Here is a 115,343-nt window from a genome sequence, read left to right as displayed (position 1 = left end):
GCAAGAGCCCGTCGCCAGACCGTGGGCGGTCGGGTCGAAGGCTGGGTGGTACGGGACATCGGGTCATCACCTCGTCGTGTGGGCTGTCGTCTGCATCTGGTCGTGCTGGTCATGAGCTCGAGAGGTGCCCCGGCGCCGGGCCGGAGCGCCCGTACCCGGGCGCCGGGGCGAGAGGCCCGCGAGCGGGCCTCTCTGGTACGTGCTGAGCCGACGGAGTCGCGCGGCCCGGCCGATCGGGACGTGCGGCCCCGTGCGCCGGCGCAGCACGTACGCTGCGCCCGGCGGGCCGGTGAGACACCGACCCGCCGGGATCCTGTCAGCCGCAGCTCGCGGCGGCGTAGTCCGCCGTGTAGGTCGTCGTCCTCCCCTCGGCGTCGCTCGCGACCACGGTGGCGCTGCCGGCCTCGATGGCCGCGGCGCGTGTCGTGAACTGCTGGAAGGCCGACTTGCCCGGGGCGACCTGCGCGAAGGACTTCGACCCGTAGGCCGACTCCAGCTCGATCGCGACGGGCACCTCGTCGTCGTTCACGGCCCGCAGCGTCACGTAGACCCTGCCGGCGAGGCACCTCGTCTCCGCCGTGACGGTCAGCGCGATGCCATCCGCGGCGGGCACCTCGACGGCGCCCTCCGTGACGTTGCCCGCCACGTCCGTGACCCGGTACGAGAACGTGACCGCCGCGTCGCCCACGGCGACCGGCTCCTCGTACGCGACCCAGTCCTCACCGTCGAGCGAGTACTCGACGTCGGCGACGCCGGAGCCCTCGTCCTCGGCCGTGACGGACACGGTCCGACCCTCGATCGAGGTGGTCGCCGTCGGTGCGGCGTCGTCCACCTTGACCGTGACGGTCTCACCGGTGGCCTCCTCGCCACCCGCCGACGCGCGCACCTCGAGGGTGTGCTCGCCGACCTCGTCGATGACGACCGGAGCCGTGTACTCGGCCCAGCCCCCGCCGTCGAGGTTGACCTCGCGGTAGACCTGGGCACCGTCAGGGCCGCCCGTCGTGTCCACCGTGACCGTGACGGGGCCGGTGTACCAGCCGTCGTCTCCCGTCGGCTCCGCCGGGTCGAGCGTCGTCGTCACCGCGAGCGGCGCAGACTCCCCCACCACCCGGAAGTAGTCGAAGGACGCCGTGGCCGTCGTCGTGGCCGCCGCACCGAGCGCGTACAGACCCACCGGTGCGTCCGCAGCGGGCGCGTTGGTGACCGACTGCTCGAACGTGGTCCACGTCTCGCCGTCGGCGCTGTAGGCACCGGTGAAGGTGTCACCGGACCTGGTCAGGCGCAGGTGCCAGACCGAGCCGGTGAGATTGGCCGACTGCGGCTGCGGGTTCTGCACGACCGCACCGACCTCGCTCCGCAGCTCGATCCGCGACGCCCTGGCCGCGCCGGCCTGGTTGTCGACGACGAAGTCGAGCTTGACGTAGTCGTCGTCACCGCCGTAGACGATCAGGCCGCCCTGCTGGTACTGGCGGTCGAACGTCGACCCGTCGACCACGGTCTCCACGGTCCACTCGTCGCTCGGCTGGTCCTGCACGACGATGTTCGGCACGTCCGTGTTGTCCGACCCGTAGATGTCGGTCGGCGTCGTGTCGATGTGCAGGGAGCCGTCGCTCACCCGATACCCGGCCGGGTCCTCACGGACCACGGTCCAGCGGCAGGTGTCGAGCGCGTCGCCGTCGAACTCGTCGTCCGGCCCGGGAGCCGGAGCCGAGTCGTCGGGCGTGATGTGGAACCAGTCGAACTCCGCGTTGATGATCGGCGAGGAGGTGCCGTTGCCCTTGAGGGCGACGAGGCCGATCTTCGGGTCCTCGAGGTCGGCGATCGACTTGGTCTGCGGCATCTGCGTGAACTCGACGCCGTCGGCCGAGTACGACGCCCGCAGATCCTCACCGTCACTGGCGAACCGGACGTAGACCGTGTCCGGGAAGGCGGCACCGAGGTTGGGCGTGTTGGAGTCCCCGACCTCGTTCGGCGTGCCGTTCTCCTCGCGGATGAACTGGAAGATGCGCGTCGCCGCGTCGGCCGCGGCCGAGCGACCCTGCAGCACCATCTTCGCGTAGTTGTCCTCGTCCTCCCAGATCAGCAGACCGGCCTGCTGATACTGCTGGCGGGCGGGCAGGGTGACCTTGGCGGTCGCCGTGAACGGCCCCTCCGGCAGGTCCTGCAGCACCGTGTTGGGAACAGCGGTGTTGCCGGTGCCGTAGAAGTCCGTCGCCGTCGTCGGGAGGACCAGGTTGCTGTCGGAGACCGAGAGGTTCTGGTCACGGTTCAGCACGGTCCAGCGGTCCTCGTCGATGTCGGACCCGAGGAAGTCGTCGGAACGACCCGCGAAGCAGAGCCCCGGCGCCGTGTCCTCCTCCTCGACCGTGATCGTCGTGTACTCGACCGAGTACGCGCCGCGCTCGTCCGTGGCACGAACCTGAAGCCGGTAGGTGCCCGGCTCGTCGTACGTGACCTCGAACGTGCTCTCGCCGTCGGCGAACCCGTCCCCGAGTCCCGCGTCCCAGGCGAACGTGACCGCCTCGTCCTCGGGGTCGGTGGCCGTGGCCGTCGCCGAGACCGTCAGCGGGGCGGTCCCACTGGTGGGCGTGACGTCGAACGAGTCGATGCTCGGACGGATGTTGTCCGTCACCCCTCGACCGTTGATCTCCATCCAGTTGACGTTGATCCCGCCGTTCAGCAGGACGAGGTAGAGCGTCCCGCTGCCCTGCGGCACGTCGGAGAGCTCGCCGACGACGTCCGTGTAGACCTGCCAGTTGCCGGTTCCCGGCACCACGACCTGACCGATCTCCGGCCCGTCCGGGGCGTCCCAGCGCAGCGACACGGTGCCGCCGCTGCCCGACGAGGCCGCGCGCAGGCCGATCGACTCGACGTCCTGGAGGCTCACGGGCTCGTGCGCCCACCAGTCACCCGGCTCGATGAACCCGATGTTCAGACCGCCGCCGGCAACATCACCCGTCGTCTCGGTCTGCACGCCCGGGTCGCCACCGCTCGTCGACCCCGCGAGGCGGCCGGTCGAGGTGTAGAACTCCGACTGCAGGAGCTTCGGCTGCAGGATCTGCAGCGCGTTGGCCGTCAGGGGAACCCCGACCTCGCCGCCGTCGTCCGTGTAGAAGGCCTCGAGCACCCAGAAGATGTTCGCCTCGATGCCGTGGCCCTCGTCGCGGGTCGTCTGCATGACACCCTCGCACCCGTCGAGCTCCTCCATCGGGTGCGCGTGCGAGTCGTGGCCGAGCGACGTGAAGAGCGTCACGTTGTCGCAGACGACCTCCCCGTCGGGGTCGGTCGCGACGATCTCGTAGCGGACCTGGTCGCCCCACTCGAAGAAGCCTCCGTTGTCCGGGAAGACGATCTCGACGCTGGGCGCCTGGTTGCCGACCACGACCGGCACGTTCGCCACCGCGGTCTTGCCGTTGGCGTCCGTGACGAGCAGCTGGGCCGTGTAGGAGCCGTTCTCCGTGTACGTGTGCATCGGGTTCGCCTCGGTCGACGGCTCGGAGCCGTCGCCGAACGTCCACTGCAGCGAGATGGCCTCGCCCGACGGGTGTCGCGTCCCCTCGGAGGAGAACTGCACGGTCAGCGGCGCGTGCCCGCTCGTGACGTCCGCGTTCGCGCGGGCGATCGGAGCGAGGTCTCCCTGCACGTAGTTGACCTTGTAGATACCCGACGTCGTGTTGTTCCCACCGAAGCCCTGGCCCCAGTCGATGACGTAGAGCGAACCGTCCGGACCGAAGTCGAAGTCCATCGGCCGGTAGAAGCCCGCGCTCGGGTCGAAGATCTCCGGAAGGATCCGGTTGATGTCGATCAGGTCGTCCCGCTGCTCGCCGTCGAGCTGCAGCGAGTACATCTTGCCCTGGTTCCACTCACCGAAGAGCGCCTTCCCGTCCCAGTACTCGGGCCACTTGACCGAGGACTCGAGCTCGGCGTCGTACTCGTAGATCGGCCCGCCCATCGGCGCTCCGCCTCCACCGATCTCGGGGAAGAGCGGGTTGCCGCCGTAGCCGTACCAGATGTCGGCCGGGACGGCCGGGGGCAGCTCGGCGATGCCGGTGTTGTTGGGAGAGGTGTTCGTCACGCCGCCGGCGCAGTCGAACGTCGCACCCGACTGGCCCGTCGCGAAGTTGTAGTCGACGTAGTTGTTGTTGTTGCCCGTGCAGTAGGGCCACCCGTAGAAGCCGGGCTCCGCGACGATGTTCCACTCGACGGCGTTCGCCGGCCCGCGGGACGGGTTGGCGGAACCGGCGTCAGGCCCGTAGTCCGCGACGAGCACGTTGCCCGTCTGCTGGTCCACACCGATCCGGAACGGGTTGCGGAAGCCCATGGCGAAGATCTCCGCCTTGGTGCCCTCCGTGCCGGGCGCGAACATGTTCCCCTCGGGGATCGTGTACGTACCGTCCGGCTGCGGCGTGATCCGCAGGACCTTGCCCCGCAGGTCGTTCGAGTTCGCGGAGGTGCCCTGAGCGTCGTACGCAGAGCGTCCCGCGCGCTCGTCGATCGGCGTGTAGCCGGCCGACTCGAAGGGGTTCGTGTTGTCACCCGTCACGACGACCAGGTTGCCGTCGGCGTCGAACACCATGTCGCCACCGGCGTGGCAGCAGGTGTCGCGCTGGGTGGGGATCACGAGGATCTTCTCCTCGCTCGCGGGCGAGGCCGTCCGTGCCACGGCGTCGAACGTGAACCGGGAGACCCGGTTGTGCGGCCCGTCCCCACCGACGTTCTGCGGGGACCAGAAGAGGTAGACCCATCCGTTGTCCTCGAACGCCGGGTCCAGGACGACGCCGGTGAGGCCGTCCTCGTTGGCCTGCGTCACCTGCAGCGTCATCGCGGTCGTCGTCTGGTTCGTCTCGGGGTCGATGAGCCGCAGCCGGCCGTCGCGCTCGACATAGAAGACCGAACCGTCCGGGGCGACGTCGAGCATCATCGGGTTCGACGTGCCGTCGTCCAGCGTGACGGACTCGTAGCTCCCGCTCTGCGTGGCGCTGCAGTCCGAGGGCACGACGCCCGCGGCGGTCTGCAGACCACCGAGGAGGTGCTCGAGGAACTCCGGCTCCGTGAACGACTCGTTGGTGTGCCCACCACCGGTGTACCAGGACCGGCCACCGTCGTACGCGTGACACCACGCGATCGGGTGGTCGGCGCCCATCGCACCCGACCCGGCGGTGTAGCTCGACTCGTCCAGGCTCGCGAGCACATGGACGGTGTCACGAGGGTTCGAGCGGAAGTTGTACCACTCGTCGTAGCGCTCCCAGCGCGACGGGAGATGCGCCGTCGAGGCGTGGACCTGGTCCTCCACCTTGATGACGGCGTCCTGGTTCTGCGGGTGGGAGGTGAAGTACGCGCCCACGAGATCGCCGTACCAGGGCCAGTCGTACTCGGTGTCCGACGCGGCGTGGATACCGGCGTACCCGCCGCCGTCCTGGACGTACCGCTCGAACGCTGCCTGCTGGTCGTCGTTGAGGACGTCACCCGTCGTGGACAGCCACACCACGACGTCGTACTGCGCGAGGTTCTCGTCGGTGAAGTCCGCTGCGTTCTCGGTCGCGTCGACCGTGAAGCCGTTCTCGGCACCGAGCTGCTCGATCGCCGCGATGCCTGCGGGGATGGACCCGTGCCGGAACCCCGCGGTCTTGGAGAAGACCAGGGCCGAGAAGGGGTCGCTCTCGACCGCCGCGGAGATCTGCGCGGCGCCGAGCGGGTCGGACGGGAGCGGCGCGGCGGTGGCCGACACCGCCGTCACCATGGTCAGGGGTAGAACGACCGCCGTCGCGGCTGCTGCCGCGACGGTGCGCCGCAGCGCACCCGGTGTTCTCCAGAGCACGTTTCTCACAAGGTCTCCTCATCGAGATGGGATCAGTGCTGCGCTCCGCCGGTGACGACATGATCGGCCTGCCCGTCGTCCCGGACATGTCGGCGGACTTCGGTGTGCTCCGCCGGGCACCCGCGCCCTCCTCGGGCGGGTCGTGCTGTCTCCAATCGCTCGGCACGGTATCGTCCCGGGGCCCGCGTCGGTGCGAGGCCCCGGGACCGTCGTCGGTGCGCCTCTAGGGCTCGACCCGGCGGGCGCCGGACTCGGAGCTGAGCTCGACGGCGGCCAGCACCCGCTGGACCGCGAGCCCGTCGGCGAACGTGGGGGTCGGCTGGTCACCGGCCGCGATGGCCTCGACCAGGTCGACCGCCTGGTGCGTGAACGCGTGCTCGTACCCGAGCCCGTGGCCTGCCGGCCACCAGTGCCCGATGTACGCGTGCTGCGGCTCGGTCACCTGGATACGGCGGAACCCGGCGACGACCGGGTCGTCCGCGGCGTCGTAGAAGTGCAGGACGTTCATGTCCTCGAAGTCGAACGCCACCGAGCCCTTCGACCCGTTGACCTCGAGGCGGATGGCGTTCTTGCGGCCGTACGCGAACCGGGTGGCCTCGAAGACGCCGACGCCGCCCCCCGAGAGGTCGGCGAGGAACACCGCGGCGTCGTCGACCGTGACCGGCCCCCGCTCGGTGCCGCCCTGACCGGACAGGCCGGCGAACTCCGTCGCGACCGGCCGCTCCGTGACGAACGTGCGCAGGGAGCCCGAGACACCGGTGATCTGCTCGCCCGTGACGAACTGCGCGAGGTCGATGATGTGCGCACCGATGTCGCCGAGCGCGCCCGAGCCGGCCTTGGACTTGTCCAGCCGCCAGGACAACGGGGCGTCGGCGTCCGCGATCCAGTCCTGCAGGTACTGGGCCCGGACGTGGCGCACCTCTCCGATCCGGCCGTCGGCGACGAGCTGGCGGGCGAGCTGCACCGCCGGCACCCGCCGGTAGGTGAAGCCGACCATGGCTCGCACACCGCGCTGCTCGGCGGCCTCGGCCGCCGCGACCATCGTCTCCGCCTCGGCGACGGAGTTCGCGAGCGGCTTCTCGCACAGCACGTGCTTGCCCGCCTCGAGCGCCCCGATGGCGATCTCGGCATGCGTGTCGCCCGGGGTACAGATGTCGACGAGGTCGACGTCGTCCCGCGCGACCAGCGCCTGCCAGCTCGTCTCCGTGGAGTCCCAGCCGAGCCGGTGCGCCGCCGCGGCGGTGCGCTCCGGGTCCCGACCCGCGAGGACCCGCATCTGCGGGTCCAGCGGCAGGTCGAAGAAGCGTGGCGCGGTACGCCAGGCCTGCGAGTGGGCGGCCCCCATGAACGAGTAGCCGATCATGCCGACGCCGAGCGGCGCACGGTCGTTGTCTGCCATGTCATTCCTTCCCGGGCCCGTGCGGGGGCAACCCCCCGCACGGGCCGTGTGCGTCGGTCGATCGATCAGGACTCGAAGGCCGACGGCAGGTACTGGTCGACGTTGTCCTTGGTCACGACGGGCGCGTAGAGCTGGACGGTGCGCGGCACGCCGGACGACGCGAGGTCGCTCATGCTCTTCTCGTGCGCGACGAGGCGGGCGAGCCGGATGCCGTCCGCGGCCTGGGTCGAGGGGTAGATGACCGTCGCCTGCAGGACCGAGTCCTCGTCCTGGATGTGGCGCATGACGTTCGCCGAACCGGCACCGCCGACCATGAAGAACTCGTCGCGACCCGCGTTCTCGATCGCGGAGAGCACGCCGACGCCCTGGTCGTCGTCGTGGTTCCAGATGGCGTCGATCTGCGGCGCGGCCTGGAGCAGGTTGGACGTCGCCGCCTCGCCGCCCTGAACCGTGAAGTCGGCCGCGACCCGGTTGTCGACGTCGAGTCCGCAGTCGCCCAGCGCATCCTCGAAGCCCTGGCTGCGGTCCTGCGTGAGCGGGAGCGAGTCGATGCCGGCGATCTCCGCGACGACGGCGTCGGGGTTGTCCCCGAGCTGCTCGCAGATGTACGTGCCGGCGCTGACACCCATGCCGTAGTTGTCGCCGAGGATCGTGGAGCGCGCGGCGAACGGGCTCGAGAACTCGCGGTCGACGTTGATGACCGGGATGCCGGCATCCATGGCCTGCGTCGCGACGTCGGTGAGCGCGGCGCCGTCGAACGGCAGAAGCACGATCGCGTCCACGCCGTCGTTGATGAATCCCTCGATCTGGCTGATCTGGACGTTGACGTCGTTCGTGCCCTCGGCGACGCGGAGGGTGACGTCGTCGTACTTCTCGGCCTCCGACTGCGCGGCGCCCGTGATGGCGCCCATCCAGCCGTGGTCGGCGGCGGGGGCGGAGAAGCCGATGACGACCTCGTCACCGGGTGCGTCGTTGTCCGACGCCGCCTGGTTGCTGGTGCCACCGCCGTCGCCCTCGGCGGTGTCCTCGTTCGTGGGGGTGTTCGACGTGCAGGCCGTGGCGATCAGCGCGATCGACGCGACGGAGACGGTCGCGAGAGCGAACCGGCGGCGGAGGGTGGTACGTGCGGACATGAGATCTCCTTCGATGCTGTCCTGCGGACGGGATGGACGGACGACGAGGTGCTGCGGGGTAGAAGGGACTGCGATCGGATGGTCGACGGTTGGTCCGACGCCTAGGTGCTGCGACGGGCGAGACGCTGCTGGAGCAGCACCGCGACGACGATGATGGCGCCCTTGGCGATCTGCTGGACCGAGCTGTCGAGGTTGTTGAGGATGAATACGTTCGTGAGCGTCGTGAAGATGAGCACGCCCAGGACCGTGCCGACGATGGTGCCGCGGCCACCGGCGAGGAGCGTGCCGCCGACGACGACCGCGGCGATCACGTCGAGCTCGAGGAGCGTGCCGTTCGTCGACGAGCCGGCGCTCGTCCGGGCGAGGATCATCACGGCGGCGATGCCGGCGGTCAGTCCGCTCAACGCGTACACGTACACGAGGTGCCGCTTGACGTTGATGCCTGCGAGGCGTGCGGCCTCGCGGTTGCCGCCGACAGCGACGGTCCGGCGGCCGAACGTGGTGCGGTTCAGCAGGAACCACCCGGCGACGGCGACGAGCGCGAAGATCCACACGATCTTCGGGACGCCGACCAGGTTGCCCTTGAACGTGTCGTTGAACGACGCGACGTCGACGATCTGCGTCCGCCGCTGGGCGATCAGCTCGGCGAGCCCGCGTGCGGCGACGAGCATCGCGAGCGTCGCGATGAACGCGACGACGTTCCCGTAGGCGATGATCACGCCGTTGATGACGCCGGCGGCCAGACCGACCGCGAGCGCGCACACGACCATGACGATCCAGCCGTACTGGTCCGCCATCTGCTGCGTCGCGAGCGTCGACGCCCACACGGACGCCAGCCCGAGCACGGAACCGACCGACAGGTCGATGCCGCCCGTCGTGATGACGAACGTCATCCCGATGCTCACGACGCCGAGGACCGATCCCAGGCTGAGGATGGTCATGAGGTTGCTGACGCTCGCGAACCGCTCCCCCGCCGTCGCGAAGCCCACGACGCACAGGAGCAGCAGCGCGACGACGAGGCCGAGGTTGCGACCTGCCGATCCACTAAACAAATGCCGACCGCGCGATGAACCGGCAGACGCACCGGCCTTCTCCACCCGAGCGGACTCGTCGCTCGGTGCGACCGCCGCCCTCGGGTCACCCACCTCTTGCTCGCTCACGCGACACTTCCTTCCATGACGAGGTCGAGCACACCGTGCTCGTCGATCGAAACTGCTGGGCCTTCGTGCACGACCCGCCCCTCGGAGATCACCAGGACGCGATCGGCGAGGCCGAGGACCTCGGGGATCTCGCTCGAGACCACCAGCACGGCGGCACCCTGGTCCGCGAGCGCGCGGACGAGCGCGTAGATCTCGGCGCGCGCACCGACGTCGACGCCGCGCGTCGGCTCGTCGAGCAGCAGGACCCGGCACCCGTGGACGAGCCAGCGCGCCAGCATCGCCTTCTGCTGGTTGCCGCCCGAGAGCGTGCGCGCGGCACGGTCGACTCCCGCGGGTCGCAGGTCGAGCGCGTCGGCCTGCTCCTGCGCGGCGGTCCGCTCCGCCCTCTCGTCGAGGAACCCGCCGCGCGCGAACCGCGCGAAGGTCGAGAGCGTGATGTTGCGGTAGACCGGCTCGTCGAGGAGGAGGCCCTGGCTCTTGCGCTCCTCGGGAGCGAGGCCGATCCCGGCGTCGACGGCCGACGCGACCGAGCCTGCGCGCAGCCGCTTCCCGTCGACCCGCACCGTGCCCGCGCTCGCGCGGCGGGCACCGTAGACGGTCTCGAGGATCTCGGAACGGCCCGACCCCACCAGCCCCGCGAGCCCGACGATCTCGCCCGCACGCACCTGGACGGACACGTCCCGGAAGACGCCGCGCAGCGCGAGGCCGTCGACCTCGAGGACGACGGGCGTGCCCTCGGCAGGGGCGTCGGAGTCCGGAAAGACGTACTCGACCGAGCGGCCCGTCATGAGCGTGATGAGCTGTGCCGTGGGCGTCTCGGAGACGGGCAGGTTCTGGCCGACCGTGCGGCCGTCCTTGAGGACCGTGATGCGGTCGCCGATCTCGCGGATCTCCTCGAGCCGGTGGGAGATGTAGACCACGGCGACCCCGGCGGCGGTGAGCTCCTTGACCACGCGGAAGAGGTTGCCCACCTCCTCGGAGTCGAGCACCGCCGACGGCTCGTCCATGACGATGACGCGCGCGTCGTGCGAGAGCGCTCGCGCCATCGAGACGATCTGCTTGCCGGCGGCGGACAGGCGTCCGACCTCCATGCCCGGGGTGATCTCGGAGTGACCCAGCCGCCGGAGGATCTCGCGCGTGCGGCGGACCGCCTCGCGGCGCTGGGAGAAGCCGAGCGTCGCGAGCTCGTGACCGAGGTAGACGTTCTCCGCCACGGTCAGCCCGTCGACGACGTCGAGCTCCTGGTACATCGTCGCGACCCCGTGCCGCAGCGAGGCCACGGGGTCGGAGATGCTGATGGGCTCTCCGTCGAGAAGGATCTGACCCTCGTCGGGTTGGTGCGCCCCGGCGAGGACCTTGATGAGGGTGGACTTGCCGGCGCCGTTCTGGCCGAGGAGGCAGTGCACCTCTCCGGGGAGGATCTCGAGGTCGACGCCGTCGAGCGCCCGGGCACCGGGGAACTCCTTGACGATGCCCTGCATCTGCAGGAGCGGGACTGTCACTGGGGGGTCTGCGTTGACCATGCGGCCGAACCTAGCCGACCTTTTGATCATCGTCAATCATAAGATCGAGGCCTTTTGCTTCGTTATCAAGCCGTGATCGCCAAAAGATCCCCCACCCACCCGCGCCGGACCGCGCGGGATCGCCTCGCTCGCAGGGCGCGGGTGCGGTACCTTTTGTCGATCGGTGGCCAAAAGCCGCCGTCATCCTTGCAACGGACACGCCCGGACGAGAGGCTTCGTGATTCACTGTGCCCATGGAGGAACTGCTGAAGTTCGCACCACGGCCGACCGGTGCGGGCGACATGTTCCAGCTGCTCCGGGACGGTCAAGCACGCACGCGCGCTGATCTGGCGGCGATCACCGGGCAGGCGCGGTCGACGATCGCGGCCCGGATCGACCTCCTGATGTCCTCCGGGCTCATCGCGCCCGCGGGCGAGGCGAGCTCGACAGGCGGACGCCCCCCGGTCACGTTCGCGTTCAACCCGGGCGCGCGCGTCGTGCTGGCGGTCGACCTGGGAGCGACCCACGCGCGCCTCGCCGTGACCGACCTCGCGTCCACCGTCCTGGCCGAGGTGGACGCGCCGCTGGCCATCGCCGACGGCCCCGAGCGGGTGCTGGACTGGGTCGCCGAGACGGGTGAGAAGCTCATCGCCACCACGGGCCGCTCGACCAAGGACCTGGTGAGCGTCGGCGTCGGGCTCCCGGGACCGGTCGAGCACTCGACCGGCCACCCGATCAACCCGCCGATCATGCCCGCCTGGGACGGTGCGGACGTCCCCGGCCTGCTCTCGCGCCACTTCGACGCAGCCGTGCTGGTCGACAACGACGTGAACATCATGGCGCTCGGTGAGCACCGCAGCGCCTGGCCCGAGGTCTCCGACATGCTCTTCGTCAAGGTCGCGACCGGCATCGGCTCGGGCATCATCGCCGACGGCGCCCTGCGTCGCGGCGCGCAGGGCGCGGCAGGCGACATCGGGCACATCGCCGTGACCTCCGCCCGCGACATCCCCTGCCGCTGCGGCAACCTCGGCTGCCTCGAGGCCGTCGCGAGCGGGCAGGCCGTGGCCAACGCGTTGTCCGTGGGCGGCCTGGACGCCGCCTCGAGCGCGGACGTCGTCGCGCTCGTGCGCACGGGCGACCTCACCGCGAGCCACGCGGTCCGCCAGGCCGGGCGGGACATCGGTTCGGTGCTCGCCGCGTGCGTGAGCCTGCTCAACCCCTCGATGATCGTCATCGGGGGGATCCTCGCCGAGGCGGGCGAGCACCTCATCGCGGGTATCCGCGAGATCGTCTACCAGCGCTCGCTCCCCCTGGCCACACAGCACCTGCGCATCGTGACATCGCAGACGCGAGGGCAGGCGGGCGTGCTGGGTGCGAGCGCGCTCGCGATCGATCACGTACTCTCGCCTGCAGCGATCGACGCCCTGATCGCCTGACCGCCCGCCCGCCCGCCTCGGTCACGTGCCGAGAGCGGCTGATCACCAGCACCGTCGACCGGCCGCACCGGAGCGGCCGGTCCGAGCGCCACAGGAGGCCGCATGACCGCGCAGGACCGTCGGGCCCTCGTCGTCCGCGGAGGGTGGCCCGGGCACGCTCCCGAGGAGTCCACCGAGCTGTTCGTCCCGTACCTGATGGACGCGGGGTACGACGTCACCCTGGAGAGCTCCCTGGAGGCGTACGCCGACACGGACTTCATGGCAGGCCTCGACCTCATCGTCCAGAGCTGGACGATGGGCGAGATCCTGCCCGACGAGATGCGCGGGCTGCGCGGGGCCGTCGCGAACGGCACCGGGTTCGCCGGGTGGCACGGCGGGATCGTCGACTCGTTCCGGCTCGCCACGGACTACCTGCAGATGATGGGCGGGCAGTTCGCGGCCCACGCCCACGACCTGCTGGACCACACGATCGACATCGTCCCCGAGCACGCCGACCACCCGATCGTGCAGGGCATCAGCAGCATCTCGCTGCACTCGGAGCAGTACTGGGTGCTCACCGACCCGTACAACGAGGTGCTCGCGACGACCACGATCGTCCCGCAGGAGGGCGACCCCTGGCACGAGCCGATCGTGGTCCCGTCCGTGTGGACCAGGCGCTGGGGCGCCGGGAAGATCTTCGTCTGCGCAGCGGGGCACCAGCTCGCCGACCTGGAGAAGCCGGAGATCCGCACCATCGTCGAGCGCGGCCTGCTCTGGGCGAGCCGCTAGCGGTAGCCGCTCACGCCGGCCACCCCTGACAGCCCGGCACCACCGTCCACCACGAGGACGTGCGGGAGTCGGGTGCCAGACTGTGACGGTGGACGCAGCCCTCTTCCCTCCGACGCCCGCTCTGCCCGCTCCCGACGCCGCGGCCGGTTTCCGCGGGTTGATCGCCTACCCCGTCACTCCCCTGGCCCCCGACGGCGCGCCCGATCGCGGTGGGCTCGCGCGGCTCGTGGCCGACGCGCTCGGTGCGGGCGTCGACGCGGTGACGGTGCTCGCGTCCTCGGGTGCCGGGGTGACGTTCGACGACGACGAGCGGGACGTCGTCGTGCGCGTCGCGGTCGAGGCGGCGGGTGGGGCGCCGGTCCACGTCGCGGTGAGTGCGGCGAGCACCGCCCAGGTGCTGCGCAACGCGCGCGCCGCCGAGGACGCCGGGGCGTCCGGGCTGGTCCTGGCACCCTTCGCCTACCTGCCGCTGGTCGACGACGAGGTGCGGGCCCTCGTCGAGGCGGTCGGGGCGGTCAGCGCGCTGCCCCTGTGCTTCTACAACAGACCGCTCCAGTCGGGCTACGACCTGTCCTCCGCGATGCTCACGTCGCTCGTGGGCTCCACCACGGTGGTGGCGGTGAAGGACCCTGCCTCGCTGCCGGACCGGCCGCGCGGCAGGGTCGCGTCGTTGCGCCGGGCCGGCGGCCCCGGTGCATCCGTCGGACTGAGCGGGGACGTCCCGCTGCTCACCGGAGCAGAACCTGCCGACGCCTGGCACACCGGCCTCGCGGCCCTGGCCCCCGTGGAGTACGTGGCCGTCCGACGCGCGCGGGTCGCCGGGGACGGCGCGACCACAACGCCGGCGGCGGCCGAGCCAGCGACCGGGTCAGCGACCGAGACAGCACGTGCGTGGTTGGCCGACCTCGCCGGAGCGCTCGCCGCCGGCCGACCGCTCGGTGGCCTGCACGCGCTGGCCGAGCTGCTCGGCACGCCGACCGGCCCGCCCCGCGGGCCGTCCCTGCCCGCCACCCACGCCGACGTCGAACGCCTGCGGGCCGTCGTGGCCCGCCGGCCGCGCGACCCACGGTGACGCCGCACCGACCGCTACAGTTCCTCGGTGCCGATCCTCCGCCCTGACGACGCCCTGCCCCTCGAAACTCGACGCATCCTCGTCGCCGGCACCTCGGGCGCGGGGAAGACGACCCTCGCCGCGCGCGTCGGGAGCACCCTCGGTGTGCCGCACGTGGAGCTCGACGGGCTGTTCCACGGTCCGTCCTGGACACCGCGGCCGAGCTTCGTCGAGGACGTCGCCGCGTTCTGCGCCCAGGACGCCTGGGTCACCGAGTGGCAGTACCGCGCCGTGCGGCGGATGCTGGCGCGCCGCGCCGACCTGGTCCTGTGGCTCGACCTCCCCCGGGCCACCGTGATGCGGCAGGTGAGCCTCCGGACGATCTCCCGCCGACTGCAGCACGAGGAGCTGTGGAACGGGAACGTGGAGCCACCGCTGCGGACGATGCTCACCGACCCCGACCACGTCGTGCGCTGGGCGTGGCGGACGCACTCGACCACCAGGGCGCGCATCGCCGAGCTGCTCGACCTCCAGCCCGACCTGGCAGTCGTCCGACTGCGCAACCGGCGCGAGATCGACGCGCTGCTCGGCGCGCTGCGGGTGTCCGGGCGCGGGAGCGCCTAAGCCTCCGTGGCGTCGGGTTCGGCCGCGTCGGGTTCGGCCGCGCCGTCGGGCGGGCGCACGGCGTCGGGACCGCCCGCGAGGAGCGCGACGAACCCGGCCTCGTCGAGGATGTGCAGGCCGAGCTCGCGGGCCTTGGTCTCCTTGGAGCCGGCGTTCTCCCCCACCACGACGAAGTCGGTCTTCTTCGACACCGAGCCCGACGCCTTGCCCCCGGCCGCGATGACGGCCTCCTTCGCGCTGTCCCGGCTGAACCCCTCGAGCGACCCGGTGACCACGAGGGTGAGCCCGGCGAGCGGGCCGACCGGGTCCTGGCGGGCTCCCGGCCCTGGGTGCCCGGGGGTCGTGAACCGGACCCCGGCCTGTGCCCAGCGGTCGACGATGTCGACGTGCCAGTCGACCGTGAACCACTCGACCACCTGGTCGGCGATCACGGGGCCCACGCCCTCGACGGCGGCGAGCTCGTCGCGGGTCGCGGCACGGATCGCGTCGAGCGAGCCGAACCAGTCCGCGAGCGCCCGCGCCGCGACCGGGCCCACGTGCCGGATGTTGAGACTCACGAGGATGCGCCACAGGTCCTTGGTCTTGGCTCGCTCCAGCTCGTCGAGCAAGGTCCCTGCGGCGGCCGACGGCGCGAACTCGGGCAGCGTCTCCCCCGCCTCCTCGGCCTGCGCGCGGCGGGTCTTGGTGTGCGTGAGGCGGCGCCGGAACGGGGTGCGGTGCTTGAGCGTCCCGTCCTCCTCCGTCCTGGGGAGCCCGGTCTCGGCGTCGCGGACGACCACCTCGATCGGGACGAGGTCCTCCATGGTGAGCGAGAACAGGCCCGCCTCCGTGCGCAGCGGGGGCTCGGCCGGCACGACGGGTTGCGTGAGCGCGGCCGCCGTCACCTCCCCGAGCGCCTCGATGTCGAGGCCGCCGCGGGACCCGATGTGCTCGACCCGGCCGCGGACCTGCGCCGGGCACGACTCGGCGTTGGGACAGCGCAGGTCGACGTCGCCGTCCTTCATGGGGCGAAGGGGTGTGCCGCACTCGGGGCAGTCCGCGGGCATGACGAAGTCCTCCCGCGGGTAGCCGTCGTCCGCGAGCGCCGCGACGGGGCCGAGGATCTCGGGGATGACGTCCCCGGCCTTGCGCAGCACGACGACGTCACCGATCCGCACGCCCTTGGCCCGGACGACGTCCTGGTTGTGGAGGGTGGCCTGGCGCACGGTGCTCCCGGCGACCTTCACGGGCTCCATCACCGCGTACGGGGTGGCGCGCCCGGTCCGGCCGACGCCGACCTGGATGGCGAGCAGGCGGGTGTTGACCTCTTCCGGGGGGTACTTGTAGGCGATGGCCCAGCGCGGCGCGCGGCTGGTCGAACCGAGCCGGCGCTGGTGGGACAGCTCGTCGACCTTGACGACGATGCCGTCGAGCTCGTGCTCGATGTCGTGCCGGTGCTCGCCGTAGTACGCGATCATCTCCAGCACGCCGTCGAGGCCGTCGACGACGCGGTTGTGCGGCGAGACCGGCACGCCCCACTGCGCGAAGAGCCGGTAGGCGTCGGACTGGCGGTCGAGCTGGGCGTGCTCGCCCTCGCGCCACTGGAGCGCCCCGACCCCGTGGGCGTACATGCGCAGGTTGCGGCTCGCGGTCACCGCGGGGTCCTTCTGCCGCAACGAGCCGGCAGCGGTGTTGCGCGGGTTGGCGTACGGGTCCTGGCCCTGCGCGACGAGCTTCTCGTTGAGCGCGGCGAAGTCCTCGACGCCGAGGAAGACCTCCCCGCGCACCTCGATGACGTCGGGGTGCGTCGCGGGGTCGCCCGCGAGCTGCTGCGGGATGCTGCTGATCGTCCGCACGTTGGCCGTGACGTCCTCACCCGTGCGACCGTCGCCGCGGGTCGCGGCGCGCACGAGCCTGCCCCGCTCGTAGAGCAGGGCGATCGCGAGGCCGTCGATCTTCACCTCGCACAGGTGACCCACGGACGCGTCGGGCGCGACGCCGAGGTCGCGGTGCACCCGCGCCGACCACGCCACGAGGTCGTCGGTGCTGAAGGCGTTGTCGAGCGAGAGCATGCGCTCGAGGTGCTCGACGGCGGCGAAACCGGCTGCCGCACGCCCGCCGACGCGCTGTGTCGGCGACTCTGGCGTCGTGAGCCCCGGGTGGGCCGCCTCGAGCGCCTGGAGCTCGCGCATGCGGTCGTCGTAGTCGGCGTCGGACGACACGGGCGCGTCCGACTCGTAGTAGGCCCGCTGGTCCTCCTCGATGCGGGCCACGAGCTCGGTCCAGCGGCGCTGTGCCGCGGCCTCGTCGTGCTCGGCGGATGAGGTGGCCTCGGGGGCCGGCGTCGTCTTGTCGCTCACGGGACCATCATCCCGGAAGCCGCCCACACCGACCCCCCGAGCCTCCGCCCGTCCGCCGACCCTCGCTAGGCGTCCTGCGGCACGCTCGGCGCCGCAGCCGCCGAGCGTCGCTCGGCGCGGACCTCCTCGCGGGTCGAGCCGCGGTACGCGGCGACGAGGATGTCGCGCATGTCCTCCAGGACGGGCATCCGCGGGTTGGCCGGCGCGCACTGGTCCTCGAAGGACCGCATGGCGAGCACGTCGAGCGATCCCATGAACGCCTGCTCGTCGACACCCTGCGCCGCGAACGTCGACTCGATGCCGACCTTGCTGCGCAGCTCTTCCACAGCCCGGGCGTAGGACTCGACGCCCTCGTCGGGGGTCGAGGCCGGCAGGCCGAGGTGGTGGGCGATCTGCTGGAACCGCTCGGGGGCGACGTATCGCTCGTACTTGGGCCAGCTCGTGAGCTTGGTCGGCACCTGGCCGTTGTAGCGGATGACGTGCGGCAGGAGCACCGCGTTGGTCCGCCCGTGCACGAGGTGGAACGTCGAGCCGACGGTGTGCGCCATCGCGTGCACGATCCCGAGCATCGCCGAGCCGAACGCCATGCCCGCGATGGTCGCCGCGTTGTGCATCTTCTCCCGCGCGAGCGGGGCCGAGGAGCCCTGCGTCACGGAGGCCTCGATGTGCTCGAACACCATCTTGATGGCCTGTAGGCACAGCCCGTCGGTGAAGTCGTTGGCGTACACCGACACGAACGCCTCGGTCGCGTGCGTCAGGGCGTCGAAACCGGAGTCCGCAGCGAGCTTGGCGGGCATCGTCGCGGTGAGGACCGGGTCGACGATCGCGACCGTCGGGGTCAGCGCGTAGTCCGCGAGCGGGTACTTGAAGCCGGTCTCGTGGTCGGTGATCACGGCGAAGGGAGTGACCTCCGCACCGGTGCCCGACGACGTCGGGATGCACACGAGCCGGGCCTTGGCGCCGAGCTCGGGGAACTTGTACGCACGCTTGCGCACGTCGAAGAACTTCTCCCGCATGTCGGAGAACTCGATCTCCGGGTGCTCGTAGCGCAGCCACATCACCTTCGCCGCGTCCATGGGCGACCCGCCGCCGATCGCGACGATGGTGTCGGGCTGGAAGTCCCGCATCGCGGCCGCGCCGCGGTTGACGGTCTCGACGCTCGGCTCCGGCTCGACCGAGTCGATGATCTGGATCGCGACCTTCTCGTCGCGGCGGGCAAGCATGTCGAGCACCTTGTCGACGACGCCGATGGTGTTCATCACCTTGTCGGTGACGACCGTGACGCGGTGCACGTCGCGCATCTGGGTGAGGTACTGGATGGAGTTGGGCTCGAAGTAGGTCTTCGCCGGCACCTTGAACCACTGCATGTTGTTGTTGCGCCGCCCGATCCGCTTGATGTTGAGGAGGTTGACCGCCGAGACGTTGTTCGACACCGAGTTGGCGCCGTAGCTGCCGCACCCCAGGGTCAGCGAGGGCAGGAGCGCGTTGTAGATGTCGCCGATGCCGCCGAGCGACGTCGGGGAGTTCCACAGGATGCGCACCGCCTTGACCCGGGTGCCGTACTCCTCGACGAGGGCGGCGTCCTCGGTGTGGATCGCGGCCGAGTGCCCGAGCCCGTCGAGCTCGACCATCTGCTCCGCGAGGCTGATACCGTGCTCGCGGCTCGTGGCGCGCAGGACCGCGAGGACCGGGGTGAGCTTCTCGCGGCTGAGCGGCTCCTGGGGACCGACGCCGTCGATCTCCGCGAGGATGATCGACGTGTCGTCCGGGACGCTGAAGCCGGCCTGCTCGGCGATCCACACGGGCGACTGCCCGACGACCTTCGGGTTGAGCTTGGCCCCGCCGCAGTTCGTCCCCGAGGCCTCGACGCCGAACACCAGGCGCTCGAGCATCGCCTTCTCGGCCGGGGTCGCGCGGTACGCGTGCAGGCGGGCGAGCTCGCGCATGGCCTCGTCGTAGATGGCGTCGTCGAGGATGACCGCCTGCTCGGAGGCGCACACCATGCCGTTGTCGAACGCCTTCGACATGACGATGTCGTTGACGGCGCGGTCGATGCGGGCGGTGGCCTCGACGAAGGCGGGCACGTTGCCCGCACCGACACCGAGCGCCGGCTTGCCGGCCGAGTACGCCGCGCGGACCATGCCGTTGCCGCCGGTGGCGAGGATGAGGGAGACGCCCGGGTGGTGCATGAGGGTGTTCGTCGCCTCGATCGACGGGTGCTCGACCCACTGGATGCAGTCGGCCGGTGCCCCCGCGGCGACGGCGGCGTCGCGCACGACGCGGGCGGCCTCCGACGAGCAGCGTTGCGCCGAGGGGTGGAACGCGAAGACGATGGGGTTGCGCGTCTTGAGGGCGATGAGGGCCTTGAAGATGGTGGTCGACGTCGGGTTGGTCACCGGGGTGACCGCGCAGACCACCCCGACGGGCTCTGCGATCTCGACGATGCCGGTCACGTCGTCGCGCCCCACGATGCCGACGGTCTTGAGACCGGCCATCGAGTTCGGGACGTGCTCGCAGGCGAAGATGTTCTTCGTGGCCTTGTCCTCGAAGACGCCGCGCCCGGTCTCGGCGACCGCGAGCTGGGCCAGCTGCCCGTGCTGCCCGAGCCCGGCGACCGATGCCTTGAGGACGATGTGGTCGATCTGCTCCTGGGTGAACGGCGCGTACTGGGCGAGGGCCTTGAGCCCGCGCTCGACGAGTCCGTCGACCTCCTCGCTGATGCCGACCCCGGGCACCTCGACCCGTACGGACTGCTCGCTCCTGCTCACGATTCCCCTTCCGTGGCCGGGCTGCCAGGGCGGACACCCCGGTCATGAGAACCCGACGCCGTCGTCCAACCCTTACCTTGTGAAGACTTTCACAAGCAGCCACCCAGGGGAAGAGGCACAGCTGTCTCGTTCGTCACACCTCCCCGGAGCCCGGCTCCCGGCCAGGCGCTGGGTGTCCCCGCGGGGTCGTAAGGTGGGGCCTCATGAGCGTCGAGAACCTGGAGTCCGCCGTCGATCCGTACCTCTGGCTCGAGGACGTCGACGGCGACGAAGCCCTCACCTGGGTGCGCGGTCGCAACACCGAGACCGCGACCACCCTCGAGGCCACGGACGAGTTCGCAAGGACGCGCGACGCCGTCCGCGAGGTCCTGGACTCCGACGCGAAGATCCCCGACGTCTCCCTCGTCGGGGACCACCTCTACAACTTCTGGCGCGACGCGCAGCACGAGCGCGGCCTGTGGCGCCGCACGACGCTCGAGTCCTACCGCACCGACGCGCCCGAGTGGGAGGTCGTGCTCGACCTCGACGCGCTCGCCGAGGCCGAGGGCCGCAGCTGGGTCTGGCACGGCGCGAGCATGCTGCGTCCTACCGGCGAGCACGCCGCCGGGCCGTGGCGCCACGCCCTCGTCGAGCTGTCGCCGGGCGGGTCCGACGCGGACGTCACGCGCGAGTTCGACCTCGTCGAGCGGCGGTTCGTCGACCCCGCCGACGGTGGGTTCTACCGGCCCGAGGCGAAGGGGTCCCTCGGCTGGATCGACGCCGACACCGTCTACGTGTTCACCGACTTCGGGCCGGGCAGCCTCACCCCCGCCGGGTACCCCCGCACCGTGAAGCGCTGGGTACGCGGCACGTCGCTCGACGAGGCGGTACTCGTCTTCGAGGGCACCGACGCGGACATGTACATCTCCGCGCGGCACTCGAGCACTCCCGGCTTCGAGCGGGACCTCGTGCACCGCGCCAAGGCGTTCTACTCCGACGAGGTGTACCTGGCGGAGCACCCGGGCACCCCGGCCCAGCGGCTCACCAAGATCGACGTCCCCGACTCCGCCGAGACCGGGCTGCACCGCGAGTGGCTGCTCGTCGAGCTGCGCGACGACTGGACGGTCGCCGCGACCACCTACCCCTCGGGTTCGTTGCTCGCCGTGCGCCTCGACGACTTCCTCGCCGGCGACCGCGGGTTCACCGTGCTGTTCGCCCCGACCCCGACGACGTCGCTCGCCGGCGCGACCTGGACCCGTCACCACCTCGTGGTCAACGTCCTCGACGACGTGAAGAACCGCCTGCACGTCCTCACCCCACCGGCCGTGGAGCCGGACGCCACGGGCGACCGGGCGCCGTCGGGCGGCTCCGACCCCTGGACGCGTAGCGAGCTCACCGGGCTGCCCACCATGGGCACCGTCGGCGTGCGGGCGGTCGACCCCGTCGAGAGCGACGACGTGTGGCTCGTCACGACGGACTACCTGACCCCGACGACGCTCTCCCTGCTCTCGCTCGGCGCGGACCCCGACTCCGCAAGGGCTCCCGAGGTGCTCAAGTCCAACCCGGCGTTCTTCGACGCCGAGGAGATGGCCGTCGCCCAGAACTTCGCGTTGTCCGAGGACGGCACGCGGGTGCCGTACTTCGTCGTCGGCCGTTCGGAGCTCGTCGCGGGCGCCCAGGGCGGTGCGGCACCGGACGCTCCTCGCGGGGCACCCGGCGTCGCCCCGACGCTGCTGTACGGCTACGGCGGCTTCGAGATCTCGCTGACCCCGGGCTACTCGGGCGGCCTCGGGCGTGCGTGGCTGGCCGACGGGGGCGTCTACGTCGTCGCGAACATCCGCGGCGGCGGCGAGTACGGCCCCGCGTGGCACCAGGCCGCGCTCACCTCGAAGCGGCACAAGGCGTACGAGGACTTCGCCGCCGTCGCGCGAGACCTCGTGGCCCGCGGCATCACGACGCCGGCCCACCTCGCGATGGAGGGCCGCAGCAACGGTGGTCTGCTGGCCGGCAACATGCTCACGCAGTACCCCGAGCTCTTCGGCGCGGTCATCGTCGGTGTCCCGCTGCTCGACATGAAGCGCTACACCAAGCTGCTCGCGGGCGCGTCCTGGGCGGCCGAGTACGGCGACCCCGACGACCCGGAGCAGTGGGAGTTCATCCGCACGTTCTCGCCGTACCACCTCTTCGACGAGGAGCGCGAGTACCCGCCGGTGCTGTTCACGACGTCGACCAAGGACGATCGCGTGCACCCCGGCCACGCCCGCAAGCTCGCCGCGTCGATGCTCGCGGCCGGCAAGGACGTCACCTACTACGAGAACATCGAGGGCGGCCACGGCGGCGCGGCGAACAACGCCCAGGCCGCGCACATGGCAGCCGTGCACTATCGCTTCCTGTGGGAGCGCCTGGCCTGACCCGCCCGCTGGCGGCACCGCCCGCCCGCCCGTGAGATAGAACCTCCGTACGCGAGATAGAGCCCCCGTGCGCGAGGTAGAACGCCAGTCGTCGACTGGCGTTCTACCTCGCGCACAGGCGTTCTACCTCGGCGGGTGCGTGGGCTGCCGAGGTCAGAGCGCGCGGTGCATGATGTGCAGGCCGACGAGCCCGAGCACGGGGTGGTCGAACGCCTCCGGCACCGTCGCGAGCACCTCGAACCCGAGCGAGCGCCACAACCTCACGGCACGCTCGTTCGTCTCGACCACGGCGTTGAACTGCATCGCCCGGTAGCCGTCGGCCCGCGCCCCCGCGAGCACCGCCTCGGCGAGCGCGCGGCCCACACCACGCCCCGCGGCGTCGTGCCCGACGACGAAGCTCGCGTTCGCCACGTGCGCGCCGGCACCGGGGTGGTTGGGCAGGTACTTCGCGATGCCCAGCACCCCGCCGGAGGTGTTGTCGACGGCGACGAGGACCCGGGCGGGCGCGGGCAGCATCCAGGCCGTCCGCGCCTCGTCCTCGGCGATGTCCCGCGGGTAGGTGTAGGTCTCCCCCGCCCGCAGCGCCGGCTCCAGCACCCGCCAGATGCCCGGCCAGTCGGTGGAGGTCGCGTCTCGGAGGATCACAGCTCCAGAGCGTAACGGGCGCCTCGCGACTCAGCGGTCGTCGTCCGAGGAGATGAGCTGCTGGCCGCGCATGACGGCCAGGTGCAGGGCACCGGCGAGGACCGCACCGATCACCCAGGCGAAGCCGCTGAGCGAGGCGAACGCCGGGACCCAGACCGCCGCCACGGAGAACACCGCCGCGACCGCGAACGCGACCAGCGCACGCACGTTCCAGCCCTTGCTGAAGTAGTACGTGCCACCCGGCTTCTTGGAGTACAGGTCCTGGATGTTCAGCCGCTGGCGGCGCAGCAGGTAGTAGTCGGCGATCATGATCCCGTACAGCGGTGCGAGGACGGCGCCGAGCGTGTCGACGAACGTCGGCAGGCCCGCGTTGCCGATAGCCACGACCCAGAGCGCACCGATGACGAACCCTGCGACCGCGGTGATGGCACCCGCCGAGCGGAAGCTCAGCCGTGACGGCGCGATGTTCACGATGTCGTAGACCGGCGGGATGAAGTTCGCCACGAGGTTGATCCCGACCGTCGCCACGAAGAACGTGACGGCCGCGAGGACCGTCAGCCACACGTTGTCGACCTGGCCGACGATCTCCGCGGGGTTCGTCAACGGCTCACCCTGACCGTCCTGGAACACGATGTAGGCGCCTGCCGTGATGAACAGCGAGAGGAACGTGAACAGGGCCAGGCTCACGGGCAGGCCGAGCAGGTTGCCGAGACGCATCTGGCGCTCGCTGCGGTTGAACCGTGCGAAGTCGCCGAAGTTGATCACGACGGCCGCGAAGTAGGCGATCATCGTCCCCACGACGCCGAAGAACGCGCCGACCGCCGCACCACCGGTCTCCTCGCCCGCGAAGAGTGTGCCCACCGACCGGAGCAGGTCGCCGCCCGCCTGCCACCAGATGGCCGCGAGGAGCAGGATCATCACCACGTAGACGGCCGGACCCGCGATGTTGAGGAAGCGCACGATCCCGTCGAGGCCGCGCAGGTACAGCAGCACCTGGAACACCGCGACCACGACGTACGAGACCCACTCGAGCCCCGTCATGCCGAGGAACGTCGTGCCCCCGGTCGACCCGAGGATCGCGCCGAGTGCGAGGGCGACCGCCGTCGACGCGAAGTACGTCTGCGCGCCGTACCAGAAGACCGCGACCACACCGCGCACCATCGCCGGGAACTGCGCACCGCGCACACCCATGCTCGAGCGCGCCATGACCGGGTAGGGGATGCCGTACTTCACGCTCGGCCGGCCCGAGAGGTTCACGAGCAGCATCACGAACGCCCCCGCGAGGACGATGGCCGCCATGACGAACCAGCCGTTGATCCCGGCTGTGATGAACAGGCTGGCCGCGAGCGTGTACCCCGCGAGGCTCTGGACGTCGTTGGTCCAGACGTTGAAGATCTCGAACCAGCCCCAGCGCCGCTTCGACGGCGGGACGGGGCACAGGTCGTCGTTGTGCAACGACGTGTCGATCTCCTTGACGAGGAAGTCGTCCTCGAGCAGCGACGGCGGCGCGATGCGGGTCTGGGTCATGAGCGGCTCCCGGCTCGGGGTGCCGGTCTCCGAGCGACGGATCGGTCGCCCGCGGCACCCGTGTGCCTCGACGCTAGGGGTATACCGCGCGCGGGTGGTTTCGCCGTCGTGACGAGTGTGCGACGGTCGCGTTGCGCACGCCGGACCGCGCCTCGCGGACGGAGAACGCCCGTGCCCAGGAGCACGGGCACGGGCGTTCTACCTCGCGTGCTGGAGTTCTACCTCGCCGACCGGAGTTCTACCTCGGCGACAGCGGACCGCTCAGGAGTGCGGGACGGTCGCGGTGATGAGCGTGCCGTCCTCGCGGCGGTTGCCGGACAGGGCGCGCAGGCTCGGGCGGCCCGGGCGGACCGGACCCTGCCCGTCGAGCGCGACCTTCACCGCGGCGTCGGGCGTCACGCGCACGCGCTCGCCGCGCACCGAGACCTCCGCCCCGCTGCCGGTCTCGCACACCAGCTCGAGCGTGTCGGCCCGCACGGTCACGCGCAGGCGCGAGCCTGCGAGCGTCACCCGGAACGTCAACGACTCCCAGTCCTGGGGCAGGCGCGGGTCGAACGTGATCTCGCCGTCGTGGTCGCGCATCCCGCCGAAGCCGAACGCCAGCGCCGACCAGGTCCCGCCGGCTGATGCGACGTGCACACCGTCGGACGCGTTGGCGTGCAGGTTCGCGAGGTCCACGAACAGCGACGACGTGAAGTACTCGAGCGCGAGCTCGTGATAGCCGACCTCGGCCGCCACGATCGACTGCACCACCCCCGAGAGGGTGGAGTCCCCCGTCGTCAACGGGTCGTAGTACTCGAAGTCCGCGAGCTTCTCCTCCGCCGTGAACTCCGACCCCTGGAGGAACAGGGCGAGCACGACGTCGGCCTGCTTGAGCACCTGGTAGCGGTAGATGACGAGCGGGTGGTAGTTGAGCAGCAGCGGCCGCTTGTCGGCCGGCGTCGCGGCCAGGTCCCAGATCTCGCGCTCCAGGAAGTGCGAGTCCTGCGGGTGGATCCCCAGGTGCTCCGCGAACGGGATGAACATCCGGTCCGCCGCCCGCGCCCACTCGGTCGTCTCGGTGACCGTGACACCGAGACGGTCGACGACCTGCTGGTACTCGTGCGGGGCCTCGACGTGCATCCGCTCGAGCATCTCGGCCGCGACGCGCAGGTTGTACCGAGCCATGACGTTCGTGAAGAGGTTGTCGCTGACGACCGTCGTGTACTCGTCCGGCCCGGTCACCCCGTGGATGTGGAAGTTGTCGTCGCCGTTGGCGCGCCAGAATCCGAGGTCGGCCCACATCCGGGCGGTCTCCACGAGGATGTCGACGCCCTCACGCTCGAGGAAGTCGACGTCGCCCGTCGCGCGCACGTACTGCATGAGCGCATACGCGATGTCGGCGTCGATGTGGTACTGGGCGGTGCCGGCCGCGTAGTAGGCCGACGCCTCCTCGCCGTTGATGGTCCGCCACGGGAACAGCGCGCCGAGCTGGGAGACCTCGCGCGCGCGGCGTCGGGCCGCCCCGAGCATCTGGTAGCGGAACCGCAGGGCGTTGCGCGCGTACCGAGGGCTCGTGTACGTGAGGAAGGGCAGGACGTAGACCTCGGTGTCCCAGAAGTAGTGACCGCTGTACCCGGAGCCGGTCAGGCCCTTGGCGGGCACACCGTTGCCCTCGGCGCGGGCCGTGGCCTGCGCGAGCTGGAAGAGGTTCCAGCGCACCGCCTGCTCGACGTCGGGCTGGCCGGGGATCTCGACGTCGGAGCGCGCCCAGAAGTCGTCGAGCCAGGCCCGCTGGTGCGCGAGCTGGGCAGTGATGCCCTCCTCCCGGACCCGGTCCAGCGACCGACGGCACCGGTCGATGAGCTCGCGCGGCGGGATCCCGCGGGAGGTGTGGTAGGCGACGGTCTTGGTCAGGCGGATGGGCTTGCCCGGCTCCGCCTGGACGCGGTAGACGTGCTTGGCGAGGTCGTTCTCGACCTGGGTCCGCAGGTCGTAGGTGTTCTCCGTGGTCATCTCGTGGTCGGCCGCGACCGCGAGCGTCATCCCCGAGTTGGTGCACCGGTAGGACAGGACCAGGCGCTCGTCGTCGCCCCACTGCGTCTGCGGCTGCAGGACCCGCTCCGCGAACTGGTTCGTCTTGCGCGGGTCGAACCCCTCGCCGAGCGAGGCTGCCCGCACGTGGTACTCGTCCTGGCCGTCCTGCCGGTTGAGGATCTGCGACGAGATCGCGACCGGGGCGGCGTCGTCGAGCATCGTGATCTCGAACGTCATGACGGCCAGGTGCCGCTCGACGAACGAGACCATCCGCTCCGAGGTGATGTGCACCCGCTTGCCCGACGGCGTGCGCCACAGCAGCTCGCGCCGCAGCACGCCGTCCGCCATGTCGAGCGAGCGCTCGTAGGAGACGAGGTCGGCGACGGGCAGCAGGAGCGGCTCGTCGTCGACGTACAGCCGGATGACCTTGGCGTCCGGAACGTTGACGATCGTCTGCCCGACCCGCGCGAACCCGTACGCCTCCTCGGCGTGGCGGATGGGCCACGTCTCGTGGAAGCCGTTGATGAACGTGCCGTGCGTGTGGGACTCGCGGCCCTCCTCGACGTTGCCGCGCAGCCCGAGGTAGCCGTTGCCGACCGCGAACAACGTCTCCGTGACGCCGTGGTCCTCGCTCGAGTAGCGGGTCTCGCGCAGCCGCCACGGGTCGACCGGGAAGCGGCTGCGGTCGAGGTCTCCCGTCGCACCGAAGACCGCTCCGGGCACCCTCATGACCGGGCTCCGCGTGCGGGACGGTCCAGGACGCTCGCGTCCAGCTCGTCGAGGTCGGCGACGACGACGTCGGCGCCGTGCTCGCGCAGGGCGTCCGCACCGACGCCACGGTCGACGCCGAGCACCAGCCCGAAGTCACCGGCCGCACCGGCCTGCACGCCCGAGATCGCGTCCTCGACCACGATCGCCTCGTGGACGGGAACCCCGAGCAGCTCGGCCGCGTACTCGTAGGTCGCTGCCGACGGCTTGCCGGCGAGCCCCTCCCGCGCGGCGACCGTGCCGTCGACCACGATCGTGAAGCGGGCGGCGAGCCCCGCCGCGGCGAGCACGGTCGGGGCGTTGCGGGACGACGAGACGACGGCGACCGCGGTGCCGGCGTCCGTCACGGCGTCGAGGAAGCGCACCGAACCGGGGTACGGGTCGATGCCCTCCTCGTCGAACATCGCGTTGACGATGCCGTCCTTGCGGTTGCCCAGGGCGCACACGGTGTCCTCGCCCGGCGGGTCGTCGGGCGTCCCGTGCGGCAGCTCGACGCCTCGCGTGGTGAGGAACGAGGCGACGCCGTCGTAGCGCGGCTTGCCGTCGATCGACGCGAAGTAGTCGGCGGACGTGTAGGGGGCGAGTGCGCGGGCCTCGCAGAACGGCGTGAAGAGCCGCTCCCAGGCGCGCATGTGGACCTCGGCGGTCGGCGTGAGCACACCGTCGAGGTCGAAGAGGACGGCTCGCAGGGCAGGCATCGTGGTCCTTCGAACGGGGGCGTGACGTGCAGGTCGTTCGGGGCGGACGACGTCGGCTGCACCCGCCGGTAAGCGTACGCACCGAACGCCCGCACGTCGAAGCCCGATCCGCAGGTGATCAGCAGGTGATCAGCAGCGCACCGGGCGGTCGGGCAGGCCCGGGATCAGTCGTGCGCGCGCTCCGCGAGGATCGCCGCGACCCGCCCGAGGTTCCCCAGCGCGGCCCGGTGCGCGTCGACGCCACCGGGTGCCACGCCGTCGGGCAGACCGCCGCCAGCCCGCGCGGCGTGGCCCGCACCGAGGACCGTGACGTCGTCCAGGGCGTCCACGGGCAGGCCGATGCGACGCCACGGCACGCTCACGAGGTCGGCGAGCGTGCCGAGGCCGGGACCGGAGCACTGCGAGACCTGCGCGGGGGGCAACCCCGCCCAGAGCCCGACGCCGCGCTCGGTCGCCTTCGCGACCGTCTCCCACAGCGGCTCGTTCCACGCGTCGAGCGACGGGGCGAGGTCGAGACCGACGGCGTCCGCCCCCGACAGCACCACGGGCGCCACCCCCACCCACGCGGGGCCGACGTGCACGACGCTGCGCGCACCGGCGTCCCGCACCGCGTCGAGGACCGGCCGCAGACCGTCGACGAGGTCGGGCCCCGCCACGGCTCGCAGCCGCGAGTACCCGGAGAACGTGGGCAGCACGCCCGCGTGCACCTGGCTGAGCAGCGGCTCCTCGACCTGCACGACGACGCCCGCCCCGGGCACCTGCCGGCGCACCGACGCGACGTGCTCGGCCAGGCCGACCGACAGCGACTCGACGAGCTCGCGCACCGCACCGCGGTCGGCGAGGACGCGGTCGCCGTGGGCGAGGTAGAGCTCGGCGGCCAGCGTCCACGGCCCCGTCACCGAGAGCGCGAGCGGCCCGTCGTAGCCCGCCGCCGCGATGGCGAGCGCCTCGACGTCCTCCGCGAGGAGTGCCGTCGCACGCCGCAGGTCGGCGCCCTCGTGGGAGGCCAGCTTCCAGCCGTGCACACCCAGCTCGACCGGCATCTCGGTGAGCAGCGCGGCCGTGCGCCCGGTCGCCTGCGCCCCCGGACCGCGCCCGGGCAGCCGGACGAGGAACGGGACCGGCACCGCCCCCGTGGGCGCGGCCGCGAGGTCCCCGAGAACCGTCAGCTGCGCCTCGAGCGGCGCACCGTCTCCTGGCCACGGCCCGTGGCCGCTCACTGCTGTCATGTCGTCCTTCTCCCGTCGAGTTTCACCCGCACATCACCCGCTCGCAGCGCCCCTCGGCCCTTGTCCGTCCCTCGTTCCAGGTGAAGGCTGAGAACGAGCGACGACGCTCGCGACCGCGGTCGTCGCGCTCGAGGACGAGCGAGGCAGACATGGGCACCACAGAGAACAGATCGACGGCGATCGCCGTGCACACCCAGGCGATCCCCGGGAACCACGCCGACGTGTTGCGGAACCTGGTGGCACCGGACTTCCACAACCACGACTCGACGCCCGGCTCCTCGGGCGGCCTGGACGGGCTCGTCGCGACCATGCACTGGTTCTCCGACGCGTTCTCCGACCAGGTCGTCGAGGTCCTGCACTGCGTGGCCGAGGGCGACCTCGTGGCGCTGCACGTGTCGTTCAGCGCCCGGCACACAGGGTACTTCCGCGGGCTCGCACCCACGGGACGGCGCTTCAGCGTCCGCGAGATGCACATGCTGCGCTTCGTGGACGGGCGCGAGGCCGAGCACTGGGCGGTCCGGGACGACGCGTGGCTGATGAAGGTCCTCGCTCAGGAGCCCGTGCCCGCGTTCGTGTGAGCGGCCGTCGGGTCCGTCGGTCGTGCGGGCGCACGGTGCGCACGGTGCGCACGCTGCACGGTGGCCTGCCCGAGCACCCGCGTGCCGTCGTACACGACGAGCGACTGACCCGCGGCAACGCCGCGCAGCGTCGTCCCGACGAGCTCGACCTCCATGCCCTCGTCGTCGGCGCCCGTGGCCCGCACCCGTGCGGCGACGGGCGTCCCGTGCGCCCGGACCTGGACCTGCGCGTCGAACCAGCCGTCACCACTCGCCGTGGCCAGGACGTCGTCGGCCAGCCACACCGCGCGGTCCCCGGAGATCCGGTCCACCGAGAGCAGCTCGGCGGGCCCGACAACCACACGGTTTGCCGTCGGCTGCACCTCCAGGACGTAGCGCGGGCGCCCGTCGGAGGCCGGGCGGTCGATCCCCAGACCCTTGCGCTGCCCGACCGTGTAGGCGTACGCGCCGTCGTGCTCCCCCAGCACCTCGCCGGAGGCATCGACGATCTCGCCCGTCCGGGCACCGAGGCGCGAGCGCAGGAAGCCCTGGGTGTCGCCGTCGGCCACGAAGCAGATGTCGTAGGAGTCGGGCTTGGCGGACACCGACAGCCCGCGCCGCGCCGCCTCGGCCCGCACCTCGTCCTTGGACTCGAAGCCGCCGAGCGGGAAGATCGCCCGCGCGAGCCGCACGGGACCCATGACGGCGAGCACGTAGGACTGGTCCTTGGCCTCGTTCGGCGAGCGGTGGAGCTCACGGACCGTGGACGTCGCCACCGTGCCGTCCGGGCCCGGTGAGGTCACCTCGCGGGTCACGACACGCGCGTAGTGCCCGGTCGCGACGGCGTCGAAGCCGAGCGCCGTCGCCTTGTCGAGCAGCGCCTCGAACTTGATGTGCTCGTTGCAGCGCACGCACGGGTTCGGGGTGCGGCCGGCCTCGTACTCCGACAGGAAGTCGGCCACGACGGTGTCCTCGAACCGCTCCGACAGGTCCCACACGTAGTAGGGGATGCCGAGCACGTCGGCCGCGCGCCGGGCGTCGCCCGCGTCCTCGATCGAGCAGCAGCCTCGCGACCCCGTGCGGAACTGGTCCCGGTTCCGCGACAGCGCCATGTGCACGCCGACGACGTCGTGCCCGGCCTCCACCGCGAGCGCCGCCGCGACCGCGGAGTCCACGCCGCCCGACATCGCCGCGAGCACCCTCATGACAGCGCTCCGGCCGACGACAGCCCGGCCGCCTGCGCGCGGGCCACGACCTCGGGCAAGGCGTCGAGGAGGCGCTCCACGTCCTGTGCCGTCGAGGTCGCGCCGAGGGAGAAGCGCAGCGCACCGCGGGCCTGCATCTCCGGGACCCCCGTGGCGAGCAGCACGTGCGACGGCTGGGGCACCCCGGCCTGGCAGGCAGAACCGGTCGAGGTCTGGATGCCCACCGAGTCCAGCAGGTAGAGCAACGAGTCGCCCTCGGCGCCCGGGAAGGTGAAGTGGGCGTTCCCGGGCAGCCGCGCGTCCCGGTCCGTCCGAGGGTCGGGTCCGTGCAGCTCGGCGTCGGGCACGATCCGGCGCACGCCGTCGATCAGGGCGTCCCGCAGGCTCCCCCACCGGATCGCGCGCTCCGCCTGCTCGCTCACGGCCTCGCCGACGGCGACCGCGAAGGAACGGATCGACGGGGCGTCGAGCGTGCCCGAGCGCACGCCCCGCTCCTGCCCGCCACCGTGCAGCACCGGGGTCAACGGCGCGTCGCGCTTCGCGAGGAGCGCACCCACACCGACCGGGCCGCCGATCTTGTGCCCGGAGACCGTGAGGGCGTCCAGGCCGCTCGCGGCGAAGTCCACGGGCACCTGGCCGACGGCCTGCACGGCGTCGGAGTGCACGGGGATGCCGTACGGGCGTGCGGCCTGCACGACCTCGCCGACGGGCTGCAGCGTCCCGACCTCGTTGTTCGCCCACATCACGGAGATCAGCGCGACCTCGTCGGCGTGCTCGTCGAGCTCCGCGCGCAGTGCGTCGACGTCCAGGCGTCCGACGGCGTCGACGGGCAGCAGGACGATCTCGGCGCCGGCGTGCTCGGCCATCCAGAACGCCGGGTCGAGCACCGCGTGGTGCTCGACCGCGGAGACGAGGATGCGCCGGCGCTGCGGCGACGTGGTGCGCCGCCCCCAGAACAGGCCCTTGATCGCCAGGTTGTCGGCCTCCGTGCCGCCCGCCGTGAAGACGACCTCGCTGGGTCGTGCACCCAGGGAGGCGGCGACCGTCTCCCGGGACTCCTCGACGACGCGCCGCGCGGCCCGACCCGCCGAGTGCAGGGACGACGGGTTGCCTGTGCGCGTCAGCTCGCCGACGAACGCCTCGACGGCCGCGGGCGACATCGGGGTCGTCGCGGCGTGGTCGAGGTAGGCGCCGGGACGTGCGCCGTGCGGGGAATCTGCGGTCACAAGGACCCAGTCTACGAACTTCGACTCACAGTCCGGACACGCCGATGACAGCAGGCGAAAACCGCTACGTTGTCGGATGATCGTGCCTGGCGAGATCCGGCCGCTCGGATCTTCGCCTACCGACCCTCCACGAGCCCTGGAAGTGGCGCACCGATGCCCGACGACGCGTCAGCCGCTGCCGTCGCAGCCCTCCCCGAGGTCCCCCGTGCCTTCGGCGGGTCCCGGCTGCGCTGGAGCGACCTGCCCGAGGACCTGCGCACCGAGATCGAGGCGGTGGCGGGTGCCCGGGTCGTCGCCGAGACGACCACGACGACCGGCTTCAGCCCGGGTCTCGCCTCGGTCCTCACGCTCGCGACCGGCGAGCGCATCTTCGTCAAGGCCGCCCGGACGGGCGACCACCGTGCGACCGCCGACCTCCACCGCGCCGAGGCGCACATCGCGATCCACCTGCCCCGACCGGTCCCCTCACCGAGGTTCTTGTGGGGGCACGGTGACACCGACTGGATCGTCCTGGCGTACGAGGCCGTTGCCGGGCGTGTGCCTCCCGTGCCGTGGCCCCTCGACGACCTCGACCGCGTCCTCGCCGCCCTCGACGTCCTCGCGCACGTACCCGGCGCCCGCGCGATGTCGCTGCCACCGGCCGGCCCGGAGCTGGCGTCGATGTCGAGCGGGTGGGCGCGCCTGCGCGCTGAACCGACGCCCACCCTTGCCCAGGACGCACCGTGGGCGGCGCAGCGTCTCGACGAGCTCGTCGCGGTCGAGCGCCACGTGCTCGTCGCGTGCGAGGGCGAGGCGATCGTGCACGGCGACATCCGGGGCGACAACGTGCTGCTCACTGCCGACGCGGCCTATCTCGTGGACTGGCCGCACGCGATGCGCGGGGCACCGTGGCTCGACCTCGCGCTCTTCCTGCCGAGCGTGCTGATGCAGGGCGTCGACGACCTCGTCGCCCCCGTCATGCGGAGCCGCGCGGCAGCCCGCGACGGCGGGGCGTGGGCGGCCCGGCGGTTCGCCGAGCACCCGCTCGGGGCCAGGGTGCACCCTGGCGACCTCCGCGCGGTCGTCGCCGGGATCGCCGGCTACTTCCTCGACTCCGCGCGCAAGCCGCCGCCGCCCGACGGCCCGGGCCTCCGGCCGTTCCAGCGGGCGCAGGGCATCGCGGCCGTAGCCTGGCTGGAGGAGCTCGGTATCTGAGCCGCCGGTTCAGCCCTTGTGCTCTCGGATGACCTGCGCGGCCTGCGGGAGGACGTCGGCGAGGTCGCCGACGACCGCGAAGTCGCTGATCTCGAAGAGCGGGCACTCGGGGTCGCTGTTGACCGCCACGATCACCTGCGACGCCTGCATGCCCCCGCGGTGGTGCGGCGCCCCGGAGATGCCCGCACCGATGTACAGCCGCGGTGCGACGGTCACGCCCGTCTGCCCGACGAACTCGTCGAACCAGCCCTCGTAGACCGCGTCACGGCTCGCGCCGACCGCCGCGCCGAGCGCGTCGGCGAGGTCCTCGACGGGGCCGAAGTCACCGTCGGTGCCCCGGCCGCCCGCGACGACGACCGCCGCCTCGGCGAGCGACGGCCGGCCCCCGACCGCACGCTCGTGCACCTCGCGCGAGACGCTGCGCGCGACCGTGGCCAGCTCGCTCACCTCGACGGCGAAGCCCTCGACCTCGGTCGCCACGGCGACCGGTGCCGGCTCGGGGACGATCGAGTTCGGGCGGACCGTGAAGACGGCCGTCTCCGTGCGCACGACGCACGACGTGTCCCACGACCCGGCGAAGACCCGCTTGCCCGCCACGAGCGACCCCGCGGGCGGTGCGTCGGCGAGCTCGGGGCCCGGCTCCGCGCTCTCGGTGACGGACGTCGCGTCGATCACCAGACCGGCACCCGTGAGGTGGGCGAGGCGCGCGGCGGCCTCCTTGTTCGCGAAGGTCGCCGAGAGGATCACGGCGTCGGCGTCCCGCAGGCGCAGCGCCGCCGCGAGCGCCTCGGCCACCACGGGCGAGAGGTGGGCGTCGTCGCCGCCGCGCACGGCGGCCGGGAGCTCGGCCTGCAGCACGATCTCGACGCCGTAGGCGCTGAGCTGCGCGAGCGTGGGCACGCTGGGCGCCTCGAGCGTGACGGCCTCGACGCGGCCGAGGCCGCGCGCGATCGTCAGCAGCTCGAGCGCCGAGGACCGCAGCTCGGTGGCGGGGGTGTCCAGGAGAACGAGGACGGTGCGGTTGGTGCGGGGGGTCGTCTGCTCGGTCATCGGTGCGCCTCTCAGACCAGCTCGTTGCGGATGAGGTACTCGGCGAGGGCGCGGCCGCCCTCGCCCTTGTCGACGACGAGCTCGACGTCGGGCCGCGGCGGCCGCGGGGTCGCGGCGAGGACGTGCGTGCGGGCCCCGGCGGCGCCCACGGTCGCGGGGTCGAGACCCAGGTCCGCGAGGGTCCACTCCTCCACCGTCTTCGACCGCGCCGCCATGATGAGCTTGAAGTTCGGGAAGCGCGGCGAGTTGGCGTGGTCGGTCACGCTCACGACTGCCGGCAGCGGCGCGACGAGCTCCTCGGTCACGCCGTCGAGCTCGCGGGTGATGCGGGCCTCGCCGTCCGCCACCTCGAGGCGTGCGGCGAGCGTGAGCTGCCCGAGCCCGAGCTCGGCGGCCAGCAGCGCCGGGACGACGGAGCCGAGCCCGTCGAGCGCCGCCATGCCGGTGATCACGAGGTCGACGGGCGCCTCCTCCGCTAGCCGGCGCACCGCGGCCGCGAGCGCCCGCGCCGTGCCGAAGTAGTCGGACCCGGCGAGCGCGTCGTCGCTCACGCGCACCCCGCGGTCGACCCCCAGCTGGTAGGCCTTGCGCACGGCGGTGTCGGCCTCGGGTCCCGCGATGGTCACGGCGACGATCTCGCTCACCGCCCGCTCGTCCTCGGGCAGCGACTCGATGATGCGCAGGGCGGCCTCGAGGGCGTTCTCGTCGAGCTCGTTGAGCGTGCCCTCCTCCGCGGACCGCACCACCCGCCCGTCGGCGAAACCTCGCTCGGCATGGATGTCCGGGACGTACTTGACGGCGACGACGATCCGCATCGGGTGATCACTCCCTGTGAGCTGGTGGCCCTGAGTCGACGCGGGCACCTGAGCCCGCCGACAGTCGGAAGGTTACCGCTCCGTGGCGCACCCGCGAGGAGGGCACCCACGGTGAGATGACGCACACCGCCGCACCGGTCGCCGCCGCGGACCCGTCACAATGGTCGGGTGCACGAGCCACCCGTCCCCCGTCCCGCCGTCCGTCCCACGGACCGTCACGGCCACGTCCCCCCGCTCGGCGTCCACGTCACCGACGGGGGCGTCGACGTCGCGGTGCTCGCCTCGCACGCCACCGCGGTCGACCTGTGCCTCATCGACGACGGCTCCCCCGCCGGGTTCAGCGAACGGCGGGTGCCCCTGGAAGGCCCGACCTACGGCGTCTGGCACGCCCACGTGCCCGGCGTGCACGAGGGGCAGCGGTACGGCTTCCGGGTGCACGGGCCGTGGGACCCGGCCGCGGGGCTGCGCCACAACCCCGCCAAGCTGCTCGTCGACCCGTACGCGCGGGGGCTCGTCGGCGAGCTCGACCACGACCCCGCCGTGTGCGGGCACGTCGCGACGGGCGACCCGCGTGACGGCGGGCTCTCCGGCGACGCGTACGGCCCGGCCGACGACCGCGACTCCCTGCCGCACGTGCCGCACTCGGTGGTCGTCGCCCCGCGGGACCACCACCCGCCGGTCCGGCGCCCGCACGTGCCGTGGGCGGACACGGTCGTCTACGAGGCGCACGTGCGCGGCCTGACCCACGGACTCGAGGCGTTGCCCCCGGAGCTGCGGGGCACGTACGCGGGCCTCGCGCACCCCGCGACGATCGAGCACCTGCACTCGCTCGGGGTCACCACGCTCGAGCTGCTGCCGATCCACGCGTTCGCGAGCGAGCAGCACCTCGTCGCGAAGGGGCTGACGAACTACTGGGGCTACTCGACCCTCGGGTTCTTCGCCCCGCATGCGCCCTACGCGACCCGGGCGGCGCGCGAGGCGGGGCCGAGCGCCGTCCTCGACGAGGTCCGCGGCATGGTCCACCTGCTGCACGAGGCCGGCATCGAGGTGCTCCTCGACGTCGTGTACAACCACACCTGCGAGGGCGGCCCGGACGGCCTGCACGTGTCGTGGCGCGGCCTGGACAACGCCGTCTACTACCTGCACGACGGGTCCGCGCCGGCGACCCTCGCGGACGTCACCGGCACCGGCAACACGCTCGACTTCCGCCGGCCGCGGGTCATCCAGATGGCCCTGGACTCGTTGCGGTTCTGGGCCGAGGAGGTGGGTGTCGACGGCTTCCGCTTCGACCTCGCCGTCACCCTCGGTCGCGGCGAGCACGGCTACGACCCGAACCACCCGTTCCTCGTCGCCCTGCAGACGGACCCCGTCCTGTCCGGCCTCAAGCTCGTCGCCGAGCCCTGGGACGTCGGGCCCGGTGGGTGGCGCACCGGGCAGTTCCCGCCGCCGTTCGCCGAGTGGAACGACCGGTTCCGCGACGCGACGCGCCAGTTCTGGCTCGCCGACGCCCGCGAGGCCTCCCACGGCCGCCAGGGCCACGGCGTGCGCGAGCTCGCGACGCGCCTCGCGGGGTCCGCCGACCTGTTCGGGCACTCCGACCCGCCGCTCGTGCGCGGTCCGGTCGCCTCCGTCAACTACGTCACGGCGCACGACGGCTTCACCCTCGCCGACCTCGTCGCCTACGAGCACAAGCGCAACGAGGCCAACGGCGAGGACGGGCGCGACGGCACGAACGACAACCGCTCGTGGAACCACGGGTTCGAGGGCCGGCTCGACACGGTGGCGAGCGGGACGGAGGCCCATCTCGAGCCCGGCGTCGAGATCGCCCCGCTGCGGCGGCGGTCGATCCGCAACCTGCTGGCGACCCTGATCCTCGCGGCGGGCACACCCATGCTCACCGCCGGCGACGAGTCCGGTCGCAGCCAGCGGGGGAACAACAACGCCTACGCGCAGGACAACGAGATCTCGTGGGTGTCGTGGGACCTGTCCCCCTGGCGCCAGGACCTGCGCGCGACGACCGCGCACCTGCTGGCCCTGCGACGCGAGCACCCGGCGCTGCGCGCCGACTCGTTCTTCCTGGGGCAGCCGCGGCACACCGTCACCGAGCGGGTCCCCGACCTCGCGTGGTTCACGGCCGTCGGCACCGTCGTCGACCACGACACCTGGCACGATCCCGCGACCCGGACCCTGCAGATGATCCGCACCGCGCCGGTCGCCGGCGCCCGCGACGTCCTCGTCGTGCTGAACGGGTCCCTCGACGCCGTACCGGCCACGCTCGCGAACGCGCGGTCGGAACCCGTGGGATGGGAGCTCGTCTGGGACTCGAACTGGGAGCACCCCGACGACCGTGAGAGCTCGAACGGGGACCTGCACGTGCAGGCCGGGGACGAGGTCCAGCTCGAGCCGCTGAGCGTGCACGTCTACACCGCCGAGCAGGCGCTGGAGCTGCCCGACGCGAGCCCGTCCGTCTGAGCGCCGAGCGCGTCCGCGTGAGCGCCGCGCGCGGCGGCGCTGGGCTAGGGTCGGCGCATGGACGACGACGGGGTCGACAGGGTGCACCGGGCGGCGGCTGGCGCCGGTGACACCGCGGACGTGATCGTGGTCGGCGCAGGGCTCTCGGGCCTCGTCGCGGCGACCGAGCTGACGGCGGCCGGCAAGCGGGTGCTGCTCCTCGAGCAGGAGCCACCCGCCAGCCTGGGCGGGCAGGCGTGGTGGTCGTTCGGCGGCCTGTTCCTCGTGGGCTCGCCCGAGCAGCGCAGGCTCGGGGTGCACGACGACGTCGAGCTCGCGTTCGACGACTGGCTCGGCTCCGCGCAGTTCGCCCCGGGCGCCGACCGCGGCGAGGGCCCCGACCGCTACGGGTACGCCTGGGCGCAGGGTTTCGTCGACTTCGCGAGCGGGGAGCTGCGCTCGTGGCTGCACGCGAAGGGCGTGCGCTGGTTCCCGCTCGTCCAGTGGGCCGAACGCGGCGGCTACCCCGCCGGCGGGCACGGCAACACCGTCCCGCGCTTCCACGTGACGTGGGGCACCGGACCGGCGATCCTCGAACCCTTCGTCGCCGCAGCGCTCGACGCCCGTGCCGCCGGTCTGCTCGACGTCCGCTTCCGGCACCGCGTGACGTCCCTCGTGCTCACCGACGGTGCTGTCACCGGCGTCCGGGCCGAGGTCCTCGCCCCGGACCGCGCCGGGCGCGGCGTCCCCACCTCACGGGCCGTCGTCGGCGAGGTCGAGCTGTCGGCGAGCGCCGTCGTCGTCTCCTCCGGCGGGATCGGGGCCGACCACGAGCTCGTGCGCTCGCGGTGGCCCGCGGCTGCGGGCACGCTGCCCGGGCGCATGCTGTCCGGGGTGCCGGACTCGACCGACGGACTGATGATCGGCGTCGCGGCGGGCGCAGGCGCGGCGGTCGTGCACGAGGACCGGATGTGGCACTACCCCGAGGGGATCGCCAACCACTCCCCCGTGTGGTCGGACCACGGGATCCGCATCCTGCCCGGCCCGAGCTCGCTGTGGCTCGACGCCGACGGCGGCCGGCTGCCCGCGCCGCTGTTCCCCGGCTTCGACGCGCTCGGCGCGCTGCAGCACGTCACGTCGCGCGGCGACGACCACTCCTGGTTCGTGCTCAACCAGGCCATCATGGAGACCGAGTTCGCGCTGTCCGGCTCCGAGCAGAACCCGGACCTGACCGGCAAGAACCTCGCCCTCCTCGCGCAACGGGTCCTGCCGCGAGCCGTGGGCCCGGTCGCACGCTTCGCCGCCGAGTCGCCCGAGTTCGTGCGAGGCTCGACGCCGTCCGAGCTCGCCGCCGGGATGAACGCGCTCACCGCCGCGACGCAGGGCTCGCGCGGGCACGTCGACGCGGTCGCGCTCGCCCGGACCATCGCCCTGCGCGACGCCCAGGTGCGCTCGGGCCTCGGCAAGGACCACCAGGTCGTCGCCACGGCGATGGCGCGCCGGTTCCGCGTGGACCGGATGATCCGGGTCGCGCCGCCCCGGCCGCTGACCACACCGCAGGACGGGCCGCTCGTCGCGGTGCGGCTGTCGGTGCTGACGCGCAAGACGCTCGGCGGACTGCACACCGACACGAGCGCACGCGTGCTCCGCGCGGACGGCTCGCTGCTGCCGGGCCTGTGGGCCGTCGGCGAGGCCGCGGGGTTCGGCGGCGGCGGCGTGCACGGCCACCGCGCGCTCGAGGGCACCTTCCTCGGGGGGTGCCTCTACTCCGGCCGGGTCGCCGGCCGCGCCCTGGCCGCCGAGCTCACCTGACCCTCCGCCCCCGGCCACACCCCGGCGAGGTAGAACCCAGGCTCGCGAGGTAGAACGCCAGTCAGGCACTGGGGTTCTACCTCGCGCACGGAGGGTCTACCTCGTGGGCAGGGCAGTGCCGGTAGGGTCCCCAGCATGAACGTGCCCGGCGACGCGTCCCCTCCCCCCGCGCGTGACGCCGTCGGGCACCTGGATGCCGCAGGCTGCGAACGGTTCTTCCGCCGCAACGGTCTGCCGCTCCTGGTGGAGAACCACTCGCTCGGCCGCGACGTGTACGGCCGGTCCGCCCCCTTCCTGCTCGTGGTGCTGCTCGCCGAGCTCAGCGGCGCGGTGCGCTCCACCTGGCCCGCCTGGGCGAACGTGCTCGCGCTCGTCGGTGCCGTCCTGCTCGTCGGGGGCGCCTACGCGGGACTCAACGTGCTGCGGGGGCGGCGCTGGTCGACCCTGCCGCAGTCCGTCGGCGTGCCGGAGCTGACCTTCTTCGTCCTCGCACCCGCCGTCCTGCCGGTCGTGTTCGGCGGGCAGTGGGGCGAGGGCCTGGTCACCGCCGGGGGCAACCTCGTCCTGCTCGGCGTGATCCGCTTCGTCGTCGGCTACGGGCTGCTCGCGTCCCTGTGGTGGGGCATGGCGCGGGTCGTCGACGAGCTCGGCACGTCGCTCCTGCGCCTCGTGCGGCTGCTCCCGCTGCTCATGGTGTTCTCGCTCGTGCTGTTCTACAACGCCGAGGTCTGGCAGGTGTTCGACCGCACGCACGGCGCCGCGGACCTGATCCTCGGAGCGTTCTTCGCGCTGATCATCCTCACGTTCGTCGCGCTGCGCGTCCCCGGCGAGGCGCGCGCGGCGCTGCGCGACGCGGCGGACGACGTCCCCGGTGGCAGGACCGCCGCCGACCTCACCCGGTCGCAGCAGGTCAACCTCAGCGCGATGATCGCCACCAGCCAGCTGCTCCAGGTGATCGTCGTGAGCGTCGGGATGGGGCTGTTCTTCGTCGGCCTCGGCATGCTGACGATCACGCCCGAGGTCATGGCGCTGTGGACCGTCGAGGGCGGGGTGTGGCAGGAGGCGGTCGGGCTGGGCGGTACACAGCTCGTGCTCACGCAGACGCTCCTGCGGGTGTCCGTAGCGATCGCGACGTTCACCGGGCTCTACTACGCCATCTCGGTCCAGGTCGACGCGGTGTACCGCGAGGAGTTCGTCGAGGGCATCGGCACCCAGCTGCGCGACGTCCTCGCCGCACGGGTGCGCTACCTCGACCTCGTCGACCGGTCCCCCGCGCCGAGATAGAACCTCTCTGCGCGAGGTAGAACGCCAGCGCGCGACGGGCGTTCTACCTCGCGCACAGGGGTTCTACCTGGGCGGACCGGGGTTCTACCTGGGCGGACGGCGGCGGCGTGCGTCCCAGAGCCGGCGGCCCAGCGCGACCGGGTCGGCGAGATCCGCCCAGGTGACGCGCACGATCCACCACCCCGCCGCGACGAGCGCCGCGTGCCGGTCCTGCTCGTCCCGCCGCACCTGCTCGGGGTCGCCGAACTGCCCGCCCGAGTACTTCGCCGCGCCGTCGAACTCGATCCCCACCCGCAGCTCGGGCCAACCGAGATCGACCCAGAAGGTCCCGAGGCGCGTGCGGACGGCGACCTGGCTCACCGGCGTCGGGCAGCCGGCGTCGATCGCCGCGAGACGGACGAGCGTCTCGCCCGGCGAGCCCGAACCCGGGTCCACGAGCCCCAGCACACGCCGCGCCCGGACCACTCCCCGCGTGCCCGCCGCCTCCTCGAGGACCCGGTCCACGAGCGCGACGTCCAGCCCGAGCCGCAGCGCGGAGTCCGCCACGACGAGGCCACCCGCAGGTGGGAGCGAGCGGGCGCAGTCCACGACGGTGCGCTCCAGGCTGGTGACCGGGACGCCGTCGAGCACGCCCTGGTCCCTGGTCGGCAACGGCGTCCAGTGCCGTCGCAGGCCTGGGTCCGCGGTGCGCTGCACCCGCGGGTTCGTGAGCTGGGTCAGGTGGACCAGCGGCGGAGTGCGCCACGTCCAGCAGCCCCAGAGCAGGGCAGCGGTCTCGTGGCTGAACCAGTACGGCGTCGTGAAGCGGTCCGCGACGCCTCTGACCTGGGCGAGGATCCGTGCGTCGCGGTCGCGGGCGTCCTCGTTGTCGGGCGCGGTGGTGCCCGACGTCGGTGGGCCGGGCAGGTAGACACCTCGCCGGACGCGGACGAGCGTCCCGTCCCGCGCGCGCCGCGCGAGCTCTGCGCGGTGCGACGGGTCGTAGGGCACCGCGGGCGGGACGATGCCCGGGCCGTTGCCGGCGACGAGCTGGCCGGGTGGCGGGAGCGTGCCCGAAGCGCGCCGGGCGGCGGCGTCGCGCAGGGCGGACCGGAGGACGCCACGGGGTGTCGTCTCGAGCTTCCTCATGCGCTCAGCGTGCCGAATGAGACCACCCAAGACGGGGAGCTCCCCCACATCTGTGGACAACTCCCGCCGAGGTAGAACGCCCGTCGCCGAGGTAGAACCCTGGTACGCAACCAGAGCTCTATCTCGGCGACAGGGGCTCTACCTCGGGGTCAGGCGTTCGCGACGAGGCCCAGCTCGACCGGGCTCGCGAGGCCGTCGTGGCGCGGGACGATGCGCACGGTGTAGCCGAACGGTCCGGACGCCTCCAGCTCGACGGTGCCGGCGAACGCGTGCCGGCCCGCCTCGTAGGACTCCGCGAGCGCGAGCGGCTGCACGGAGAACTCCTCGATGACGTCGGCCTCGGTGACACGCCCGTGCACGACCTGCACCTCGACGTCCTGCGGCGACAGGTCGCCGAGGGAGACGTAGGCCCGCACGGTCAGGGTGTCCCCGACCTGCGGCACCTCACCGATGCCCCCGGACTCGAGGTGGTCGACGCGCACGTGCGACCAGCCGTCGCGCACCGTGCGCTTCCAGCGGGCGAGCTCGCGTGCCGGCCCGTAGCCGCCGCGGTCGAGCGTCCGCCCGGCGACAGCCGCCGGTGCGTAGAGCCGGTGCACGTACTCCGAGACCATCCGGGTCGCCTGGACCTTCGGGCCGAGCGTCGCGAGGGTGTGGCGCACCATCTCGAGCCACCGGCCCGGCACGCCGTCGGCGTCACGGTCGTAGAACCGGGCGGCGACCTGCGTCTCGACGAGGTCGTACAGCGCAGCGGCCTCGAGGTCGTCACGACGGTCGGGGTCCTCGACGCCGTCGGCGGTCGGGATCGCCCAGCCGTTCTCGCCGTCGAACCACTCGTCCCACCACCCGTCGAGGATCGACAGGTTGAGCCCGCCGTTGAGCGCCGACTTCATCCCCGACGTCCCCGACGCCTCGAGCGGGCGCAGCGGGTTGTTGAGCCAGACGTCGCAGCCCGGGTAGAGCGACTGCGCCATCGCGATGTCGTAGTTCGGCAGGAAGACGATGCGGTGGCGCACGTCGTGCTCGTCGGTGAAGCGCACGAGCTGCTGGATGAGGCGCTTGCCCTGGTCGTCGGCCGGGTGCGACTTCCCGGCGACGATGAGCTGCACGGGCCGCTCGGGGTGCAGCAGCAGCGCGCGCAGCCGCGCCGGGTCGCGCAGCATGAGCGTGAGGCGCTTGTACGTCGGCACCCGCCGGGCGAACCCGATGGTCAGCACGTCGGGCGACAGGACGTCGTCGACCCAGCCGAGCTCGGCCGGGCTGGCGCCGCGCTCCCGCCACGACTTGCGCACGCGGTGGCGCGCCTCGTCGACGAGCTGGGCGCGCAGCTCGCGGCGCATGCCCCACAGCTCGGCGTCGCCGATGCCGCCCTCGTGCTCGCCGCGCAGCCAGCCCGACGACGCGACCTCGGCCGTGAGCTCGTCCAGCCCGAGCCGGTCGCTCGCGAGCGCCGCGAGCTTGGGGTCGACCCAGGTGGGCGAGTGGACACCGTTGGTGATCGACGTGATGGGGACCTCGCGGGCGTCGAAGCCCGGCCACAAGCCCTCGAACATCCCGCGCGAGACCTCGCCGTGGAGCAGGGAGACCCCGTTCGCGCGACCGCCGAGGCGCAGCCCCATGACGGCCATGTTGAACACGGTCGGGTCGCCGCCCTCGTAGTCCTCGGCGCCGAGCGCGAGGATCTCGTCGAGGGGGACGCCGTCGATGGCGTTGTCGCCGCCGAAGTACTGGGCGACGAGGTCCGCACCGAACCGGTCGATGCCGGCCGGCACGGGGGTGTGGGTCGTGAAGACCGTCGCGGCCCGCACGGCCTCGAGCGCCTCGGGGACCGTGAGGCCCTGCTCGGCCACGAGCTCGCGGATGCGTTCGACGCCGAGGAACCCGGCGTGCCCCTCGTTGGTGTGGTAGACCTCGGGCGCCGGTGCGCCGGTGAGCCGCGACCACAGCCGCAGCGCGCGCACACCACCCACGCCGAGCAGCAGCTCCTGCTGGAGGCGGTGCTCGCCGCCGCCGCCGTAGAGCCGGTCGGTGACCTTGCGCGCGGCCTCGTCGTTGCCCGGGACGTTCGAGTCGAGCAGCAGCAGCGGGACCCGGCCGACGGCGGCGACCCAGACGTGGGCGTGCAGCGACCGGCCGCCGGGCAGCGCGAGGGTGACGCGGGCGGGCGTGCCGTCGTCCTCGCGCAGGATGGTCAGGGGCAGCCCGTCGGGGTCGAGCAGCGGGTACGTCTCGACCTGCCACGCGTCGCGCGTCAGGGACTGCTTGAAGTACCCGGCGCCGTACAGGAGCCCGACGCCGACGATCGGCACCCCGAGGTCGGAGGCGCTCTTGAGGTGGTCGCCCGCGAGGATGCCGAGTCCGCCGGAGTACTGGGGCAGCACGGACGTGATGCCGAACTCGGGCGAGAAGTAGGCGATGGCGGCGGGCAGGCCCGCGCCCTCGGCGGACGCCGCCGCGTCCTGCTCCTGGTACCACAGGGGATCCTCGAGGTAGCGGCGCAGGTCGGCGGCGGCCGCGCGGACCTGCTCGACGAAGTGCTCGTCGCTCGCGAGACCGGCGAGCCGCTCGGAGCCGAGCGCGCCGATCAGGGCGACCGGGTCGCCCTTGACGGTCGCCCACAGCTCGGGGTCGATCCCGGCGAAGAGGTCGCGGGTCGGGGCGTGCCACGACCAGCGGAGGTTGTGCGCGAGGTCGTCGAGCGACTGCAGCGCGGCGGGCAGGACGGTGCGGACGGTGAATCGTCGGATCGCTCTCACGGGTCTGACCTTACGCAGGTGCGCAAGGGGGTGGTGCACCGCTGTGTGCACCGACGTGTAACGCTTGCATGAACTTTCTGGCGTTGATCGCGCCACGACGCGTCCGGGCGAACCCCGCTAGCGCATGCCACCGCACCCGGTGTCTCGATACCGTGAGCACGTGACTGCACCCGCCGCCCGTTCCCGCCGCCCGTCGACCGGGTCCGCTCCGACCGTCGCTCGCACGCCAGCACCCGAACCTGCTCCTCACACTTCACCCGGGGCTACGCCCACGCCCGACCCCGCCGTCGCGCCCGCCCGGTCCGTCTCGGCGACCGGCGGACCGGGCATCGGCCGCATCCCCGTCCTGGAGCTGTCCCCCGTCGTCGAGGGCGGCCGGTGGCCGGCGAAGGCCGTGGTCGGCGAGATGGTGCCGATCGAGGCGACGGTGTTCCGCGAGGGTCACGACGCCGTCGCGGCGACGGCCGTGCTCGTCGGCCCGGACGGTTCCGTCCACTCGCGCGCGCCCATGGTCGACGTCGCCCCCGGCCTCGACCGCTTCCGGGCGACGGTCCAGCCCGACGCGCTCGGCGACTGGTCGTTCCGCGTCGAGGCGTGGAGCGACCCGTACGGCACGTGGGTGCACGACGCGACGATCAAGATCGAGGCGGGCGTCGACGTCGACCTCATGCTCGCCGAGGGGGTGCGGCTGTTCGACCGCATCGCGGACGTCCCGGGCCGCGACGCGGCCGACACGCGCACGGTCGCCGACGCCGCCGCGGCGCTCGCGGACACGACCCGCCCGGCGCTGGCCCGGCTCGCGGCCGCGACCTCCCCCGAGGTGCACGAGGCGCTGGGGCGCAGCCCGCTCCGCGACCTGGTCTCGCCGTCGGTCACGTACCCGCTCGAGGTGCAGCGCCCGCTCGCGCTCGCCGGGTCCTGGTACGAGATGTTCCCCCGCTCGGAGGGCGCCCGCCGCCTGAAGAACGGCACCTGGCGGTCGGGGACCTTCACGAGTGCGGCGCGGCGGCTGCCCGCGATCGCGGCCATGGGGTTCGACGTCGTCTACCTCACCCCGGTGCACCCGATCGGCCGGACGCACCGCAAGGGCCGCAACAACTCGCTCACGGCGCTGCCGGGCGACCCGGGCTCCCCCTACGCGATCGGCTCCGCGGACGGCGGCCACGACGCGATCCACCCGGAGCTGGGCAGCGAACGCACGTTCAAGGCGTTCGTCCGCGAGGCGCGGCGCCACCGCATGGAGGTGGCGATCGACCTCGCCCTGCAGTGCTCGCCGGACCACCCGTGGGTCACGGAGCACCCGGAGTGGTTCACGACGCGCGCGGACGGCTCGATCGCGTACGCGGAGAACCCGCCGAAGAAGTACCAGGACATCTACCCGCTGAACTTCGACAACGACCCCGAGGGCATCTACGCCGAGGTGCTGCGGGTCGTGCGCGTGTGGATCGACCGGGGCGTGACGGCGTTCCGCGTCGACAACCCGCACACCAAGCCGCTGGAGTTCTGGGAGTGGCTGCTCGCCGAGGTGCGGCGCACGAACCCCGAGGTGATCTTCCTGTCGGAGGCGTTCACCAAGCCCGCGATGATGCACACGCTCGCGCGGATCGGGTTCCACCAGTCCTATACGTACTTCACGTGGCGCAACACGAAGACCGAGCTGGCGGAGTACCTCGAGGAGGTCTCCGGCCCCGCGGGCGCCTACATGCGGCCGTCCTTCTGGCCGACGACGCACGACATCCTCCCGCCCTACCTGCAGCACGGCGGGGTGGCCGGGTTCGCGATCCGCGCCGCGCTCGCCGCGACCGGCGCCCCCACCTGGGGGGTGTACGCCGGGTACGAGCTGGTGGAGAACGTGCCCCGCCCGGGCGTCGAGGAGCAGATCGACAACGAGAAGTACGAGTTCAAGCCCCGCGACTGGGCCGCGGCGGACGCGATCGGCATCTCGACCCTGCTCACCCGGCTCAACGAGATCCGTCGCGAGCACCCAGCGCTGCGCCAGCTGCGCAACCTCACGGTGCACCCGACGAGCAACGACCAGGTGCTGGCGTTCTCCCGCCACCTGCCGGGCCGGCACACCGCCGACGGCGAGGACGACACGATCATCGTGGTCGTCACCCTCGACCCGTGGCACACCCAGGAGGCCGTCGTGTACCTCGACCTGCCCGCGATCGGCCTCGACGCGCCGGCCGACGCCGACCCGTTCGCGCCGAGGTTCGTCGCCCACGACGTCCTCTCGGGCGCCAGCTTCGGCTGGGGTGCGCAGCCCTTCGTCCGCCTCGACCCGCAGCAGCAGGTCGCCCACATCGTGCACGTGAGGAACCCGTGACGGCCCACGACCCGGCCCCGGTGCCGGCCCCGACCCAGCCCGTCCCGGTGGCGGCCCTGCCGCCGCGGCGCCAGCCGGCTCCGCCGCACGCCGCGAAGCCCGGTCTCTCGGACGACCCCGACTGGTACAAGACCGCGGTCTTCTACGAGGTGATCGTGCGGGCGTTCTCCGACTCGGACGGCTCCGGGTCCGGAGACCTGCGCGGGCTCATCGACCGCCTCGACTATCTGCAGTGGCTCGGCATCGACGCGCTGTGGCTGCCGCCGTTCTACCCCTCGCCGCTGCGCGACGGCGGGTACGACGTCGCCGACTACACGGCGATCGCGCCGCAGTACGGCACGACGGCGGACTTCGCCGAGCTCATCGCGGCGGCGCACGAGCGGGGCATCCGGGTCGTCATCGACCTCGTGATGAACCACACGAGCGACCAGCACCCGTGGTTCCAGGCGTCGCGCGCCGACCCCGAGGGCCCGTACGGCGACTTCTACGTGTGGTCGGACGACAACACGCGCTACCAGGACGCGCGGATCATCTTCGTCGACACCGAGACGAGCAACTGGACCTTCGACCCGGTGCGCCGCCAGTACTTCTGGCACCGGTTCTTCTCCCACCAGCCGGACCTCAACTTCGAGAACCCGCGCGTCGCGGACACGATGCTCGACGTCGCGCGGTACTGGCTGCAGCTCGGCGTCGACGGGTTCCGGCTGGACGCCGTGCCCTACCTGTTCGAGTCCGAGGGCACGAACTGCGAGAACCTGCCCGAGACGCACGCGTTCCTGCGCCGGGTGCGGGCGATGGTCGACGCCGAGTTCCCGGGGCGGATCATGCTCGCCGAGGCCAACCAGTGGCCGCGCGACGTCGTGGACTACTTCGGCACGGAGGAGGAGCCGGAGTGCCACATGTGCTTCCACTTCCCCGTGATGCCCCGGATCTACTACGCGATCCGCGACCAGCGAGCGAACCACATCGTCGAGATCCTCGCCGACACGCCCGCGATCCCGCCGAACGCCCAGTGGAGCACGTTCCTGCGCAACCACGACGAGCTCACGCTCGAGATGGTCTCGACCGAGGAGCGCGCCTCGATGTACGGGTGGTTCGCGCCCGACCCCCGGATGCGCGCGAACGTGGGGATCCGTCGTCGGCTCGCTCCCCTGCTCGACAACTCCCGCAAGGAGGTCGAGCTCGCCCACGCGCTCCTGCTGTCGCTGCCGGGCAGCCCCTGCCTGTACTACGGCGACGAGATCGGCATGGGCGACAACATCTGGTTGCCCGACCGGGATGCCGTGCGCACCCCCATGCAGTGGACGCCGGACCGCAACAGCGGGTTCTCGACCGCGGACCCGGGCAAGCTCTACCTGCCGCTCGTCCAGTCGCTCGTGCACAACTACACGTACATCAACGTCGAGGCGCAGCTCGCCCAGCCGACGTCGTTGCTGCACTGGGTGCACGGCATGCTCGCCGTGCGGCGCCAGCACCCGGCGCTCGGCACGGGCGAGTTCGTCCCGCTCGAGACGGACAACGACGCGGTGCTCGCGTTCCTGCGCCGCTCCGAGACCGAGACGCTGCTGTGCGTCGCGAACCTGTCCGCGACGGCCCGGACCGCGACCGTCCGCCTCCCGGGGGAGGTCGGCACCAAGCTCGTGGACGTGTTCGGCGGGGCCACGTTCCCCTCGGTGAGCGAGGACGGGGACGTCGTGATGACATGGGGCTCGAGGGACTTCTACTGGCTCACGGTGTCGTAGCCGGCGCCGCCCCGGGCCACGCAGTGGACGGACCCGACCGACCCGAGCCGATCGCAGGAGCTGACACGATGCCCACCACCGGACCGTCCGACGTGCGGGTCGACGCCCGTCGGCCCGCCCGCCGCACGGAGGTGCCTGACGCGGAGCTCCTCGAGCTGCTCGACGCGTGGATGCCGGCGCGCCGCTGGTACCCCGTCAAGGGGGTCGTGGTGCGGCACGTGCCGTGGGTGTCCTACGAGCTGTCGGTTCCGAGCACGACGGCCGCCACGTGGCCCGGAGTGCGGGTGGTCGTGCACCTCCTGCGCCTCGTCGGGGACGGGGTCGACCTCGTCGTGCAGGTGCCGCTCGTGCTCGTGCCGGAGAGCACGCCGCCCCTCGTCGGTGGTGCCCCCGGCATGCCGGGGGCGCCCGCCGCCACCCTGCTCGGCTACGTCTCGGGCGACGAGCGCACCGACGACGTCGTCGCGGTGCACGACGGCGCGGCGCACCCCGCGTGCTGGGCTGCGCTCCTCGAGCACGCGGCCTGGGAGAGCGAGGCGCCGGCGTCGCTGGACCTCGCCGGGGCGCGCGCGCTCGCGGTCGAGCAGTCCAACAGCTCGGTGGTCCTGCCGCACACCGCGGGCGGCACCATGATGAAGGTGCTGCGTGCCCTCGCGATCGGGCCGAACCCCGACGTGACGATCCCGCGGGCGCTCACGGCGACCGGCTGGAAGGGCGTGCCGGCACCCGTCGCGACCCTCACGGTCTCGTGGGAGCCGGGCGACGTGCCCGCCAGCTCGACGACGCTCGCCGACGACCGTACCGCCGACCTCATGATCCTCAGCGAGCTCGTCGACGGAGCCCGGGACGGCTTCGAGCTGGCCTGCGCGTACGCGGGGCGGGACACGTCCTTCGCGGAGCTCGCCGCCGACCTGGGCCGGGTGGTGGCCGACATGCACGCGGCACTGCGCGCGGCCTTCCCGGTCGGTCCCCCGGTCGACGTCGAATGGCTGGTCGACGACCTGCGCCGGCGCGCCCGCGAGGCCACGGAACGCTCGGTCCCGCTCGGGCGCCGGGCCACCGAGATCGACGTGTTCTGGGACCGGACCGCGAGCAGGCTGCGCGGGGCGAGCGACGTCCCCCGCCTGCAGACCGTGCACGGCGACCTGCACCTCGGTCAGGTGCTGCACGCGCGACGCTTCGGCTGGAAGGTCCTCGACTTCGAGGGCGAGCCGCTGCGCCCGGTCGCCGAGCGCACCCGACCCGACATCGCACTGCGCGACGTCGCCGGGATCGTCCGCTCGTTCGACTACGCCGCCGCCGTCGGGCACGCACGCCGCCCGACCTGGGCCGTGCAGGCCCGCACGGCGTTCCTCGACGCCTACGAGCAGGCCGACCGTGCACGCGCCACCGGCCCCCAGCACGAGGTCGCCGCGACCATCACCCGCGCGCTCGTGCTGGACAAGGCGCTCTACGAGGTCGTGTACGAGTCCCGCAACCGGCCCTCGTGGGAACCGATCCCGCTCGCCGCCGTGGACCGCATCGTCCACGACGGCTGACGGGCCGCCCCTCGGAAGGCCGAGGGGCGGCCTGTTCTCAGCTCGCCGCGCAGCTCACGACCGGTGGCGACGCCGGCGCCTCGCCGCGGCTCGTGAAGCCGTAGTCGACGGTCCCGTTCGCCGGGACGCTGCCGTTCCACGACTCGCTCACGACGGTGGCGACCCCACGGTCGACCTCCAGTGCGCCGTGCCAGGTCTGCACGAGCTCGCTCCCTCCCGGCACCTTCCAGGACGTCGACCAGGCGCTGACCGGGGCGTCGCCGACCTGGACACGGACCTGACCCTGGTACCCGCCGGGCCAGACGTACTGGATCTCCAGCTCCGCCGAGCACCCGTCGGCACGATCACCGAACACCGAGGCTTCGACCGAGGTCTCCTCGATGCCGTCAGGACCGTCGATGAGCCGGGTCCCCCAGACGGACGGCGTGCGGGGATCGAAGTCCAGGACCAGGTCCAGGTCCTCGACACCCCCGCTGTTCCCGCTCCACGACCATCCGAACCACCCGAGGCCCAGGCGGCGCGTCTCGGCGAGGATCGTGTCCTCGTCCACGTCGTTGCCGTAGTGAGAAGGCCCGAACTCGCCGACGATCAGCGGGAGTCCCGCGTCGACGAAGCGCTCGAGATAGTCGGTGACCACCTGGCCGTCGGCGTACACCTCGTACATGTGCACGGAGAAGACCGTGTTGCCGTCCGGGTCTGCGTCGAAGACCTGCTGCGCCTGCGTGGCCATGGTCCGCGTCCAGTCCTGACCCCAGTTCGGGGCATCGACGACGATCGTGTGCTCGTACCCGATCTCCCTCAAGCGCTGGACGGCGGCCGCCGTCTCGGGCGCCCAGCGCGCGACGACGTCGTCCCCGTTCCCGAACGGCTCGTTGCCGATGTTGACGAGCACCCGGTCCTGCGTGCCGGCGAGAGTCGGGTAGAGCTCCTCCCAGTAGTCGACCGCCTGGTCCAGCGTGATCGCCGCCGGGGCGTACTCGTCGCCGTGGCCGGTCGTGTCGTGGACCTCGAGCGCGCAGACGAGCCGGTTGACGTCGCACGTGTGCACGACCGACGCGACGTCCTCCGGTCCGTTGCGGGTCCACTGGTCACCGCTCGAGAGCACCACCCGCACCGCGTTGGCGCCCGTCGCCTTGATGTCGGCGAACGCCCCCACCTGCTGGGGGTACCACGTGTGCGCGTGATTGATCCCTCGGAGCACCAGGTCCGAACCGTCGGGCTCGACCACTCGCCCGTCGACGACGCGGATACCGGGGTCGGTGCCCTCGGCCGCCGAGACAGGGGCGGCGAGCAGAGGCGCGACCAGCGCTGCAGCACCCCACACCACCGCCAGGTTCGAGAGACGTCGTCCAGTGGTATTCATCGAACTCCTTTGTTCGCCCACGGGAGACGAAGCGCCTTGCGCCTCCCGGTTGATGTGGATTCTCATGAAGCGGTTCATGTCAGTCCTTCCGTCGCGCGGACGCGTTCCTCGACCGCCGTCAGCGGTCGACCGCGGAGCCGCGCACCACGCACGACGCACTGTTCTCCCACCCCCACCCGTCCCCGTCAGGGTCGGACGAGGCGCTCGCGCAGTAGGGATACCCGTTCGGCGCCGTGCCGGGCCCGTCGCCTCCCCCGGCACCCTCGCCGTAGACGGTCGCGACGGCCGCCCCCCTGGCTCGCAGCCCGTCGACGCCGTCGACGAAGCGCTGACCCCAGGGCGTGAGCGAGGCGGCGTCGAAACCGGTGACCATGTCGAGGTACTCGACGCCACCGGTGTTCCCCGACCACGACCACCCGAGCATGCCCACCCCCTGGGACCTCGTGTAGCTCATGATCGTGGCCTCGTCCGGGTCGCCGTCCGAGTGGAGGTCGCCGAACTCGCCGACCAGGAGCGGCAGGTCGCGGCTCGTGAACGAGTCGATGTAGGCGCGCACCTTCGCCGAGGTGTCGAACACGCCGTACATGTGCACGCTGAACACCGTGTTCGCGTCGGCAGCGGCGACAGCAGGTGCGCCGTCCCTCATGGTGAAGGACCAGTCCTGACCCCAGTTGGGCGCGTCGACGACGAGGGTGTGCTCGAGCCCGGCGGCCCGGAGCGTGGAGATCGCCGAGATCGTGTCACCCGCCCAGCTCTCGTAGCCGACGTTGCCGAAGGGCTCGTTGCCGATGTTGATCATGACGTGGCGCTCCTGCCCGCGAAGGACGGAGGAGATGCTCGCCCAGTACTGCGCTGCGTCTGCCAGCGACCGGGCGCTGCTGTCCTCTCCGTACCCGGTGGTGTCGTGGTTCTCGAGGATGCAGACCAGCTCGTTCTGCTTGCAGAGCTCGATCACGGTGCTCACGTCACCGGCCGAGCTCGTGCCGTACCTCCCGCCGGAGAGGACCACCCGGACCGTGTTCGCCCCGGCGGCCCGGATGTCGGCGAACGATCCGGTCTCGGTCGGGTACCACACGTGCGCGTGATTGACCCCCTGCGGGACGAACTCGTTGCCGTTCGCGTCGTAGATCGTGCCGCCCGCGACCGAGAACCCTCCGTCGGCCGCTGCCGCACCCTGTCCCACGACCGGGACGGCGAGGACCGCGAGCACCAGGCTCACCACGACCACCGCCAACCGCCCGGTCACACGTCTCGTCACACGTCTCATCACACTGCTCCTCCTGCCACGGGCACCCTTGCCCGTTCTCCCGGTGACCGGTCGACAGGCCGGGAACCGGCCTGCGCCTGGCTCTTCTCGCCAGACAATCACCGCGTTGCTCATGCACTGAACCGCTTAAGTCACATTTTCCCCACCGGTGCACCATCAAGAGGTGCGGCGCCGGCTCGGGCCGTCAGGGTTGCTGCCGCGACCGCATGTCCTCGAACGCGGCCTGCACGACTGCCGCCCCCGGTTTGCCGTAGACGCAGTAGTCGTCGTTCGTCCCGGCCTCCGTGCGCGCATAGAGCGGCGAGGGCCAGTCCCACAGGAAGACGCCGGACACCCAGGGCCGGCGCGCGCACGCGGTGAACATCTCGGCGAGCCACGCGGCCTGGGCGTCGCCGGAGACCTCGCCCACGAGCGTCCAGTCGTTCGGCCGCTCGGGCGAACCCGCACGACTGGGGCAGCCCGCCTCCATGAAGACGAAAGGCTTGTCCTCGCGCGCGACCACGGACTCGATCCGGTCGAGGTGCTGCTCCCACGAGCCGGTCGGGTGGTAACCCGAGCTGCCGATCACGTCGACGGCATCCCACCAGGTGACCCTGTCCTCCTGGTACTTGTCGCAGTTGTAGGTCACGAGCCCGTCATAGACCTCGCGCACCGCGGCGATCAGGGCACGCCACTCGGCGTCCCGACCGTCGGCGCGCACCATCTCGCAGCCGACGCAGAACATCTCCGCCCCTTCCTCGGCAGCGATCCGCGCGTGGTGCACGACGAACTGCGTGTAGGAGTCGAACCACTGCGACCACGTGGGCTCGCCGGGGACGTCGTCGTCGAAGAAGCCGATGAAGGCCCGCCAGGTACCGTCCGCAGAGTCCACCACGGGCTTGAGGCACACCTTCCACCCCCGTGCCTTCGCCGCGCGGACGGCCGACCGGACCTCGTCGTCCGTCACGGTGGGCGCGTCGGCGAACCGGATCCGCGTGGACTGGGCCGTGTCCTGCCGGGCCGAGAAGGTCACTGCCACCCAGTCCGCTCCGAGTCCCAGGAGCTCGTCCATGGAGCAGTCGGCGGCAGGTCCCGTCCACGTGCCTCGCACCCCGGTCCAACCCCATGTCATACCGGTGACGGGACCGCCCGGGAGCGACGGGGGCAGCACAGGCCCTTCGACATGACGGAGCTCCGCCCTGGTCGGCGGGTTCGCGCCGGCCCGCGACACCGTCACCGAGGCCGCGACGGCCGCAGAGCGGGCCGCGGTGCGGACCGCGGCGTCGGAGAGCCCCCGCAGGTGGAGCGCTCCGCCGGCACCGCGGACCCCACGGACCGCGAGCGCGTCCAGCAGGGCGCCCATGAACGTGTCACCCGCGCCGACGGTGTCGACGACGTCGACCTGTCGTCCCGCGACCCGCACGGCCCGCCCGTCGTGCCGGACGAGCAGCGCCCCGTCACCCCCGAAGGTCACCACCACGAGTGAGGCTCCCCAGGCGGACCACTCGCGCGCGATCTCCGCGGGGTCGCGGCCGGGCGCGAGCCAGGCGAGGTCCTCGTCGCTCACCTTGACGACGTCGGCCAGCGCGACGAGCTCGTGGACCCGCGCACGGACGGCCTGCTCGTCCTCGACGAGCTGGGGCCGGATGTTCGGGTCGAGAGCGACGACCGCTCGCCCCCGGACCCGGCGGACGGCGTCTCGTACGGCCTCCGCACCAGGCTCCAGGAACGTCGCGACCGAGCCGACGTGCAGGACGTCGACGCCCGCGACGTCCACGTCGTCGATCTCCCACGCGACGTCGAGCTCGTACGTCGCGCGACCCTCCGTGTCGAGCTCCGCACGAGCCGTCGAGGTCCGACCTCCGGACGGCGCGGTCGCCCGGACCACCACATCGCCCGACCGCAGCCACGAGCGGACCGCCCCGCCCCGATCGTCGTCGGAGAGCATCGTCACCAGCGTGACGTCGCACCCGAGCCGGCCGAGCGTGAGCGCGACGTTCGCGGGACTACCACCTGGCAGCTCCTGAGCGCCGCCCGGTCCGGGGACGACGTCGACGAGCGCCTCGCCGACCACGAGGAAGCGGGTCATGCGGACACCTGCCCGTCGTGGACGGCACGTGCGATCGAGGTGCCGAGCGGCGTTCGAGGGAGCAGCGTGGCCTGGACCGCGTGGTAGAGATCCGGCTTCCCGGGCCACACGCCGCCGGTCGGACGGTTCTTCTCGTCGAGCTGGTGGTGCCACGAACCCCGCTCGTGGTCGATCACGCGCGCGTCCGCATGGTCCCACCACGTCGCGTAGAGCTCGGCGTACCACGCTCGTCCCGTCCGCCGGTGCAGCGCGTCGGCTGCCGCGATACCTTCGGCGACCACCCAGTGCATCCGGTCCCGTACGACGGGCCGACCCGACCAGTCGGTCGTGTAGACGAATCCGTCCGCACCGTCGGCAGCCCATCCGTCCGCGACGGCGCGGTCGAACAGCTCGACCGCCGTGGCGTGGAACGTCGCGGGTGCGAGGAGTCCGAGCGCACCTTCTGTCTGAAGCAGGAGGCGCGACCACTCCAACCCGTGCCCGACGGTCGCGCCGAACGGCTTGAACTGGTCGCCGGGCTGGTCGGCGTTGAGCTCGAGGTCCGGCACCCAGTCGCTGTCGAAATGCTCCGGGAGCCGGCCGTCGTGCTCGTCCGCCAGCCGGACGACGAGCCCGCAGACCCGGGCTGCGCGGTCCCGCCACGCGCTGTCACCGGTCGCGTCGGCGACCGCGAGCATCGCCTCGACGGCGTGCATGTTGCCGTTGAGGCCTCGATAGGGGTCGAGCACCGAGAACTCGGCGTCCCAGCTGTCACGCGCGAGCCCGTGCCCGTCGTCCCAGAAGCGCTCCAGGAACACCGCGCACGCCTCGTCGAGCACCTCGCGCGCACCGGGCAGGCCGGCGAGCGTCGCGCTCGAGGTCGCGAGCAGGACGAAGGCGTGGTCGTAGCACGACTTGCCCGCCGTCCGTTCCGGTTCGCCACGGTCGTCGAGCGCGTGGAACCAGCCGCCGTGCTCGGCGTCCCGGAGCGCCCCGAGGAGCCCGGCGAGCGCGCCCTGCGCGACCGGTCGGCACCCAGGGATGCCCAGCATCGTCCCGAGCGCGTAGACGTGGACGGTCCGGCACGTGATCCAGGTCAGCACGCCGAACCGGAGGTCCGGACGGCCGTCCTCGTCGAGGTACGACGCGCCCCCTCCAGGTGCCACCACGCCGCACCCGAAGCGAAGGAGCGACCGTGTGTGCTCGTCGAGCCAGGACAGGTGCGTCGATCGCTCGGTCCAGGTCGGCGCGGAGGCTGCGCTCGACGTCGTCGGGCCGCTCGAGACCGCCGTCACCGGACGCCCACCTCGCCCCGCCGCGAGACGAGCTGGTTCACGGACCGCAGCACACGCGTGTCCGCGAGCGCCGGACGCACCAGCGGTGCCGACGACGTCACGTGGAACGTGACGCTCTCGCCGGGCAGGAGGTCGACCAGCATCTCGTCGACCACCGCGTCGGGATGGACCTTGTCGGCGAGGAGGGAGAGCCCGCGCACGAGCGTGGGGGTCGTGACGCGCACCCGCGCGCCGTCGTCCGTCGTCGCGACCTCGACGTGCAGCGCCGGCTCACGCAGCGCGCTGTCGCGCGGCTCGGCGTAGAACCACAGCGCGCGTTCGTCCCCGAGGGACGCGACGAGCAGCTCGGACGCCGGGTCGAGCGGGCGCCCGACGACGTCGGGCACCGGAACCGTGACGGTCCCGCGGGCCTGCGCGGCCATGGGGATCTTGACGGCCTCGACCTCGACGCCGTCGTACCGGGTGCGCCGCACGACGAGGTCGCCGGACCACGGCTCGCCCGAGTCGTTGACGACCGCGACGACCAGCGCGCCGTCCTGGCCACGTGGCTGCACCGTGAGCAGCCGGTCCTTGTAGGCGTGGCGCAACGCGTGGAGCAACGGCTTGGGGCGCCCGTCCCCGTCGACCGCGGCCCAGGACGTCACGGGCCAGCAGTCGTTGAGCTGCCAGACGACCGACCCCATGCAGCGCGGACCCCAGGAGCGATAGTGCTCGATCGCGGTCCGGACCGCGGTGGCCTGGTTCCAGGACATCGCCCAGTGCCAGTCCTCCATGTCGTCGGGCAGCGGAAGGTGTGCGACGAGCCCGTCGATGAGCTTGTCGTTGCCCTGCATCGCCTTCTGGTGCACGAGCATCCCCGGCGACTCCGGGGTCAGGGGGTCGTCACTGATCGCCCGCGTGAGCGTCGACCACGTCGGCGGTCCCTGCCAGCCGAACTCGGCCATGAACCGGGGCACCGTGTCCCGGTAGTGCGGCCAGTCCTGGCGGTTCCACAGCTCCCACTCGTGCATCGACCCGTGCCCTGCGTCGTTCGGGTGCTCTTCGAGAGCGCCGGACCACGGGCTCGACGGCGTGTAGGAGCAGCCGGGGTCGAGCTCGGCGACGACCCGGGGAAAGAGCTCCGTGTAGTAGCCGAGCCCCCAGGTCCGCCCGTCGAGGCGCCTCTCCCAGCCCCAGTCGTGGAATCCCCAGATGTTCTCGTTGCTCCCGTTCCAGAGCACGAGCGACGCGTGGTGCGCGAGCCGGGCGACGTTCTCCCGTGCCTCGGCCTCGACCTCCGACCGGAGCGGCTCCTCCTCGGCGTACGCCGCGCAGGCGAAGAGGAAGTCCTGCCACGTGAGGATCCCGCGCTCGTCGCACAGGTCGTAGAAGTCGTCCGACTCGTAGATGCCACCGCCCCACACCCGGAGCAGGTTCATGTTCGCGGAGACCGCCTGGTCGAGCCGGGCCGCGTACCGCTCGCGCGTCACCCGGTGCGGGAACGCGTCGTCCGGGATCCAGTTCGCGCCCTTGACCCACACCGGCGTCCCGTTGACCACGAACCGGAACGACGTGCCGTCGTCGTCCGGTGCCATCTCGAGCGTCGCGGTGCGGAAGCCGACCCGGCGGTCGACCGACTCAAGCGGCGCGCCGTCGGCCCCGAGCGTGACCGCGACCTCGTACAGCGGCTGCTCGCCGTAGCCGCGAGGCCACCAGAGGTCCACCTCGGGCAGCTCGACGCTCGTGCCCACCGAGTCCGCTCCGTCCGAGATCTCGACCTCCACCCGGGCCCCGCCGACCGTCGTCCCGACGACCAACGGAGTCGACACCGAGGACGACGCCGCGGACCGCTCGACCTCGACCGTGACGTCGACGCGGCCCGCGACGACGTGCCCGTGCTCGCCGGGCCCGGACGTCGCCGGGACCGAGGCCGCGACCTGCGCGCGCCGGACGCGGGCCACCGACCACGACTCGAGGCGCACGGGCCGCCAGATGCCGGAGGTGGCGGTGTCGAGTCCCCAGTCCCACCCGAAGCTGCACGCCATCTTGCGCATCGCGTTGAACGGGTGCCGGTTGACCTGCGGCCGGTACCCGAGGAGGAGGCTCTGGCGGTCGGCGTACCGCACCGGTGACGAGAACCGCACCGTGAGCGTGTTCTCGCCCTCGACGAGGACGCCACCGACGTCGAACCGGTAGGACCGGTGCATGTTCGCCGTCTGCCCGACCACGGCACCGTTGACCCGCACCTCGGCGACGGTGTCGAGGCCGTCGAAGACGAGGTCGTGCCGCTCGTGGCCGTCGGGGCTCCACGTGAACGACGTCGAGTACTCCCAGTCGCTGCGACCGATCCAGCCGAGCTGCTGCTCGTGGTCGTCGAGGTAGGGGTCGACGATCGCACCAGCGGCGAGGAGGTCGGTGTGCACGCACCCCGGCACGGTCGCGGGGACCGCCGTGACGGCGGCCCCCGCGGGGACGGGTCCGCCGACCGCCGTCACCGTCCACCCGTCGTGCAGCTCACGACGGCTCGCCACGGGGACGAGGTTCTCGGTCACGGGATTCTCGGTGGTGGTCACTTCGTGGCTCCTGAGGTCAGTCCGTTGTAGATGAACCGCTGCAGCAGGAGGAAGGCGATCAGCGTGGGGATGATCACGAGGACCGTCCCGGCGGAGATCACCTCCCACTGCGCGCCGAACGGTCCCTTGAAGCGGAACAGCGAGGTGGAGATCACGCCGAGGTCCCGCGAGGGCATGTAGAGGAAGGGCAGGTAGAACTCGTTGTACACCGCGATGCCCTTGATGATGACGACCGTGGCGATCGCGGGCTTGAGGAGGGGAAAGATGATCCTCGCGTAGATCGTCAGCCGGTTGGCCCCGTCGAGCATCGCCGCCTCGTCGAGGGATTTCGAGATGGACTTCATGAACTGCAGGAAGATGTAGATCGCGATGATGTCCGTGCCCATGAACAGCACGATCGCCGCCCAGCGGGTGTTGAACAGCCCGAGCCCGTTGACGATCTGGAAGGTCGCGACCTGGGTGGTGACCGCGGGGACGAGCGTGGCGAGCAGGAACGCCCCCACGACCACGCGCTTGCCCCGGAACTCGAAGCGGTCGATCGCGTAGGCCGCCATCGTGCCGATGAGGATCGTCCCCGCGAGGGAGACCACGAGGATGATCGAGGTGTTGACGAAGCCCTGGAGCATCCCGCCGCGGGTGAACGCCGTGACGAAGTTCTCCACGTTGGTCCAGCTCGTCGGCGGGTCGAGCGGTCCCGTCGTGCGGAACTCCTCCTGCGTCTTGAACGCCGCCATGACCACCGTGATGATCGGTGTGATGGCGACGAGGCTCGCGACGACGAGCGAGGCGTACTTGAGCGTCGTGGCGACAGGTCCTGCCAGGACCGCGAGATCCCGGTCGCGCCGGGTGGCCGGCGCGGCGGCGGCGTGCGTGCCGGTGGTGGTCATGAGAGGTCCCCTCTCTCGTCGGGAACGATGCGGCGCTGCACCCAGGTGATCACCAGGACGATGACCAGCAGCACCACGGCCATCGCCGAGGCGAGCCCGACCCTGGAGAACGTGAACGCGGTGTTCACCGTCTGGATCACGAACGTCATCGAACCGTTCGCCCCGCCGGTCATGATGAAGGGGATCTCGAACACGGAGAGGGCTCCGGAGATCGCCAGGATGACCGACAGGCCGATGATCTGCTTGATGCCGGGCGCGATGATGTACCGGAACTTCTGCCACGAGCTCGCCCCGTCCAGGTCGGCGGCCTCGTACAGCTCGTTCGGGATCGACTGGATCGCCCCGAGGAAGAGCACGAAGTTCAGCCCCATGTACCGCCAGACGCTCGTCGCCGCGAGGGAGACGTTGACGAGGGACGGGTCACCCAGCCACATCGGTGGTTCGGTGACGCCGAACGCGGCCAGCGTGGCGTCGAGCGTGCCACCCGGACGGAAGAAGTAGAGGAAGACCAGCCCGATGGCCACACCGTTGATGAGGTAGGGGAAGAAGATGATCCCCTTGAAGAAGTTCCGGAACCGTGTGTTGAAGCTCAGCAGCGTCGCGAAGTACAGGGCGAGCACGAGCTGGAGCGCGGCACCGACGAGGTAGTAGAGGCTGACGAGGAAGACGCGGAAGATCTCGGGCCGCGTGAAGATCTCGACGTAGTTGCGCCACCCCACCGGTTCCTTGACGGGATCGATCCCGTCCCAGGACGTGAAGCTGTACCAGAACATGTTCACCACGGGGACGTAGGTGAACACCACGAGGAACGCCAGGGGCACGACGAGGAACAGCCACGGCGTGAACCGACTCACCCACCGATGCGCTCCTCGTCGTGGCACCGGCGCCGCCGCGGCGACCGCGCCCTGTTGCGGCGCCGGGCTCGTGACCGTGACCATCACGGCTCCTTCCTGTCGTCCGGGGCGACGTGCCGCCGCCCCGGACTCTTTCGTGGTTGCTCGTTCAGGACCGGTCAGCCGGTGACGCCGGCACGTGCGGCGCCCCAGCGATCGTTGAGCTCGTCGAAGTAGGTGTCCATGTCGCCGTCCGCCGCCCCCCGCGCGATGTCGATCAGACGCTGGCGGTAGACGTTGCCCCACAGGTCGATCTCGGCCGTGTTGTAGATGTCCGAGAGGAGACCCTCCTCGCCCTCGGGGGCCGGCGTGATCTCCACCAGCTCGACGCCGAGCGGCTCGAACGCCGCGAGGGTGTCGGGGAGCTCGCTGCCGACGGTCGGCGAAAGGCCGCCCTCGCTCTCCGCGTAGCCGGACTCCGTGGCGAACCACTCGACCCAGGCACGGGCGGCCGGCTTGTTCTCCGAGTGGATGCTCACCGCGTTCTTGTAGTCTCCACCGACGACGGAGCGGAACGTACCGTCCGTCTGGAAAGGCAGCGGCCAGTACGCGATGTCCTCGGGCGAGCCACCCGCCGCCTCGGCGGCGTCGCGCATCTGCGTGACGGCCCAGGAACCGAGGACCATCGTCGCCACCTGGCCGCTTCCGAGGAGGTTCTTGGACTCCTCCCAGTTGGTCGTGGTCGGGTCCGGCTCGGCGAGGCCGCGAGAGACGATCTCGTAGAGCAGCGAGTCGAGCTCGTGCATCTCCTCACCCGGCGTCCACGGGGCCTCGGAGGCGGCGAGCAGGTTCTCGGTCTCCGTGCCCGCGATCGTGCCGCGGTTGCCCTGCCACTGGCTCAGCGGCCACCCGTCCGCGTAGTTGGTGTAGTACGGGATGGCGTCGGTCTCCTGCTCGATGGCCTCGAGGGCGTCGAGGAAATCCTCGGGCGTCGCGGGCGGCTCGCTGATCCCGGCGGCCTCCCACACGGCGGTGTTGACGACGAGGCCCTGAGCGTTGCCCGTGATGGCGATCCCGTACCCGTCGCCGCCGAACGCCTGCTCCTGGACGAACCGGTACGTCTTCTCGAGCTCCTCGACGGTCCCCAAGGGCTCGAAGAACGTCGGGAGCTGGTCCTTCGTGATCGTGTTCGGGATGAGCAGCACGTCGCCGTAGTCCCGCGTGTTGAGGCGGATGGACACGTCGCCCTCGTAGTCGGTCACCGGTTCGAACGCGACCTCCACGTCGGGGTGCACCTCGCGGAACCGTTCGGCGTAGTCCTCGAACACCGAGTCGACGATGTCGGTCCGGTTCGTCAGCACCGTGATGCTGCCGGAGATGCTGCCGTCGTCGGACTCGCCCGTGCCGGTGCTGCCGCCCGAGCACGCGCCCAGTACCAGCGCGGCTGCGGCACCGATGCCGACAACCCGCAGGATGTGCGTCTTCGCCATCTCGATCTTCTCGCTCTCGTCGTCGTTGACCTTGTCGTCGTCGACCCGTGGCTCCTGACCGCCGACCGCGTGAGCCGACGCAAGCCACTTCACCGCTTAAGTTTGTCAGCTGCGCACAATTGACCGTGTTTGCTTGGCGTTGTCGCAGCCTGGTTGCGGTGGGCGACACCCATAGTGAAGCGCTTAAGTTCGTCGGAGTCAAGGCCCCGTGATCACGGTGAGATCTCGCCGCTCAGCCCGCCGCGAGTCGCGCGGTGGTCCCGCGGGGCCGCAACGTCGGCGTGGAGTCGAGGAAGCTGCCGGCCTCGGCGCCGTCGATCACGGCGAACAACCGCCGCGCGACGTGCGCACCGAAGCTCGTCACGTCGTGGCTCAGTGCCGAGAGGCGGGGATAGGTGGCCTCGCACAGCGGGGAGTCATCCCACGCGATGATCGAGAGGTCCTGCGGCACCTGCAGTCCGAGCTCGCTCGCGACGCCGAGCCCGGCGAGAGCCATGACGTCGTTGTCGTAGATCATCGCGGACGGCCGGTCCGCGCTCGTGAGCAACGCCCGGGTGACCGTCGCCCCCTGGCCCGGGGTGTAGTCCGTGCGGACGATCTGGCCCTCGACCCCCAGCGCGGCGCTCTCCTCGCGGAACGCCTCGTCCCGGATGAAGGTGTGCCCGTAGCTCTGGACTCCGGAGACCCGGGCGATCCGGCGATGGCCCACCGCGCTCAGGTAGCGCACGGACTCCCGCATGGCCGCCGCGTCGTCGGTCCAGACGTTCGTCAGCCCCCCGGCCAGCGTCGTGTCCCCGACGACCACAGCAGGCAGGGCGCCCTCGCCCGCGAGCAGGGCGACCCGGGGGTCGTCGATCCGAGGGTCGACCATCACGACCCCGTCGACCCTGCGCGCCGCACGCCACGTGCGGTACGCGCGCATCTCGGCATCGAGATCCGGGACGACCTGCAGCAGCAGCGCGTACGAACGCTGCGAGAGCTCCGACTCGATCCCCGCGATGAACTGCATGTAGAACGACTCCACGCCCAGGGTGCTCGGGTGCCGGGCGAGGACGAGCCCGACCGTCTCGGTCCGGGCTCCCGACAACGACCGTGCCGCCGAGCTCGGCTCCCACCCGAGGTCGGCCGCGACACCGAGGATGCGCGCCCTCGTCTCCTTCGAGACGCCCGGACGGTTGTTGAGGGCGTAGGACACGGCCCCCGTGGACACGCCGGCGCGCTGGGCGATGTCGGCGATGGTGATGCGCCCCACGGCGGGCCTCCTCGATGCTGATGACGCTGGTGACGTTCCTTGACCGATACGGTACGACCTCGCGCAGGCCGTGGGCGACGGCGCGGCGAGCCAGGTCGGCGAGGTGGGCCGTGACGTGGAAAAGTTGACCCATGACCGGGTCACCAGCAACTCCCAGCACGCCACCCGTCGTCGTCCCCCCCGAGGTGCTCGCCGCGCTCGCGCAGGGGCGCGCGTTCGACCCGCACGCGGTCCTCGGCCCGCACCTGTCCCCTGATCCGGACGATCCGCGCGCCGTCGTGCGGGTGCTGCGCCCGCTGGCGGACGAGGTCACGGTCGTCCTGCCGGACGGAGAGCACGCCGCGACCCACGAGCAGGACGGGGTGTGGGTCGCCGTGGTGCCCGTCCCGACGGAGGTCGACGGCGCGGGCGGGACCGTCCGCCACGCCCCCGACTACCGGGTGCGGGCCCGCTACGGCGACGTGTCCACGACGGTCGACGACCCGTACCGGTTCTTGCCGACCCTGGGCGAGGTCGATCAGCACCTCCTGCGCGAGGGCCGCCACGAGGAGCTCTGGACGGTGCTCGGTGCGAACCTCGCCACCTACCCGAGCGTCCTCGGCGACACGAGCGGCACGGCGTTCGCCGTGTGGGCGCCCAACGCGCAGGCCGTGCGGGTGATCGGCGACTTCAACCACTGGTCGGGCACGCACGCGATGCGGACGCTGGGGTCCACGGGTGTGTGGGAGATCTTCGTGCCCGGCGTCGGCGCGGGCGACCGGTACAAGTTCGAGGTGCTCGGACCCGACGGCTCGTGGCGCCAGAAGGCCGACCCGCTCGCCAAGGGCACCGAGCTGCCGCCCGCGACCGCGAGCGTCGTCGTCGCCTCCGAGCACGTGTGGCACGACGACGACTGGATCGCGACGCGCCGCACGACCGACCCGCACAACGGGCCGCTGAGCGTCTACGAGGTCCACCTCGGGTCGTGGCGGCCGGGCCTGGGCTACCGCGAGCTCGCGGAGCAGCTCACCGCGTACGTCGTCGAGCAGGGGTTCACGCACGTCGAGCTCCTCCCGGTCGCCGAGCACCCCTTCGGCGGGTCGTGGGGCTACCAGGTGACGAGCTACTACGCCCCGACCTCGCGGTTCGGCCACCCGGACGACTTCCGCCACCTCGTGGACACGCTCCACCAGGCCGGCGTGGGCGTCGTCGTGGACTGGGTCCCTGCCCACTTCCCCAAGGACGAGTGGGCGCTCGCGCGGTTCGACGGCACGCCCCTCTACGAGCACCCGGACCCGCTGCGCGGCGAGCAGCCCGACTGGGGGACCTACGTCTTCGACTTCGGGCGCAACGAGGTCCGCAACTTCCTCGTCGCCAACGCGACCTACTGGTTCGAGGAGTTCCACGTCGACGCCCTGCGGGTGGATGCCGTCGCGTCGATGCTCTACCTGGACTACTCGCGCGGCCCTGGCCAGTGGCACCCCAACGTGCACGGCGGGCGCGAGAACCTCGAGGCGATCGCGTTCCTCCAGGAGACCAACGCCACGGCCTACCGCCGGACGCCCGGCGTGATGATGATCGCCGAGGAGTCCACCGCGTGGCCGGGCGTCACGCGCCCGACGTCGTCCGGCGGCCTGGGCTTCGGCCTCAAGTGGAACATGGGCTGGATGAACGACTCGCTGCGTTACGTCGCCGAGGAGCCGATCAACCGCCGCTACCACCACCACGAGATCACGTTCTCGATGGTGTACGCGTACTCGGAGCAGTTCGTCCTGCCGATCAGCCACGACGAGGTCGTGCACGGCAAGGGCTCGCTGTTCGGGCGGATGCCTGGCGACGACTGGCAGAAGCTCGCCGGCGTCCGGTCGTTCCTCGCCTACCAGTGGTCGCACCCGGGCAAGCAGCTGCTCTTCATGGGCAGCGAGTTCGCCCAGCGCGGCGAGTGGAACGAGGGCGCGAGCCTCGAGTGGCACCTGCTCGACGACGCCGGGCACGCGGGCGTGCTGCGCACCGTGCGCGACCTCAACGCCACCTACCGCGCGACGCCCGCGCTGTGGGAGCTGGACCACGACCCGGCGGGGTTCGAATGGCTCGACTCGGACGACGCGGACCACAACGTCCTCGCCTACGTGCGCCGCGCCCGCGACGGGAGCGAGGTCGCCGTCGTCGTGAACTTCGCCGGCACGCCGCACGAGGACTACCGCCTGCCGCTCCCCCGCGGCGGCGCGTGGCGTGAGCTGCTCAACACCGACGCGGAGATCTACGGCGGCTCGGGCGTCGGGAACCTCGGCGAGGTCGAGGCCGAGACGGTGCCCTGGAAGGGCCGGGCGCACTCGGTGCCGCTACGGGTCCCACCCCTGGGTGTGCTCTTCCTCACCCCCGTCGACTGACAGACGAAGAACCGGCGGCGGGGCGCGAACGCGCCTCGCCGCCGGGTTCGTGCGGACGGCGCCGCCGTCAGTACAGGCTGATCGCCAGGCGCTGGCGGGCCTTGACCACCCGTGGGTCCGTGGCGCCCACGATCTCGAAGTACTCGAGCAACCGGACGCGCAGCGCCTCCTTGGCGTCGGCGTCCGCACCCGGCAGGAGCTCGAGAAGTCGGGCGAAAGCGTCGTCGACCTTGCCGCCGAGCACGTCGAGGTCGGCCACCGCGAGCTGGGCTTCCACGTCGTCGGGCCGGTCCGCCGCAGCAGTGCGCACCTGCGTCAGGTCTCCCACCCGCGTCCGGACCAGGAGCCGGACCTGCGCGAGCCCCGCGACCGCGAGCGCGTCGCGCGGGTCCTGCTTGATGGCCTTCTCGTACGCGGCCACGGCGGCATCGAGGTCGTCGCGCTCGATCGCCTCGTACGCCTCCTGGTGCAGGGGCGGGAGCTCGGGCTCCTGCTCGGGCTGCTCCTCCTCGGCCACGGGGGTCTCCCCCTGCGCGGGGGCGCGGCCCGTGACGCCGTTCGCCTCGGCCGCCTGGACCACCTGGTCCAGGACGCCGCGGATCTGCTCGGCGGCGGCCGCTCCCTGGAAGAGGGGCACGGGCTGGCCCTGCAGGATCGCGACGACCGTCGGCACACCCTGGACCTGGAAGGCGGCGGCCACCTGCGGGGCCGCCTGCACGTCCACCCGGGCGAGCTGGAAGCGCCCGGCGTACTCGGCCGCGAGCGCTCCGAGATCCGTGCCGAGCTGCGCGCTCGCCTGGTCGGTGGGGAGCCAGAGCAGGACCACGACGGGGTAGCTCGACGAGGACTCGACGAGCTCGCCGAACGTCTCCTCGGTGACGTCCACGACGTAGCCGTCGGCTGCGGGGGCGCCACCCGGGGCGCCCGGGGGCGGGGACTGCGGGCGCGCGAGCGCCGCCAGGTCGACGGCGCCGCGCACGTCGAAGGTCGACTGCGGAGTGGGTTCGCTCATGGCTCCATAGTACGAACTCCGACGTGCCGCGGCGTCATTCGCGCGGCGCCTCAGCCCGTGGAGACCGCCGTCGCGACGTGCTCGGAGCCGACGGCCTGCATCAGCTCGTCGGAGTCCGCCGGGGGCACGTAGAGCGCCACGACGTCGATGTAGCGCACGTTGAGCTCGTTGGTCGGGTCCCGGTCGCCGAACAGCGAGCGCTCGGTCTCGGTGGCCGGCGAGATCTCGGCGTCCTCCTCCGCGGTGCGCGCCTCGCGCGAGGTGAGCCGCGCGACGACGAGCGCTCCGCCGTCCGCGGTGCGCACCGCGCGCACGGGCTCGTCGGAGACGGCCTCGAACGTCATCGTCATCGAGCCGTCGGCCGGCTCGAGCGCGTCGTTCTGCACCTCGGCGTACTCCTCGAGGAAGGTGCGGAACGGGTCCGCGCCGAAGTCCTCGTCGTACTCGGAGTCCTCGCCCAGGTTGAGCACGTCGACGTACTGCGCGACGGCGTCCGCCGGGCTGAGCGCGAGGCTCTCGTCATCGGGCCCGACGGCGTCGCTCCCGATCGACGGGTCGGCGAAGCTCGGCAGGGTCGTGCTCGGGAAGAGCCGGACCCAGCCCCACAGCTTGTACGGGTCGCGGGCGCCGGCCTGCTCGAAGACCATCAGTCGCGGCGACTGGAGGTCTTCCGGCTGGACGCTCACGGCGTACGACGTCCGCGGCCAGGTCTGTGTCGTCGGGACGACGAGCTGCTGGACCTCCGTCGGCAGAGCGGTGACGAGCGCTTCCTCGTCACGGTCCGCCGCGACCTTGAGCTGGCTCGTGCGGATGTCGAGCGCCGGGCCCGTCACCCGTGGGGCGAGCAGGTCCGGGTCGTTCTCGGCCACCGACGCCTCGAGCACCGATCCGACCTCCTCGAGCACCGCGAGGTCCTGGGCCTCTGTGAGGACCGGCGGCGGGGTCGCCGGGGACGCCTCCGGGTCGGGGGTCGGCACCGGCTGGGCGCACGCCGCGAGGGTGAGCGCCACCACGGCACCCGCGGCGATCCCGCCGAGGGTGCGAGGTGCGCGGCGGGGGCTGCGGGCCTTCATCGATCTCCTCCGGTCGTCGTGGACCCGGCGTCCGGGTCGTCCGCGCGCGCCGGGTCGGGCTGCGCGGCGTCGGCGGTCGTGCCACCGGTCTTCTGGAACCCCCAGGCCTTGCGCCAGGCGTCGGCGCTCGAGGCCGGCGGCGACGCCTGCGGGGCCGCAGAGGGCTCCACCGTCGGCTGGGCTGCGGTCGCGGGCCGGCGGTCCTTCGGGACGAGCGGGATCTGCCCCGTCATCCACCGCATCCGCGGGCGGTTGCGGGAGTCGGCCTCGCGCGTCGCGCGCTCGGCCTCCGCCTGCTCGCGCAGCTGTCGACGCGTGAGGGTCGACGTCGTCGGGCTGCCCTCGTCCAGGGTCGGGGTCGGCGCATCTGCCGTCGAGCGCCGGACCGGGCCGACGGCCGGCGAGCGGGTGCCGTTCGACACGCCGTCCGGCGCGCCGTTCTCGGCGGTGCCCGGGGTGCCGCCCGTCGTGGGGGTGCCACCGGCACCGACGGTCGTGCCGCGTGCCCCGCCTCGCCTCGACGACCCGCCGCGCGAGCGCAGCGAGACCACGAGCAGCGCGAGGCCGACGAGCGTGAGGAGCGAGCCGGCGATGACACCGGGCCACAGCCACGGCGTGGAGACCACGCGGGGCCAGGTGAGCTCGAGGACCGGCGCCACGGCGTCGTCCCCCGTCCCGGCGGCGATCAGGCGCCAGCGGCCGGGCTCGTCGGACCAGGTGAGGTTCGCGGTGCCCTCACCGGTCGCCTGGGCGAACCACATGTCGGAGCCTGCGGGGTCGGCGGCAGCGACGGGCTCGTCGGTGGCCGGCTCCTCGCCGTCGGCCGGCTCCTCGCTCGCCTCGGTGTCGGCGGGCTCCTCGGTGGCCTCACCGTCGGTGGGCTCCTCGGCGGGCTCGGGCTCGATCTCCCGGGTGGCCAGCGTCTCCCAGTCCGTCAGACCGGTCACCGCGGCGTGGACGTCCGGCCCGATCCACCCCTCGACGTCGACGTCACGTCCGATCGCGAGCGTCACACCCTGCTCGCCGGGGACCCGGGCGGTGATCGTCACCTCGTCGTCCACGAGGTCGAGGACACCGGGGTCCGTGACCAGGAAGGTCGCGTCGCCCGTGTACGCCGTCGAGGCGACCACCGTCTCGCTCTCGCGCCAGAGGGTCGCCGAGGCGATACCGAGGCCTATCCCGGCCACTCCGACCGCGATGAGGACGGCGGCGATGATTCGTTGCAGCACCGAGCTTCCCTTCGTCTTGGACCTTTTACAATAGATGCGAACCGCTCTCAGGATCGACAGCCGCGGCGCGGGCGACGATCCCTCACACACCGTTCACGAGCCCGCCGCGGGTCACCGACACGATCCGCGCCGCACCCTGCTGCTCCTCCACCCCGCGCCGGAGAAGGGCACGTCGGTCCGGACGACCGCTACTCGTTTTTCACCCGGCCCCGTATCCTTGGTCGAAGCACCACACGTCGGGACGAGTCCGGTGATCGGTCATCTGATCTGTCATCGCCCCGCCCGACCACGCGTTGCGACGATCGCAGCGCCGGCGTGGCCCCAGCCCACATCGGAGGTCTACACGTGTCTGACGAGCGCGCGCTCTTCCCCATCACCATGCGCGGCTACGACCGTGTGCAGGTGGAAAGCCAGCTGCACAAGCTCGAGAAGGCTCTGGAGGAGGCGCGCGACCGTGTCGAGGCGCTCGACGCGCACGCGATGCAGCTCCAGACGGAGCTCACCGAGTCGAAGCGTCGCGCCCAGGAAGCCGACCGCCCCTCCTACGCCGGGCTCGGCTCACGGATCGAGCAGCTCCTGCGATCGGCCGAGGAGCAGTCGGCGGACATCCTCTCGCAGGCCAACTCCCAGGCTGCCGACGTGATGGCGCGTGCCAAGCTCTCCGCGGGTCAGGTGCGTTCTCGCGCCGAGAACGAGGTCGGCGAGCTGCTCGCCTCCGCCCGTCGGGAGTCGGACGAGATCCGCTCGACGACGAGCGCCGAGGCCGAGAGCACGCTCATCAGCGCCCAGCGCCGTGCGGAGGAGCTCGTCGGATCCGCTGAGCGCGAGGCCGCCCGGATCCAGAGCGCCTTGTCGACCGAGGAGAGCGAGCGCCGCAGCAGCCTCGAGCGCGAGCTGGGGACGCTGCGCGCGACCTCCGAGCGGGAGACGACCGAGCTGCGGGTGAACACCGAGCGCGAGGCCGCGGAGCTCCGAGCACGGGTGGCCGCCGAGACCGCGGCGCAGCGTGAAGCTGCGGAACGCGAGTCCGCCGAACTGCTGGAGAACACCCGCCGGGAGGTCGAGCGGCAGGTGGCCGAAGCCAAGCGCATCGCGTCCGAGGCCGCCAACGCCGTCACCTCCGAGATGGAGGAGCTGCGCGAGCAGGCTCGTACCGCGCTCGCGGACGCCGAGCTCGAGGTCGCGACGAAGCGCGAGGCCGCCGAGAAGGAGAACGCCGAGCGGCACCGGATCGCCAAGGAGGAGACCGACCGTCTCGTCTCGACGGCCGAGGAGCACGCGGCAGAGGCTGAGAAGCGTGTCGCCCTGGCCCTCGAGCAGGCCGAGAAGGTGCGCGCGGAGTCCGACACCTACGTCAAGGACCTCATCGCGGGTGCCCGCCGCAACGCCGAGCAGGTCGTCGCGGAGGCCCGCGAGTTCGCGGACCAGACCGTCGGCGACGCCAAGGCCGAGGCCGAGCACCAGCGGGCCGCCGCCCAGCGCCAGCTCGAGGACCTCACGCGCCAGCACGAGTCGATCAACACCTACCTCGACGAGCTGCGGGGCCTGCTCGGTGACGGCGACGCCCAGGCGAAGGCATCCAAGCCCGCCGCACCGGCGATCTCCGGCACGCCGGCGCAGCGCGCCCGTGCGGCGGCGACGCTCCTGACCGCCGAGTTCCCGATCGTCGGCGAGGAGGACGCGAAGGCGGCCAAGGCCAAGACACGCCCGAGCGCCGCCTCGGACGAGTCCGAGGTCTCCGAGGCCGACGGGCCTGCCGAGGAGGACGCCGAGCAGCCCACCCCGGCGACGACGGCCTGACGGCCGTCCGACCCACCCGATGACCCCTCGCGACCCCGGCACCGGGACGAACGGTGCCCAGGACGACGAGCAGCAGGCGGCGGCGACCTCCCCGGAGGACGCCGCCGCCTGGCGTCGGCGACGCACCGAGGCCGCCGAGCAGCAGCAGCGTGCGCTGGCTCAGCGCCAGGCGCAGGAGTCTGCGGCGGCCGCGCGCCTGCTGGTGGAGTTCGTCGCCGAGGCCCGACGGCGCGGGCTCGACCCGGTCCCGCTGCGCGCCCGCTCCTACGGGGGCGGGGCGACGTACCGGACGCCGCTCACCGGCTGGTACCTGCGCAGGAACGAGTCGGTGGCGGTGGGCACCGACGGGACGTTCTACGTCCTGACCGTCGCCGGAGGGCTCAGGGCACGGTGGCGCGGCGCGCTCCCCGAGCCGTCGGACCCGCCGCTGGTGCTGGGCAAAGGCGGCCGGGACGGCGAGTCGATCGACCTCGCCGACGCCCTCGCGCTCGTCCTCGAGCGCGCCTGACCCTGCCGTCTCGACCCGCGCGAGCGCCCGCTAGGCCGCGCGGACGCGGTCGTGGAGGTCCGCCAGCGCGGCGGCCACGTCGGCCGGCGCCTCGATCGCGCTCATGTGGCCCGACCCCGGCACCTGCACGACGACCGTTCCGGCCGCCGCTGCCATGTGCTCCGCCTCCGCGGGCGGGGTCAGGGCATCCTCCTCGCCCACCACCACGGCGACCGGGCCGGTGAACCCGGTCAGCACCGCCGTGCGGTCCGGCCGCGCCGCCATCGCCCGCTGGGACCACGCGACACCCCCCGGCCGCTGCACACGGATCCACTCCTCCAGCCGCGCCGTCAGTCCGCCCCGTTCGTGCTTGCTCGTCTCCCCGAGCAGGACGCCAGGCATCCCGAGCACCGCGTCGACCGTCTGGTCCGAGTCCACCCGCGCGGCGATCCGCAGCCGGTTCGCCCGTGCCTCGTCGGTGTCGGCGGTCGACTTCGTGTCGACGAGGCCCAAACCGGTGACGAGCTCCGGGTGGCGCTCGGCCAGGGCGAGAGCGACGTATCCGCCCATCGACAGACCTGCGACCACGGCACGGTGGACACCGGCCGCACGGACGGTCGTGGCGACGGCGTCGGCGGACGCCTCGAGCGACGCCGGCTCGCCCCCGAGCGGGCTCGCCCCCGCGCCCGGCAGGTCCACGGCGAGGACGGTGGTCCCCGACGGGAGGTGCGCCACGACGTCGGACCACATGCGGTGGTCGAGGGGGAACCCGTGCAGCAGCAGCAGCGGCACACCGTGCCCCTCCTGCAGCGTGAACAGCTCGAGCGGTGCGGTGGTCATGGCGTGCTCCTCGTCGTCGTGGGTCGCTCGGTCGGTGGTGCCGTCGTCGTTCCGTCGAGACGACGGGGTCGGTCGGTCAGTCGGGCGTGCCGTCGTCGCGCGACGCCGCGTAGCTCGCCTCGTCGCTGGCCGCGGTGTCGGAGTCGGCGGTGGCGGCACCGCTGCCGGACCACGTCGTCGGCAGGGGGACGGGGTGCTCGGGCAGGACGTGCGCGACGATCTCGTCGAGGACGCGACGCACCGACGGCTCCCCCACCCACAGGTGCTTGGCCCCCTCCACACCGATCACCTCGGCCTGCCGCACCCGTGCGAAGCGCTCGCGGGCCTCGTCCGGGCGCAGGTAGTCGTCGAGCTCGGGGACGAGCACGACGAGCGGCTTGCCGAACGCGTCCCAGCGGTCGAGGTCGGCGTCCGTGGCCCGGTGCAGCGGCGGCGAGAGCAGGATCGCGCCCTCGATCGACGGGTCCGCGCCGTGCTTGAGGACGAGCTCGGTGCCGAACGACCACCCCACGAGCCAGCGCCTGGGCAGGTCGCGGAACTCGGCGAGCTCGATCGCCGCGGCGACGTCGAACCGCTCGGCCTCGCCGCCGTCGAACGTCCCCTCGCTCGTCCCCCGGGGCGAGGACGTGCCGCGGGTGTTGAACCGCAGGACGGCGAGGTCGGCGAGAGCCGGGAGCCGCCACGCCGCCTTGCGGTAGACGTGCGAGTCCATGTAGCCGCCGTGCGTGGGCAGCGGGTGGAGGGTGACGAGCGTGGCGACCGGCGGCGCGGCCTCGGGCAGCGCGAGCTCGCCGACGAGGGTCAGTCCGTCCGCGGTGTGGAGCTCGATGTCCTCCCGGCGTGCGGGCAGCACGGTCAGGGAGCGGATCGGTTCGGCGGCGCCCGCGGCGCTGTGCGCGTTCATCACGTCCGAGCCTAACCGCCCGTCCGTCGCCCGTCGGCTGCGGGCTTCAGCGACGGCGTCCGCGCGCGCGCCAGCAGCCGGAGTGCCAGTGGCGGCGCTCGCCGAGGGCGTGCTCGTCCGAGAACCAGGAGTCGTTGCGCCAGACGACGACGTGGCCGGTGCCCGCGGGGATCTGCTGGTTGCACCCCGGGCACAGGTACTGCTTCTCGCTGCCGCGCACGGTCCGCACCGACCACTCGCCGTCGGGCCCGGACTCCGCGCGCATCTGGCCGAGCGCACGGTCGAGGTCGAGCGGCGGGTGGCTACCGTCGCGGGGCCTGCGACGGGACGGACGACGTGACGGCACCTTCCCATTGTCCACGCTCCGGGAGGGTCACCGCCTGCTGGCGCGGACGGGTCCAGCCGACTCCCAGCCTCGGCCGCTAGAGTGTTCGCGTCCGGCGCCCGCCACCACCTGGCGGACAGCGCCACCTCGACGTTAGGACCCCCCACGTGAAGCACCGCACCACGCGCGGCGTCGCCGCGCTCGCGCTCGGAGCAGCGCTCGTCCTGTCCGGCTGCGGCTCCGACAGCGACGCCCCGGCGGACGACGCCACCACCACGGCCACGGACCCCACGGCGGACGTCCCCGAGGCGTCGCCCGAGGACATCGCGGCGCTGGAGGCCGTCACGATCACCGGCGACGCCGGCTCCGAGCCGACGGTGGAGTTCGAGACCCCGTTCGAGGTGTCGGCCACGGTCGCGATCCTCGACACGCCGGGCACGGGTGCCGACCTCGAGGACGGCCAGAAGCTCAGCATCGACTACGTCTCCTACAACGGGGCCGACGGCGAGAAGAACGGCTCGACGTGGGAGGGCGGCACGCCCGACTCGATCACCCTGGGCGACCAGTCGATCTTCCCGCAGCTCAACGAGGTGCTGTCCGGTCAGCAGATCGGCGCCCGCATCGTCTTCGCGAACCCGGTCGACATGGGCGACGGGACGAGCTCGGTCGAGCTGCTCGTGGTCGAGGTCTCCGACGCGCAGAACATCCCGGACCGCGCCGAGGGCGAGGCCGTGGAGCCTGAGGACGGGCTGCCGACCGTCACCCTGGGTGAGGACGGCACGCCGAGCATCGAGATTCCCGAGGGCTACGAGGCTCCTGACGAGCTCATCGTCCAGCCGCTCATCACCGGTGACGGCGCCGAGGTGACCGAGGAGCAGACGGTCACGGCGCACTACACCGGCTGGACGTTCGACGGCGAGGTGTTCGACTCGTCCTGGGAGCGTGGCACGCCCACCGACTTCCCGCTGACCGGTGTCATCGCCGGCTGGACCCAGGGCATCGCCGGCCAGACGGTCGGCAGCCAGGTCCTGCTCGTCATCCCCTCGGACCTCGCCTACGGCGCCGACGGCACCCCTGACGGCTCCATCGCCCCCGACTCGCCGCTGATCTTCGTGGTGGACATCCTCGCGGCGCAGTAGTCGCTCAGCAGCAGCCGCGACGTACCGACGTCACGGCAGCACGCACGACGGCCGTCTCCCTGTCGGGAGGCGGCCGTCGTGCGTCGTGGTGAGTCGCCGTAGAGTCGGGGCATGACGATCCAGGACGGCGCCAGGGGCGCAGCAGAGGACCTCGCGCCGGAGCGTGAGGTCCTCACGTGGGACGCCTTCGGGGCGGCTGCCCGAGAGCTCGCCGAGCAGGTCGTGGCGAGCGGGTTCCGGCCCGACGTGGTCGTCGCCATCGCTCGCGGCGGCCTGGTGCCCGGGGGCGCCGTGGCCTACGCCCTGGGCACCAAGGGCGTCGGCACGCTGAACGTCGAGTTCTACACGGACATCGGCCAGACGTTGCCGGACCCGCGCGTCCTTCCGCCGCTCATGGACACGTCCGAGCTGCCGGGGTCGCGCGTCCTCGTGGTCGACGACGTCGCCGACTCGGGCCGGACCCTCGCCCTGGTGATGGAGATGCTCGACGGGCACGGCACCGAGGCCCGGTCGGCGGTGCTCTACACGAAGCCGCGCTCGATCGTCCGGCCGGACTACTCGTGGAAGGACACCGACCTGTGGATCACGTTCCCGTGGTCGGCGGACCCGCCAGTCGACGGCGCACAGCCCCGCCCGGCCGACTGACCGGTGTACGACGACGGCCGCCGTCCCTCGCGGGGCGGCGGTCGTCGGTGTCTGTGGGTACCGGTGCCGGTGTCGAATGGCGACCGGGTCAGAAGTCCCAGTCGTCGTCCTCGGTGTTCACGGCCTTGCCGATGACGTACGACGAACCGGACCCGGAGAAGAAGTCGTGGTTCTCGTCGGCGTTCGGCGAGAGCGCGGAGAGGATCGCCGGGTTGACGTCGGTCTCGTCCTTGGGGAACAGGGCCTCGTAGCCGAGGTTCATGAGCGCCTTGTTGGCGTTGTACCGCAGGAACTTCTTGACGTCCTCGGTGAGGCCGACGCCGTCGTAGAGGTCCTCGGTGTACTGCACCTCGTTGTCGTACAGCTCGAAGAGCAGCTCGAACGTGTAGGCCTTGAGCTCGTCGCGCTCCTCCGGGGAGAGCTTCTCGAGGCCCTTCTGGAACTTGTAGCCGATGTAGTACCCGTGCACGGCCTCGTCGCGGATGATGAGGCGGATGAGGTCGGCCGTGTTCGTCAGCTTGGCGCGCGACGACCAGTACATCGGCAGGTAGAAGCCGGAGTAGAACAGGAACGACTCGAGGAGCGTGCTCGCGACCTTGCGCTTGAGCGGCGAGTCACCCTTGTAGTACTCCATGACGATCTCGGCCTTGCGCTGCAGGTTCGGGTTCTCCTCCGACCAGCGGAACGCGTCGTCGATGTCGCGTGTCGAGCACAGCGTCGAGAAGATCGACGAGTAGCTCTTCGCGTGCACGGACTCCATGAACGCGATGTTCGTGTACACGGCCTCCTCGTGCGGCGTCAGCGCGTCCGGGATGAGGCTCACCGCGCCCACGGTCCCCTGGATCGTGTCGAGCAGCGTCAGGCCGGTGAAGACGCGCATCGTCAGCGTCTTCTCCTGCTCCGTCAACGTCGCCCAGCTCTGGATGTCGTTGGAGACCGGCACCTTCTCGGGGAGCCAGAAGTTCCCGACGAGCCGGTCCCAGACCTCGAGGTCCTTCTCGTCCTCGAGACGGTTCCAGTTGATCGCGCTCACGCGATCGATGAGCTTGAGCTTCCCCGTGGGTGACATCGACTTCTTCTCTCCTGCTAAACCCGGACCGACCGGGAGACGAACTGTGGGACGAACGCTACGCCGTCGAGCACCGGACAGGTGCCCCGAGAACGGACGAGCTGCGCCGGGAACGGCCGGCGCGGAGGGGGTCGCGGGTCATGGCGGGTCTGGCGGGAGGCCGCGAGGAACGAGCGGCCGGATGGTAGACCCGCGACCCCCTCCGCAGAGGCCGTGGACGTCGCACGACGCGACGACTAGCTCACAGCATGCAGCTGACGCAGTTCTCGACCTCGGTGCCCTCGAGCGCGAGCTGACGCAGACGGATGTAGTAGAGCGTCTTGATGCCCTTGCGCCACGCGTAGATCTGCGCGCGGTTGACGTCGCGCGTCGTCACGGTGTCCTTGAAGAACAGCGTGAGGCTCAGACCCTGGTCGACGTGCTGCGTCGCCGCGGCGTAGGTGTCGATGATCTTCTCGTACCCGATCTCGTACGCGTCCTGGTAGTACTCCAGGTTGTCGTTCGTCAGGTACGGCGCCGGGTAGTAGACGCGACCGATCTTGCCTTCCTTGCGGATCTCGATCTTCGCGGCGACGGGGTGGATCGACGACGTGGAGTTGTTGATGTACGAGATCGAGCCCGTCGGCGGCACGGCCTGGAGGTTCTGGTTGTAGATCCCGTGCTCGCGCACGGAGGCTGCCAGGGCCTTCCAGTCGTCCTGCGTCGGGATGTGGACCTCGGCGTCGGCGAAGAGCTGGCGCACGCGGTCGGTGGCCGGCTCCCACACCTGGTCGGTGTACTTGGTGAAGTACTCGCCGCTGGCGTAGGCGGACTCCTCGAAGCCGAGGAAGGCCTGGCCCCGCTCGATCGCGAGCCGGTTCGACGCCGCGATCGCGTGGTAGGCGACGGTGTAGAAATAGATGTTCGTGAAGTCGACGCCCTCGGTGGAGCCGTAGTGGATGCGCTCGCGGGCGAGGTATCCGTGCAGGTTCATCTGCCCGAGGCCGATCGCGTGGCCACCGTCGTTGGCCCGCTTGATGGACGGCACGGACTCGATGCTCGTCTGGTCCGAGACCGCGGTGAGGGCCCGGATCGAGGTGTCGATCGTCTTCGCGAAGTCGGGTGAGTCCATCGCCTTGGCGATGTTGAGCGAGCCGAGGTTGCAGGAGATGTCCCGGCCGACGTGGTCGTAGGACAGGTCCTCGTTGAACGTCGACGGCGTGGAGACCTGGAGGATCTCCGAGCAGAGGTTCGAGTGGGTGATGCGGCCCTTGATGGGGTTCGCACGGTTCACCGTGTCCTCGAACATGATGTACGGGTAGCCGGACTCGAACTGGAGCTCGGCGAGCGTCTGGAAGAAGTCTCGGGCCTTGATCTTCGTCTTGCGGATGCGCGAGTCGTCGACCATCTCGTCGTACTTCTCGCTGATGGACACGTCCGCGAAGGGCTTGCCGTAGACGCGCTCGACGTCGTAGGGCGAGAAGAGGTACATGTCCTCGTTCTTCTTCGCCAGCTCGAACGTGATGTCGGGGATGACGACGCCCAGGGAGAGGGTCTTGATGCGGATCTTCTCGTCGGCGTTCTCACGCTTGGTGTCGAGGAAGCGCAGGATGTCGGGGTGGTGCGCGTGGAGGTACACGGCACCGGCGCCCTGGCGTGCTCCGAGCTGGTTGGCGTAGGAGAAGGAGTCCTCCAGGAGCTTCATCACGGGGATGACGCCGGACGACTGGTTCTCGATGTGCTTGATGGGGGCGCCGTGCTCGCGGATGTTGGAGAGCAGGAGCGCCACGCCGCCGCCGCGCTTGGAGAGCTGCAGCGCGGAGTTGATGCCGCGCGCGATCGACTCCATGTTGTCCTCGATGCGCAGCAGGAAGCAGGAGACGGGCTCGCCGCGCTGCGCCTTGCCGACGTTGAGGAACGTCGGGGTCGCGGGCTGGAAGCGCCCGGAGATGATCTCCTCGACGAAGTCGAGCGCACGCTGCTCGTCGCCGTCGGCGAGGCCGAGGGCGACCATGCAGACCCGGTCCTCGAAGCGCTCGAGGTAGCGCTTCCCGTCGAAGGTCTTGAGCGTGTACGACGTGTAGTACTTGAAGGCGCCGAGGAACGTCTCGAAGCGGAACTTCTTGGAGTAGGCGAACTCGAAGAGCGACTTCACGAACGCGCGGTCGTACTTCGCGAGGACCGCGGGGTCGTAGTACTTGTTGTCGACCAGGTACTCGAGCTTCTCCGCGAGGTCGTGGAAGAAGACCGTGTTCTGGTTGACGTGCTGCAGGAAGTACTGGCGTGCGGCCTGGCGGTCCTTGTCGAACTGGATCTCACCGTTGGGGCCGTAGAGGTTCAGCATCGCGTTGAGCGCGTGGTAGTCCATCTCCGCGCCGGCCAGTGGCACCTGCACGGCGCTCACGCCGGGATCTGTGACTGTCGTTGCCAAAATCGTCCCAATCCGTCGCGGACGCGCTGGACGTCCTCGGCTGTTCCCAGTAGTTCGAAGGCGTACAGGTACGGGACCTGGCACTTCGTGGAGATGATGTCGCCGGCGATGCAGTACGCCTCGCCGAAGTTGGTGTTGCCCGCGGCGATAACGCCTCGGATCAACGACCTGTTGTGGGTGTCGTTCAAGAACTTCACGACCTGGCGGGGCACGGCGCCGCCTTCGTTGCCGCCGCCGTAGGTGGGGACCACCAGGACGTAGGGCTCCTCGACGCGGAGGAAGCCGTCAGCCGGCCGGACGGGGATGCGATGGGTGTCGATCCCGCGCTCGGGCAGGCCCAACCGCTGGACGAACCGGTGCGTGGTGTCCGAGACGCTGGAGAAGTAGACGAGCGATCCCATGTCCGGGTCCTCTCCCTGCTCCGTCCGGCGCCGACGCCCGAGGGCGTCGGGGGGCGGGTCGGCTCAGGCCACGACCGGTGCGGTCGCGGCTGCCAGCGCGTTGATCTGGTCCGGGCGGAAGCCCGACCAGTGGGTGTCGCCGGCGACGACGACGGGTGCCTGGAGGTACCCGAGGCCGCGGACCAGCTCGAGCGCCTCGGCGTCCTGGCTGATGTCGACGACCGTGTACTCGACGCCCTTCTTGTCGAGGGCCCGGTAGGTCGCGTCGCACTGCACGCAGGCCGGCTTGCTGTAGACCGTGACGCTCATCTGAGGCTCCTCGTCTGGTAGGGCTGGTGAGCCGGGTCGTGGGGGCTCATGAGCCTCTGACCTCGAAGGACACCGCTGTAACTACGTCTGTGTGATGGCCCGGATCCCGTGGTGGTCTCTGGGCGTGAAACCACTATACCTAGTGGTCGACGGTGCGCCACTCCACTACATCTCGTGTCTGAACTTCACCCGCACCACGTGTGGTAGAGGCACTCGACCATGCTCCCACGAGGGTCCGACAGCGCGCCGAGCACCCCCGTGTGCACCGGCTCGTCCACCGCTCACGGCGTCCCGGAACGGCTCCAGGACGCCGTCGGCGCACGCTCGTCCACAGCATGTGGACGGCCACGGTCCACACCGTGTGGGCGCCGCGCGAAGCGTCCGGGGCGCTCCGCGGGGCGGGTGCCGACGGCACACCGCGGCCGTCATCAACCGGACAAACGCCGCACCGCACGAGCCTGCATCCGACGGACGTTCGGCGTGTCGTCGGCGTGTCGGCACCTCGTCGGGAACTGGGACGAACATCACCGTGCTGCCCGGTGCCGCCGTCCGCTGCCGGCCACCCCCGCCGGGGCCGCCCGAGCACGCCGACGGGCCCGCCCGCGCCGCGCGCGGACGGGCCCGTCAGGGGCCGTTCGGAGGTTCCGGGTCGCCTCAGACGTCCGTCACGGCAGGCAGCGCCGACGAGGTCGCGAGGCGGCGGTACCAGTACGCCGAGTCCTTCCAGATCCGCTCCTGGGTCTCGTAGTCGACCCGGATGATGCCGAACCGGCGCTCGTAGCCGTAGCCCCACTCGAAGTTGTCGAGGAGCGACCAGGCGAAGTACCCGCGCACGTCGGCCCCCGCGTCGATCGCGGCGCCGACCGCGTCGATGTGGTCGTGGAGGTAGGCCACCCGGCGGTCGTCGTGCACCCGGCCGTCCGCCGACACCTCGTCCTCGAACGCGGCACCGTTCTCCGTGACCATCATCGTCTGGCCCGGGTAGGCCTCGTGGACGGCCACGAGCAGCTCGGTCATGCCGGCGGGCTCGATGTTCCAGCCCATCGCGGTGTACGGGCCGGGCTGCTGGACGAACTCGACGTCCTCGACACCGATCCACGGGCTCGCGCTCGACGCCCCGTGGCCGTCGTTCTCGGCGCGCTCACCCTCGCCCGAGAAGTGGCGCACCTTGACGGTGGAGTAGTAGTTCACGCCCAGCACGGACAGCGGCGCCTTGATGAGCGCGGTGTCCCCCTCGTGGACGAACGACCAGTCGCTCACGTGCGCGGTGTCCGCGAGCAGGTCGGCCGGGTAGACGCCCTCGAGCATCGGCGAGAGGAACGCGCGGTTGGCGAGCGCGTCGATCTTCCGCACGGCGTCGAGGTCGTCCGCCGAGTCGGGGTCCTCGGGACGGATCACGTGGAGGTTGAGCGTGACGGAGGTGGTGACGTCGTCGCCGAGCTCCTCGCGGATCGCGCGGACCGCGAGCCCGTGGGCGAGGTTGAGGTGGTGCACCGCCGCGAGCGCCGCCGCGGGCTCGGTGCGTCCCGGCGCGTGCACGCCGGAGCCGTAGCCCAGGTAGGCCGAGCACCAGGGCTCGTTGAGCGTCGTCCAGGTGTCGACGCGCTCCCCCAGCTCCTGCGCCATGCGGCGCGCGTACCGCTCGAACGCGTAGGCGGTCTCGCGCGACGCCCAGCCCCCTGCGTCCTCGAGCTCCTGCGGGAGGTCCCAGTGGTAGAGCGTGACGACCGGCTTGACCCCGGCCTCGATGAGCGCGTCGACGAGCCGCGAGTAGAACGCGATGCCCTCGGGGTTGAAGTCCCCCGAGCCGCCGGGCTGGACCCGCGACCACGAGATCGAGAAGCGGTAGGCGCCCAGTCCGAGCGCCTTGATGTGCGCGACGTCCTCGGCCCAGCGGTGGTAGTGGTCGTCCGCGACGTCGCCCGTGTCACCGCCCAGCGTCTTGCCCGGGGTGTGGGAGAACGTGTCCCAGATCGACGGGCCGCGGCCACCCTCGGTGGCGGCTCCTTCGATCTGGTACGACGCGGTGGCCGACCCCCACAGGAAGCCCGGGGGGAAGGTGCGCGTGCCCGACGGCGCGGCGTCGGGGGCAGGGGTGGCCGGCGTCGGCCGGGCGGGGGTGTCGGTGGTCACGGGGTCCTCGCTGGTTCAGTCGTCGTGCGGTCGTGGGTCGAGCGGTGCGTCGGTGTCCGCGCCTCCGTCCGTGGGAGCGCTTCCACGTCTTCTGCCTCCAGGGTACGTCGTCAGCGGGCTTCCGTCGTCACGTCCGGGGACACCTCGAGGCGCAGGGAGCCGGGACCGCTCACCGTGGCCACCTGGTCGCCGTACCGGACGGACCAGGTGGCCGGTGCGTCGTCGGACACGACCGTGAGCACGGTGCCGGTGCGCCGCACCCGGAAGGAGGCACCTGCCGCGCCGGGGTGTCCCGGGACGGTGACGACCGAGTCGTGCCCGTCCGGGAGCTCGAACGCGTGCAGGGTCACACCGTCGGCCCAGTCGTGGTCGGGCCGGTCCGTGCGCGCCCCGACGGGAAGGACCGTGCCCGGGCGCACGAGCACGGGCAGGGAGTCGAAACCGTGGGTCTCGGTCACCCAGCGCGGTCCCGTGACCGTCGACGGCAGGTCCGCGGCGGGACCGTCCGCCGCGCCGTCGACCAGGCGCGTCCACGTCCCGGCGGGGACGTAGTACTCCACGTGCCCGTCGGCCCGGAAGACCGGCGCGACGAGGAGCGCGTCGCCGAGCATGTACTGCGTGTCGACGAGCGCCGCCGTCCGGTCGGCCGGGTGCTCCAGCACCATGGGCCGCATGACGGGCAGGCCCTCGGTGTGCGCGAGCTCGCCCAGCCGCGCGAGATACGGCATCAGAGACATCTTCAGCCGGGTGAAGCGTCGCGTCACGTCGACGGCCTCGTCGTCGAAGGCCCAGGGCACCCGGTAGGAGTCCGAGCCGTGCAGGCGCGAGTGGGACGAGAGCATCCCGAAGGCGACCCACCGCTTGAAGACCGCCGGGTCCGGCGTCCCCTCGAACCCGCCGATGTCGTGGCTCCAGTACCCGAACCCGGACAGCGCGAGCGACAGGCCGCCGCGCAGGGACTCCGCCATCGCGACGAACGTCGACTCGCAGTCCCCGCCCCAGTGGACGGGGAACTGCTGCCCGCCGGCGGTCGCCGACCGCGCGAAGAGCACCGCCTCGCCGCTCCCCCGCTCCTCGGTCAGGACCTCGAAGACGGCCTCGTTGTACAGGTGCGTGTAGTAGTTGTGCATCCGTTGCGGGTCCGAGCCGTCGTGCCAGACGACGTCGGTGGGGATGCGCTCGCCGAAGTCGGTCTTGAAGCAGTCGACGCCCTGGCGCAGCAGCCCCCGCAGCGTGTCCTGGTACCAGGCCCGCGCGTCGGGATTCGTGAAGTCGACGAGCGCCATGCCCGCCTGCCACAGGTCCCACTGCCACACGTCGCCCGCCGCGGTCCGCACGAGGTAGCCACGCTCGAGACCCTCGTCGAACAGGTGCGAGCGCTGGGCGATGTACGGGTTGATCCAGGCGCTGACCCGCAGGCCGCGGTCGTGCAGGCGCGCGAGCATCGCCTCCGGCTCCGGGAACGTCTGCGGGTCCCACACGAAGTCGCACCAGTGGAACCGGCGCATCCAGAAGCAGTCGAAGTGGAAGACGCTCAGCGGGATGTCCCGCTCGGCCATCCCCTCCACGAAGCGCGTGACGGTCGCCTCGTCGTAGTCGGTCGTGAACGACGTCGAGAGCCACAGCCCGTAGGACCACGCCGGGACGCGCGCCGGGCGCCCCGTGAGCGCGGTGTACCGGCGCAGCACGTCGCGGGGTGTCGGGCCCTGGATGACGTAGTACTGCAAGGACTGGCCCTCGACCGAGAACTGCGCCCGGGAGACGACCTCGGTGCCCAGCTCGAACGACACGCGCTCGGGGTGCGCGACGAACACGCCGTACCCCTTGTCGCTGAGGTAGAACGGCACGTTCTTGTACGCGAGGTCGCTCGCGGTGCCGCCGTCCTCGTTCCACACGTCGATGCTCTGCCCGTTCTTGACGAAGGCGCCGAACCGCTCGCCCAGCCCGAACAGGTGCTCGCCGACGTCGATCGCGAGCTGCTCGTGCACGTACGTCGTCCCGTCGCCCGTCGTCGCGACGCCCACGCTCCGGTCGGTCGACGACGTGAGCACCTGCCCGTCCGCGACGAAGTCGACGCGCCACGGCCCGTCGGTCGAGACCCGGGCGGTGAGTCCGCCCGAGGAGATCGTCGCCTCGGGCGCGCCCGTGGTCGTCGGCACCGCGACCTTGACGTCCGCCCCGGTCCGGGCGACCTCGAAGTGCGGTCCGGGGTCGCGGCGACCGCGGTGGTGCTCGATCCGCACCCCCACGACGCCCTCGACGGGTGCGTCGAACGTCACCGTGACGAGCGGCTGGTTCAACGTGTCGCCGCGGGTGCGGATCGGCGCGGTCGGGGCGTGCACGACGAGTCGCTCGCCGGCGTCGACGGCCTCGTCGACCGCCCGGGGGCGCAGCACGGTGACTCCGGGCTTGAGCTGCCAGTAGCCGTCGGTGAACTTCATGACGTCCTTTCGATCGGTCCGTCGACCAGCGCGACGGCGTCGTGACCCGGCAGGTCGACGACACCGGTCACCGGCTCGCCGGTGAGCAGGTCCACGTGCGGGCCGGGGACGGGCACCAGCGCCCGGTCCGGAGAGTGGTTGAGCAGGAACAGCACGTCACCGCGCCGGACGATCTCGACGCCGGGATGCGCCGGGAGGCCGGGCAGCACCGGCGCGGCGGCCGAGGCGCGCAGCGCGGCGAGCAGGACGTCCGCGGTCGAGCGCTGGTCGAGCACCGTGCCGACGTACCAGGCCTCCCCCTGCCCGACGCCGTGCCGGGTCACGGCCGGCGCGCCCGCCAGGTGGCCCGCGCGGTACGTGGCGAGCACGTCCGCGCCGTCGGCCCGGAGCAGCTCGCCGAGGACGCTCGCCCGCGCACCGGCGCCCGGGCGCCCCGGCCACCGGGGCGCGAGGTCGAGCGGGACGCCGTCGTCGGGAAGCGCCGCGTGCTCCTCGCCGCTCACGCCCAGGACGTCGCGCAGCAGCGCGGGGAACCGGCCGGTGCGCAGGTGCGCGCGCTCGTCCGCGACCCCCGTGAAGGGACCGACGACGAGGACCGCGCCCCGCCGCGCCGCGTCCGTCAGCGCCTGCGCGGCGACCTCCTCGAGGAGGTAGAGCTGCGGGACGAGGACGAGGTCGTACCCGGCGAGGTCGCGCGCGGGCGGGACGAGGTCGCAGACCACGTGGTGCTCCCACAGCACGCGGTGCCAGGCGCGGAGCTGGTCGACGGCGTCCAGACGGTCGGTCGGGCGGGCGACCTCGCCGCTCGCCCACCACGACGGCCAGTCGACGACGATCGCGACGCGCGCCTCGACCCGGCCACCGACCACCGGACGCAGCCGTTCGAGGTCGGCGCCGAGCCGACGCACACCGCGGTGCACCCGGGTGTCGGCACCTGCGAGCGGGAGCATGGAGGAGTGGAAGCGCTCGGCACCGCTGCGCGAGCCGCGCCACTGGAAGAAGCACACGCCGTCGGCCCCGCGCGCGACCGCCTGGAGCGACTCGAGACGGGAACGCTCCGGCGACTTGGGCAGGTTGTGGGGGCGCCAGCTCACCGCGCTCGTCGCGCTCTCCATGAGCAGCCACGGCGCACCGCCGCCGAGCGAGCGGACGAGGTCCTGGGTGAGCGCGGCGTCCGCCGGCGCCTGCGGGTCCCCGGGGTCCGGGTACGCGTCGTCGGAGACGACGTCGAGGTCGTCCGCCCACGTCCACGGGTCGATGCCGGCGAAGAAGCCCATGAGGTTGGTCGTCACGGGACGCTCCGTGTCGTGGGCGCGGATCACGTCGCGCTGCGCGCGGTACAGGCCGAGCAGCTGGTCGGAGCAGAAGCGTCGCCAGTCGAGCGCCTGCGACGGGTTGGGGTGGTACGGCATCCGGCGCGGGGGCAGGACCTCGGACCAGTCGTCGTAGCGCTGCGACCACACCGCGGTCCCCCACGCGTCGTCGAGCGCCTCGACGGAGCCGTACCGGTCCCGCAGCCACTCGCGGAACGCGGCAGCCGCCTCGTCCCCGTAGCAGACCTGGCCGAACTCGTTGCCGACGTGCCACATGCGCACCGCCGGGTGGTTCGCGTACCGGACGACGAGGTCCGTCGTGATCGCGAGCGCGTGCTCGCGGTAGACCGACGACGCGGGGCTGAACTGGTTGCGGGACCCCGGGACCAGGCGCACGCCCTCCGCGTCGACGGGCAGCGTGCCGGGATGGCGCGCGCCGAGCCACGGCGGGGGCGACGCCGTCGGGGTCGCGAGGTCCACACCGATGCCGTGCTCGTCCAGGACGTCGAGCACCTCGTCGAGCCAGTCGAACTCGCGAGCACCGGGCCGCGGCTCGTAGCGGGCCCAGGAGAACACCCCGACCGTCACGAGGTTGACGCGTGCCTCGCGCATCAGCCGCGCGTCCTCGCGCCAGACGTCGGCCGGCCACTGCTCCGGGTTGTAGTCCCCTCCGAAGCAGAGCCCGGAGCGCGCCGTGAGGTCCGCGAACCGCGACGCGGCGGAGCGCTCGGGGACGGCGATCACCATGGACGGCACCGTTGCCTTTCTGAAGGTGGTGGGCGAGATCGTGGCTGCGCACTCCGCGCGCCGGACAACCCCATCGTTTGTCGAAGCGTTTCAACACGCTAACCTGTGCCGAGTCCGCTTGTCCAGCAGGTCGTGAAGGCACATTGCGGCTTAGCGCGTCGAAGCGCTTCCCTCGCCGGCTCGCCCCGGGCGGCGACCGCGCTACCGTGTCTCCCGAGCGGTGTCCCGAGCGCGCGGGCCTCGACCGACTCGCACCCATCAGCGAAGGAGTGTCCGTGGCCACCATCGAGGACGTCGCACGAGCCGCAGGAGTCTCGGCGTCAACGGTCTCGTACGTGCTGTCCGGCAAGCGGAGCATCTCCGCCCCGACACGGCAGCGCGTGGAGAAGGCGATCCAGCAGCTCGGGTACCGCCCGCACGCCGGCGCCAGGGCGCTGGCGTCGTCACGGACCAACGTCCTCGCCCTCATGGCACCGCTGCGCGCGGGCGTGGAGGTGAACGTCATCATGCAGTTCGTCTCCAGCGTCGTGCTCCGCGCCCGCGACTACTCGTACGACGTCCTCCTGCTCACGCAGGACGACGTCTCGGGAGCGGAACGGGTCGGGGCCGGGTCGATGGTCGACGGGATCATCGTCATGGACGTCGAGGCCCAGGACGCGCGGCTGCCCAGCCTCGCGCGCCTGCGCCAGCCGACCGTGCTCATCGGCCTCCCTCGTAGCCCCGGCACGCTGAGCTGCGTGGACCTCGACTTCGAGGCGGCGGGCCGGCTCGCGTTGGACCACCTCGTCGGGCTGGGGCACCGCCACGTCGCGTTCGTCGGCCCGCCGCCGGAGGTCATGGCCCGGCACACGTCGTACGCGGACCGCGTCCTCCGAGGCTTCTCCGGGGCCGCGCGCGACGCAGGCATCGACGCGCGGACGATCGAGTGCGAGGGCACGGCGCCCGGGGCCGCCGCTGCCGTGGACGAGCTCCTCGCCCACGACCCGGCTCTGTCGGCCGTCCTCGTGCACAACGAGTCCGCGCTGCCGCACGTCGTCGCCCGCTTCGCCGAGCACGGCCGACGGGTCCCCGACGACCTCTCGGTGATGATCATCAGCCCTCCCGAGGTCGCCACCGCCCAGCCCGTCCCGCTGACGAGCATCGACATCCCCACCGAGCGCGTCGCGCGCGTCGCGGTCGAGATGACCATGGCGCGCATCGACGGTGACGAGCCGGCGGAGACGCGTCTGCTCACGCCGGTCGTCACCGACCGAGGGTCGACGCTGCCCGCCGTCAGCCCTTGATCGCCCCGAAGATCACGCCCTTCGTGAAGTGCCGCTGGACGAACGGGTAGATCGCGAGCACGGGGATCACCGCGAGCACCATGATCGCCATCTTCACCGGCAGGCCCGTCACGGCGCCGGTGGCGACGTCGACCTGGCCGGTGCCGCTGCCCGGCAGCGTGACGCCCTGCAGGACGTAGGACCGCAGCACGAGCTGCAGCGGCCACTTCGCGTTGTCGTTGATGTAGAGCATCGCGTTGAAGAACGCGTTGAAGTAACCGACGCCGTAGAACAGCGCGACCACGGCGATCGCCGCCGTCGACATCGGTACCACGATGCGCGCGAGGATCCGCCAGTCCCCCGCCCCGTCGATCCGGGCGGCGTCGGTGATCGCCGGGTCGATCCCCATGAAGAAGTTGCGCAGGATCAGCACGTTGAACGCCGAGACCGCCCCGGGCAGGATGAGCGCCCAGTAGCTGTTGATGAGGCCGAGGTTGCTCACCAGGAGGTAGGTCGGGATCATCCCCGCACCGAAGAACATGGTGATGAGGAAGACGAAGAGGATCGGACGGTGCCCGACGCTCCCGGGCCGCGACAGCCCGTAGGCCGCCAGGATCGACACCACCGTCGAGATGATCGTGCCGACGGCGGTGATCCCCACCGAGACGATCGCCGCCCGGGTGACGATCCCGCCGTCGAGGATCTGCTGGTACGCAGCGATCGTCAGGTCGCCCGGAATGACGACCATGCCGCCCGACCGGATGATGTCCGCCTGGGTGGAGAGCGACGTGAGGACGACCGTGTAGAGCGGGAAGAGGACGACCAGGACGATGAGGCACAGGGCGATGCCCTTGCCGAGCTGTCCGAGAGCGCTCGGTCGGCCCTCCCACGCCGCGCGGTGCCGCGAGCGGCGTGGTCGGCGGGCCGGACGGCGTCGCATCCCCTCGGGTGCCGGGAACGGCACCGCGTCGGGACGGCTGAGCGGGCCCTGGCCCGTGTCTGTCGTGGTACTCATGCTTTTCTGTACACTCCCGCTTCACCGAAGACGTGCGCCAGCTTGTTCGCGCCCAGGACGAGCACGAGCGAGACCACACCCTTGACGAGTCCGGCGGCGGCCGCGAAGGCCCAGTCGCCGTAGACGACACCCTGGTAGTACACGAAGGTGTCGATGACCTCCGACGCCTCGGCGCCCACGGCCTGCCGTTGGAGGATGAGCTGTTCGAACCCGACCGTCAGCGCGTCCCCGAGCCGCAGGATGAGCAGCAGCACGATCACCGGTCGCAGCGCGGGCAGGGTGATGTGCCAGATCCTGCGCCACCTGCCCGCCCCGTCCATGGCCGAGGCCTCGTACAGCGCCGGGTCGACCGTGCTGAGCGCGGCGAGGAAGATGATGATCCCCCAGCCGGCGTCCTTCCAGACGGACTGCATCGTGATGAGCAGCAGGAACGTGTCCGGGTTGGTCATGAGGTCGAAGCCGTCGTACCCGTTGTCCGCGAGCACCCGGTTCACCAGCCCCGCACCACCGAAGATCTGCTGGAAGATCGTCACCACCAGGACCCACGAGAAGAAGTGGGGCAGGTAGACGATCGACTGGATGGTGGTCCGGATCGACGGCGTGACGACGCTGTTGAGCAGCAGGGCCAGGATGATCGGGATCGGGAAGAAGAACACGAGCTGGAACGCCGTGATCGCCAGCGTGTTGCCCACGGAGTGCAGGAACTGCGAGTTCGAGAAGACCCGCTCGAAGTTGTCCCAGCCGACGAACGGCGAGCCCCCGATCCCCACGTACGGCGAGTAGTCCTGCCACGCGATGACGTTGCCGAGCATCGGCACGTACGCGAAGAGCGCGAGCAGGCCGACACCGGGCAGCGTCATGAGCAGCAACGACCGGTCGCGCCGCAGCCGCACGCGCAGGGGGATCTTGCGCCCCTGCGGCGCGCTGCCGCGAGCCGTGCGGCCCGGCGTGGGTGCCGGGCCGCGCGGCCGGTCCGGAGGGACCGAGGCGTCGTCGCGGACGTCCTGGTCGGAGACCGTGGAGCTCATCGTCAGTCGGTCCCCGCGTCGGGAGCGCTGCCGTCGAGGATCTCCTGGTAGAACGCCCGCAGCTCCTCGCCGCCCGAGCTGCGCCACGTCTCCACCGCCGCGTCGAGGTCGTCGAGCGACTTGCGCCCGCGGGCGATGTCCCCCTCGAGGTCCTCGAACGGCTGGCCGAGTGACGCGTACGCCGCGGGTTCGGTGATCTGCATGCCGTAGAACAGCGGCTCGACCACGTACGGCGCGGCGTCCGCCATCCACGTGGTGAAGTCCTCGACGTACCCCGGGTACTGGACCTTCGCGTTCACCACGGGCGGGTCGACCAGGAAGATGTAGGACGGCTGCACCTCCGTCTGGGCGAGCTGGGTGGCGACCGGGAGACGGTCGGCGTCGAGCTCGAAGTGCACGCCCTCGACCCCCGAGTTGATGAGCTGGTACTCGGCCGTCCCGTACGGCGACGCGAGGAAGTTGGCGGCCTCGAGCAGCTCGGCGACGACGGCCTCGTCGTCGGACTTCTTGAGGTACGAGCACATGCTGGCGGCGTTGGCCTTGTACAGCTGCGGCTCCCCGCCGTCGGCGGCGAACACCGGCATCGGCTGCTGCGCGAAGTCGGGGTTCGAGGGCAGGTTGCGCCCGAGCGCCTCGTGCCAGGCGCCCAGCCCGTCCGCGGTCACGAGGACCTGGCCGGACTCGAACCGCTCCTTGCCGTCGCCCGACTCCGCGACCGCGTCGGGGTGGACCGAACCCTGGGCGTAGAGCTCGGCCATCCACGCCAGCGCGTCCCGGTACTCCTGCGTCTCGACGCGGTGGACGAGGTTGCCCTCGGCGTCCTGCGTCCACTTCGGCGGGACCGAGAACATCTGGGTCGCGTGGGCCCAGAGGTCGTTGGTGCCCCACTGGCGGTCGCCCGCGTCGGTCAGCGAGTCGACGAACTCGAGCATCTCGTCCGCCGTGGTCGGCAGCTCGACGTCCTCGGGCAGGAGGTCCGCGCGGTAGAACGTGGCGTCGTTGATGAGCTCGCCCGGGAACGGCAGCCCGTAGAGCTTGCCGTTCCACATGCAGGCCCGCCACGCGTCGGTGGGGATGTTGGCCAGGTTCGGATAGGCCTCGACCGCGTCACCGGCCAGGTACGGGGTGAGGTCCGTGAAGATGGTGTCGACCGCCTGGCCGAAGCGCGGGGGGATGTTCCAGGAGGGGATGCTCACCCAGTCGGCGACGTCCTTCGGGGACGCGAGGACTGCGGCGAGCTTGTCCCCGTACGTGTTGCCGTCGGAGATCTGGAACCGCAGGTCGGTCCCGATGGCCTCGTTGACGGCGTCGAAGTACTGGTTGCCCTCGGTCGGGGGGATGGTGCCCCACAGCGGCGTCATGACGGTGTACTTCCCGCCGGACCCCGGCGGGGAGTCGAAGACCTGGACGAGCTCCTCGGGGACGTTCTCGAACCCGGCCGTCGACCCGTTCACGCTCGGGAAGTCCGGCGTGGCGTACTCGACGGGCACGTGGTTCGGGAGCGCGGCGGCGTTGCCGACCTGCTGCTCGACCCCGGTCTCGCTGCCGATTCCGCCACCTCCGCAGGCCGCGACGAGTGAGACCGCTCCCACGGCCGCGGTGACGGCGACCCAGCGCCGGCGGTGTTCCTGACTGCTTGCCCTCATCGGCGTAGCACTCCTTCGTGACCATCAGGAGGAGCGGCTCTGCCCCTCTCGCGCCCGGATCACCGAGCTTGCCCCGGCACCATCGGTAGTGTCGAAGCGCTTCAACGGAGGGTACGGGTGAAGAGTGCTCCAGTGCAAGCATCCGGGGGCATCCGTTGCGTCTCGACCGCTGCAGCGCCACCGCCGCTCGCGATGTGGCAGCATGGGCGACGCACCACGACACCCGGTGAAGTGTGTCGAACCGTTTCGAGCCTTCGACCCTCGCCGTCCACCACCACCTGGAAGGACGATGCCGTGCCGTCCCTGGCCACCACCCACCCGATCCCGCCCTACCGGCAGATCGACCTCCCGCCGGCGGAGCGCGCACGCGACCTGCTGGGACGCCTGGACGCGGGCGAACGCCTCGCGATGCTGCACCAGTGCGCGCCCGCCGTCGAACGACTCGGGCTGCGCGCGTTCCGCACCGGCACCGAGGCGCTCCACGGTGTCGCGTGGCTCGGCCGGGCCACGGTCTTCCCCCAGCCCGTCGGCCTCGCCGCCTCGTGGGACCCCGACCTCGTGCGCCGGGTCGGCGACGCCGTCGCGACCGAGGTGCGCGCCCACCACGCGGCCGACCCGACCGTGAGCCTCAACGTCTGGGCCCCCGTGGTCAACACCCTGCGGCACCCGGGCTGGGGACGGAACGAGGAGGGTTTCTCGGAGGACCCGCACCTGACGGCCGAGCTGGGGGGCGCCTACACGCGCGGCCTGCGCGGCGACCACCCCCGCGTCTGGCGGACCGTCCCGACGCTCAAGCACTTCCTCGCCTACGGCTCGGAGACGGACCGGGCCGTGACCAGCTCGCACGTCCCCCTGCGCCTCCTGCACGAGTGGGAGCTGCCCGCGTTCCGCGGCCCGGTCGCCGCCGGTGCGGTGGGCGCCGTCATGCCCGGGTACAACCTGACCAACGGCCGCCCGAACCACGTGGCGACGGGCCTGCTCGACGAGCTGCGGTCGTGGACCGACGAGTCCCTCGCGGTCGTCTCCGACGCCGCCGCGCCGACCAACCTCGTCGTGGGTGAACGGTACTTCCCCGACCACGTCGCCTCGCACGCCGCGTCGCTGCGCGCCGGCGTCGACTCCTTCACGGACAACGACACCGACCCGGGCCCCACCCTCGACCGGCTCCGTGCCGCCCTCGACCGCGGGATCCTCACGCAGGACGACGTCGACCGCGCGGCCCAGCGCCTGCTCGAGCTGCGCATCCGCACCGGCGAGCTCGACGGCGACGACGACCCGTGGGCGACCATCGGCCCCGACGCGGTCGACCTCCCGGAGCACCGCGCCCTCGCCCACGAGGCCGTGGCCCGCTCCGTGGTCCTGCTGCGCAACGTGGCGCCCGAGGGTGCGACGCCGGTGCTGCCGCTGACCTCCCCTGGCCGGGTGGCCGTCGTCGGGCCGCTCGCCGACCGCGTGCTGCACGACTGGTACTCCGGCACCCCGCCGTACACCACGTCCGTCGCCGCCGCCGTGCGCGCCCGGTTCCCGGACGCCGACGTCGTGGTGGCCGACGGCGCCGACCGCGTCGCGCTGCGCTCCGTGTCCACCGGCACCTACCTCGAGGTCGGCGACGACCCGGGTGTCGTCACGGCGAGCGCCCACCACGCGTCGACCGCGACGCACCTCGACGTCACCGACTGGGGCGACGGGCTCCTCACGCTGCGCTCGGTCGCGTCCGGCCGCCTGCTCACCGGGGCGTCGTGGATCGTGGCCGCCGACGCCGAGCGCGTCGGCGGCTGGGTCGTCCAGGAGAGCTTCCGGCGGCGCCTGCACGACGACGGGTCGTGGTCCCTGCAGCACGTCGCCTCCGGGCGGTGGCTGCGGGTCCAGCACGGGTCGACGCTCCTCGTGGCCGAGGCCACGAGCGCGGACGAGGCCGAACGCTTCGTGCTGCGCACCGTCAGCGCGGGTCACGCCGCCGTCGAGGCTGCGGCACGCGGCGCCGACGCGGTGCTGGTCGTCGTGGGCAACGACCCACACCTCGCCGGCCGTGAGACGCAGGACCGGCCCCACCTGAGGCTGCCGACCGCCGCGGAGGAGGTGTGGCGCGCCGCCCGGGACGTCAACCCGCGCAGCGTGCTCACCGTCGTCTCGAGCTACCCGTACGTCCTCGGCCCGGCCACCCACGACGCGGCCGCCGTCGTCTGGTCGTCGCACGGCGGCCAGGAGCTCGGCCCGGGGCTCGTCGACGTGCTGAGCGGCGACCAGGAACCCGCCGGACGGCTCGCCCAGTCGTGGCCCGCGCACGAGCGGGACGCCGGTCCGCTGCTCGAGTACGACGTGCGGCGCGCGGGGGCGACCTACCGGTACAGCACCGCCGAACCGGCGTTCGCGTTCGGGCACGGGCTGTCCTACACGAGCGTCGTGCACGAGTCCGTCCGCCTCGACCGTCCGGACGTCCAGGCCCCCCGGCCGTGGTCCGCGCGCGAGGCTCCCGGTCTCGACCCCCTCGTCGCGACCGTCACGCTGCGCAACACGGGGACGAGGCCGGCGGACGAGCTCGTCCAGGTCTACTCGCTCGCGCCCGCGGAGCTACCCGTCCCCGCCCCCCGACGCCTGCTCGTCGCCCACACGCGGGTGCGGCTGGAGCCGGGCGAACGTCGCGAGGTCCGGCTCGAGGTCGACCCGGCACGGCTCGCGGTCTGGGACGTCGCCGCGTCGTCCGGTCCGGCCCCGGCGGGCGCCGACCCCGACCTGCACGTCGGGGCGTTCCGTGTGCAGGCGGGCGACTACACCCTCGCGTCCGGCCCGTCGAGCGCCGACCTGCCGGTCCGGGCGACGCTGCGCGTGACCGACGGTGGGCCCGAGGGCGGGCCGACCGGTGGGCGCGACCGGGGGCGCAGCGGCGCGCTGCGGATCCCTGCGCACGCGTTCAGCGACGGCGACGGGATCGTGACGACCGACCGCACGCGGGAGTCCGGCTGGGCGGTGGAGGTCGCCGCCGGCAACGCGACCGGCTGGGCTCGCTACGACGCGGTGGACCTGAGCGGTGCGGACGAGGTGCGGCTCGAGCTGGCCTCGACGCGGGCCGCGCAGAAGGTGGTCGTCGAGGTGCGCGCCGCGGGGAGCGGCGAGGCCTGGCGACGCGTGGCGCGCCTCGCGTCGCCAGGACCTGCCGGTGGGGAGGATGCCGGGGCGGACGCGGACGACTCCCGCTATCGCTGGCGCACGGTCACCGGTGAGTTCGTGCACCCGGGCGAGGGGGCGCCCGACGGGCACGACGTCCGGGTCCTGCTCGGTGCGGGGACCCGGTTGGCGGGGATCACGTTCCCCGCTCAGTGATCGAGGACGTCCTGACCTGCCCGCAGCACCCGCCGTACCCGCAGGTCACCGTCCGTGACCACGACGTCGGCCCGGCGCCCGGCCTCGAGCGCCCCGACGTCGGTGCGGCCGAGCACGCCCGCGGGCGTCAGCGACGCCGCCCGGACCGCGTCGACGAGCGGGATCCCGGCGGCGACGGTCTCGCGCACCACGTCCAGGAGGTGGTAGGTCCCGCCGGCGATCGACCCCTCGCCGGTGCCGTCGTCGAGGCGGGCGACGCCGTCCGCGACCGTCACGGCCATCGGCCCGAGCTGGTAGGTGCCGTCGGCCATGCCCGCGGCGGCCATGGCGTCGGTGACCAGCGCGATCGCGTCCGAGCCCACGAGCTCGAAGACGCTGCGGACCGTGCCCGCGGCCAGGTGCGTGCCGTCCGCGATGAGCTCGACGACGATCTCGCCGCGCGCCGCCGCGGCCAGGCACGACGCGATCGGTCCTGGCGCGCGGTGGTGCAGGGGGCGCATCCCGTTGAACAGGTGGGTCGCGGTGATGCGGCGCCCGCGGGCGCCGTGCTGCGCGAGCGCCCGGTTCGCGCCCGTGATCGCGGCGTCGGTCTCCTCCGAGCTCGCGTCGGTGTGCCCGACGGACGGCAGCGCCCCGACCTCGACGAGGGTCTCGGCGACACCTGACGCCCCGACGACACCTGGCACCTCCGGGGCGACCGTCATGGTCCGCAGGTGGCCGCGGGCCGCCGCCGCGATCTCGCGCACGAGCGTGGCGTCGCCGGTGAGCATGTCCGCGGGGTTCTGCGCCCCGCACCGCACGGCGGACAGGAACGGCCCCTCGAGGTGGATCCCGGCGATCTCGCCGGCGTCCGCGAGATCGGCGAGGATCGCCACGCGCTGGAGCAGGACCGGCCGGCTCGCCGTGACGAGCGACGCCACGAGGCTCGTCGTGCCGTGGCGCAGGTGCTCGCGCACCGCGACCCGGGCCCCGTCGGCCGTGGCGGAGTCGGGGAAGCTCGCGCCTCCCCCGCCGTGGTTGTGCAGGTCGACGAGCCCCGGCAGGAGCGTCACGACGGGCGCCGACACGTCGGGGGCCGCCGCGGACGCGGCCGGCGCGGGACCGAACCCGGCGTCCGCCACGCCGTCGGCGGGTCCGACCCAGGCGATCTCGGGGCCGTCGACGACGACGACGCCGTCCTCGATGATCTCGGACGGGGTGACGACACGGCCGCGCAGGACGACTCGTGACCCGGCTGGGGAGGGAACGTTCGACGTCATGCCGCCATTGTTGCGCACTTCGTACACCTGCCGCACAAACCGCTGCGGGGGGCGGATCACCGGCTCCGCAGCAGGCGCCTGGCACCCCGCGCGAGGTTCGCCGCGAAGAGCCGCTGGAAGACCGGCAGCAGCGACCTCAGGGGGCGCAGCCACCACAGCGCCGGGTTCGAGAACACGTCGATCGCCAGCCAGAGGTCGCCCGCCTGGTCCCGCTCGATCGCGAACCGCTCCTCGCCCGTGAACGCGTGCCCGGGCAGGGTGCCGTAGCCGAACGCGACCGCCTCCGGCGTGCGCTCGACCCAGACGATCTCGCACGGTTCGACCACCCCGAGCCCCCAGATCCCCAGGTGGGTCGCGACGCGCCCGCCGACCACCGCGACCGGGCCGTCGGCGTCGAGGCGTACCGCGGCCGCGGCGTGCACCCGCCACGTGAGGAGCTGCTCGCCCAACCACGCGAGGTCCGCCGGGGAGCGCGCCCGGCCTGACAACCGGTGCCGCACGTGCAGGTGCGCGTATCCCGTCGGCAGGTCGCCCGTCAGGGTGGCGCCCACCTCGGGATAGGTCAGGTCCTTCTGCTCCGTCATGGGGTCGTCCCTCTCGTGGTGCCCGACGGCGCGACGCCCCGGGACGTTCGGGCCCGGTCCCGCGCCAGGCGCAGTCCGAGCAGGGTGCACAGGACGTATCCCGTGGCGTTCGCGAGCCCGTGGGTCGCCGCCATGAGGTCGAGGCCGGGGTGGCTCACGTCGAACGCCTCCCCCACCGCCCACCAGAGCACGAGCAGCATCGACGCCCCGACGGTGACGGCACCGCCGACGAGCAGCCGGCGAGCGGTGGGTCCGGCAGCGACGGCCGGGCCGCGGGCCGTGGCCCACGCCGTCGCCCACAGCGCCGCGGTGAGCACCACCGCGCCCGCGAGCTCGACGTGCTCACCGGTGAAGTAGCCGACGAGCACGAGCAGGGTGCCGACGGGCACGCCCCACGCGCCGGCGTCTGCCGCCCGCGACACGCTCGACGTGGCGGTACCCGCACCGGGGTGCACGAGGCCCGCGACGAGGCCCGCGATCAGGGCCGCGCCAAAACCCGCGTAGAGCATGTGCGGGACGGTCAGCGCGAGGTACGTGCCCGAGAATCCCAGGAGCCCCCACCCGGCACGCTCGGCGACGAGCGCGCCGGCGCCGACCACCGGGAGCACCAGGGCGACCACGGTCGCCACGACCCGCCCGTCGGACCAGGTCGGCAGGCGCGGTGCCGAGCCGCGGGGCGCCGACCGGCTCGCGGAACGGCGAGCCGCCTGCGTCCCGAGCCGCAGACCGCACCCGGCGAGGACGCCGGTGGCGAGCGCGAACACGCCCGCCAGGAGCGCGGCGCCGGTTCCTTGTGGGAGCACGAGGCTCACCGCCCCGGCGGTGCCGACGAGCGGCCACCCGAGACTCCGGGGCCGGACGACCACCCCCGGCCGGAGCAGCCGCAGGCCGAGCGGCAGCACCACGATCATGCCCAGCGCGACGAGCGCACCGACCAGCGCCGTCCCGGCCGCGCTCATCAGCGCACCGCACGGATCAGGCGTAGGACGTCGTCGACCACCCCGCGCGCGACCGGGAGCCGCGAGAGCCGGACCAGGTGCCCGACCACGGGTGCGCCGCCCGCGACGAGCCGCCGCGTCCGCGCGAAGTCCGGCGAGGAGTCGTAGACCCAGAACAGGGTCACCCCGAGCTGCACGAGCCACAGCAGCTCGGGCAACTGGGCCCGGAGCGCGGGCGGCACCCGCGGCTGCGCGCCGGCCACCACGTCCTCGAAGATCCGCTGTGAGAGCTCGCGCGACTCGCTGGACGCCGCCGAGAACGGGCTCGCCGCAGAGCCCGGGCGGATGGCCACCGAGATGAACTCCGCGCCGAACGCGTGGTACGGCGCGAAGACGTCGATCGCGGCGTCGAGGACCCCGCGCAGCCGCTCGCTGACCGATCCCCCGGCCTCGAGCAACGACGCGACCGTCGCGGTGTGCTCCCGCTGGACCTCGAGGTACAGCTCCTGGACGAGGTGGTCCTTCGACGGGAAGTAGTAGTACGCGTTCCCGGTGCTCACCCCGGCCGACGTCGCGATCGCCCGCATGGTCGTGCGCTCGTAGCCGACCTCCCGCAGCATCACCAACGCCGCCTCGAGCACACGCGCCCTGGTCTCGGCCGACTTGGGCGTCGACCGCGGCGCCGCACCGGTCATCGTGACCGACCTGCGGACGGAGCACGGAGGGACAGCTCAGTTTTGAACATGTTCAAAACCGTAGCACGCTGGATGCCCCCGGACCTGCACGGTCCGAGGGCACGTGTCCGTCAGAAGAGGCGGGACTCCACGTCGTCGACGCCGCGCATGGCGTCGTAGTCGAGCACGAGGCACCCGATCCCCCGGTCCTTCGCGAGCACCCGGGCCTGCGGCTTGATCTCCTGCGCTGCGAAGACACCCCGCACCGGTGCGAGCAGCGGGTCCCGGTTGAGGAGCTCGAGGTATCGCGTCAGCTGCTCCACGCCGTCGATGTCCCCCCGACGCTTGATCTCGACGGCGACCGTGCCGCCACGCGCGTCCCTCGCGAGGATGTCCACGGGCCCGATCGCCGTCGGGTACTCCCGGCGTACCAGCGTGTGACCGTCTCCCAGCAGGGCGATCTGCGCCGCCAGCATCTCCTGGAGATGGGCCTCCACGCCGTCCTTGATGAGCCCGGGATCGACACCGAGCTCGTGCGAGCTGTCGTGGTGGACCTCGTGGAGCTCGATCTCGAGACGGTCGTCGCTCTTCGTGTGCTGGACGGCCCACACCTCGGTGACCCCACGCTCACGGGCGGTCTCGTCCGGTTCGCTCGTCACCAGCGTGCACGGCGGGCTCATCCAGTTGAGCGGCTTGTAGGAGCCGCCGTCGGAGTGCAGCAGCACGCTGCCGTCGGCCTTGACCAGCAGCACACGGGTGGCGAGCGGCAGGTGCGCGGACAGCCTGCCGGTGTAGCGCGCGGCACACTGTGCGACGACAAGACGCACGTCGATCTCCTTGTCGGCAGGAAGGCGGCAGGAACGAGAGCAGAGGTCCGGGCGGGTCTTCGAGGTCCGGACGGGACGTGGGTCAGACGACGACGTCCCGGCGGCCCGGGGGTGCGGCCTCGAGCCACGAGGCCAGTCCCGCGTAGGCACCGCTCGACATCGTGAGCTCCACGTCACGGCCCTGGTAGCTGCAGCGCACCAGGTAGACGTCGGGGCGCCCGGCCGCGTCGAGCGGCACCCGACCCGTGATCGTGAGGTCCTCGCGGCTCCAGGTCTGCGCCGGGCGCAGCGAGACCGACCAGAAGCGCCACCAGTCGATCCGACCGACGCCGTAGTGCGCGATCCCTTGCGTCCAGGCACCCTGCGGATTGCCCGCCGGCCGGAGGCCGCACTCGAAGGAACCCACTCGGTGCACCAGCGCGCGCAGGCGCACCACACCCAGCCCGACGACCACCAGGACTGCGGTGAGCAGTCCGATCAGGAGCCAGACGAGGGGCGGCATGGCGGGCCGGTCAGACGGACTCGGAGCCGGCGACCACGGTCGCCGAGTCGGCGACGATCGTGACGAGGTTCGCGTCGACGGACAGGAACCCGCCCGTCACCTCGACCTCGAACGGACCCCCGCTCGAACCCTTGATGCGGACGGTGCCTGGCCGGAGCACGGAGAGCAGCGGCGAGTGGTCGGCAAGGATGCCGATCTCACCGTCCGCGGCCGGCGCGCTCACGGACTTCGCCTCGCCCGACCAGATCTTTCGGTCCGCCGCCACGAGGTCGACGTTCAGCTGTGCCACTGCAACTCCTTCATGTCCAAGCGTACGGGACGGGGATCGCGGGGAGCCCGAGCCGTCCGGCCCGGCCTCCCCGCGCGATCACCGTCTGATCAGGCGCCGTACTCCTTCTGGATGCGGGCCCAGTTGCGCTCGAGGTCCTCGAGGCCACCGATGTTGAAGAACGCCTGCTCGGAGACGTGGTCGAACTCGCCGTCCGCGATCTTCGTGAACGCCTCGATGGTCTCGGACAGCGGCACGGTCGAGCCGACCACGCCGGTGAACTTCTCGGCCATGTAGGTGTTCTGCGAGAGGAACTGCTGGATGCGGCGGGCGCGAGCCACGACCGTCTTGTCCTCTTCGGAGAGCTCGTCGACACCGAGGATCGCGATGATGTCCTGGAGCTCCTTGTTGCGCTGCAGGATCTGCTTCACGCGCGTCGCGGCGTCGTAGTGCGCCTGCCCCACGTAGCGCGGGTCGAGGATCCGCGACGTCGAGGCGAGCGGGTCCACGGCGGGGTACAGACCACGGGACGCGATCTCGCGGGAGAGCTCCGTCGTCGCGTCGAGGTGCGCGAACGTCGTCGCCGGTGCGGGGTCGGTGTAGTCGTCCGCGGGGACGTAGATCGCCTGGAGCGACGTGATCGAGTGACCACGCGTCGAGGTGATGCGCTCCTGCAGCAGACCCATCTCGTCCGCGAGGTTCGGCTGGTAGCCGACCGCCGACGGCATACGACCGAGGAGCGTCGAGACCTCGGAGCCCGCCTGCGTGAAGCGGAAGATGTTGTCGATGAAGAGCAGCACGTCCTGCTTCTGCACGTCGCGGAAGTACTCCGCCATCGTCAGCGCGGACAGGGCGACGCGCAGACGCGTGCCCGGCGGCTCGTCCATCTGGCCGAAGACCAGGGCCGTCTTGTCGAAGACGCCGGCCTCCTCCATCTCGACGATGAGGTCGTTGCCCTCACGGGTGCGCTCGCCGACACCGGCGAACACCGACACACCACCGTGGTCCTGCGCGACACGCTGGATCATCTCCTGGATGAGGACGGTCTTGCCGACCCCCGCACCGCCGAAGAGGCCGATCTTGCCACCCTGGACGTACGGGGTGAGCAGGTCGATGACCTTGATACCGGTCTCGAACATCGTGGTCTTCGACTCGAGCTGGTCGAACGCCGGGGGCTTGCGGTGGATCGGCCAGCGCTCGGTGATCTCCAGCTTCTCGCCCTCGGCGAGGTTGAGCACCTCACCGGTGACGTCGAAGACGTGACCCTTGGTGACGTCACCGACGGGCACGCTGATCGGCGCACCGGTGTCCGTGACGATGGCACCGCGCACGAGGCCGTCGGTGGGCTTCAGCGCGATGGCACGCACGAGGGAGTCACCGAGGTGCTGGGCGACCTCGAGCTTCAGCGTGAAGGACTTCTCGCCCTCGCCCTGCGAGGAGAGGTCGATCTCGACGGTCAGCGCGTTGTAGATCTCGGGGATGGCGTCGGTCGGGAACTCGATGTCCACGACGGGACCGATCACGCGGGCGACTCGGCCCACGCCGGGTCCGCTCTGGTGCTCGACCTGGGCTTCCACGGTGGTGGCGGTCATTTACTGGCCTCGCTTCGCAGGGCCGGAGCTCGCTCCGGCGGTGACAGTGCTGGTGTAGGAAGTCGGCGCTGCCGGCTGGGTGCTCAGCCGGTCGGTCGTCGTGGCGGTCACGTGCTCACCTCACGCCGACGCGAGCGCATCGGCACCCGAGACGATCTCGCTGATCTCCTGGGTGATGTCGGCCTGGCGGGCCTGGTTCGCCAGCCGGGTATACATACGGATCAGGTCCTCGGCGTTGTCCGTCGCGGTGTGCATCGCTCGCTGACGTGCCGCCAGCTCCGACGCTCCCGCCTGGAGCAGGCAGCTGAAGATCCGGCTGCGGACGTAGCGCGGCAGGAGCGCGTCGAGGACCGCCTCGGGGGACGGCTCGAACTCGTAGAGCGGCAGGACGTCGTGCTTGCCCGCCGGCTCCACGCCCTCGACGACCTCGAGCGGCAGCATGCGCACCACCCGCGGTCGCTGCGTCACCATGTTCACGAACTGCGTGTACACGATGTGCAGCTCGCTGACGCCGCCCTCGTCAGCCGGCGCGAGGAACGCCTCGAGCAGCGTGTCCGCGATCTCGGTCGCGACCTCCGACGTCGGGGCGTCGGACCCGTAGGACCAGGTCCCGGCCAGCTCACGGCCTCGGAAGGAGTAGTAGGAGATGGCGCGGCGCCCGGAGGCGTAGAGCGCGACCTCCTTGCCCTCACCGGTCAGCCGGTCCACGAGACGCTCGGTCTCGCGCAGGATCGACGCCGAGTACGCACCGGCCATGCCGCGGTCGGACGCGACCACGAGCACGGCGACACGGTTGGTGTCCGTGCGCTCGGAGGTCAGCGGGTGGTTCGTCAGGGAGTGCGTCGCGACCGCCGAGACCGCACGGGTGATGGCACGGGCGTACGGCGTCGCCGCGGTCGTGCGTGCCCGTGCCTTCCCGATCCGCGACGCAGCGATGAGCTCCTGCGCGCGGAACATCTTCTTCAGCGACTGCGTCGACTTGATCCGCTGCTTGTAGACGCGCTGCGATCCGGCCATGCTCAGGCCTTCTTCTGACGGACGATCTGCTCCTGCTCGACGTCCACCTCGTCACCGTCGCCGTCGGTGTCGCCACCGACGAGCGCCGTGCCGTCACCCTTGAGGAAGCCGTTGCGGAACTCGTCGACGCCCGCGGACAGCGCCGCCTCGGTCTCCTCCGAGAGCTTGCCCGTCTCGGCGATCGTGCCGAGCACGTCGGTGTTCCGGCGCAGGTGGTCGAGCAGCTCGCTCTCGAACCGGCGCACGTCGTCGACCGGGACGTCGTCGAGCTTGCCCTTCGTGCCGGCCCAGATGGACGCGACCTGGTCCTCGACCGGGTACGGCGAGTACTGGCCCTGCTTGAGCAGCTCCATGAGCACCGCACCGCGGGTGAGCTGCCCACGGGAGGCGGCGTCGAGGTCCGAGGCGAACATCGCGAAGGCCTCGAGCGACCGGAACTGGGCGAGCTCCAGCTTGAGAGTTCCGGAGACCTGCTTCATCGCCTTGACCTGGGCGGCACCACCGACTCGGGAGACGGAGATGCCGACGTCCACGGCGGGGCGCTGGTCGGCGTTGAAGAGGTCCGACTGCAGGAAGATCTGGCCGTCCGTGATGGAGATGACGTTCGTCGGGATGTAGGCCGAGACGTCGTTCGCCTTCGTCTCGATGACGGGCAGACCCGTCATCGAGCCAGCGCCCAGCTCGTCCGAGAGCTTCGCACAACGCTCGAGCAGACGGGAGTGCAGGTAGAACACGTCACCGGGGTACGCCTCGCGCCCCGGCGGGCGACGCAGGAGGAGGGAGACGGCACGGTAGGCCTCGGCCTGCTTCGACAGGTCGTCGAAGATGACCAGGACGTGCTTGCCCCCGTACATCCAGTGCTGACCGATCGCGGAGCCCGTGTAGGGCGCCAGGTACTTGAACCCGGCAGGGTCGGATGCGGGAGCCGCGACGATCGTCGTGTACTCGAGCGCGCCGGCCTCCTCGAGAGCGCCACGCACGGCGGCGATCGTCGAACCCTTCTGACCGACCGCGACGTAGATGCAGCGCACCTGCTTCGACGGGTCGCCCGTCTCCCAGTTGGCCTTCTGGTTGATGATCGTGTCGATCGCGATCGCCGTCTTGCCCGTCTGGCGGTCACCGATGATCAGCTGGCGCTGACCACGGCCGATCGGGATCATCGAGTCGATCGCCTTGAGGCCGGTCTGCAGCGGCTCGTGGACCGACTTGCGGTCCATGACACCGGGTGCCTGCAGCTCGAGGGCGCGGCGCGCCTCGGTCGCGATCTCGCCGAGGCCGTCGATCGCGTTGCCGAGGGGGTCGACGACGCGACCCAGGTAGCCGTCACCGACGGGGACCGAGAGGACCTCGCCCGTACGACGGACCTCCTGCCCCTCCTCGATACCGGTGAACTCACCCAGGACCACGACGCCGATCTGGCGGACGTCCAGGTTCAGGGCGAGACCGAGGGTGCCGTCCTCGAAGCGCAGCAGCTCGTTCGCCATCGCGCCCGGGAGGCCCTCGACCTGCGCGATGCCGTCGGCGGCCAGGGTGACCCGGCCCACCTCCTCGGTCACGGCGCCTTCGGGCTCGTAGGACTTCACGAAGCTGTCCAGCGCGGCGCGGATCTCCTCCGGCCGGATCGTCAGCTCAGCCATTGCTCTTCTCCTGTCGTGGCCGCTGCATGAGCGGTCGAACGTGTGTGTCTGTGTGCCAACCGGGGCTGGCATAGCTGTCGACGGAACCAGGTGCCCGGCCGACCTCGATCTTCACGGACCGGTCAGCTGACCAGTCGTCTGCGTGCGTCGGCGAGCCGCGAGAGCACGGTGGAGTCGACGACGTCGGGGCCCACCTGGATGCGCAGACCGCCGATCACCGCCGGGTCGACCGTGACGTTGAGCTGCACCGCTCGGCCGTAGGCACGCTCGAGCAGACCGCTGAGGCGCTCCAGCTGGGCCGTGCTGAGCATGCTGCCGGTCGTGACGGCGGCCACGAGGCGCTTGCGCCGCTCGGCCGCGATGTCGCCGAACCACCCGAGGGTGGCCACGAACCGCCGGCCTCGCAGATCGGCGGTCGCGCGTTCCGCGAGCACCCGGGTGACCGGGTCCGCCCGGCCCGCGAGCACGCTCTCGACGAGCGCCGCGCGCCGCGCGGGCGCGGTGCTCCCGTCCGAGAGGACGCGACGGGCCTCGCGCTGCCCGATGAGCGCGCGGGAGACGCGGAACAGCTCGTCCTCGACGCGCTCGAGGGCACCGCGCGACTCGGCCGACGCGAGGATCGCGTCGACGCCGAGACGCTCCGTGGCGTCCACGAGGTCCATGTCGCTGGACCAGCGCGAGCGCACGAGCCCGGACACGAGGTCCACGACCCGCTCGTCGAAGCCGTCCCGCAGGAGTGCGGCCACGAGCGCAGCCTTGTCCTCGCCGGTCCGCGAGGGGTCCGCGAGCGACCGGCGCAGCGTGGCCGACCCGTCGAGGGCCGCCGTCATGGTGAACAGCTGCTGGCCGAGGGCCAGCGACTCCTCGCCCGCAGACCGCAGCACCGGCTCGAAGCGCTCCTGCGCCGCAGCCAGCGAGGCTCCGCTCGTGCCGCGCATCAGCCCTCCTTGCCGGACGTGGAACCGACGGTCGAACCGGCGCCGGCGGTGCCGGCCGTCGTCGACTCGAGGTCGTCGAGGAACCGGTCGATCACACGGGACTGGCGTGCGGAGTCCTGGAGCGACTCGCCGACGATCTTCGACGCGAGCTCCGTGGCCAGCAGCCCGACCTCGCTGCGCAGCGAGACCGAGGCCTGCTGGCGCTCCGCCTCGATCTGGCGGTGCGCGGTCTCGACGATGCGGGCCGCGTCGTCCGAGGCCTTGGTCCGCAGGTCCGCGACGATGGCAGAGCCCTCGGCACGAGCCTCCTCACGGATCTTCGCGGCCTCGGTCCGAGCCTCCTGCAGCTGCTGGTGGTACTCCGCCAGCGCTGCGGCAGCCTCGGCCTGGGCGGACTCGGCCTTGGCCAGACCACCCTCGATCTTCGCGGTGCGCTCGTCCAGCACAGCCGTGAACTTCGGCAGCACGAGCTTGTAGAACACCACCGCGATGATCACGAGGACGATGGCCGACCAGAAGATGTCGTAGCCCGGCGGCAGGAAGAGCTCGATCGGATCGACGTCGCCCGACCCGGCGGCGAGCACCGCGTGGGAGTCGGCGGCGGACATCAGAACAGGAAGCCCGCGACGAAGCCGAGCAGCGCAAGGATCTCGACGAACGCGAGACCGATGAACATGGTGCCGCGCAGCTGGCCGGCGACCTCGGGCTGGCGAGCCATGCCCTCGACCGTCTTGCCGATGAGGATGCCGAGGCCGATACCGGGGCCGATCGCGGCGATGCCGTAGCCGATCGTGTTCACGCTGCCAGTAACCTCGGCGAGAGTGGTGAGGTCCACGGGGTTCTTCCTTCCGTTGGGCGTCCGGCCAGGCGGCCGGACGTCGGTACGTTGCGTCGGGTGGAACGAGGTGGCAGCGACCTCGCGGTTGCTGCCGGGTCAGGCGGCTTGCGGGTCGATCAGTGCTCTTCCTCGATCGACATGTTGATGTAGACCGTGGCGAGCAGGGCGAAGATGTACGCCTGCAGGGCGGCGACGAACACCTCGAAGAGGGTGATCGCGAAACCGCCGGCGAACGTCAGGATGCCCAGGCCCTTCATCGCGGGCGCGGCCTCGACGACGAGGTAGTTCGTCGCGGCGAAGCACAGGACCAGCATGATGTGGCCCGCGACCATGTTCGCGACGAGTCGGATGATCAGCGAGGCCGGCCGGATGATGAGGAGCTGTAGGAGCTCGATCGGCGCCAGGATGATGTAGATCGGCGCGGGCACACCCGGCGGGAAGAGGTTCGCCTTCAAGTAGCCGAGGAACCCGTGCTGCCGGATGCCCGCAGCCCAGTACGCCACGAAGACCCACAGGGCGAGCAGCAGGGCCACACCCGCGACGGACGTGCCGGCGAGGTTGAGGCCGGGGATCACGCCGGTGAGGTTGAAGGCGAGGATCGTCACGAAGATCGTCGTGATCATCGGGACGAACCGCTTGGCGCGGTCCTTGCCCATGATCTCCTCGACGACGTTGACCCGGACGAAGCCCAGGATCATCTCGATGACGTTCTGGAAGCGACCGGGCACGAGCTGCGCACGACGCGCGGCGATCACGAAGATCGTGAGGAGCACGATCGTCGCGAGGATGCGCACGAGCTGGAGCCGGTTGAACTCGAAGATCGTGCCCTCGAAGAGGATGGCCGGCGGGAAGAAGTCGGCGATCGTCGGCGCGTGAAAGCCCTCGCCCTGACCGGAGGCGGCGGAAGTGAACGATGTCACAAGCGTAGACAGGGTGGACTCCCGGTGGTCTTGGGCCCGAGCCCGCTCCACAGAACTGTGGGCACGCCGTCGGACCTGGCCTTCATGGATTCGCGAGTAGCCTAACGTATGTTTCGGCTTGCTCACGCCGATTCTCGCGACGCCGTGAGCCGATCAGCGGCGACGGACGGTCGCCGCGACCCGTCAGACGGAGCGGTCGCGCGCCTCGGGGTCGACGTACGGGATCCGCCCGCCCTGCACGGCGCGGTAGTCGAGATAGGCCGACCCGATCACCCCGACCAGGAGGACGGCCGCGAAGACGTAGCGGTCGTAGAAGTCCATCCCCCGCAGCACGGCCAGGACGACCACCAGGACGACCATCTTCACGAGCCAGCCGCCCATGACGACGGCGGCGGTCGTGGTCGGGCTCGACTGCGACGTCTTGAGCATCGAGAGCACGGTCGTGGCGGAGAAGAAGAGCGCGATCGCCACGCCCAGGAGAGCCCCCCACACGCCCGAGGTGCCCGCGACGAGCGCACCGACCGCGACGCCGACGACGGTCAGCGCTCCGAGCAGGACGAACATGTCGCGCAGCGCCTTGCGGAAGACGGCGGTCACGGCGACGTCGCCCGCCGTCGGACCGGGCCGCGGCGCGCCGACGGGCTCACGGTCGGCCGGGCTCGGGGTGGGCGAGGTGGTCGGCGGTGTCATCTCAGGGTTCCTTCGGCGTGGTGGTCGGAGGGGTCGGGTCTGGGGGCGGGCCCCGGGCCTGCCGCGGTCCCGGCGGTTGCGGGCGCCGGAGCCGGGGACCCGGGCGGTGCGTCGGTCAGCAGGTCCGGTGGCACCACGACGGCACCGGCGTCGTCGTCGAGGAACTTCCCGCGCGTGCGCAGCGGGCCCAGCGTGAGCAGGAGCGCGAGGACCACCGCGACGCCCAGGCCGAGCAGGACGTGCCGCACCGGCCACCGGACGAGCGCCGCGGTCCCGAACGCGAAGACCGCGGTCCACAGGTAGAGGATCACGACGGCACGACGGTGCGAGTGCCCGAGGGCCAGCATCCGGTGGTGCAGGTGCATGCGGTCCGGGTGGAACGGGGACTTGCCCGCCAGCACCCTGCGCATCACGGCCAGCGCCATGTCGAGCAGCGGCAGGAGCAGCACCGCCAGGGGCAGCAGGATCGGGATGAACGCCGGGATCTGCTGCGAGGCCGGGGTCGCGGCGAGGTCGATGTTGCCGGTCACCACGATCGTCGCGGAGGCCATCACGAAACCCAGGACCATCGACCCCGAGTCACCCATGAAGATCCGCGCGGGATGGAAGTTGTGCGGCAGGAACCCGACGCAGATCCCGACGAGCGCAGCCATGACGAGCGTGGCCAGGTTGGAGTAGTCCTCCGGGCTCGCCTCGACCGTCAGGGAGTACGAGTAGAGGAAGAACGCCACCCCGCCGATCGCGATCATCCCGGCGGCCAGGCCGTCGAGACCGTCGACGAAGTTCACGGCGTTCATCGCGACCACGACGACCAGGACGGTGGCGAACAGCGACACCCGCGGCGAGGTGATCGTCAGCCCGCCGATCGGGAGCGTGATGAGCTGCACCCCCTGCCACGCGATGAGACCGGCGGCGAGCACCTGGCCCGCGAGCTTGGTCATCCAGTCGAGGTCCCAGATGTCGTCGGCCATGCCCAGCAGGCACACGATGGCCGCACCGCCGACGATCGCCCACACCTCGTGCGTCGCGAAGACGCCGTCCAGGAAGGGCATCTGCGAGGCGAACACGATCGCGGCGGCCAGTCCCGCGAGCATCGCGAGCCCCCCGAGGCGCGGTGTCGGGATCGAGTGCACGTCCCGGTCCCGCACCGCCGTGATCGCGCCCGTCCGCAGGGCGACCCAGCGCGCCAGCGGAGTGAGCAGGAACGTCACCGCCGCGGCGATGAGCAGGACGAGCAGGTAGACCCTCACCCGCCGTTCGCCCCCGGCCGTGACTCGGGCACGTCGGCGGGCGCGTCGACCGGTGTGCCGGCGGGCGTGTCCGCAGGGGCGTCGACCGGCGCATCTGCGGGGACGGCTTCAGGGTCCTCCACGGCGGTCACGGCTTGCAACGCCTCGAGCGAGATCGCGCCCGCGCGCACGACGCGCAGCGTCGGGCCCGTCGCGTCCACGATCGTCGAGGCCACTCCCCCGGGCGCGGTCCCGCCGTCGAGGTAGACGGCGACCGCGTCGCCGAGCTGCGCGCGGGCGGCGTCGACGTCGAGCGCCGCGGGGTGACCGGTGGCGTTCGCGCTCGACACGGCGAGCGGCCCGGTGCGCCGCAGCAGCGCGAGGGCGGCCTCGTGGTCGGGCATCCGCAGCGCGACGGTGCCCCGGGTCTCCCCCAGGTCCCACGCGAGCGACGGCTGCGCCTGGAGGATCACGGTGAGGCCGCCCGGCCAGAAGGCCTCGACGAGGGCGCGCGCGCCGTCGGGCACCGCGGTGGCGAGCCCGTCGAGCGTCCGCGCGTCCGGCACCAGGACGGGCGGCGGCATCTGCCGCCCACGGCCCTTGGCGGCCAGGAGCGCCGCGACGGCGTCGGCGTCGAACGCGTCGGCACCGATCCCGTAGACGGTGTCGGTCGGCAGGACGACGAGTCCGCCCCGACCGATCGCGTTCACGGCCTCGTCGATCGACGGGCCCCACGTGTTGGGGTCACTGACGCTGCGCACGGAAGTCACGAATCCCAGTCTTTCACGACCGCCGGGTGCCCACGGACACCTGCGCGCGGCGTGCGACGACCATCCGCGGACGACCGGTGAGGTCCGCGTGGGTACGGATGTCGTCGAACAGTCCCGTGGCGGCGACCATCTCGCGTGCGGACTCCGCCTGGACCTCGGCGTGCTCCATGACGTACAGCCCGCCCACCCGCAGCAGCTCGCCGGCCCGCGCGGTGACCCCCCGCGGGACCTCCAGCCCGTCCGCCCCGAGCCCGTAGAGCGCGACCTGCGGGTCGTGCAGCGCCACCTCCGGGTCGTGGGGCACCGCTCCCGGCGGCACGTAGGGAGGGTTCGACACGACGACGTCGCAGCTCCCGTCGGAGCCCGTCAGGGCGGTCCGTGCGTCGCCCCGCACGAGGTGCACGACGGCGCCCGTCGCCGCGTGCACGGCGGCCACGTTGCGCTCGGCCCAGGCGTGGGCGCCCCGGTCGAGCTCGACGGCGTGCACGACGGCGCCCGGCACCTCGGTCGCCACGGCCAGCGCGATCGCGCCGGACCCCGTGCAGAGGTCGACCACCAGGGCCGCACCCCGGGAGGCGACGGCGGCGAGGGCCTCGTCGATCGCGACCTGGGCGACCTGCTCCGTCTCCGGTCGCGGCACGAAGACCCCCGGCCCGACCTCGAGCTCGAGGTGCCGGAACGGCGCGAGCCCCGTGAGGTGCTGGAGCGGGACCCGGTCCGCACGCCGGGCGAGCAGCTCCCGGTAGTCGCCCACGACCTCGAGCGCGACCTGTCCGCCGTCGGTCGGGAGCGCGGCGCCGAGGATCGCGGCGCGGACGACCTGCGCGCGGTCGGTGCGCGCGGCGTGGGCGAGCAGCAGCTCCGCGTCGACCCGCGGCGTCGCGATCCCGGCGGTCGCGAGCCGTGCCGCGCCCTCGCGCACGAGCTCGGCGACCGAGGGTGCCCCCACCCGCTCGTGGTGCGCCGGCTCCTGGTGCAGTGGCTCGGGTGCCGTGGGCCCGGACGGGAGCGGCCCGGTGCCGCCCACGGTCGGGTTCACGACCCGGCGGCGGCCAGGCGCGCGGCCTCGTCGGCGTCGATCGCCGAGCGGATCACCGGGTCCAGGTCGCCGTCGAGGACTTGGTCGAGGTTGTACGACTTGTAGCCGGTGCGGTGGTCCGCGATCCGGTTCTCCGGGTAGTTGTACGTCCGGATGCGCTCGGAGCGGTCGACCGTGCGGACCTGGGAGCGGCGGAGGTCGTTCGCGGCCGCGGCGGCCTCCTCCTGCTGGGCGGCGAGGAGCCGGGCCCGCAGGACGCGCATGGCCTGCTCGCGGTTCTGCAGCTGCGACTTCTCGTTCTGCATCGACACGACGATCCCGCTCGGTACGTGCGTGATGCGCACGGCGGAGTCGGTCGTGTTCACGGACTGCCCGCCCGGTCCGGACGAGCGGTAGACGTCGATGCGCAGGTCGTTCTGGTCGATCTCGACCTCGCCCGCGTCCTCGACCTCCGGGAAGACGAGCACGCCCGCCGCGGAGGTGTGGATGCGCCCCTGCGACTCCGTGACGGGCACCCGTTGGACGCGGTGCACGCCGCCCTCGTACTTGAGGTGCGCCCACACGCCGTCCTCGGGTGCGGCCGCCCCGCGCGACTTGATCGCCACCTGGACGTCCTTGTAGCCCCCGAGGTCGGACTCGGTCGCCTCGATGACCTCCGTCTTCCAGCCTCGCCGCTCGGCGTAGCGCAGGTACATGCGCAGCAGGTCGCCCGCGAAGAGCGCGGACTCCTCCCCGCCCTCGCCGGCCTTGACCTCGAGGATGACGTCGCGCCCGTCGTCGGGGTCGCGCGGCACGAGGACGCGGCGCAACCGCTCGGCCGCCACGGCGGCGGCCTCGCGCAGGGCCGGGAGCTCGTCGGCGAAGGACGCGTCCTCCGCGGCGAGCTCGGCCGCCGTCGTCGCGTCGTCGTCGGCCTGCTCCCACGTCCGGAAGGCGCCCACGACCTGGTTCAGCTCGGCGTAGCGCCGCCCGAGGGTGCGCGCACGAGCGGCGTCGGCGTGCACGGCGGGGTCCGCGAGCTGGGCCTCGATCTCGGCGTGCTCGGCGAGGAGCGGTCGGGCCGCGTCGAACGGGTCGGTCATGAGGGTCCTTCGCGTGAGGCGGGCGCCGGTCGGCGGCGGCAGGTACGGCGAGCGGTGCCGGACCGGTGGACCGGCCGGTGAGACGACAACAGCGCCGGCGGTCCTGTCGCACCGACTGCCCCTGGAGAGGTTGTCGGGCGCCCGGACCGCCGGCGCTGCGAGGTCGTTACTTGTCGGCGTCCTTCTTGCCGTAGCGCGCCTGGAAGCGGGCCACGCGGCCACCGGTGTCGAGGATCTTCTGCTTGCCCGTGTAGAACGGGTGGCAGGCGCTGCAGACGTCGGCGTTGATCTTGCCGGACGTCTCGGTGCTGCGCGTGACGAACGTGCTGCCGCAGGTACAGGTGACCTCGGTCAGGACGTAGTCGGGGTGGATGTCAGCCTTCACGGAACTCTCCTTGGTGTGGTGCTCCCGGGTCGACCGCAGGACAGCGGACCGTGAACCGGGAACCAGCGTTGCATTCTGCCAGAACGTCGGGGGCGGACGAAATCATCCCTCCCGACACGTGCGTCAGACCGTGCGTCCGACGTTGTCGTCGTCGACGAACCCGCTCGGGGTGGTCTTCTGGACCTGGAGCAGGAACTCGACGTTGGAGCGGGTGTCCTTGAGCTTGCCGAGCAGCAGCTCGATCGCCTGCTGCTGGTCGAGGGCACCCATGACACGTCGCAGCTTGTAGACGACCTTGAGCTCGTCCTGCGGCATGAGGATCTCCTCGCGGCGCGTGCCGGACGCGTTGACGTCCACCGCGGGGAAGATGCGCTTGTCCGCGAGGTTGCGGGACAGCCGCAGCTCCATGTTCCCGGTGCCCTTGAACTCCTCGAAGATGACCTCGTCCATCTTGGAACCGGTCTCGACGAGCGCGGACGCCAGGATGGTCAGCGAGCCACCGTTCTCGATGTTGCGGGCCGCACCGAAGAAGCGCTTGGGCGGGTACAGCGCCGAGGCGTCGACACCACCCGAGAGGATGCGGCCCGACGCCGGTGCGGCCAGGTTGTACGCACGCGACAGGCGGGTGAGCGAGTCGAGGAGCACGACGACGTCCTGGCCGAGCTCCACAAGACGCTTGGCGCGCTCGATCGCGAGCTCCGCGACGATCGTGTGGTCGGACGCGGGGCGGTCGAACGTCGAGGCGATGACCTCGCCCTTGACCGTCCGCTCCATGTCGGTGACCTCTTCGGGCCGCTCGTCGACCAGCACCACCATGAGGTGGACCTCGGGGTTGTTCATCGCGATCGCGTTCGCGATCTGCTGCATGATGATCGTCTTGCCGGCCTTGGGCGGCGCGACGATCAGGCCACGCTGCCCCTTGCCGATGGGCGCGACGATGTCGATGACGCGCGGCGTCAGGCGCGTCGCCTCGGGGTTCTCCAGGCGCAGACGCTCCTGCGGGTACAGCGGCGTGAGCTTGCCGAAGTCGGCACGGTCGCGCGCCTCCTCGGGCGACATGCCGTTGACCGTGTCGAGGCGCACGAGCGCGTTGAACTTCTGCCGCGGCGTGTTGCCCTGGTTCTCGCCCTCGCGGGGCTGGCGGACCGCGCCGGTCACCGCGTCGCCGCGGCGCAGACCGGACTTCTTGACCTGGCCGAGGGAGACGTAGACGTCGTTCTGACCCGGCAGGTAGCCGCTCGTGCGCACGAACGCGTAGTTGTCGAGGATGTCGAGGACGCCGGCGACGGGCAGCAGGACGTCGTCCTCCGTGACCTCGATGTCCTCCATCCCGGCGAAGTCCTGGTTACCGCTGCGGCCACGGCCGCGCTTGCGGTCACGGTCGCGGTTGCGGTCACGGCCGCGGCGCCGACGACCGCCAGGGCCGTCCAGGTCGTCCCCACCGCGCTGGGCGCGGTCGTCCCCGCCGCGCTGCGAGCGATCGTTGCCCCGGTCGGCGGACCGGTCGTCACCCGACCGGTTCTGCCGCTGACGGTCGCCCTGCTGCGCGGGCTGCTGCCGCTCGGACTGACGGTCCTGCTGGCGGTCGGCCTGCTTGTCGGGCTGGCGCTCGGCCTGCTTGTCGGCCTGGCGGTCGTTCTGTCGCGCGGCGTCGGCGGACGCGGCGTCCGCCTCGGCGCGCGGAGCACCCGAGCCACGACCCGCACGGCGCGAGCCGCGCTCGGGCGCGCTGCCCGTGACGAGACCGACGGCGGCCGCGGCACGTGCCGCGCGCTCGTCCGGCGACTCGCCGCCGGCGAGGCGTGCCTCGACGCCGTCGCGGCTCTGGCGGCCGCTCTGCTCGTCGAGCGCCGCGGCGACCGCGCTGGCCGCGTCGGGCCGCACCGACGGCTCCGGCTGCTCGGGCGCTGTGCGCTCCTCGCCCGCCGCGCGCGCCGTGCGGGCGGGCCGCTCGGCACGACGCGAACGACCGGTGCTCCGCCGCTCGCCCTCCTGCTCACCCGCCGCGTCCGCGGCCGGTGCGTTCGACGCGCCGCCGTCCGCCGACGCCCCGCCGTTCGCCGACGCCGCGGCGCGCGCCGGTGCGCGTCCCTCGCCGGTCGTGGAGCGGATGACGTCCAGGAGGTCGCTCTTGCGCATCTTGGACGTGCCCTTGACGCCGAGCTGCGACGCGAGCGCCTGCAGCTCGGGGAGGCGCAGCGTGGAGAGCGCGCCCGTCCGGGCGGTACCGCCGGCCGCGGCGCCGTCGGGCGCGCCACCTGTAGCGGTGTTGATGGTGTCTGTCACGAAGGACCCTTCCCCCTCGTTTGCGCCCGCCTCTCAGAGGGCGGGCCGCGGGTGGTCGACACCCGGCGCGTGACGGCCGGGAGCAGTGAAACCACGCGTCAGTGGTACGACGACGTCAGCTGACGTGGGCTGGATGGCCTTCGCATCGAGAGCTCGTCGCGGCCGACCGTGAGGCCGACCTGCGGATGGCGCGTACGTGACGCTCCACGCAACCGTCGTCGACCCGCTGAAGCGTCGGAATCGAGGAGGCCGCACCGATATCACACGATGGTGAAGGCTTCCCGCAGTCTACCATCCACCGACCGGTGCGGTCCGCGCCCCTCGAGGCACCCGCTCCGCCCGCACACCGTCCTCGTCGATCGCCAGACGACGTGGCTCCCACTCGTCCGCGCCGGAGAGCAGGTCGTCGACCACGGCGTCGAGCCGCGGACGCTCGGCGGACGCGGACAGCACGAGGACCGTCGGCCCGGCGCCCGAGACCGTGGCGGCCAGACCCTCGGCGCGCAAGGCCTGGACCAGCTCCCACGAGGTCGGCATGACCCCCGACCGGTAGGACTGGTGCAGGCGGTCCTCGGTGGCCTCGAGGAGCAGCTCGGGACGTCGGGCGATCGCCTCGACGAGGAGTGCGGCGCGCCCGGCGTTGAGCGCGGCGTCGGCGTGCGGCACCGACGCCGGCAGGACACCGCGCGCGTGGCTCGTCGCGAGCCGCGCCGAGGGTACGAGCACCGTCGCCTCGAGGTCGGGGTGCACCGCGAGGCGCACCGCCCGCGCGCCCTCGTGCCCCGGGGCCGCGCTCGTCCAGGCCACGGTCGCCCCGCCGAGGATCGCCGGGGCGGCGTTGTCGGGGTGTCCCTCGAACTGGGTCGCGAGGCGCAGGACCGTCGCGTCGTCGAGCACCTCGGGATCGGCGACGAGCGCCCGCGCCGCGACGATCCCGGCCACGACGGCCGCCGCGGACGAGCCCAGTCCGCGGCCGTGCGGCACCTGGTTCTCGCACGTCAGGTGCAGGCCTGTCTGCGGCGCGCCGGCGAGCTCGAGCGCTGCCCGCAGCGCACGCACCACCAGGTGGGACGCGTCGCCGGGGACCTCGCCCGCGCCCTCCCCCACGACGTCGACCACGACCTCGTCGGACGCCAGCGCGCGCACCTCGAGGACGTCGTGCAGGCCGAGGGCCAGGCCCAGGGCGTCGAAGCCCGGGCCGAGGTTGGCGCTCGTGGCCGGGACGCGGACGCGGACGTGGTCGGCGCCGAGCTGCATCGTCGTGCCCCTCGGGGTCAGCCGAGCCCGAGGGCGTCGGCGATGGACACGACGTCGGCACCCACGCGCGTGGGGACGACCTCGCTGCCGTCCGCGGCCCGCAGGGCCCACTGGGGGTCCTTGAGGCCGTGGCCGGTCACGGTCACGACGATCCGGGCGCCGGCGGGCACCAGGCCACGTTCCGCGCGCGAGATGATCCCGGCGACGCCCGCGGCCGACGCGGGCTCGACGAACACCCCCGCCTGCGAGGACAGGATGCGGTGCGCGGCGAGGATCTGCTCGTCGGTGACGGACTCGATGACACCGCCCGACTCGTCGCGCGCGGCCTCGGCCTGCTGCCACGACGCCGGGT

General features: G+C 71.9%; 87 protein-coding genes (2 of these 87 only partly in view). 20 read left to right on the top strand and 67 right to left on the bottom strand.

Features of this window, described 5'->3' with window-relative positions; all coding sequences use genetic code 11:
- The 6 genes from OHL10_RS09580 to OHL10_RS09555 all read right to left on the bottom strand — a co-directional run.
- A protein-coding gene (locus OHL10_RS09580) for a hypothetical protein (RefSeq protein ID WP_265521966.1) crosses the window boundary here: on the bottom strand, nucleotides 1–59 show its 5' end (the start). Its footprint begins 592 nt before the window's first position; only the first 59 of its 651 coding nucleotides appear in the window; the start codon lies at nucleotides 57–59; its stop codon lies off the left edge, out of view.
- Nucleotides 60–316: 257 nt separating this feature from the next.
- Nucleotides 317–5,827: a ThuA domain-containing protein gene (locus tag OHL10_RS09575; protein ID WP_265521965.1), complete on the bottom strand. Its 5,511-nt coding sequence runs from the start codon at nucleotides 5,825–5,827 to the stop codon at nucleotides 317–319.
- A 214-nt stretch (nucleotides 5,828–6,041) separates the two neighbouring features.
- The gene (locus OHL10_RS09570; RefSeq protein WP_265521964.1) at nucleotides 6,042–7,217 is read right to left on the bottom strand and encodes a Gfo/Idh/MocA family protein; all 1,176 of its coding nucleotides are present in this window, start codon (nucleotides 7,215–7,217) and stop codon (nucleotides 6,042–6,044) included.
- Nucleotides 7,218–7,282: 65 nt separating this feature from the next.
- Entirely contained in the window at nucleotides 7,283–8,350 is a 1,068-nt protein-coding gene (locus tag OHL10_RS09565; RefSeq protein WP_265521963.1) for a substrate-binding domain-containing protein, read from the bottom strand.
- A gap of 101 nt (nucleotides 8,351–8,451) precedes the next feature.
- Nucleotides 8,452–9,510 carry an ABC transporter permease gene (locus OHL10_RS09560; RefSeq protein ID WP_425498985.1) on the bottom strand — a complete coding sequence of 353 codons (1,059 nt, stop codon included), beginning with the start codon at nucleotides 9,508–9,510 and terminating at the stop codon, nucleotides 8,452–8,454.
- Nucleotides 9,507–11,033, bottom strand: coding sequence for a sugar ABC transporter ATP-binding protein (locus OHL10_RS09555; protein ID WP_265521962.1), 1,527 nt, complete (start codon nucleotides 11,031–11,033; stop codon nucleotides 9,507–9,509). The genes OHL10_RS09560 and OHL10_RS09555 overlap by 4 nt, the downstream gene beginning before the upstream one ends.
- A 233-nt stretch (nucleotides 11,034–11,266) precedes the next feature.
- Between OHL10_RS09555 and OHL10_RS09550 the strand changes: the two genes are divergently transcribed.
- From OHL10_RS09550 to OHL10_RS09535, 4 genes are all read left to right on the top strand, one after another.
- Nucleotides 11,267–12,448 carry an ROK family transcriptional regulator gene (locus OHL10_RS09550; protein ID WP_265521961.1) on the top strand — a complete coding sequence of 394 codons (1,182 nt, stop codon included), beginning with the start codon at nucleotides 11,267–11,269 and terminating at the stop codon, nucleotides 12,446–12,448.
- 102 nt (nucleotides 12,449–12,550) lie between these two features.
- A complete protein-coding gene (locus OHL10_RS09545) occupies nucleotides 12,551–13,216 on the top strand; it encodes a ThuA domain-containing protein (RefSeq protein ID WP_265521960.1) in 666 nt (221 codons plus the stop codon).
- Between the two features lie 88 nt (nucleotides 13,217–13,304).
- The gene (locus OHL10_RS09540; protein ID WP_265521959.1) at nucleotides 13,305–14,288 is read left to right on the top strand and encodes a dihydrodipicolinate synthase family protein; all 984 of its coding nucleotides are present in this window, start codon (nucleotides 13,305–13,307) and stop codon (nucleotides 14,286–14,288) included.
- A 27-nt stretch (nucleotides 14,289–14,315) separates the two neighbouring features.
- Nucleotides 14,316–14,891 (top strand): P-loop NTPase family protein, encoded by a 576-nt coding sequence (locus tag OHL10_RS09535; RefSeq protein ID WP_265521958.1) that lies wholly within the window; start codon nucleotides 14,316–14,318, stop codon nucleotides 14,889–14,891.
- Here OHL10_RS09535 and ligA read toward each other — a convergent pair.
- Nucleotides 14,888–17,230 carry an NAD-dependent DNA ligase LigA gene (gene ligA / locus OHL10_RS09530; RefSeq protein ID WP_265521957.1) on the bottom strand — a complete coding sequence of 781 codons (2,343 nt, stop codon included), beginning with the start codon at nucleotides 17,228–17,230 and terminating at the stop codon, nucleotides 14,888–14,890. The two genes, OHL10_RS09535 and ligA, sit on opposite strands and share 4 nt — an antisense overlap.
- A gap of 65 nt (nucleotides 17,231–17,295) precedes the next feature.
- Nucleotides 17,296–19,998 (bottom strand): bifunctional acetaldehyde-CoA/alcohol dehydrogenase, encoded by a 2,703-nt coding sequence (gene adhE, locus OHL10_RS09525; RefSeq protein WP_265521956.1) that lies wholly within the window; start codon nucleotides 19,996–19,998, stop codon nucleotides 17,296–17,298.
- A gap of 203 nt (nucleotides 19,999–20,201) precedes the next feature.
- Between adhE and OHL10_RS09520 the strand changes: the two genes are divergently transcribed.
- Nucleotides 20,202–22,388, top strand: a complete 2,187-nt coding sequence (locus OHL10_RS09520; RefSeq protein WP_265521955.1) for a prolyl oligopeptidase family serine peptidase — start codon at nucleotides 20,202–20,204, stop codon at nucleotides 22,386–22,388.
- Between the two features lie 153 nt (nucleotides 22,389–22,541).
- Here OHL10_RS09520 and OHL10_RS09515 read toward each other — a convergent pair whose 3' ends face one another.
- From OHL10_RS09515 to OHL10_RS09495, 5 genes are all read right to left on the bottom strand, one after another.
- Nucleotides 22,542–23,033 (bottom strand): GNAT family N-acetyltransferase, encoded by a 492-nt coding sequence (locus OHL10_RS09515; RefSeq protein ID WP_265521954.1) that lies wholly within the window; start codon nucleotides 23,031–23,033, stop codon nucleotides 22,542–22,544.
- Between the two features lie 30 nt (nucleotides 23,034–23,063).
- A complete protein-coding gene (locus OHL10_RS09510) occupies nucleotides 23,064–24,560 on the bottom strand; it encodes an NCS1 family nucleobase:cation symporter-1 (RefSeq protein ID WP_265521953.1) in 1,497 nt (498 codons plus the stop codon).
- 261 nt (nucleotides 24,561–24,821) lie between these two features.
- The gene (locus tag OHL10_RS09505; protein WP_265521952.1) at nucleotides 24,822–27,305 is read right to left on the bottom strand and encodes a glycoside hydrolase family 65 protein; all 2,484 of its coding nucleotides are present in this window, start codon (nucleotides 27,303–27,305) and stop codon (nucleotides 24,822–24,824) included.
- Entirely contained in the window at nucleotides 27,302–28,042 is a 741-nt protein-coding gene (locus OHL10_RS09500; protein WP_265521951.1) for an HAD family hydrolase, read from the bottom strand. Before OHL10_RS09500 ends, OHL10_RS09505 begins: the two co-directional genes overlap by 4 nt.
- A 164-nt stretch (nucleotides 28,043–28,206) precedes the next feature.
- The gene (locus tag OHL10_RS09495) at nucleotides 28,207–29,271 is read right to left on the bottom strand and encodes a uroporphyrinogen decarboxylase/cobalamine-independent methonine synthase family protein (RefSeq protein ID WP_265521950.1); all 1,065 of its coding nucleotides are present in this window, start codon (nucleotides 29,269–29,271) and stop codon (nucleotides 28,207–28,209) included.
- 149 nt (nucleotides 29,272–29,420) lie between these two features.
- Between OHL10_RS09495 and OHL10_RS09490 the strand changes: the two genes are divergently transcribed.
- Nucleotides 29,421–29,849, top strand: coding sequence for an ester cyclase (locus tag OHL10_RS09490; RefSeq protein WP_265521949.1), 429 nt, complete (start codon nucleotides 29,421–29,423; stop codon nucleotides 29,847–29,849).
- Here OHL10_RS09490 and mnmA read toward each other — a convergent pair.
- Together mnmA and OHL10_RS09480 are read right to left on the bottom strand one after the other, a co-directional pair.
- A complete protein-coding gene (gene mnmA / locus OHL10_RS09485; protein WP_265521948.1) occupies nucleotides 29,822–31,033 on the bottom strand; it encodes a tRNA 2-thiouridine(34) synthase MnmA in 1,212 nt (403 codons plus the stop codon). The genes OHL10_RS09490 and mnmA overlap by 28 nt on opposite strands.
- Nucleotides 31,030–32,193 (bottom strand): cysteine desulfurase family protein, encoded by a 1,164-nt coding sequence (locus tag OHL10_RS09480; RefSeq protein WP_425498988.1) that lies wholly within the window; start codon nucleotides 32,191–32,193, stop codon nucleotides 31,030–31,032. Before OHL10_RS09480 ends, mnmA begins: the two co-directional genes overlap by 4 nt.
- Nucleotides 32,194–32,412: 219 nt before the next feature.
- Between OHL10_RS09480 and OHL10_RS09475 the strand changes: the two genes are divergently transcribed.
- Nucleotides 32,413–33,453, top strand: coding sequence for an aminoglycoside phosphotransferase family protein (locus OHL10_RS09475; RefSeq protein ID WP_265521946.1), 1,041 nt, complete (start codon nucleotides 32,413–32,415; stop codon nucleotides 33,451–33,453).
- Between the two features lie 9 nt (nucleotides 33,454–33,462).
- Here OHL10_RS09475 and OHL10_RS09470 read toward each other — a convergent pair whose 3' ends face one another.
- Together OHL10_RS09470 and OHL10_RS09465 are read right to left on the bottom strand one after the other, a co-directional pair.
- The gene (locus OHL10_RS09470) at nucleotides 33,463–34,503 is read right to left on the bottom strand and encodes an electron transfer flavoprotein subunit alpha/FixB family protein (RefSeq protein ID WP_265521945.1); all 1,041 of its coding nucleotides are present in this window, start codon (nucleotides 34,501–34,503) and stop codon (nucleotides 33,463–33,465) included.
- An 11-nt stretch (nucleotides 34,504–34,514) separates the two neighbouring features.
- Nucleotides 34,515–35,318 (bottom strand): electron transfer flavoprotein subunit beta/FixA family protein, encoded by an 804-nt coding sequence (locus OHL10_RS09465; RefSeq protein ID WP_265521944.1) that lies wholly within the window; start codon nucleotides 35,316–35,318, stop codon nucleotides 34,515–34,517.
- Nucleotides 35,319–35,486: 168 nt separating this feature from the next.
- Between OHL10_RS09465 and glgX the strand changes: the two genes are divergently transcribed.
- The 3 genes from glgX (at nucleotide 35,487) to OHL10_RS09450 (ending at nucleotide 40,865) form a co-directional block, all read left to right on the top strand.
- Nucleotides 35,487–37,790 (top strand): glycogen debranching protein GlgX, encoded by a 2,304-nt coding sequence (gene glgX, locus OHL10_RS09460; RefSeq protein ID WP_265521943.1) that lies wholly within the window; start codon nucleotides 35,487–35,489, stop codon nucleotides 37,788–37,790.
- Between the two features lie 57 nt (nucleotides 37,791–37,847).
- A complete protein-coding gene (locus OHL10_RS09455; protein ID WP_265521942.1) occupies nucleotides 37,848–39,581 on the top strand; it encodes an FAD-binding dehydrogenase in 1,734 nt (577 codons plus the stop codon).
- A gap of 135 nt (nucleotides 39,582–39,716) precedes the next feature.
- Nucleotides 39,717–40,865, top strand: a complete 1,149-nt coding sequence (locus OHL10_RS09450) for a hypothetical protein (protein ID WP_265521941.1) — start codon at nucleotides 39,717–39,719, stop codon at nucleotides 40,863–40,865.
- Nucleotides 40,866–40,949: 84 nt separating this feature from the next.
- Here the strand turns inward: OHL10_RS09450 and OHL10_RS09445 are convergent, their stop codons facing one another.
- Nucleotides 40,950–41,993: a hypothetical protein gene (locus OHL10_RS09445; RefSeq protein ID WP_265521940.1), complete on the bottom strand. Its 1,044-nt coding sequence runs from the start codon at nucleotides 41,991–41,993 to the stop codon at nucleotides 40,950–40,952.
- A gap of 149 nt (nucleotides 41,994–42,142) precedes the next feature.
- A complete protein-coding gene (gene glgP, locus OHL10_RS09440) occupies nucleotides 42,143–44,749 on the bottom strand; it encodes an alpha-glucan family phosphorylase (protein WP_265521939.1) in 2,607 nt (868 codons plus the stop codon).
- Between the two features lie 124 nt (nucleotides 44,750–44,873).
- On the opposite strand from glgP, the gene OHL10_RS09435 reads away from it, so the two are divergent.
- The 3 genes from OHL10_RS09435 (at nucleotide 44,874) to OHL10_RS09425 (ending at nucleotide 50,355) form a co-directional block, all read left to right on the top strand.
- Nucleotides 44,874–47,075: an alpha-1,4-glucan--maltose-1-phosphate maltosyltransferase gene (locus OHL10_RS09435; RefSeq protein WP_425498984.1), complete on the top strand. Its 2,202-nt coding sequence runs from the start codon at nucleotides 44,874–44,876 to the stop codon at nucleotides 47,073–47,075.
- Complete coding sequence (treS, locus tag OHL10_RS09430) at nucleotides 47,072–48,817, top strand: maltose alpha-D-glucosyltransferase (RefSeq protein WP_425498983.1); 1,746 nt, start codon at nucleotides 47,072–47,074, stop codon at nucleotides 48,815–48,817. Before OHL10_RS09435 ends, treS begins: the two co-directional genes overlap by 4 nt.
- Before the next feature lie 68 nt (nucleotides 48,818–48,885).
- On the top strand, nucleotides 48,886–50,355 hold the full coding sequence (locus tag OHL10_RS09425) for an aminoglycoside phosphotransferase (RefSeq protein WP_265521937.1): 1,470 nt from the start codon (nucleotides 48,886–48,888) through the stop codon (nucleotides 50,353–50,355).
- A 37-nt stretch (nucleotides 50,356–50,392) separates the two neighbouring features.
- On the opposite strand, the gene OHL10_RS09420 is transcribed toward OHL10_RS09425, so the two are convergent.
- The 9 genes from OHL10_RS09420 to OHL10_RS09375 form a co-directional block, all read right to left on the bottom strand.
- The gene (locus OHL10_RS09420; protein ID WP_265521936.1) at nucleotides 50,393–51,718 is read right to left on the bottom strand and encodes a cellulase family glycosylhydrolase; all 1,326 of its coding nucleotides are present in this window, start codon (nucleotides 51,716–51,718) and stop codon (nucleotides 50,393–50,395) included.
- Nucleotides 51,719–51,836: 118 nt separating this feature from the next.
- Nucleotides 51,837–52,985: a cellulase family glycosylhydrolase gene (locus tag OHL10_RS09415; RefSeq protein WP_265521935.1), complete on the bottom strand. Its 1,149-nt coding sequence runs from the start codon at nucleotides 52,983–52,985 to the stop codon at nucleotides 51,837–51,839.
- A 184-nt stretch (nucleotides 52,986–53,169) separates the two neighbouring features.
- Nucleotides 53,170–55,053, bottom strand: a complete 1,884-nt coding sequence (locus OHL10_RS18640; protein WP_322645541.1) for a PfkB family carbohydrate kinase — start codon at nucleotides 55,051–55,053, stop codon at nucleotides 53,170–53,172.
- Nucleotides 55,050–56,327: an AGE family epimerase/isomerase gene (locus OHL10_RS09400; protein ID WP_265521934.1), complete on the bottom strand. Its 1,278-nt coding sequence runs from the start codon at nucleotides 56,325–56,327 to the stop codon at nucleotides 55,050–55,052. The genes OHL10_RS18640 and OHL10_RS09400 overlap by 4 nt, the downstream gene beginning before the upstream one ends.
- Complete coding sequence (locus OHL10_RS09395) at nucleotides 56,324–58,879, bottom strand: glycoside hydrolase family 2 protein (protein WP_265521933.1); 2,556 nt, start codon at nucleotides 58,877–58,879, stop codon at nucleotides 56,324–56,326. Before OHL10_RS09395 ends, OHL10_RS09400 begins: the two co-directional genes overlap by 4 nt.
- On the bottom strand, nucleotides 58,876–59,766 hold the full coding sequence (locus OHL10_RS09390; protein ID WP_265521932.1) for a carbohydrate ABC transporter permease: 891 nt from the start codon (nucleotides 59,764–59,766) through the stop codon (nucleotides 58,876–58,878). Before OHL10_RS09390 ends, OHL10_RS09395 begins: the two co-directional genes overlap by 4 nt.
- Nucleotides 59,763–60,620 carry a carbohydrate ABC transporter permease gene (locus OHL10_RS09385; RefSeq protein ID WP_322645540.1) on the bottom strand — a complete coding sequence of 286 codons (858 nt, stop codon included), beginning with the start codon at nucleotides 60,618–60,620 and terminating at the stop codon, nucleotides 59,763–59,765. The genes OHL10_RS09390 and OHL10_RS09385 overlap by 4 nt, the downstream gene beginning before the upstream one ends.
- A gap of 158 nt (nucleotides 60,621–60,778) precedes the next feature.
- A complete protein-coding gene (locus OHL10_RS09380) occupies nucleotides 60,779–62,182 on the bottom strand; it encodes an ABC transporter substrate-binding protein (RefSeq protein ID WP_265521931.1) in 1,404 nt (467 codons plus the stop codon).
- A gap of 139 nt (nucleotides 62,183–62,321) precedes the next feature.
- Nucleotides 62,322–63,341, bottom strand: coding sequence for a LacI family DNA-binding transcriptional regulator (locus OHL10_RS09375; protein WP_265521930.1), 1,020 nt, complete (start codon nucleotides 63,339–63,341; stop codon nucleotides 62,322–62,324).
- Nucleotides 63,342–63,472: 131 nt separating this feature from the next.
- On the opposite strand from OHL10_RS09375, the gene glgB reads away from it, so the two are divergent.
- Nucleotides 63,473–65,710, top strand: a complete 2,238-nt coding sequence (glgB, locus tag OHL10_RS09370; protein WP_265521929.1) for a 1,4-alpha-glucan branching protein GlgB — start codon at nucleotides 63,473–63,475, stop codon at nucleotides 65,708–65,710.
- A 67-nt stretch (nucleotides 65,711–65,777) separates the two neighbouring features.
- On the opposite strand, the gene OHL10_RS09365 is transcribed toward glgB, so the two are convergent.
- Genes OHL10_RS09365 through OHL10_RS09355 form a run of 3 tightly spaced genes read right to left on the bottom strand, consistent with a single transcriptional unit; the run spans nucleotide 65,778 to nucleotide 69,024 of the window.
- Nucleotides 65,778–66,722 (bottom strand): co-chaperone YbbN, encoded by a 945-nt coding sequence (locus OHL10_RS09365; RefSeq protein ID WP_265521928.1) that lies wholly within the window; start codon nucleotides 66,720–66,722, stop codon nucleotides 65,778–65,780.
- Nucleotides 66,723–66,772: 50 nt separating this feature from the next.
- Nucleotides 66,773–67,795: a DUF8094 domain-containing protein gene (locus OHL10_RS09360; RefSeq protein ID WP_265521927.1), complete on the bottom strand. Its 1,023-nt coding sequence runs from the start codon at nucleotides 67,793–67,795 to the stop codon at nucleotides 66,773–66,775.
- Nucleotides 67,792–69,024 (bottom strand): hypothetical protein, encoded by a 1,233-nt coding sequence (locus tag OHL10_RS09355; protein ID WP_265521926.1) that lies wholly within the window; start codon nucleotides 69,022–69,024, stop codon nucleotides 67,792–67,794. The genes OHL10_RS09360 and OHL10_RS09355 overlap by 4 nt, the downstream gene beginning before the upstream one ends.
- A 345-nt stretch (nucleotides 69,025–69,369) precedes the next feature.
- Here OHL10_RS09355 and OHL10_RS09350 point away from each other — a divergent pair, with 345 nt between their 5' ends.
- Together OHL10_RS09350 and OHL10_RS09345 are read left to right on the top strand one after the other, a co-directional pair.
- Nucleotides 69,370–70,824: a coiled-coil domain-containing protein gene (locus tag OHL10_RS09350; protein WP_265521925.1), complete on the top strand. Its 1,455-nt coding sequence runs from the start codon at nucleotides 69,370–69,372 to the stop codon at nucleotides 70,822–70,824.
- Nucleotides 70,825–70,843: 19 nt separating this feature from the next.
- Nucleotides 70,844–71,332: a hypothetical protein gene (locus OHL10_RS09345; protein ID WP_265521924.1), complete on the top strand. Its 489-nt coding sequence runs from the start codon at nucleotides 70,844–70,846 to the stop codon at nucleotides 71,330–71,332.
- 30 nt (nucleotides 71,333–71,362) lie between these two features.
- Here OHL10_RS09345 and OHL10_RS09340 read toward each other — a convergent pair whose 3' ends face one another.
- From OHL10_RS09340 to OHL10_RS09330, 3 genes are all read right to left on the bottom strand, one after another.
- Entirely contained in the window at nucleotides 71,363–72,151 is a 789-nt protein-coding gene (locus OHL10_RS09340; protein WP_265521923.1) for an alpha/beta fold hydrolase, read from the bottom strand.
- A 76-nt stretch (nucleotides 72,152–72,227) separates the two neighbouring features.
- Nucleotides 72,228–73,055, bottom strand: a complete 828-nt coding sequence (locus OHL10_RS09335) for an alpha/beta hydrolase (protein WP_265521922.1) — start codon at nucleotides 73,053–73,055, stop codon at nucleotides 72,228–72,230.
- A 46-nt stretch (nucleotides 73,056–73,101) separates the two neighbouring features.
- Nucleotides 73,102–73,401, bottom strand: a complete 300-nt coding sequence (locus tag OHL10_RS09330; protein ID WP_265521921.1) for a hypothetical protein — start codon at nucleotides 73,399–73,401, stop codon at nucleotides 73,102–73,104.
- A 146-nt stretch (nucleotides 73,402–73,547) separates the two neighbouring features.
- Here OHL10_RS09330 and OHL10_RS09325 point away from each other — a divergent pair, with 146 nt between their 5' ends.
- The gene (locus OHL10_RS09325; protein WP_265521920.1) at nucleotides 73,548–74,519 is read left to right on the top strand and encodes an FKBP-type peptidyl-prolyl cis-trans isomerase; all 972 of its coding nucleotides are present in this window, start codon (nucleotides 73,548–73,550) and stop codon (nucleotides 74,517–74,519) included.
- A gap of 111 nt (nucleotides 74,520–74,630) precedes the next feature.
- Nucleotides 74,631–75,164, top strand: a complete 534-nt coding sequence (locus tag OHL10_RS09320; protein ID WP_265521919.1) for a phosphoribosyltransferase — start codon at nucleotides 74,631–74,633, stop codon at nucleotides 75,162–75,164.
- 88 nt (nucleotides 75,165–75,252) lie between these two features.
- On the opposite strand, the gene nrdF is transcribed toward OHL10_RS09320, so the two are convergent.
- The 7 genes from nrdF to OHL10_RS09285 all read right to left on the bottom strand — a co-directional run bounded on the left by nrdF (nucleotide 75,253) and on the right by OHL10_RS09285 (nucleotide 85,987).
- Nucleotides 75,253–76,233, bottom strand: a complete 981-nt coding sequence (gene nrdF, locus OHL10_RS09315; RefSeq protein WP_265521918.1) for a class 1b ribonucleoside-diphosphate reductase subunit beta — start codon at nucleotides 76,231–76,233, stop codon at nucleotides 75,253–75,255.
- Between the two features lie 241 nt (nucleotides 76,234–76,474).
- Nucleotides 76,475–78,580 carry a class 1b ribonucleoside-diphosphate reductase subunit alpha gene (gene nrdE / locus OHL10_RS09310; protein WP_265521993.1) on the bottom strand — a complete coding sequence of 702 codons (2,106 nt, stop codon included), beginning with the start codon at nucleotides 78,578–78,580 and terminating at the stop codon, nucleotides 76,475–76,477.
- Between the two features lie 32 nt (nucleotides 78,581–78,612).
- Entirely contained in the window at nucleotides 78,613–79,044 is a 432-nt protein-coding gene (nrdI, locus tag OHL10_RS09305) for a class Ib ribonucleoside-diphosphate reductase assembly flavoprotein NrdI (RefSeq protein ID WP_265521917.1), read from the bottom strand.
- A 63-nt stretch (nucleotides 79,045–79,107) separates the two neighbouring features.
- On the bottom strand, nucleotides 79,108–79,353 hold the full coding sequence (gene nrdH / locus OHL10_RS09300; RefSeq protein ID WP_265521916.1) for a glutaredoxin-like protein NrdH: 246 nt from the start codon (nucleotides 79,351–79,353) through the stop codon (nucleotides 79,108–79,110).
- A gap of 654 nt (nucleotides 79,354–80,007) precedes the next feature.
- The gene (locus OHL10_RS09295) at nucleotides 80,008–81,486 is read right to left on the bottom strand and encodes a GH1 family beta-glucosidase (RefSeq protein WP_265521915.1); all 1,479 of its coding nucleotides are present in this window, start codon (nucleotides 81,484–81,486) and stop codon (nucleotides 80,008–80,010) included.
- A gap of 110 nt (nucleotides 81,487–81,596) precedes the next feature.
- On the bottom strand, nucleotides 81,597–83,927 hold the full coding sequence (yicI, locus tag OHL10_RS09290) for an alpha-xylosidase (RefSeq protein WP_265521914.1): 2,331 nt from the start codon (nucleotides 83,925–83,927) through the stop codon (nucleotides 81,597–81,599).
- Complete coding sequence (locus OHL10_RS09285; RefSeq protein WP_265521913.1) at nucleotides 83,924–85,987, bottom strand: beta-galactosidase; 2,064 nt, start codon at nucleotides 85,985–85,987, stop codon at nucleotides 83,924–83,926. Before OHL10_RS09285 ends, yicI begins: the two co-directional genes overlap by 4 nt.
- 275 nt (nucleotides 85,988–86,262) lie before the next feature.
- Between OHL10_RS09285 and OHL10_RS09280 the strand changes: the two genes are divergently transcribed.
- A complete protein-coding gene (locus tag OHL10_RS09280; protein ID WP_265521912.1) occupies nucleotides 86,263–87,270 on the top strand; it encodes a LacI family DNA-binding transcriptional regulator in 1,008 nt (335 codons plus the stop codon).
- On the opposite strand, the gene OHL10_RS09275 is transcribed toward OHL10_RS09280, so the two are convergent.
- From OHL10_RS09275 to OHL10_RS09265, 3 genes are all read right to left on the bottom strand, one after another.
- Nucleotides 87,260–88,189: a carbohydrate ABC transporter permease gene (locus tag OHL10_RS09275; protein ID WP_265521992.1), complete on the bottom strand. Its 930-nt coding sequence runs from the start codon at nucleotides 88,187–88,189 to the stop codon at nucleotides 87,260–87,262. The genes OHL10_RS09280 and OHL10_RS09275 overlap by 11 nt on opposite strands.
- Nucleotides 88,190–88,260: 71 nt before the next feature.
- Nucleotides 88,261–89,292 (bottom strand): ABC transporter permease, encoded by a 1,032-nt coding sequence (locus OHL10_RS09270; RefSeq protein ID WP_265521911.1) that lies wholly within the window; start codon nucleotides 89,290–89,292, stop codon nucleotides 88,261–88,263.
- 2 nt (nucleotides 89,293–89,294) lie between these two features.
- On the bottom strand, nucleotides 89,295–90,938 hold the full coding sequence (locus OHL10_RS09265) for an extracellular solute-binding protein (protein WP_265521910.1): 1,644 nt from the start codon (nucleotides 90,936–90,938) through the stop codon (nucleotides 89,295–89,297).
- A 294-nt stretch (nucleotides 90,939–91,232) separates the two neighbouring features.
- On the opposite strand from OHL10_RS09265, the gene OHL10_RS09260 reads away from it, so the two are divergent.
- The gene (locus OHL10_RS09260) at nucleotides 91,233–94,259 is read left to right on the top strand and encodes a beta-glucosidase family protein (RefSeq protein WP_265521909.1); all 3,027 of its coding nucleotides are present in this window, start codon (nucleotides 91,233–91,235) and stop codon (nucleotides 94,257–94,259) included.
- Here OHL10_RS09260 and OHL10_RS09255 read toward each other — a convergent pair.
- The 23 genes from OHL10_RS09255 to thrC all read right to left on the bottom strand — a co-directional run.
- A complete protein-coding gene (locus OHL10_RS09255; RefSeq protein WP_265521908.1) occupies nucleotides 94,253–95,518 on the bottom strand; it encodes an N-acetylglucosamine-6-phosphate deacetylase in 1,266 nt (421 codons plus the stop codon). The two genes, OHL10_RS09260 and OHL10_RS09255, sit on opposite strands and share 7 nt — an antisense overlap.
- A 56-nt stretch (nucleotides 95,519–95,574) precedes the next feature.
- Nucleotides 95,575–96,102, bottom strand: a complete 528-nt coding sequence (locus OHL10_RS09250; RefSeq protein ID WP_265521907.1) for a DUF1990 domain-containing protein — start codon at nucleotides 96,100–96,102, stop codon at nucleotides 95,575–95,577.
- Nucleotides 96,099–97,061, bottom strand: a complete 963-nt coding sequence (locus OHL10_RS09245) for a YndJ family transporter (protein WP_265521906.1) — start codon at nucleotides 97,059–97,061, stop codon at nucleotides 96,099–96,101. Before OHL10_RS09245 ends, OHL10_RS09250 begins: the two co-directional genes overlap by 4 nt.
- Nucleotides 97,061–97,735: a TetR/AcrR family transcriptional regulator gene (locus OHL10_RS09240; protein WP_265521905.1), complete on the bottom strand. Its 675-nt coding sequence runs from the start codon at nucleotides 97,733–97,735 to the stop codon at nucleotides 97,061–97,063. Before OHL10_RS09240 ends, OHL10_RS09245 begins: the two co-directional genes overlap by 1 nt.
- Before the next feature lie 110 nt (nucleotides 97,736–97,845).
- Nucleotides 97,846–98,541 (bottom strand): endonuclease NucS, encoded by a 696-nt coding sequence (gene nucS, locus OHL10_RS09235; RefSeq protein ID WP_265521904.1) that lies wholly within the window; start codon nucleotides 98,539–98,541, stop codon nucleotides 97,846–97,848.
- A gap of 82 nt (nucleotides 98,542–98,623) precedes the next feature.
- Nucleotides 98,624–99,043 carry a DUF2550 domain-containing protein gene (locus OHL10_RS09230; protein WP_265521903.1) on the bottom strand — a complete coding sequence of 140 codons (420 nt, stop codon included), beginning with the start codon at nucleotides 99,041–99,043 and terminating at the stop codon, nucleotides 98,624–98,626.
- A 10-nt stretch (nucleotides 99,044–99,053) separates the two neighbouring features.
- Nucleotides 99,054–99,332: a F0F1 ATP synthase subunit epsilon gene (locus OHL10_RS09225; protein WP_265521902.1), complete on the bottom strand. Its 279-nt coding sequence runs from the start codon at nucleotides 99,330–99,332 to the stop codon at nucleotides 99,054–99,056.
- A gap of 89 nt (nucleotides 99,333–99,421) precedes the next feature.
- On the bottom strand, nucleotides 99,422–100,903 hold the full coding sequence (gene atpD / locus OHL10_RS09220) for a F0F1 ATP synthase subunit beta (protein ID WP_265521901.1): 1,482 nt from the start codon (nucleotides 100,901–100,903) through the stop codon (nucleotides 99,422–99,424).
- A gap of 120 nt (nucleotides 100,904–101,023) precedes the next feature.
- On the bottom strand, nucleotides 101,024–101,920 hold the full coding sequence (locus OHL10_RS09215) for a F0F1 ATP synthase subunit gamma (RefSeq protein WP_265521900.1): 897 nt from the start codon (nucleotides 101,918–101,920) through the stop codon (nucleotides 101,024–101,026).
- Nucleotides 101,921–101,922: 2 nt separating this feature from the next.
- Nucleotides 101,923–103,557 (bottom strand): F0F1 ATP synthase subunit alpha, encoded by a 1,635-nt coding sequence (gene atpA, locus OHL10_RS09210; protein ID WP_265521899.1) that lies wholly within the window; start codon nucleotides 103,555–103,557, stop codon nucleotides 101,923–101,925.
- A 122-nt stretch (nucleotides 103,558–103,679) separates the two neighbouring features.
- Complete coding sequence (locus OHL10_RS09205) at nucleotides 103,680–104,495, bottom strand: F0F1 ATP synthase subunit delta (protein ID WP_265521898.1); 816 nt, start codon at nucleotides 104,493–104,495, stop codon at nucleotides 103,680–103,682.
- Nucleotides 104,495–105,103: a F0F1 ATP synthase subunit B gene (locus OHL10_RS09200; protein WP_265521897.1), complete on the bottom strand. Its 609-nt coding sequence runs from the start codon at nucleotides 105,101–105,103 to the stop codon at nucleotides 104,495–104,497. The genes OHL10_RS09205 and OHL10_RS09200 overlap by 1 nt, the downstream gene beginning before the upstream one ends.
- The gene (locus OHL10_RS09195; protein WP_265521896.1) at nucleotides 105,103–105,330 is read right to left on the bottom strand and encodes an ATP synthase F0 subunit C; all 228 of its coding nucleotides are present in this window, start codon (nucleotides 105,328–105,330) and stop codon (nucleotides 105,103–105,105) included. Before OHL10_RS09195 ends, OHL10_RS09200 begins: the two co-directional genes overlap by 1 nt.
- A gap of 119 nt (nucleotides 105,331–105,449) precedes the next feature.
- Nucleotides 105,450–106,253: a F0F1 ATP synthase subunit A gene (gene atpB, locus OHL10_RS09190; protein WP_265521895.1), complete on the bottom strand. Its 804-nt coding sequence runs from the start codon at nucleotides 106,251–106,253 to the stop codon at nucleotides 105,450–105,452.
- Nucleotides 106,254–106,436: 183 nt separating this feature from the next.
- Nucleotides 106,437–106,943 carry a Cg1360 family ATP-synthase-associated protein gene (locus tag OHL10_RS09185; RefSeq protein WP_265521894.1) on the bottom strand — a complete coding sequence of 169 codons (507 nt, stop codon included), beginning with the start codon at nucleotides 106,941–106,943 and terminating at the stop codon, nucleotides 106,437–106,439.
- Nucleotides 106,940–108,193: a glycosyltransferase family 4 protein gene (locus OHL10_RS09180; RefSeq protein WP_265521893.1), complete on the bottom strand. Its 1,254-nt coding sequence runs from the start codon at nucleotides 108,191–108,193 to the stop codon at nucleotides 106,940–106,942. The genes OHL10_RS09185 and OHL10_RS09180 overlap by 4 nt, the downstream gene beginning before the upstream one ends.
- Nucleotides 108,190–108,933 (bottom strand): L-threonylcarbamoyladenylate synthase, encoded by a 744-nt coding sequence (locus OHL10_RS09175; protein WP_265521991.1) that lies wholly within the window; start codon nucleotides 108,931–108,933, stop codon nucleotides 108,190–108,192. Before OHL10_RS09175 ends, OHL10_RS09180 begins: the two co-directional genes overlap by 4 nt.
- A 22-nt stretch (nucleotides 108,934–108,955) precedes the next feature.
- Entirely contained in the window at nucleotides 108,956–109,891 is a 936-nt protein-coding gene (prmC, locus tag OHL10_RS09170) for a peptide chain release factor N(5)-glutamine methyltransferase (protein ID WP_265521892.1), read from the bottom strand.
- Nucleotides 109,892–109,977: 86 nt separating this feature from the next.
- Nucleotides 109,978–111,063: a peptide chain release factor 1 gene (prfA, locus tag OHL10_RS09165; RefSeq protein WP_265521891.1), complete on the bottom strand. Its 1,086-nt coding sequence runs from the start codon at nucleotides 111,061–111,063 to the stop codon at nucleotides 109,978–109,980.
- Nucleotides 111,064–111,229: 166 nt separating this feature from the next.
- On the bottom strand, nucleotides 111,230–111,448 hold the full coding sequence (rpmE, locus tag OHL10_RS09160; protein WP_265521890.1) for a 50S ribosomal protein L31: 219 nt from the start codon (nucleotides 111,446–111,448) through the stop codon (nucleotides 111,230–111,232).
- 123 nt (nucleotides 111,449–111,571) lie between these two features.
- A complete protein-coding gene (gene rho / locus OHL10_RS09155) occupies nucleotides 111,572–113,734 on the bottom strand; it encodes a transcription termination factor Rho (protein WP_265521889.1) in 2,163 nt (720 codons plus the stop codon).
- Nucleotides 113,735–114,022: 288 nt separating this feature from the next.
- Nucleotides 114,023–114,991, bottom strand: coding sequence for a homoserine kinase (gene thrB, locus OHL10_RS09150; RefSeq protein ID WP_265521888.1), 969 nt, complete (start codon nucleotides 114,989–114,991; stop codon nucleotides 114,023–114,025).
- A 17-nt stretch (nucleotides 114,992–115,008) separates the two neighbouring features.
- Nucleotides 115,009–115,343: the final stretch of a threonine synthase gene (gene thrC, locus OHL10_RS09145; protein WP_265521887.1), read on the bottom strand. The gene runs 751 nt beyond the window's last position; 335 of the gene's 1,086 nt are visible here — the last part of the coding sequence; its start codon lies beyond the right edge, outside the window; its stop codon occupies nucleotides 115,009–115,011.

The sequence above is a fragment of the Oerskovia flava genome, from assembly GCF_026163685.1.
Taxonomy (GTDB): domain Bacteria; phylum Actinomycetota; class Actinomycetes; order Actinomycetales; family Cellulomonadaceae; genus Oerskovia_A; species Oerskovia_A flava.
This window is presented reverse-complemented; position numbering and strand designations above follow the sequence as displayed.

Bases quoted from the DNA above. Each gene is read 5' to 3' on its own strand.
- OHL10_RS09570 (WP_265521964.1), bottom strand. From the start codon at position 7,217: ATGGCAGACAACGACCGTGCGCCGCTCGGCGTCGGCATGATCGGCTAC.
- OHL10_RS09565 (WP_265521963.1), bottom strand. From the start codon at position 8,350: ATGTCCGCACGTACCACCCTCCGCCGCCGGTTCGCTCTCGCGACCGTC.
- OHL10_RS09555 (WP_265521962.1), bottom strand. From the start codon at position 11,033: ATGGTCAACGCAGACCCCCCAGTGACAGTCCCGCTCCTGCAGATGCAG.
- OHL10_RS09550 (WP_265521961.1), top strand. From the start codon at position 11,267: ATGGAGGAACTGCTGAAGTTCGCACCACGGCCGACCGGTGCGGGCGAC.
- OHL10_RS09545 (WP_265521960.1), top strand. From the start codon at position 12,551: ATGACCGCGCAGGACCGTCGGGCCCTCGTCGTCCGCGGAGGGTGGCCC.
- OHL10_RS09520 (WP_265521955.1), top strand. From the start codon at position 20,202: ATGAGCGTCGAGAACCTGGAGTCCGCCGTCGATCCGTACCTCTGGCTC.
- OHL10_RS09510 (WP_265521953.1), bottom strand. From the start codon at position 24,560: ATGACCCAGACCCGCATCGCGCCGCCGTCGCTGCTCGAGGACGACTTC.
- OHL10_RS09505 (WP_265521952.1), bottom strand. From the start codon at position 27,305: ATGAGGGTGCCCGGAGCGGTCTTCGGTGCGACGGGAGACCTCGACCGC.
- OHL10_RS09500 (WP_265521951.1), bottom strand. From the start codon at position 28,042: ATGCCTGCCCTGCGAGCCGTCCTCTTCGACCTCGACGGTGTGCTCACG.
- OHL10_RS09495 (WP_265521950.1), bottom strand. From the start codon at position 29,271: ATGACAGCAGTGAGCGGCCACGGGCCGTGGCCAGGAGACGGTGCGCCG.
- OHL10_RS09490 (WP_265521949.1), top strand. From the start codon at position 29,421: ATGGGCACCACAGAGAACAGATCGACGGCGATCGCCGTGCACACCCAG.
- mnmA (WP_265521948.1), bottom strand. From the start codon at position 31,033: ATGAGGGTGCTCGCGGCGATGTCGGGCGGCGTGGACTCCGCGGTCGCG.
- OHL10_RS09480 (WP_425498988.1), bottom strand. From the start codon at position 32,193: ATGTCGCCCGCGGCCGTCGAGGCGTTCGTCGGCGAGCTGACGCGCACA.
- OHL10_RS09475 (WP_265521946.1), top strand. From the start codon at position 32,413: ATGCCCGACGACGCGTCAGCCGCTGCCGTCGCAGCCCTCCCCGAGGTC.
- OHL10_RS09470 (WP_265521945.1), bottom strand. From the start codon at position 34,503: ATGACCGAGCAGACGACCCCCCGCACCAACCGCACCGTCCTCGTTCTC.
- OHL10_RS09465 (WP_265521944.1), bottom strand. From the start codon at position 35,318: ATGCGGATCGTCGTCGCCGTCAAGTACGTCCCGGACATCCATGCCGAG.
- OHL10_RS09455 (WP_265521942.1), top strand. From the start codon at position 37,848: ATGGACGACGACGGGGTCGACAGGGTGCACCGGGCGGCGGCTGGCGCC.
- OHL10_RS09450 (WP_265521941.1), top strand. From the start codon at position 39,717: ATGAACGTGCCCGGCGACGCGTCCCCTCCCCCCGCGCGTGACGCCGTC.
- OHL10_RS09445 (WP_265521940.1), bottom strand. From the start codon at position 41,993: ATGAGGAAGCTCGAGACGACACCCCGTGGCGTCCTCCGGTCCGCCCTG.
- OHL10_RS09435 (WP_425498984.1), top strand. From the start codon at position 44,874: ATGCCACCGCACCCGGTGTCTCGATACCGTGAGCACGTGACTGCACCC.
- OHL10_RS09425 (WP_265521937.1), top strand. From the start codon at position 48,886: ATGCCCACCACCGGACCGTCCGACGTGCGGGTCGACGCCCGTCGGCCC.
- OHL10_RS09420 (WP_265521936.1), bottom strand. From the start codon at position 51,718: ATGAATACCACTGGACGACGTCTCTCGAACCTGGCGGTGGTGTGGGGT.
- OHL10_RS09415 (WP_265521935.1), bottom strand. From the start codon at position 52,985: ATGAGACGTGTGACGAGACGTGTGACCGGGCGGTTGGCGGTGGTCGTG.
- OHL10_RS18640 (WP_322645541.1), bottom strand. From the start codon at position 55,053: ATGACCCGCTTCCTCGTGGTCGGCGAGGCGCTCGTCGACGTCGTCCCC.
- OHL10_RS09390 (WP_265521932.1), bottom strand. From the start codon at position 59,766: ATGACCACCACCGGCACGCACGCCGCCGCCGCGCCGGCCACCCGGCGC.
- glgB (WP_265521929.1), top strand. From the start codon at position 63,473: ATGACCGGGTCACCAGCAACTCCCAGCACGCCACCCGTCGTCGTCCCC.
- OHL10_RS09365 (WP_265521928.1), bottom strand. From the start codon at position 66,722: ATGAGCGAACCCACTCCGCAGTCGACCTTCGACGTGCGCGGCGCCGTC.
- OHL10_RS09360 (WP_265521927.1), bottom strand. From the start codon at position 67,795: ATGAAGGCCCGCAGCCCCCGCCGCGCACCTCGCACCCTCGGCGGGATC.
- OHL10_RS09345 (WP_265521924.1), top strand. From the start codon at position 70,844: ATGACCCCTCGCGACCCCGGCACCGGGACGAACGGTGCCCAGGACGAC.
- OHL10_RS09340 (WP_265521923.1), bottom strand. From the start codon at position 72,151: ATGACCACCGCACCGCTCGAGCTGTTCACGCTGCAGGAGGGGCACGGT.
- OHL10_RS09335 (WP_265521922.1), bottom strand. From the start codon at position 73,055: ATGAACGCGCACAGCGCCGCGGGCGCCGCCGAACCGATCCGCTCCCTG.
- OHL10_RS09320 (WP_265521919.1), top strand. From the start codon at position 74,631: ATGACGATCCAGGACGGCGCCAGGGGCGCAGCAGAGGACCTCGCGCCG.
- nrdF (WP_265521918.1), bottom strand. From the start codon at position 76,233: ATGTCACCCACGGGGAAGCTCAAGCTCATCGATCGCGTGAGCGCGATC.
- nrdE (WP_265521993.1), bottom strand. From the start codon at position 78,580: ATGGACTACCACGCGCTCAACGCGATGCTGAACCTCTACGGCCCCAAC.
- nrdI (WP_265521917.1), bottom strand. From the start codon at position 79,044: ATGGGATCGCTCGTCTACTTCTCCAGCGTCTCGGACACCACGCACCGG.
- nrdH (WP_265521916.1), bottom strand. From the start codon at position 79,353: ATGAGCGTCACGGTCTACAGCAAGCCGGCCTGCGTGCAGTGCGACGCG.
- yicI (WP_265521914.1), bottom strand. From the start codon at position 83,927: ATGAAGTTCACCGACGGCTACTGGCAGCTCAAGCCCGGAGTCACCGTG.
- OHL10_RS09285 (WP_265521913.1), bottom strand. From the start codon at position 85,987: ATGGTGATCGCCGTCCCCGAGCGCTCCGCCGCGTCGCGGTTCGCGGAC.
- OHL10_RS09275 (WP_265521992.1), bottom strand. From the start codon at position 88,189: ATGCGACGCCGTCCGGCCCGCCGACCACGCCGCTCGCGGCACCGCGCG.
- OHL10_RS09270 (WP_265521911.1), bottom strand. From the start codon at position 89,292: ATGAGCTCCACGGTCTCCGACCAGGACGTCCGCGACGACGCCTCGGTC.
- OHL10_RS09265 (WP_265521910.1), bottom strand. From the start codon at position 90,938: ATGAGGGCAAGCAGTCAGGAACACCGCCGGCGCTGGGTCGCCGTCACC.
- OHL10_RS09255 (WP_265521908.1), bottom strand. From the start codon at position 95,518: ATGACGTCGAACGTTCCCTCCCCAGCCGGGTCACGAGTCGTCCTGCGC.
- OHL10_RS09250 (WP_265521907.1), bottom strand. From the start codon at position 96,102: ATGACGGAGCAGAAGGACCTGACCTATCCCGAGGTGGGCGCCACCCTG.
- OHL10_RS09245 (WP_265521906.1), bottom strand. From the start codon at position 97,061: ATGAGCGCGGCCGGGACGGCGCTGGTCGGTGCGCTCGTCGCGCTGGGC.
- OHL10_RS09240 (WP_265521905.1), bottom strand. From the start codon at position 97,735: ATGACCGGTGCGGCGCCGCGGTCGACGCCCAAGTCGGCCGAGACCAGG.
- OHL10_RS09230 (WP_265521903.1), bottom strand. From the start codon at position 99,043: ATGCCGCCCCTCGTCTGGCTCCTGATCGGACTGCTCACCGCAGTCCTG.
- atpD (WP_265521901.1), bottom strand. From the start codon at position 100,903: ATGACCGCCACCACCGTGGAAGCCCAGGTCGAGCACCAGAGCGGACCC.
- OHL10_RS09215 (WP_265521900.1), bottom strand. From the start codon at position 101,920: ATGGCCGGATCGCAGCGCGTCTACAAGCAGCGGATCAAGTCGACGCAG.
- atpA (WP_265521899.1), bottom strand. From the start codon at position 103,557: ATGGCTGAGCTGACGATCCGGCCGGAGGAGATCCGCGCCGCGCTGGAC.
- OHL10_RS09205 (WP_265521898.1), bottom strand. From the start codon at position 104,495: ATGCGCGGCACGAGCGGAGCCTCGCTGGCTGCGGCGCAGGAGCGCTTC.
- OHL10_RS09200 (WP_265521897.1), bottom strand. From the start codon at position 105,103: ATGTCCGCCGCCGACTCCCACGCGGTGCTCGCCGCCGGGTCGGGCGAC.
- OHL10_RS09185 (WP_265521894.1), bottom strand. From the start codon at position 106,943: ATGACACCGCCGACCACCTCGCCCACCCCGAGCCCGGCCGACCGTGAG.
- prfA (WP_265521891.1), bottom strand. From the start codon at position 111,063: ATGACCGACCCGTTCGACGCGGCCCGACCGCTCCTCGCCGAGCACGCC.
- thrB (WP_265521888.1), bottom strand. From the start codon at position 114,991: ATGCAGCTCGGCGCCGACCACGTCCGCGTCCGCGTCCCGGCCACGAGC.